This window comes from Terriglobus roseus DSM 18391, from assembly GCF_000265425.1.
Lineage (GTDB): Bacteria > Acidobacteriota > Terriglobia > Terriglobales > Acidobacteriaceae > Terriglobus > Terriglobus roseus.
Window position 1 is genome coordinate 344,855 of the sequence record NC_018014.1, and the last position, 115,343, is coordinate 460,197.

Annotated in this window: 94 protein-coding genes and 1 pseudogene (2 of these 95 running past the window's edge); 36 read left to right on the top strand and 59 right to left on the bottom strand. The window is 61.5% G+C overall.

What is annotated here, in order from left to right; translation table 11 throughout:
- The 7 genes from TERRO_RS01455 to rpsD form a co-directional block, all read right to left on the bottom strand.
- Positions 1-832, bottom strand: partial view of a hypothetical protein gene (locus tag TERRO_RS01455; protein ID WP_014784215.1) — the 5' portion only. 158 nt of this gene lie to the left of the window's left edge; 832 of the gene's 990 nt are visible here — the first part of the coding sequence; it begins with the start codon at positions 830-832; its stop codon lies off the left edge, out of view.
- A 64-nt stretch (positions 833-896) separates the two neighbouring features.
- The gene (locus tag TERRO_RS01460; RefSeq protein WP_014784216.1) at positions 897-1,490 is read right to left on the bottom strand and encodes an LbetaH domain-containing protein; all 594 of its coding nucleotides are present in this window, start codon (positions 1,488-1,490) and stop codon (positions 897-899) included.
- A gap of 112 nt (positions 1,491-1,602) precedes the next feature.
- Positions 1,603-3,090, bottom strand: a complete 1,488-nt coding sequence (locus TERRO_RS01465; RefSeq protein WP_014784217.1) for a M20/M25/M40 family metallo-hydrolase — start codon at positions 3,088-3,090, stop codon at positions 1,603-1,605.
- Between the two features lie 89 nt (positions 3,091-3,179).
- On the bottom strand, positions 3,180-4,193 hold the full coding sequence (locus tag TERRO_RS01470; RefSeq protein ID WP_014784218.1) for a vWA domain-containing protein: 1,014 nt from the start codon (positions 4,191-4,193) through the stop codon (positions 3,180-3,182).
- Positions 4,194-4,274: 81 nt separating this feature from the next.
- Positions 4,275-4,439 (bottom strand): hypothetical protein, encoded by a 165-nt coding sequence (locus TERRO_RS23000; RefSeq protein WP_014784219.1) that lies wholly within the window; start codon positions 4,437-4,439, stop codon positions 4,275-4,277.
- Positions 4,440-4,709: 270 nt separating this feature from the next.
- Positions 4,710-4,925 (bottom strand): hypothetical protein, encoded by a 216-nt coding sequence (locus tag TERRO_RS01475; protein WP_014784220.1) that lies wholly within the window; start codon positions 4,923-4,925, stop codon positions 4,710-4,712.
- A gap of 439 nt (positions 4,926-5,364) precedes the next feature.
- A complete protein-coding gene (gene rpsD, locus TERRO_RS01480) occupies positions 5,365-5,988 on the bottom strand; it encodes a 30S ribosomal protein S4 (RefSeq protein ID WP_014784221.1) in 624 nt (207 codons plus the stop codon).
- Positions 5,989-6,320: 332 nt separating this feature from the next.
- On the opposite strand from rpsD, the gene TERRO_RS01485 reads away from it, so the two are divergent.
- The 4 genes from TERRO_RS01485 to TERRO_RS01500 all read left to right on the top strand — a co-directional run bounded on the left by TERRO_RS01485 (position 6,321) and on the right by TERRO_RS01500 (position 11,694).
- The gene (locus tag TERRO_RS01485) at positions 6,321-8,198 is read left to right on the top strand and encodes a M2 family metallopeptidase (RefSeq protein ID WP_041592842.1); all 1,878 of its coding nucleotides are present in this window, start codon (positions 6,321-6,323) and stop codon (positions 8,196-8,198) included.
- A gap of 222 nt (positions 8,199-8,420) precedes the next feature.
- Positions 8,421-9,344 (top strand): ROK family protein, encoded by a 924-nt coding sequence (locus TERRO_RS01490; RefSeq protein ID WP_014784223.1) that lies wholly within the window; start codon positions 8,421-8,423, stop codon positions 9,342-9,344.
- 203 nt (positions 9,345-9,547) lie between these two features.
- Positions 9,548-10,207, top strand: a complete 660-nt coding sequence (locus tag TERRO_RS01495; protein WP_014784224.1) for an OmpH/Skp family outer membrane protein — start codon at positions 9,548-9,550, stop codon at positions 10,205-10,207.
- Positions 10,208-10,560: 353 nt separating this feature from the next.
- Entirely contained in the window at positions 10,561-11,694 is a 1,134-nt protein-coding gene (locus TERRO_RS01500; protein ID WP_052313248.1) for a serine hydrolase domain-containing protein, read from the top strand.
- A 55-nt stretch (positions 11,695-11,749) separates the two neighbouring features.
- Here TERRO_RS01500 and TERRO_RS01505 read toward each other — a convergent pair whose 3' ends face one another.
- Positions 11,750-14,263: a glycogen/starch/alpha-glucan phosphorylase gene (locus tag TERRO_RS01505; protein WP_014784226.1), complete on the bottom strand. Its 2,514-nt coding sequence runs from the start codon at positions 14,261-14,263 to the stop codon at positions 11,750-11,752.
- A gap of 113 nt (positions 14,264-14,376) precedes the next feature.
- On the opposite strand from TERRO_RS01505, the gene TERRO_RS01510 reads away from it, so the two are divergent.
- Positions 14,377-14,952, top strand: a complete 576-nt coding sequence (locus TERRO_RS01510; protein ID WP_014784227.1) for a thiamine phosphate synthase — start codon at positions 14,377-14,379, stop codon at positions 14,950-14,952.
- A 3-nt stretch (positions 14,953-14,955) separates the two neighbouring features.
- Here TERRO_RS01510 and mutM read toward each other — a convergent pair whose 3' ends face one another.
- Positions 14,956-15,771 carry a bifunctional DNA-formamidopyrimidine glycosylase/DNA-(apurinic or apyrimidinic site) lyase gene (mutM, locus tag TERRO_RS01515; protein WP_014784228.1) on the bottom strand — a complete coding sequence of 272 codons (816 nt, stop codon included), beginning with the start codon at positions 15,769-15,771 and terminating at the stop codon, positions 14,956-14,958.
- Between the two features lie 81 nt (positions 15,772-15,852).
- Between mutM and efp the strand changes: the two genes are divergently transcribed.
- The gene (gene efp / locus TERRO_RS01520) at positions 15,853-16,428 is read left to right on the top strand and encodes an elongation factor P (RefSeq protein WP_014784229.1); all 576 of its coding nucleotides are present in this window, start codon (positions 15,853-15,855) and stop codon (positions 16,426-16,428) included.
- 72 nt (positions 16,429-16,500) lie between these two features.
- Here efp and TERRO_RS01525 read toward each other — a convergent pair whose 3' ends face one another.
- On the bottom strand, positions 16,501-17,655 hold the full coding sequence (locus tag TERRO_RS01525) for a hypothetical protein (protein ID WP_014784230.1): 1,155 nt from the start codon (positions 17,653-17,655) through the stop codon (positions 16,501-16,503).
- 355 nt (positions 17,656-18,010) lie between these two features.
- Between TERRO_RS01525 and TERRO_RS01530 the strand changes: the two genes are divergently transcribed.
- The 3 genes from TERRO_RS01530 (at position 18,011) to TERRO_RS01540 (ending at position 20,354) form a co-directional block, all read left to right on the top strand.
- On the top strand, positions 18,011-19,333 hold the full coding sequence (locus tag TERRO_RS01530) for an adenylosuccinate synthase (protein ID WP_014784231.1): 1,323 nt from the start codon (positions 18,011-18,013) through the stop codon (positions 19,331-19,333).
- Positions 19,330-19,617, top strand: coding sequence for a putative quinol monooxygenase (locus tag TERRO_RS01535; protein WP_014784232.1), 288 nt, complete (start codon positions 19,330-19,332; stop codon positions 19,615-19,617). The genes TERRO_RS01530 and TERRO_RS01535 overlap by 4 nt, the downstream gene beginning before the upstream one ends.
- A 167-nt stretch (positions 19,618-19,784) precedes the next feature.
- Positions 19,785-20,354 (top strand): nuclear transport factor 2 family protein, encoded by a 570-nt coding sequence (locus TERRO_RS01540; protein ID WP_014784233.1) that lies wholly within the window; start codon positions 19,785-19,787, stop codon positions 20,352-20,354.
- A gap of 82 nt (positions 20,355-20,436) precedes the next feature.
- Here the strand turns inward: TERRO_RS01540 and TERRO_RS01545 are convergent, their stop codons facing one another.
- Together TERRO_RS01545 and TERRO_RS01550 are read right to left on the bottom strand one after the other, a co-directional pair.
- The gene (locus TERRO_RS01545; RefSeq protein WP_014784234.1) at positions 20,437-20,685 is read right to left on the bottom strand and encodes a hypothetical protein; all 249 of its coding nucleotides are present in this window, start codon (positions 20,683-20,685) and stop codon (positions 20,437-20,439) included.
- A 190-nt stretch (positions 20,686-20,875) separates the two neighbouring features.
- Positions 20,876-21,448: an HIT family protein gene (locus TERRO_RS01550; protein ID WP_014784235.1), complete on the bottom strand. Its 573-nt coding sequence runs from the start codon at positions 21,446-21,448 to the stop codon at positions 20,876-20,878.
- A 121-nt stretch (positions 21,449-21,569) separates the two neighbouring features.
- On the opposite strand from TERRO_RS01550, the gene TERRO_RS01555 reads away from it, so the two are divergent.
- The gene (locus tag TERRO_RS01555) at positions 21,570-21,770 is read left to right on the top strand and encodes a hypothetical protein (protein ID WP_014784236.1); all 201 of its coding nucleotides are present in this window, start codon (positions 21,570-21,572) and stop codon (positions 21,768-21,770) included.
- A 16-nt stretch (positions 21,771-21,786) separates the two neighbouring features.
- Here TERRO_RS01555 and TERRO_RS23005 read toward each other — a convergent pair whose 3' ends face one another.
- The 4 genes from TERRO_RS23005 to TERRO_RS21715 form a co-directional block, all read right to left on the bottom strand.
- The gene (locus TERRO_RS23005; protein ID WP_157178219.1) at positions 21,787-22,221 is read right to left on the bottom strand and encodes an outer membrane protein; all 435 of its coding nucleotides are present in this window, start codon (positions 22,219-22,221) and stop codon (positions 21,787-21,789) included.
- Positions 22,222-22,614: 393 nt separating this feature from the next.
- Positions 22,615-23,385 (bottom strand): SGNH/GDSL hydrolase family protein, encoded by a 771-nt coding sequence (locus TERRO_RS22565; protein ID WP_014784238.1) that lies wholly within the window; start codon positions 23,383-23,385, stop codon positions 22,615-22,617.
- Between the two features lie 9 nt (positions 23,386-23,394).
- Positions 23,395-24,558: an acyltransferase family protein gene (locus TERRO_RS01570; RefSeq protein WP_014784239.1), complete on the bottom strand. Its 1,164-nt coding sequence runs from the start codon at positions 24,556-24,558 to the stop codon at positions 23,395-23,397.
- 479 nt (positions 24,559-25,037) lie between these two features.
- On the bottom strand, positions 25,038-27,038 hold the full coding sequence (locus tag TERRO_RS21715; RefSeq protein WP_014784240.1) for a M14 family zinc carboxypeptidase: 2,001 nt from the start codon (positions 27,036-27,038) through the stop codon (positions 25,038-25,040).
- A gap of 93 nt (positions 27,039-27,131) precedes the next feature.
- Between TERRO_RS21715 and TERRO_RS01580 the strand changes: the two genes are divergently transcribed.
- The 5 genes from TERRO_RS01580 (at position 27,132) to TERRO_RS01600 (ending at position 35,608) form a co-directional block, all read left to right on the top strand.
- On the top strand, positions 27,132-28,199 hold the full coding sequence (locus TERRO_RS01580) for a c-type cytochrome (RefSeq protein WP_014784241.1): 1,068 nt from the start codon (positions 27,132-27,134) through the stop codon (positions 28,197-28,199).
- Between the two features lie 10 nt (positions 28,200-28,209).
- Positions 28,210-29,907: an acido-empty-quinoprotein group A gene (locus TERRO_RS01585; protein ID WP_014784242.1), complete on the top strand. Its 1,698-nt coding sequence runs from the start codon at positions 28,210-28,212 to the stop codon at positions 29,905-29,907.
- Between the two features lie 112 nt (positions 29,908-30,019).
- Complete coding sequence (locus TERRO_RS01590) at positions 30,020-31,237, top strand: glycerophosphodiester phosphodiesterase family protein (RefSeq protein ID WP_157178220.1); 1,218 nt, start codon at positions 30,020-30,022, stop codon at positions 31,235-31,237.
- Between the two features lie 63 nt (positions 31,238-31,300).
- Entirely contained in the window at positions 31,301-32,206 is a 906-nt protein-coding gene (locus TERRO_RS01595) for a VOC family protein (protein WP_014784244.1), read from the top strand.
- Positions 32,207-32,272: 66 nt separating this feature from the next.
- The gene (locus tag TERRO_RS01600; protein ID WP_014784245.1) at positions 32,273-35,608 is read left to right on the top strand and encodes a TonB-dependent receptor; all 3,336 of its coding nucleotides are present in this window, start codon (positions 32,273-32,275) and stop codon (positions 35,606-35,608) included.
- Between the two features lie 56 nt (positions 35,609-35,664).
- On the opposite strand, the gene TERRO_RS01605 is transcribed toward TERRO_RS01600, so the two are convergent.
- The gene (locus tag TERRO_RS01605) at positions 35,665-38,019 is read right to left on the bottom strand and encodes a GH92 family glycosyl hydrolase (protein WP_081490704.1); all 2,355 of its coding nucleotides are present in this window, start codon (positions 38,017-38,019) and stop codon (positions 35,665-35,667) included.
- Positions 38,020-38,140: 121 nt separating this feature from the next.
- Between TERRO_RS01605 and TERRO_RS01610 the strand changes: the two genes are divergently transcribed.
- Positions 38,141-38,635 carry a hypothetical protein gene (locus tag TERRO_RS01610; protein ID WP_014784247.1) on the top strand — a complete coding sequence of 165 codons (495 nt, stop codon included), beginning with the start codon at positions 38,141-38,143 and terminating at the stop codon, positions 38,633-38,635.
- 70 nt (positions 38,636-38,705) lie between these two features.
- Here the strand turns inward: TERRO_RS01610 and egtD are convergent, their stop codons facing one another.
- Together egtD and egtB are read right to left on the bottom strand one after the other, a co-directional pair.
- The gene (gene egtD / locus TERRO_RS01615) at positions 38,706-39,728 is read right to left on the bottom strand and encodes an L-histidine N(alpha)-methyltransferase (RefSeq protein WP_014784248.1); all 1,023 of its coding nucleotides are present in this window, start codon (positions 39,726-39,728) and stop codon (positions 38,706-38,708) included.
- On the bottom strand, positions 39,725-41,089 hold the full coding sequence (egtB, locus tag TERRO_RS01620; protein ID WP_014784249.1) for an ergothioneine biosynthesis protein EgtB: 1,365 nt from the start codon (positions 41,087-41,089) through the stop codon (positions 39,725-39,727). Before egtB ends, egtD begins: the two co-directional genes overlap by 4 nt.
- Positions 41,090-41,781: 692 nt before the next feature.
- On the opposite strand from egtB, the gene TERRO_RS01625 reads away from it, so the two are divergent.
- The 4 genes from TERRO_RS01625 to TERRO_RS01635 all read left to right on the top strand — a co-directional run bounded on the left by TERRO_RS01625 (position 41,782) and on the right by TERRO_RS01635 (position 44,721).
- Positions 41,782-42,426 (top strand): ComF family protein, encoded by a 645-nt coding sequence (locus tag TERRO_RS01625; protein WP_157178221.1) that lies wholly within the window; start codon positions 41,782-41,784, stop codon positions 42,424-42,426.
- An 82-nt stretch (positions 42,427-42,508) separates the two neighbouring features.
- Positions 42,509-43,126 carry an HNH endonuclease gene (locus tag TERRO_RS01630; RefSeq protein ID WP_014784251.1) on the top strand — a complete coding sequence of 206 codons (618 nt, stop codon included), beginning with the start codon at positions 42,509-42,511 and terminating at the stop codon, positions 43,124-43,126.
- Positions 43,127-43,522: 396 nt separating this feature from the next.
- Positions 43,523-43,678, top strand: a complete 156-nt coding sequence (locus tag TERRO_RS23010) for a hypothetical protein (protein ID WP_014784253.1) — start codon at positions 43,523-43,525, stop codon at positions 43,676-43,678.
- 140 nt (positions 43,679-43,818) lie between these two features.
- Entirely contained in the window at positions 43,819-44,721 is a 903-nt protein-coding gene (locus TERRO_RS01635) for a hypothetical protein (protein ID WP_014784254.1), read from the top strand.
- 193 nt (positions 44,722-44,914) lie between these two features.
- Here the strand turns inward: TERRO_RS01635 and TERRO_RS01640 are convergent, their stop codons facing one another.
- On the bottom strand, positions 44,915-46,804 hold the full coding sequence (locus TERRO_RS01640; protein ID WP_014784256.1) for a 30S ribosomal protein S1: 1,890 nt from the start codon (positions 46,802-46,804) through the stop codon (positions 44,915-44,917).
- 414 nt (positions 46,805-47,218) lie between these two features.
- Entirely contained in the window at positions 47,219-48,523 is a 1,305-nt protein-coding gene (gene purD, locus TERRO_RS01645) for a phosphoribosylamine--glycine ligase (protein WP_014784257.1), read from the bottom strand.
- A gap of 97 nt (positions 48,524-48,620) precedes the next feature.
- On the opposite strand from purD, the gene TERRO_RS01650 reads away from it, so the two are divergent.
- Positions 48,621-49,958, top strand: a complete 1,338-nt coding sequence (locus TERRO_RS01650; protein ID WP_014784258.1) for an Nramp family divalent metal transporter — start codon at positions 48,621-48,623, stop codon at positions 49,956-49,958.
- A gap of 62 nt (positions 49,959-50,020) precedes the next feature.
- The gene (locus TERRO_RS01655) at positions 50,021-51,073 is read left to right on the top strand and encodes an alpha/beta hydrolase (RefSeq protein WP_014784259.1); all 1,053 of its coding nucleotides are present in this window, start codon (positions 50,021-50,023) and stop codon (positions 51,071-51,073) included.
- Positions 51,074-51,150: 77 nt separating this feature from the next.
- Here the strand turns inward: TERRO_RS01655 and TERRO_RS21720 are convergent, their stop codons facing one another.
- The 3 genes from TERRO_RS21720 to TERRO_RS01675 all read right to left on the bottom strand — a co-directional run bounded on the left by TERRO_RS21720 (position 51,151) and on the right by TERRO_RS01675 (position 54,843).
- Complete coding sequence (locus TERRO_RS21720; RefSeq protein WP_169315271.1) at positions 51,151-53,103, bottom strand: YXWGXW repeat-containing protein; 1,953 nt, start codon at positions 53,101-53,103, stop codon at positions 51,151-51,153.
- A 141-nt stretch (positions 53,104-53,244) separates the two neighbouring features.
- The gene (locus TERRO_RS01670) at positions 53,245-53,673 is read right to left on the bottom strand and encodes a TOBE domain-containing protein (RefSeq protein WP_014784261.1); all 429 of its coding nucleotides are present in this window, start codon (positions 53,671-53,673) and stop codon (positions 53,245-53,247) included.
- A gap of 90 nt (positions 53,674-53,763) precedes the next feature.
- On the bottom strand, positions 53,764-54,843 hold the full coding sequence (locus TERRO_RS01675) for an ATP-dependent DNA ligase (RefSeq protein ID WP_014784262.1): 1,080 nt from the start codon (positions 54,841-54,843) through the stop codon (positions 53,764-53,766).
- A gap of 130 nt (positions 54,844-54,973) precedes the next feature.
- Between TERRO_RS01675 and TERRO_RS01680 the strand changes: the two genes are divergently transcribed.
- Positions 54,974-55,795, top strand: a complete 822-nt coding sequence (locus TERRO_RS01680; RefSeq protein ID WP_014784263.1) for an alpha/beta fold hydrolase — start codon at positions 54,974-54,976, stop codon at positions 55,793-55,795.
- 25 nt (positions 55,796-55,820) lie between these two features.
- On the opposite strand, the pseudogene TERRO_RS01685 reads toward TERRO_RS01680, so the two are convergent.
- The 9 genes and pseudogenes from TERRO_RS01685 to rnc form a co-directional block, all read right to left on the bottom strand.
- Positions 55,821-57,410, bottom strand: a pseudogene (locus TERRO_RS01685) (phytoene desaturase family protein); the annotation flags it as partial.
- A 77-nt stretch (positions 57,411-57,487) separates the two neighbouring features.
- Entirely contained in the window at positions 57,488-59,041 is a 1,554-nt protein-coding gene (crtI, locus tag TERRO_RS01690; RefSeq protein WP_014784265.1) for a phytoene desaturase family protein, read from the bottom strand.
- Between the two features lie 214 nt (positions 59,042-59,255).
- The gene (locus tag TERRO_RS01695) at positions 59,256-59,915 is read right to left on the bottom strand and encodes a nucleotidyltransferase family protein (RefSeq protein ID WP_014784266.1); all 660 of its coding nucleotides are present in this window, start codon (positions 59,913-59,915) and stop codon (positions 59,256-59,258) included.
- On the bottom strand, positions 59,912-61,132 hold the full coding sequence (locus tag TERRO_RS01700) for an XdhC family protein (RefSeq protein ID WP_014784267.1): 1,221 nt from the start codon (positions 61,130-61,132) through the stop codon (positions 59,912-59,914). The genes TERRO_RS01695 and TERRO_RS01700 overlap by 4 nt, the downstream gene beginning before the upstream one ends.
- Before the next feature lie 107 nt (positions 61,133-61,239).
- Positions 61,240-62,727, bottom strand: a complete 1,488-nt coding sequence (locus TERRO_RS01705) for a glycoside hydrolase family 125 protein (protein WP_014784268.1) — start codon at positions 62,725-62,727, stop codon at positions 61,240-61,242.
- Positions 62,728-62,784: 57 nt separating this feature from the next.
- The gene (locus TERRO_RS01710) at positions 62,785-64,332 is read right to left on the bottom strand and encodes a hypothetical protein (RefSeq protein WP_014784269.1); all 1,548 of its coding nucleotides are present in this window, start codon (positions 64,330-64,332) and stop codon (positions 62,785-62,787) included.
- Positions 64,333-64,370: 38 nt separating this feature from the next.
- Positions 64,371-64,745 (bottom strand): MFS transporter, encoded by a 375-nt coding sequence (locus tag TERRO_RS01715; RefSeq protein ID WP_014784270.1) that lies wholly within the window; start codon positions 64,743-64,745, stop codon positions 64,371-64,373.
- A gap of 247 nt (positions 64,746-64,992) precedes the next feature.
- The gene (lepB, locus tag TERRO_RS01720; protein WP_014784271.1) at positions 64,993-65,685 is read right to left on the bottom strand and encodes a signal peptidase I; all 693 of its coding nucleotides are present in this window, start codon (positions 65,683-65,685) and stop codon (positions 64,993-64,995) included.
- On the bottom strand, positions 65,682-66,524 hold the full coding sequence (gene rnc / locus TERRO_RS01725) for a ribonuclease III (protein WP_014784272.1): 843 nt from the start codon (positions 66,522-66,524) through the stop codon (positions 65,682-65,684). The genes lepB and rnc overlap by 4 nt, the downstream gene beginning before the upstream one ends.
- A 494-nt stretch (positions 66,525-67,018) precedes the next feature.
- On the opposite strand from rnc, the gene TERRO_RS01730 reads away from it, so the two are divergent.
- On the top strand, positions 67,019-67,960 hold the full coding sequence (locus TERRO_RS01730) for a hypothetical protein (RefSeq protein ID WP_041592395.1): 942 nt from the start codon (positions 67,019-67,021) through the stop codon (positions 67,958-67,960).
- A 222-nt stretch (positions 67,961-68,182) separates the two neighbouring features.
- Here the strand turns inward: TERRO_RS01730 and TERRO_RS01735 are convergent, their stop codons facing one another.
- The gene (locus tag TERRO_RS01735) at positions 68,183-68,461 is read right to left on the bottom strand and encodes a hypothetical protein (RefSeq protein WP_014784274.1); all 279 of its coding nucleotides are present in this window, start codon (positions 68,459-68,461) and stop codon (positions 68,183-68,185) included.
- 59 nt (positions 68,462-68,520) lie between these two features.
- On the opposite strand from TERRO_RS01735, the gene TERRO_RS01740 reads away from it, so the two are divergent.
- Complete coding sequence (locus tag TERRO_RS01740) at positions 68,521-69,360, top strand: LytR/AlgR family response regulator transcription factor (protein WP_014784275.1); 840 nt, start codon at positions 68,521-68,523, stop codon at positions 69,358-69,360.
- Here the strand turns inward: TERRO_RS01740 and moaC are convergent.
- Genes moaC through TERRO_RS01760 form a run of 4 tightly spaced genes read right to left on the bottom strand, consistent with a single transcriptional unit; the run spans position 69,355 to position 71,590 of the window.
- Entirely contained in the window at positions 69,355-69,873 is a 519-nt protein-coding gene (moaC, locus tag TERRO_RS01745; RefSeq protein WP_014784276.1) for a cyclic pyranopterin monophosphate synthase MoaC, read from the bottom strand. The genes TERRO_RS01740 and moaC overlap by 6 nt on opposite strands.
- Complete coding sequence (locus TERRO_RS01750; RefSeq protein ID WP_014784277.1) at positions 69,870-70,088, bottom strand: hypothetical protein; 219 nt, start codon at positions 70,086-70,088, stop codon at positions 69,870-69,872. Before TERRO_RS01750 ends, moaC begins: the two co-directional genes overlap by 4 nt.
- A gap of 25 nt (positions 70,089-70,113) precedes the next feature.
- Complete coding sequence (locus TERRO_RS01755; protein WP_014784278.1) at positions 70,114-70,347, bottom strand: hypothetical protein; 234 nt, start codon at positions 70,345-70,347, stop codon at positions 70,114-70,116.
- A gap of 10 nt (positions 70,348-70,357) precedes the next feature.
- A complete protein-coding gene (locus TERRO_RS01760) occupies positions 70,358-71,590 on the bottom strand; it encodes a molybdopterin molybdotransferase MoeA (RefSeq protein ID WP_014784279.1) in 1,233 nt (410 codons plus the stop codon).
- Between the two features lie 141 nt (positions 71,591-71,731).
- Here TERRO_RS01760 and TERRO_RS23485 point away from each other — a divergent pair, with 141 nt between their 5' ends.
- Both TERRO_RS23485 and TERRO_RS01770 read left to right on the top strand, forming a co-directional pair.
- Positions 71,732-72,322 carry a DUF2059 domain-containing protein gene (locus TERRO_RS23485; protein ID WP_014784280.1) on the top strand — a complete coding sequence of 197 codons (591 nt, stop codon included), beginning with the start codon at positions 71,732-71,734 and terminating at the stop codon, positions 72,320-72,322.
- Positions 72,322-72,858 (top strand): 2'-5' RNA ligase family protein, encoded by a 537-nt coding sequence (locus tag TERRO_RS01770; protein ID WP_014784281.1) that lies wholly within the window; start codon positions 72,322-72,324, stop codon positions 72,856-72,858. Before TERRO_RS23485 ends, TERRO_RS01770 begins: the two co-directional genes overlap by 1 nt.
- Positions 72,859-73,034: 176 nt before the next feature.
- On the opposite strand, the gene hemG is transcribed toward TERRO_RS01770, so the two are convergent.
- The 6 genes from hemG to TERRO_RS01795 form a co-directional block, all read right to left on the bottom strand.
- Positions 73,035-74,429, bottom strand: coding sequence for a protoporphyrinogen oxidase (hemG, locus tag TERRO_RS01775; protein WP_014784282.1), 1,395 nt, complete (start codon positions 74,427-74,429; stop codon positions 73,035-73,037).
- Between the two features lie 3 nt (positions 74,430-74,432).
- On the bottom strand, positions 74,433-75,683 hold the full coding sequence (gene hemH / locus TERRO_RS01780) for a ferrochelatase (RefSeq protein ID WP_014784283.1): 1,251 nt from the start codon (positions 75,681-75,683) through the stop codon (positions 74,433-74,435).
- A complete protein-coding gene (gene hemE, locus TERRO_RS01785; protein WP_041592864.1) occupies positions 75,680-76,750 on the bottom strand; it encodes a uroporphyrinogen decarboxylase in 1,071 nt (356 codons plus the stop codon). Before hemE ends, hemH begins: the two co-directional genes overlap by 4 nt.
- Before the next feature lie 30 nt (positions 76,751-76,780).
- Positions 76,781-77,053, bottom strand: a complete 273-nt coding sequence (locus tag TERRO_RS01790) for an oxidative damage protection protein (protein ID WP_014784285.1) — start codon at positions 77,051-77,053, stop codon at positions 76,781-76,783.
- Between the two features lie 86 nt (positions 77,054-77,139).
- Positions 77,140-77,328 carry a C1orf53 family protein gene (locus TERRO_RS21725; protein WP_014784286.1) on the bottom strand — a complete coding sequence of 63 codons (189 nt, stop codon included), beginning with the start codon at positions 77,326-77,328 and terminating at the stop codon, positions 77,140-77,142.
- 203 nt (positions 77,329-77,531) lie between these two features.
- A complete protein-coding gene (locus tag TERRO_RS01795; protein ID WP_014784287.1) occupies positions 77,532-82,109 on the bottom strand; it encodes a DEAD/DEAH box helicase in 4,578 nt (1,525 codons plus the stop codon).
- A gap of 89 nt (positions 82,110-82,198) precedes the next feature.
- Here TERRO_RS01795 and TERRO_RS01800 point away from each other — a divergent pair, with 89 nt between their 5' ends.
- Entirely contained in the window at positions 82,199-82,792 is a 594-nt protein-coding gene (locus TERRO_RS01800) for a KdsC family phosphatase (RefSeq protein WP_014784288.1), read from the top strand.
- Positions 82,793-82,809: 17 nt separating this feature from the next.
- Here the strand turns inward: TERRO_RS01800 and TERRO_RS01805 are convergent, their stop codons facing one another.
- Both TERRO_RS01805 and TERRO_RS01810 read right to left on the bottom strand, forming a co-directional pair.
- Complete coding sequence (locus tag TERRO_RS01805; protein WP_014784289.1) at positions 82,810-83,913, bottom strand: FUSC family protein; 1,104 nt, start codon at positions 83,911-83,913, stop codon at positions 82,810-82,812.
- 155 nt (positions 83,914-84,068) lie between these two features.
- Positions 84,069-86,819 (bottom strand): TonB-dependent receptor, encoded by a 2,751-nt coding sequence (locus TERRO_RS01810; RefSeq protein ID WP_014784290.1) that lies wholly within the window; start codon positions 86,817-86,819, stop codon positions 84,069-84,071.
- Positions 86,820-87,052: 233 nt separating this feature from the next.
- Between TERRO_RS01810 and TERRO_RS01815 the strand changes: the two genes are divergently transcribed.
- On the top strand, positions 87,053-87,646 hold the full coding sequence (locus tag TERRO_RS01815) for an RNA polymerase sigma factor (RefSeq protein ID WP_014784291.1): 594 nt from the start codon (positions 87,053-87,055) through the stop codon (positions 87,644-87,646).
- On the top strand, positions 87,643-88,485 hold the full coding sequence (locus tag TERRO_RS22915; RefSeq protein ID WP_014784292.1) for an anti-sigma factor: 843 nt from the start codon (positions 87,643-87,645) through the stop codon (positions 88,483-88,485). Before TERRO_RS01815 ends, TERRO_RS22915 begins: the two co-directional genes overlap by 4 nt.
- A gap of 68 nt (positions 88,486-88,553) precedes the next feature.
- Here the strand turns inward: TERRO_RS22915 and TERRO_RS01825 are convergent, their stop codons facing one another.
- From TERRO_RS01825 to TERRO_RS01860, 8 genes are all read right to left on the bottom strand, one after another.
- Entirely contained in the window at positions 88,554-88,892 is a 339-nt protein-coding gene (locus tag TERRO_RS01825) for a c-type cytochrome (RefSeq protein WP_014784293.1), read from the bottom strand.
- Between the two features lie 127 nt (positions 88,893-89,019).
- Entirely contained in the window at positions 89,020-90,093 is a 1,074-nt protein-coding gene (locus tag TERRO_RS01830) for a beta-propeller fold lactonase family protein (protein ID WP_014784294.1), read from the bottom strand.
- Positions 90,094-90,287: 194 nt separating this feature from the next.
- Positions 90,288-92,276 carry an ABC transporter permease/substrate-binding protein gene (locus TERRO_RS01835; RefSeq protein WP_014784295.1) on the bottom strand — a complete coding sequence of 663 codons (1,989 nt, stop codon included), beginning with the start codon at positions 92,274-92,276 and terminating at the stop codon, positions 90,288-90,290.
- Complete coding sequence (locus tag TERRO_RS01840) at positions 92,266-93,225, bottom strand: ABC transporter permease (protein ID WP_014784296.1); 960 nt, start codon at positions 93,223-93,225, stop codon at positions 92,266-92,268. The genes TERRO_RS01835 and TERRO_RS01840 overlap by 11 nt, the downstream gene beginning before the upstream one ends.
- A complete protein-coding gene (locus TERRO_RS01845) occupies positions 93,222-94,778 on the bottom strand; it encodes a sugar ABC transporter ATP-binding protein (RefSeq protein WP_014784297.1) in 1,557 nt (518 codons plus the stop codon). Before TERRO_RS01845 ends, TERRO_RS01840 begins: the two co-directional genes overlap by 4 nt.
- A 33-nt stretch (positions 94,779-94,811) precedes the next feature.
- Complete coding sequence (locus tag TERRO_RS01850) at positions 94,812-96,398, bottom strand: fucose isomerase (RefSeq protein WP_014784298.1); 1,587 nt, start codon at positions 96,396-96,398, stop codon at positions 94,812-94,814.
- Positions 96,395-97,288 carry a dihydrodipicolinate synthase family protein gene (locus TERRO_RS01855; protein WP_014784299.1) on the bottom strand — a complete coding sequence of 298 codons (894 nt, stop codon included), beginning with the start codon at positions 97,286-97,288 and terminating at the stop codon, positions 96,395-96,397. The genes TERRO_RS01850 and TERRO_RS01855 overlap by 4 nt, the downstream gene beginning before the upstream one ends.
- Before the next feature lie 11 nt (positions 97,289-97,299).
- Positions 97,300-98,385 carry a sialidase family protein gene (locus tag TERRO_RS01860; RefSeq protein WP_014784300.1) on the bottom strand — a complete coding sequence of 362 codons (1,086 nt, stop codon included), beginning with the start codon at positions 98,383-98,385 and terminating at the stop codon, positions 97,300-97,302.
- A gap of 84 nt (positions 98,386-98,469) precedes the next feature.
- Between TERRO_RS01860 and TERRO_RS01865 the strand changes: the two genes are divergently transcribed.
- Positions 98,470-99,234, top strand: coding sequence for a GntR family transcriptional regulator (locus tag TERRO_RS01865; protein ID WP_217164429.1), 765 nt, complete (start codon positions 98,470-98,472; stop codon positions 99,232-99,234).
- 7 nt (positions 99,235-99,241) lie between these two features.
- On the opposite strand, the gene TERRO_RS01870 is transcribed toward TERRO_RS01865, so the two are convergent.
- The gene (locus TERRO_RS01870; RefSeq protein WP_014784302.1) at positions 99,242-100,516 is read right to left on the bottom strand and encodes an MFS transporter; all 1,275 of its coding nucleotides are present in this window, start codon (positions 100,514-100,516) and stop codon (positions 99,242-99,244) included.
- A gap of 184 nt (positions 100,517-100,700) precedes the next feature.
- Here TERRO_RS01870 and TERRO_RS01875 point away from each other — a divergent pair, with 184 nt between their 5' ends.
- The 4 genes from TERRO_RS01875 (at position 100,701) to TERRO_RS23015 (ending at position 109,529) form a co-directional block, all read left to right on the top strand.
- On the top strand, positions 100,701-103,391 hold the full coding sequence (locus tag TERRO_RS01875; protein ID WP_014784303.1) for a glycoside hydrolase family 2 TIM barrel-domain containing protein: 2,691 nt from the start codon (positions 100,701-100,703) through the stop codon (positions 103,389-103,391).
- Positions 103,392-103,538: 147 nt separating this feature from the next.
- Positions 103,539-104,717, top strand: coding sequence for a phosphoserine transaminase (locus TERRO_RS01880; protein WP_014784304.1), 1,179 nt, complete (start codon positions 103,539-103,541; stop codon positions 104,715-104,717).
- Between the two features lie 811 nt (positions 104,718-105,528).
- Positions 105,529-108,960: an MBG domain-containing protein gene (locus tag TERRO_RS01885; protein WP_157178222.1), complete on the top strand. Its 3,432-nt coding sequence runs from the start codon at positions 105,529-105,531 to the stop codon at positions 108,958-108,960.
- Between the two features lie 272 nt (positions 108,961-109,232).
- On the top strand, positions 109,233-109,529 hold the full coding sequence (locus TERRO_RS23015; RefSeq protein ID WP_157178223.1) for a hypothetical protein: 297 nt from the start codon (positions 109,233-109,235) through the stop codon (positions 109,527-109,529).
- A 35-nt stretch (positions 109,530-109,564) separates the two neighbouring features.
- Here TERRO_RS23015 and TERRO_RS21735 read toward each other — a convergent pair whose 3' ends face one another.
- From TERRO_RS21735 to TERRO_RS01910, 4 genes are all read right to left on the bottom strand, one after another.
- Positions 109,565-110,791, bottom strand: a complete 1,227-nt coding sequence (locus TERRO_RS21735; RefSeq protein ID WP_014784307.1) for a hypothetical protein — start codon at positions 110,789-110,791, stop codon at positions 109,565-109,567.
- 218 nt (positions 110,792-111,009) lie between these two features.
- Positions 111,010-111,414, bottom strand: coding sequence for a hypothetical protein (locus TERRO_RS23020; RefSeq protein WP_157178224.1), 405 nt, complete (start codon positions 111,412-111,414; stop codon positions 111,010-111,012).
- A 595-nt stretch (positions 111,415-112,009) separates the two neighbouring features.
- Entirely contained in the window at positions 112,010-112,945 is a 936-nt protein-coding gene (locus TERRO_RS01905; protein ID WP_014784309.1) for a hypothetical protein, read from the bottom strand.
- A gap of 11 nt (positions 112,946-112,956) precedes the next feature.
- The gene (locus tag TERRO_RS01910) at positions 112,957-114,066 is read right to left on the bottom strand and encodes an SPFH domain-containing protein (RefSeq protein WP_014784310.1); all 1,110 of its coding nucleotides are present in this window, start codon (positions 114,064-114,066) and stop codon (positions 112,957-112,959) included.
- Between the two features lie 380 nt (positions 114,067-114,446).
- Here TERRO_RS01910 and TERRO_RS01915 point away from each other — a divergent pair, with 380 nt between their 5' ends.
- Positions 114,447-115,343, top strand: the 5' portion of a protein-coding gene (locus TERRO_RS01915; RefSeq protein ID WP_014784311.1) for an MOSC and FAD-binding oxidoreductase domain-containing protein. Its footprint extends 858 nt past the window's final position; 897 of the gene's 1,755 nt are visible here — the first part of the coding sequence; its start codon is at positions 114,447-114,449; the stop codon falls past the right edge of the window.

Sequence of the window (115,343 nt, forward strand, 5' to 3'; positions counted from 1 at the left end):
CCACCGCGCCATTGATCGCAGAATTACCGCCCAGAATCGCCGCCTGCGCGGGTCGCTTCGCCGGGTTCGCCCACGCAATATCCGTCTTCAGCAGCCGGTCGACGCGGGCCGTCCGCTCTGGCGGAAAATCGCTGCGCAGCATCTTGTCGCTCAGCGGCCCCGGCCATTGTGTCGACGAGCTCCACACCGCGCCACTCATCGGCGCTCGCAGCTCGCCCAGGTTCACCACAGGCGGACTCGCCAGATCCACCATCCGCCCGCATCGGTCGCCGCCGCACCCATGTGTACACATCGACTCCGTCAGGAACGACCCATGTTTCCCGCTTGAGATCCACACCCGCGCTCCATGCGTCTCCGCATCCACCGTGCTGGCGCGGGCCAGGTGGCTCGCATCGCAAACGGTATCTTCATGCGCCGCGGCATACCAGTACGCGGCGCGCCAGCTCTTCACCTCGGCCGGCTTTGAGGAGTCCGTCAGACGCAGCAGTGCAGCCACATGCTCCGCATCCAGCGGATGCCCCATGCGTCCACAGTCCCTTCGCCACAAATGGTAGAAGTGCAGTTCGATCACGTCCGGCGAACCATCCGCAACATGCCGCGGCGTCGCCTGCCCGTACAGCGTGCCATCCTCCTGCGCCACGGTCGGCACAGCAATGCCCGGCGTCAGTCTCGCAGGTCGCACCGAACAGTCGTCCGCAGCAATCTGCAGGTGCGGCGCATACTGCTGCAGCAATGCATTCTCCAGCGCATCGGACAGGCCGTCATGATCAGAGTCAGTGCTCTGCGACCTAGCGCTCGCAGCAAACAACAAGAGGAGGACAAGCAGGCGCAAGGGGGGCGCACCTCAGCGGGAAGTCGTTGCTCTTTTCAGATGCGATCTACGGCTTTCGAGGCTTTCAGGCCGTCGTCTTCACGCGCGCCTTCAAAGCCACCGCCGGATTGCCCGCATACACCGTCCACGGCTCCAGCGATCGCGTCGCCACGGACGACAGCCCCAGCACCGCGCCCTCGCCTACCTGAACACCCGGAGCAACCGAGGCCCGTGCACAGATCCAGCAGTACGCGCCAAAGTGCATCTCGTAGGCCAGCAGCGGAAACGCGGCCGAGTTGTAATCGTGCGTGGCCCCGCACAGAAACGCCGCCTGCGACACAATCGCGTGCGAGCCAAAGTGCATCGGTGCCGGGTTATAGATCTCCGCACCGTCGGCCGCCGTCACCTGGTCCGCGCAGACCAGGTTCCACGGCGCCCAGATCTTCGACCCCGGATAGAAGTGGCAGTTCGCTCCCATCGTCGCGCCAAAGCACCGCAGCAGCATCGCGCGCCACGCATGCATCGGCCGCGGAGACAGCCGATACAGCAGCAGCCACACCACGCCCCACGCCAGCCGCATCAGCCGATTCTTCAGGCTGAAGGCAGGGCGAAGATACGGGTCCGCAATGTCGCTCGCATACCCATGATCCGTCGCCACATAGTCCGGCTTGCTTGCCATCTGCGCTTACCCAGCTTCCTTGTCGTTCGGTTCATGGCGCCGTTACAGCCGCAACCGATGGTCGTCCGCAAACGCGAACAGCACCATCGGCATGTGTCTCGCAAGGGAAGCGTTATTCTTCCGCGCGGCTCTTGTGGCCGGTCAGTTTCCCGTCCATATCGGCCAGAATGTAAGCGGTCACGGCCAGCATACTGGTGTTGCGTTTAAAGCTGTCAGGATCCACCTTGTCCAGGGTGTCCGCCTCGGTATGGTGCCAGTCAAAGTAGTGCTCGCCAACCGTGCGGGGTGACAACGCGGGCACACCCTCTGCCGTAATCGGACCAATATCTGATCCGCCACCGCCAGGCGACAGTGTTGCTGCATCGATCGAGCCCAGCAGCGACACAATGTCCAGCATGATCGCCTGCGACTTCTGATCGTCCGCCGACATCGCCGGTGGAGTCGCTGATGGTGCACCGCGACGTCCCCCACCGAAAGCCCCGTAGTTCATACCCAGTGGCTTCTCCGCTCCGCCATCCATCTCGATGGCAGCGACATGGTCGTTCACCTTGTCACCCAGCATCTTGCGATAGGCAATGCCGCCGGAGTCGTTACTCTCTTCGCTCACCCAGAACACAACACGAATGGTGCGCTTCGGCTTCAACCCCAGCTTGTGCAGCAGCGAAACGGCTTCAAACGTCGCCATGATGCCGCCACCATCGTCCTGCGCGCCCTGACCCACATCCCAGCTATCGATGTGGCCGCCCAGCACCACCACTTCGTTCGGCTTCTCGCTGCCGGTGATCTCACCCATCACATTGCCAGACTCCACGTCGGCTTCCTGGTGAGCGTCCATCTGCAGGTGAACGGTAACGGGCTTGCCTTCCTTCACCAAACGCTCCAGCAGCAGCGCATCCTCGACAGAGAGCGCCGCTGCAGGGATCTTCGTGGGCACCGCAGGGTCATAGCGCAACGTACCGGTATGCGGGGTTTGCATGGCCAGGCCAGTGGCTGAACGGACAAGCACCGCAGCCGCACCATGTGCCGCCGCCTTCGATGCAGAGCCGGTCCGATACTGCGACCCAACGCCATAGCCCTTCCATCCAGGGTTGAACAGGGCGATCTTGCCCTTCAGCGCGTCCGGGCCAAGCGCGTCCAGTTCTTTGAAGTCGCTGAAGAAGACGACGGGCGCCGTGATGCCTTCCTTCGGCGTACCCACGCTCATACCCAGGCCCAGCATGTGCAGCGGCTTCTTCACCGGCCCAACGATCTCGGCAGACTCATTGCCGCGGATCCAGTGGGGCACCATCGCCGGCTGCACCTTCACATTCTGCAGACCGGCCTTACGCATCAGCTCTGCGCCCCACGTCACGGCGTCATTCAACCGTGTCGATCCCGTAATGCGGTTGCCAACGTGATCCGTCAGGTACGTCAACGCCTTGTAGCCATCGTCATCGGCCATGCCTGCGGCCAGAATCTTGTCGGCTGTGTCTTTGTACTTCGCTGCCAGCGGGCCGGCAACACCGGGTGTTCCAGGGCGCTGTGCGCCTGCGCCCATCTGGGCGTGGAGCGTGGTGGCTGCAAGCAGTGCAATGCCGGAAAGCGCACGGGTCAATCGCATGGATCTCCTTCGATCGGTACAAAGATGAAACTTCAAACTAAGGCACAACGGGGAGTGTCTTCAGTCTCGCAGCAGCAGGGCGCAGCAGCCTAATGTTTTTCGTCCGGCGCTGCATGCCAGTAAGCCGTGCGTGCCGTGGCCTGCAGATCCGGATGCTGCGGCAGGCTCACCTGCAACGAATGCAGACCCGCAGTCGGGTTCGTCGGTTGAAAGCTCAGGATGTAGCGATTGCTCAGGTCGTTGGCAAACGTCGTTAGCTGCAACTCCAGGTCCTTGCGATTGGTGAACGGCATGTACGTCCCGCCAGACAGCGCCGCCACACCCTCAGCCGCATTCGACTGCATCGCGCTCAACGCCTGCCGCAACGGACGGTCAAGGTTGAAGGTGTGCAGCAGGGGCGGGTGATCCGGTGACATAAACAGCGGCGGATTCTCTGGACTGCTGTGTTTCAGCTCATCTATCAGGTACGCCCTCTGCGCGTTGAAGCTCAGGCTGTAGATCGTGGTGTTCGTCTCGGCCAGTCGCCGCGTCATCTGCCGCAGAGCCTCGTCGCCCGCACGGAAGTGTTCATCGCTCACCAGCAGGATCAGGCGCCGACCGCGAGGATGCTGATCCCCAAACCAGTCCAGCCCATAGTCGATGGCATCCAGAACAGCGGCACCACCATCGCCCGGCTTCGGTTTTTGAAATGCATCGCGCAGATTCGTCGCGTCGTTTGAGAAGGGCCAGCGATCTTCCGGCTTGCTGTCGAACGTGATCAGCGACACGCGATAGCGCACTGAGCCCAGCGCATACTCCAGCAGGCTGCTGATGCCTGCGTAGTTGGCAAACTGCTTCGGTGCAGCACCGCCCGTCTGCAGCAGAACGATCACGGCCAGCGGCTCGCGACTGGCTTCTTCCAGGCGCAGCTTCTGCGGCACACCGTTATCGGTAAGCGTGAAGTCTTCGGCACGCAGCGTAACGTTCAAACCCGCGCTGGAGGTTGTCGTCACCCGCGTCGGCACCAGGACCAGCGTGCTCGTCGTCCGCAGCGTATCGGCCTGCTGCGCTGCGGCAGCAGTGGCCAGCAGCAACAAGACACCTGGCAGCAGCAAGCGTCGCATGCGTTACCGCCACACGGTGCAAACGGAGCGAGTAGACAGAGCCATGGCACCCTCGTGATGAGAATAAAGCGTGCCATCTCTCTATGGGTTGTTCTCGAAGTCCTTTCGCACGTCTTGATTGCGAACGACTGGCAAGGCGGGCTGTAGGCCCGCGACCTCCCAGCCCAGGGCGAAGCCCTGGGTCATCGTCGAGTTCCGGTGGTGCGGGCTGAAGGCGCGCGACAAAGACTGGAACCGCTTCCGCATCTCCCCTCCCGGAAGACACAGCTCTTACGCGCCCGCGAAGATCTCCCCGCCCAAATGCAAAGCTCTGACGCAAACAAGGCCCTATCCACCCGGAAGGGCACAGCTTCAGCTGTGCCGCCAATGCCTCAAATTAAGACCGGGCTTTAGCCCCTGAGGTCAGCTCTCTCGCATTGCCACGAAGAAGCCAGACGAAGAACCAGGAAGCGAAGCGGCTCTGCTTCTCAGCCCCAGAGCCATATCAAAACCATGCCCAAGGCACTCCCATACAGCTCAGTTCGCAAGCCGCGAATGCCCCGGAGTCATCTCCGCGCTCATCGTCAGCCGGTCCGCGGCGTCCTGGCACATGCGGACCATCTCACCGAAGGCCTCCGGCTCAAGCCGTATCGTGATACCGCCCACGGTCAGATGAATCGTCCCGCAGGAACACATGGAAACGCCGCCCAATGTCTTGCGTTCGGCGAGGGAGTACGTGTCGGAAATACACATAAGTGGTTCTCCTGGTCGTGCGTAGATAACGAACTATTGAAAACGAATCGCTCCGCAATGGGTGCGCTTCAACCGTCGAGTGCGGTCGTGAACGAAACAGCATCGCTTTCGGAGGGGAGGTCTTTAGCCTGCCGACTCAGCCAAGAAGGAAGAAGGCTTCAACCCTTGAAGGGCTTTCACGGGTCTCCCCTTACACCTCATTCGATGAAGGGACACGCTTTGCTTTCCTTTGCATGGTCCAACCTGCAAGGCTTCCTTGCGGGCTGAAGGCCCGCGACTTCCTAGCCCAGGGCGAAGCCCTGGGTTGCAGGGACCAGGAAAGCCAGCGGGCTGTAGGCCCACGATAAAAGGCCTATTGCCTCAAGGAATTCGGATCTCCTCGAAAGGGAATCTGCCCCTGCAACCCGGCCCCTCCATGCCGCCCTGAAGATCGCCCTCACTAAACGCCGCGCTGCGAGTAATACTCGGCAACCTGCTTGGCATTCAATTCAAACGGCACATGCATCGACCCGGGCAGTGACAGCAGGCGTCCATGAGTGTTGTTCTCCGGCATGGCGAACTGCAGGTAGCTGGGCAGCGTCAACCGTGGATTCGATCGCGCGGGTTCCGTCATGCTGCCGGCCGCATACTCGGTCAGCTTCACAAAGTCGCCCACACGCAGCACCATGCTCCCGATGTTGACCGCCCGCCCATTCAGCAGCACGTGACCATGCGAGACAAGCTGCCGCGCGGCAGCCATGCTGCGTGCAAAGCCCAGGCGAAAGACGACGTTGTCGAGCCGGCGTTCCAGCAGACTCAGCAACTGCTCAATCCAGTTCGATCCGCCGGAGGCAGCGATCGACTGCCGCACGAACCGGCGCAACTGCTCCTCGCGCAGCCCGTAGTGGAACATCACCTTCTGCTTCTCGCGCAGTTGCAGGGCATACTCGCTCAGCTTGCTGCGGCGGTTCTGGCCATGCTGGCCCGGTGGATAGTTGCGCTTGTCCAGCGCGCCAGGCTTGCCCAGGCCAGGCAACTCCAGGCCAAGTGCGCGCTGAATCTTGAACTTCGTCTTATGGCTCATCGTGGTGCACTCCTTCCGACGGATCGGGTTCAAACCCGCGTCTCACGCGGGTTCTCGGAAAGAGCAACGCCCCTCATCGCTGCTGCTTCTGGAACTAAGACTACTTCGGTCCGATATGTTATGACGCCATGCTTTTCATTGAATGGCGTGGATTCGCACCTGATCGGGCGTCCGTCCCAGTCGAATGGCTGGTCCCACAAAGTAGCGGGTGCCCCATGTCTCGCATTTGAGACATGGGATCGTTGCGCATCGACATTCGGCAGAGCCTTTCCTTCCCCAGTCAGGAGCAAGACATGGCACCCGTGGAGTCGACTCGGAGTTACACTCGCGCCATGCGTTTTTCCTCTCTCGTTCTCGCAGCATCGTTATCCCTCTCCTGCGTCTCGGCCGTTGCCCAGGCCCCAGCCACCGTTGCGGATGCGAAGGCCTTCCTCGACCGCGCCAATGCCTCGCTGCTCAAGGCCGCGGTGGACGGTAGCCACGCCGAGTGGCTGGCGGAGACCTACATCAACGAAGACAGCGAAGCCACCACCGCCCTGCTCAGTGAGCAGTCTTCGAAGTTGACCCTCGACCTGATCGAAGAGAGCCACAAGTTCGACAAGCTCACACTCCCCGCAGACATGCGCCGCCAGATGATGTTGCTGCAGGTGAACGCTCCCGCAGCGCCGCACGATCCAAAGCTGCTGGCAGAGGAGTCGCAACTGGCCGCAGCGCTGACCGGTGAGTACGGCAAAGGCAAGTACTGCGCAACGCCCGACAAGTGCATGAGCATCGATGAGGTCGACACCTTCATGGCTAAGACACGCGACGCCGACGCGCTGACCAAGGTATGGGTGGGCTGGCACAGCGTAGGCGCACCCATGCGGCAGAAGTACGCACGCCTGGCAGAACTGCAGAACATCGGCGCGAAGGAACAGGGCTACAAGGACACCGGCGAGCTATGGCGCGCGGGCTATGACATGAAGCCGGCCGAGTTCTCCGCAGAACTCAACCGCGCATGGACGCAGCTCGAACCGCTCTACCGCGAACTGCACACCTACGTGCGCCATCGCCTCATCGCAAAGTACGGCGCAGCCGCCGACCGTAAGGACGGCCTCATCCCCGCGCAATTACTCGGCAACACATGGGCGCAGGAGTGGGGCAACATCTACGACATCGTCGCGCCCACCGATCCGAAGCTCTCGCAGTTCAAGCCGCTCAATCTGGAAGCAGCACTCAAGCAGCAGATCGCCGCGAAGGATCCGGCAGCCGCAGCATCATTCGTCACCGCGGGCGACCTGACCGACGACAAGGGACACGCAGCGCAGATCGCCGCCGCGAAAGACATGGTGAAATACGGCGAGAGCTTCTTCACCTCGCTCGGCTTTCCTGCACTGCCCAAGACCTTCTGGGAACGCTCGCAGTTCGTGCATCCGCGTGACCGCGATGTGGTCTGCCACGCCAGCGCATGGGACATCGATCAGGTCGACGATCTCCGTGTGAAGATGTGCATCGAGGTCAGCGCCGATTACTTTCAGGTAGTCCATCACGAACTCGGTCACAACTTCTATCAGCGCGCCTACAACCAGCAGCCCATGCTCTTCCGCAGCGGCGCAAACGACGGCTTCCACGAGGCTATCGGCGACGCCGTCGCACTCAGCATCACGCCCGGCTACCTGAAGCAGTTAAAGCTCGCTGACACCGAACCACCCGCCGAGGCAGACATCCCCCTGCAACTGCGCACCGCACTCGACAAGGTAGCCTTCCTGCCCTTCGCCCTCGCTCTGGACACATGGCGCTGGCAGGTCTTCAGCGGCGAGATCAAACCCGCCGACTACAACAAGGCGTGGTGGCAGCTCCGCGCCAAGTACCAGGGCATCGTCCCGCCGGTCGAGCGTTCCGAAGCCGACTTCGATCCCGGCGCCAAGATGCACGTCCCCGCCAACGTCCCCTACGCTCGTTACTTCCTCGCACGCGTCTACCAGTTCCAGTTCTACAAGGCCATGTGCGACGCCAGCGGTTACAAGGGCGCACTCAACCGCTGCAGCTTCTACGGATCGAAGGCCGCCGGCGACAAGTTGAGCGCCATGCTCATGGCCGGCCAGTCACAGCCCTGGCAGCAGACGCTCAAGGGAATGACCGGTACCGACCACCTGGACGCTCAGCCCATGCTCGACTACTTTGCACCGCTCTATAACTGGCTCAAAGTGCAAAATGCAGCGGCGAATTAACGCCTTTGTACAAACTGTCTACTGAATCGTCTCAATAACGCGGTCCCACGCCCTCCAAAGCACACAAAAGGCGTGGGACCGCTTGCACATACGCATCCCGCGGGTTCATAATCCCCGGCACGGCACGTTCCATTGCACCGCCCCAGGCCCACGCCAGCGGGCCCCTGATCGACTTGGACAGAACTTCGCATTTGCAGCCAAAGACAAAGAAAGCAGACCAGCATGACCGAACAGGCACGCACCATCGGACTGACGTTGTCGAAGCGCATCATTGCAGGGCTCGTGGGGCCAGACGGCCTGATCGGCAGCCTGCACTCCTATCCGGAAGACCAGTATTACGAAGACGCCCTCGTTGAAATGCCACGCGAACACCTGATCGCCGCCATGTGCGAGCAGATCGTCGCCGTCGCAAAAGACAACAACGGCGCGGAGTTGAGCGGCATTGGCGTTGCGCTGCCTGGCGTCGTACGCCATGGAGTCGTGGACGATGCACCCAATCTGCCGCAGATGAAGGGCGCGCGAATCGTAGCGGAACTCACCACCATGCTGAAGGAGCAGGGAATCGAAGCGCCGGTCACCGCAGTGAATGACGCCGACGCCGCAGCGGCGGGCCTGGCACAACAGCAGGGCAAGCTCGACAGCATGATCCGCGTCTGGACCATCGGCACCGGCATCGGCTTCGGACGCTATCCCATGGTGGAAGGCGTTGGCGAGGGCGGCCACACCGTGGTGACTCTCGACGATCGCGAGACCTACTGCGGCTGCGGCGGACGCGGCCACATCGAAGGCATCATGGGGCACCGCGCCATGCGCCTGCGCTTTCTCGACATGGAACCGGAGGACGTCTTCGAGGCTGCTGACAAAGGCGACGCGCGCTGCATCGAATTCAAGAAGCTGTGGCACAAGGCCCTGGCCGCCGGCACAGCCAGCTCGATCCACATGTCCGGCGCCGGCAAGTTTTACCTGACGGGCTATAACGTTCGTTTTGTTGAGCTTCCGTTGCTGAATCACTATGTGCAGCAGATGGTCCGCATGAGTCCGCTGCAGGCGTTTTCCATTGAAATCCGTCCGGAGAACCTTGAGATGATGGTCGTAGGAGCTGCCGTCATCGCACGGACAACGGCCGTCTCGCCGACAACGGCCTGACAACACGCGCTGAATTGACGCGAGTCCAGGTTTGACCCGCTCTTTGCAGACCCCTATAATCCGTAGCATTGCCGGGCGTTTCGCCGGCGATGCGCCGTTTCTGGCGCTCGTCCGCACACCGCACAGGAGCAAGGCTAACGGTTGCCACCTACGGTGCCGGGCCATGACGGATCTTCGGGTCCCAAGGAGCAATACCAAATCTCATGAATTACGTCTCCAAGTTCTCGACGCTTGTCGTCGGAATCGCTACTCTTGCGTGCTCCCCCGCCATGTTTGCCCAGGCCGCCGCTCCGCAGCCGGCACCCGCTGCTGTTGCACCGCAGGCCATTCCCGCCAAGATCGCTCTGATCGCTTTCGAGCAGGCTGTCTTCGCAACCAACGAGGGACAGAAAGCTCTTGCTGATGTGGGCAAGAAGTTCGAGCCCCAGAAGAGCAAGATTGCTGCGGAAGAGGCGGAGATCGAAAGCCTGCAGAAGCAGTTGCAGGGCGCGACGACCATCTCGGACGAAGACCGCGCCAGCCGCGTTCGCACCATCGATGCAAAGCAGAAGGCATACCAGCGCGACGGTGAGGATGCTCAGGCTGCCTACCAGAGCGATCTGCAGGAGGCCTACCAGAAGGTCGCGCAGAAGTTCAACGTCGTGATGCAGAAGTACGCGAATGACAACGGCTACACGTTGCTGCTGGACGTTAGCGGTCAGCAGAGCGCTGTTCTCTTTGCTGCTCCCCAGACCGACGTCACCCGCGCTGTGATTGAGGCCTACAACACGCAGTCGGGTGTTGCAGCCCAGCCTGCCGCAGGCCCAGCACCGGCTCGCACCGCACCGCGTCCGGCTACCACTCCCCGGCCCGCTGCGAAGTAAGCCGCACCGTACCAAAGCAGTGTTTTGGAAGGGCAGAACCCAACGGGTTCTGCCCTTTCAGCGTTTGGCGACCTTCAAGCTCTCGCAGAGGTAAAGCACCGCCGCCTGTGGAAATTTCTGTGGATCGCTGTGCCGGTTCGGAACGGACCGCAATGTTACAAGGCACCGGACGCTTGACACTCGTATGAATTTCTCTTCGATCGTGCCTGAAATCAATAGTTTGTAGCGAGCTGCGAGATGAATAGAGCGTGAACGTGCGACTTCGCTATTTTTTTGAGAAATCGATGCTTTCCACAGATCGCCCTTGGCGTTCCTCAGGTCCCATAGCCCATTTAGGTCTTGCGCTCACCCTTGTGTTTGCGCTTACGGCCCACGCAAAGGCATTTCAGAGTCCTGCAGAGGAGGCTGGAAAGAGCGTTGGGCAACGGCTGGCAGATGACCTGACCTGGACGGTCCCGCAGCGTGATCAGCGCTTCGCTCACATGGACAGGGTCTTCCCGGCCCACATTGTCCGGCGCGGCGGTCCTGTGAAACGCCTCAAGCATGGTGCCGGCCTGTCGGGGGTGGACGTTGCGGCATATATGGCGGCAGAGCACCTTGCGGGCGTCCTGGTGCTGCAGCACGGTCGTGTGCGCGCCGAGCGGTATGCGCTGGGGCTGACACCGGGGGGCCACTGGACGAGCTTCTCGATGACCAAGGCCGTTACGGACACGCTGGCCGGCGCCGCACTGCACAACGGAGCGCTACGCTCTCTGGGCGATGACGTGACCGCCTATCTGCCGGAGATGCGCGGCAGTGCGTATGACGGCGTGACGATTCGGCAGTTGATGACGATGACCAGCGGCGTCCGCTGGAATGAGAACTACACGTCAGCCGATGCGGACAATGTCCGGCTCTACACGACCGAAGCTCCGCCCGGAAAGAACAGCACTGTCGAATACATGCGGTCGCTTCCGCGCGAGGTCGCACCCGGCACGCGCTGGCACTACAACACCGGCGAGACCGACCTGCTGGGTGTGTTGCTGCGTCGCGCGACGGGGAAGACGCTGGCCGGACAGCTCTCCGCCGCGGTGTGGCAGCACGCCGGCATGGAACACGATGCAACGTGGATCGCTACTGCTTCCGGTGCCGCCGGTGAGGAGTTCGGTGGCTCTGGGCTGTCAGCCTCGCTGCGCGATTTTGGACGGCTCGGCTTGTGGGTCTTGGACGGCGGCGGTGCCACCGTACCCGCGGGCTGGTTGGCAGAGGCAACGACGGCGCAGGTGAAGGCAGGCGGCGCGGCTTACGGCTATGGCTGGTGGCCGCAACCGGACGGCAGCTTCGCCGCGCTTGGCATCTTCGGTCAGTCGATCCTGATCGACGCGAAGCGAAGGCTTGTCATCGTGACGCTGGGCGACTGGCCGGAGGCCTCTGGGGCTGCGCACTCCGCAGCGCGTGCGGCCTTCTGGGCAAAGGTGAAGGCTGCGATCGACGGAGAACGAAGGTAGCGTCTCGATCCCGACGCATCTCAACTCCCGTGATCGCAGCCCTTCCACGCCGAGCTTAGTTCGTCGGCACCTTCCAGATGTCCTTGCAGTATTCCCGGATGGTGCGGTCGCTTGAGAACTTGCCGGAGCGTGCGGTGTTCAGTAGCGACATACGACCCCAACGCACCGTGTCGCCGTAGGCGCTGCCCGCCTCGGCCTGTGCCGCGGCGTAGGCGTCGAAGTCTGCCATGACAAAGTAACGATCCGTCGTCGTCAGTTCTTTTACCAGCGGCGCGAACAGGTCGCGATCTCCGTTGGAGAAGCGGCCGTCGCGCAAGCCATCGATCACTTCTTTCAGTGCAGGGCTCTTGTCGTAGTAAGTGTTTGGACTGTAGCCGGTCCGCGTCAGGTCGGCGATCTGCGGAGCGGTGAGGCCGAAGAGAAAGAAGTTATCTTCGCCGGCCTCTTCGCGGATCTCGATGTTGGCGCCGTCCAGTGTGCCGATGGCGACTGCGCCATTCATCATGAACTTCATGCAGCCGGTGCCACTGGCTTCCAGGCCCGCCGTGGAGATCTGCTCAGACAAGTCAGCCGCGGGATAGATGCGTTGTCCCACCGATACCGAATAATTCGGCACGAAGATTACCTTCAGCAGGTCGCGTGTCTGCGGATCGTTATTGACCAGGTCGCCGACCGTGCAGATCAACTTGATGATCAGCTTCGCCATCGTGTAACTGGGTGCGGCCTTGCCGCCGAAGAGGAAGGTGCGTGGTGTCAGGTTCTTCGCGGTGCCGTTCTTGATCGCGCAGTAGAGCGACAGAATATGCAGCGCGTTCAGGTGCTGGCGCTTGTACTCATGCAGCCGCTTCACCTGTGCGTCGAACATCGACTCCGGATTGATGTCGATTGACATGGTCCGCTTGATGAACGCACCCAGCCGAGCCTTTGCACCCTCCTGGGTCTTGCGCCAGCGCTGAAGAAATCCGGTGTCCGTTGCGAAATGCTCGAGCGCCGTAAGACCGTACAAATCCTTGTGCCAGCGTGTTCCGATGGTCTCGTCGATCAACGCCGTCAGATCCGGATTGGAGAGCATTAACCAGCGGCGCGGTGTCACTCCATTGGTCTTGTTGCTGAAACGTTCCGGGAAGGCCTCGTAGAAATCCTTCAGTGTGCTTGCTTCCAGCAGGTTCGTGTGCAACTCTGCAACACCGTTGATAGCCTTGCTGCCAACGACAGCGAGCTTCGCCATCTGAACGCTGCGTTCGCCATCTTCGCCGATGATGCTCATGCGGCGCATGCGTGCATCGTCGTTGGGAAACTTCAAGCGCATCGCGTCGAGGAAGTGCTCGTTGATCTCGTCGATGATCTCGAGATGGCGCGGCAGCAGGTTGCCGAACATTTCCAAAGGCCAGCGTTCCAGCGCCTCGGGCAGCAGTGTGTGATTGGTGTAGCCAAAGGTGTTCTGCGTCACACGCCAGGCTTCGTCCCACGGCATGGCGTGCTCATCCATCAACAAACGCATCAGCTCAGCAATGCCGATGGAGGGATGCGTATCGTTCAACTGCACGGTCCACTTCTTATCGAACTCGTTCAGGGGCTTACCGAACGTCAAGTGAAGTTGCACCATGTCCTGCAACGAGCAGGAAGTGAAGAAGTACTGTTGCATCAACCGCAGGCGCTTGCCTTCGATCTTCTCGTCGGGTGGATACAGCACCTTGCTGATGGTCTCGGATTCCATCTTCGCTCGTACCGCCCCGGTATAGTCGCCCGTGTTAAAGGTGGCCAGGTCGAAGCTGTCGATCGCCTCACTCTTCCATAGGCGCAGGCGGTTGACTGTCTTGGTCTGATAGCCGGGGATGGGTGTGTCATAGGGAATGCCCTTCACACACTGGCCGGGGATCCACTTGTGTCGCAGCGCGCCTTTGTCGTCGGTGTAGGTCTCTGTATGACCGAAGAAGCCTACCTGGTACGACATGGATGCTGCGATCTCCCACGGGTTACCGAACTGCAGCCACTTGTCGGACTTCTCTACCTGCCATCCGTCCTGAATCTCCTGGCGGAAGATGCCGAACTCGTACCGCAGGCCGTAACCGACGACGGGTGTGTTGAGTGTGGAGAGCGAGTCAAGAAAGCACGCTGCAAGCCGGCCGAGTCCACCATTGCCCAGGCCTGGTTCCGGCTCCTCACAGGCGATGGTTTTCAGGTCCAGGCCAAGCTCGTTCAGGGCCTCGGTCATCTGCCGAGTCAGGTCGAGATTGAGCAGGTCGTTCTCAAGGTGCGGTCCCAACAGGTACTCGGCGGAGAGATAGCCGACCACACGCACGTCCCGATCGCGATAGGTCTCGATCGTGTCGAGCCAGTTGTCCATGAGGCGATCGCGCACCACGGCGGAGAGCGCGTGGTACTGATCCAGCGTGGTCGAGTACTCAAGCGGCCGACCGACCGTGTGCGTCATGTGGTTGCGGAACGAGATCTCAAGGTCCTTTGCGGAGGTTCCCGAGCGGTTCTCGTTAGGCTGCGTCTCCTGCGCCTGCTGGTTTGGTTCATGTTGCTGAGGCGCGGGCTGCTGCTGTTCCTGCATGGGGCTCATCGGGTCTCCGTGAATGCGTGTCTTCTTTGGGATGCGCGACAGAAGGCTTTGGCTCGCGCTCTTTTCTCCAGCGTGTGCATTGCGCATGCTTTCGCCGGTATCGTGGAAGAACGATGCTGCGTTATGCGATTACAGACCGACAAATGTTTCCCGGAGATGAACAGGCCCGCCGCGAGGCGCTTATCGCGCAGGCCGCGCGCTTATCTCGCGATGGTGTGGAGTACCTGCAACTGCGTGAGAAAGACCTCTCGGAGAGCGAGACCGTTGCGCTGGTGAAGGCGGTTCGCGCTGCTTTGCTTGAGGGCGGCGGCGCCCCGAAGCTGCTGCTGAACGGCACGGCAGCGCTCGCGCAATGGGCCGGTGCCGATGGTGTTCACCTGTCGTCCACAACCTTCTCGCAGAACCTGCAGACGATGCGCGGTCTGATCGTCAGCGCATCCTGCCACACCATCGCAGACGTGCGCCGTGCTGCAGAGTTCGCAGACGTGATCCTGTTTGGTCCGGTCTTTGAGAAGCGCGTCGCAGGCGAGTTGGTCAGCGAAGGTGTTGGGCTTGATCGCCTTCGCGAAGCTTGCGCTGAGGCTGAGGGCTTGCCGGTGTTCGCGCTGGGTGGCGTGGATCACTCGAACGCTCAGGCTTGTGTGGATGCGGGAGCGGCTGGTGTCGCGGGGATTCGGATGTTTGCCTAGCGTTTACTTCTGGCAGGTCTTGCAGAAATGCGTTGATCGTCCACCGAGCACAATGCGCTGTACCGGGGCGGCGCAGTCTTTGCAGGGCTCGCCGGTGCGGCTGTAGACGCGGTGTTCGAGTTGGAAGAAGCCGCGTACGCCGTCGGCGTCTACGTAGTCGCTGACGGACGAACCGCCCAGTTGGATCGCGTGTTTCAGCACCGTCTGTAGTGCCGCGTGCAGCTTTGTGAGTTCGGCGCGGGTCAATCGGCCCGCGTGTCGCTTGGGTCGTATGCCTGCGCGGAAGAGGCTTTCGTCTGCGTAGATGTTGCCGACCCCGTGTAGCAGCGATTGATTCAGCAGGGCCGATTTAATCGGAGTCTTGCGGCCTTTGAAGAGTGCGACGAAGTCGTTGAGTGTGATCGTCAACGGTTCTTTGCCGGGGCCTTCGTATTCGGTGCCTTCGTCAACGATGCCGACGCGGCCAAAGCGGCGTGGATCGACAAAGCGTACGTCGCGGCCGTCGTGCAGATGCAGTGTGACGTGCGTGTGCGGGGGCATGGGGACGTCGCGTTTGCTCACGAGGAGGCGGCCTGTCATGCCCAGGTGCACGGTCATCTGTGCGGCCTTGCGGTCGCGTTGCGAGATGTCCATCACGATGGTCTTGCCGACGCGGCGCACGCGTTCGATGCGCGCTCCGGTGAGCGTCTCTTCTAGGTGCGCAGGCGTGGACTTGAGTGGCTCTTTGTGGGGGCCGATGGTGATTGCGTGGATGCGTGCGCCGCGCACGCGCTCGTGTACGCCATTGGCTACGGTTTCTACTTCAGGGAGTTCCGGCATCGCTAGGATTGGATGCGGCCGGGCGGCGGGCGCTTCCGATATGCTGGTGTGAGGTTTTTACCGCAAAAGGGAGCAGCACCCATGGCCTCACTGATCGACGCGATCGACGTCAAGCGCAAGATGTACTTCGAACTTGAGGGCGTGCCTTATCACTGCCTTGACAAGGAAATCAGCACGCCGACGGCGCGTGGCGGGCAGACGCTGGTTCGTTTGAAGATGCGGAATCTGCTGACGCGCGCGGTGTTCGACAAGACTTTTAAAGCGGACGACAAATTCAAGGAACCAGACCTGGAAGATGTTGAAGCGACATACCTTTACAACGACGCAGATGGCGCTTATTTCCTGGATCAGACCAGTTTTGAGACGCTTCAGTTGAGCAACGAAATGCTCGGCGACGCGCTGGAGTTCCTGCTGGAGGGAACTGCCGTCCAGATCGAGAAGTTCGAGGGCAATCCCATTGGTCTGCAGTTGCCGATGCATGTCGAACTGACGGTCAAGGAGACGGAGCCGGGCTTCAAGGGTGACACCGCGACCGGCACGACGAGCAAGCCGGCGACGATGGAGACGGGACTGGTCATGCGGGTGCCTTCGTTTGTGAAGGAAGGCGACAAGATCAAGATTGCTACCGAGGGTCGCGAGTTCGCCGGACGGATGTAGACTTCGGGCGATATCAGACAAACGACCCCAGCGGCTTGATCCGCTGGGGTCGTTTGTTTTGCTGAGAGGTCGCTAGATGATGTCGTAGTTAGGGCGGAAGTCGTTCTTACCGGGGAATGCCATGCCGATGGAGCGGGCGACGGTTGTGTTGCGGGCCATGCGGACTACGCGGACGCCGAGAGCGAGTGCCTTCGGTGCCTTGCCGCCCACCCACAGGTTGCTGAGCGGCTGCATGACGCCGGCGCGGTCCTTGTGAAAGGCTCGCTCATCCCAGCGCTGCCAGCCGGGCATGAAGTCGCTGTAGTCGGTGACGGCGTCGAGTGTGGAGCGGAGGATGCGAAGCTTCCAGGGCTGCGCGTACTGGGCCATGAAGAGGACGTGGCTGCGGCGTTCTACGCGAATCTCATGCACGAACTCGTGGAAGCTGGTGGCGCTGGTCAGATTGATGTTGGCGTTGGGTTCCATGCCATGGCGGTCGCCGCCGCTGATGAGCAGGTGCCCGGTCTCTCGCGCCATGGCGGTGACTTCGCGGTTTTCGCTGGCGTGGCGCAGACCATTCAGCTCCAGCGCGTGCATGAAGTCGCCGTTGACGGCGAGGAAGCGCCGTACCTCGGCCATGTGGACCTCGCGGCCTACGGAGTAAAGGTCCCAGATGGGGTGATTGAAGACGATCAGCACCTGCTTGAGGGAGTGCAGGTCGCGGAGGATCTTGTAGACGACGGATTCGTCTGGCGAGGCGGTGGCGACAGTGAAGCGCTCCATCCACATGCGGGCGTCGGCTGTGGGCAGGTTGTGGATGCCCAGGTGGAAGCAGGTGCGGCCGAAGGGCGCCGTCCACTCTACGGAGACGGGAATGTTGCGTGCGTGGGGGACGGTGCGCAGCAGCATGGGCGCTTCCATGTTGTCGTGATCGCTGATGGAGACGAGCGGATGCAGGCCGAGGTTGGCGATCTGGGTGAACTCGAGGTCGAAGGCCATCAGTGGCTGCAGGGGCGGTCGCCAGTGGGCGCTGACAAAGTCCAGGGTGAGGGCGTGGTTCTTATGGCATTTGGTCGTGTAGTGGGCGAAGAGCTTCTGCACGAACGGCAGGCCTTGCGACATGTCCTGAATGAAGCTGAGGCTCTCTTCCGACATGCTGGTGTGGCTGTGCAGCGAAACGCCGGTGCGGTAGTCCGCGATGACGCCTTTTTCTTTCCAGATGCATGAGATCTCGGACCGCACTGCCATGCGTTCTGCCCCCTGGCGGAGCGTTCAGATCCGCCTACGGACAGAATGAGCGGATGAAGCGACGGGAACGTTATCGGCGGAAGAATAGAGGCACAAAGGACGGTGCATCTTTCGTGACGGCCGCGTTGCCAGACGATGAACGTAGTTTCCCTATGTTTGCAGGCGGCTGCAACCGGGGTGTTCTGGAACGGTTCTCTTGCGCCATCGCGTCTATGTTCCGGGTAGCCGGTATAAAATTGTTTGGGAAGACGTTCGATCTTCGTTCGCCAACCTGCTTTGCATCCAAGACAATCGCGACTTTGCTTCGCGGCCCGCGCGCCGCGACCCTTGTGCGCCTGCGGAGATTCGGAAGTTTATGACCATGAAGAAAACGGCTGTAGTACTTGGCGCTCAGTGGGGCGATGAGGGTAAGGGCAAGATTGTTGATGTCCTGAGCGAGCGGTACCAGGTAGTGGCTCGCTATGCTGGCGGTCACAATGCTGGCCACACCGTCATCATTGAAGGCAAGAAGTTTGTCCTTCACCTGATCCCGTGCGGCGTTCTGCGTCCGGGTTGCCTCGGCATCATTGGCAACGGTGTTGTGGTGGATCCGGCGGCGCTGCTGACGGAGATCCGCATGCTGAAGGAGCAGGGCCTGCCGGTGGACGGACAGTTGTTCGTATCGAACCGTGCGCAGGTGATCCTGCCGTACCACCGCATGATTGAGCTGGCAGCAGAGAACGCGCCGGGCCGCACGAAGATCGGCACCACCTCGCGTGGCATTGGGCCTGCGTACGAAGACAAGATGCACCGGAACGGTCTGCGCATCGTGGACCTGCTGAACACGCAACTGCTGCGCACGCACATTACGAATGCCTGCAACGAGAAGAACCAGATTGCGCATGCGCTGTTCGGCACGGAGCCGCTGAACCCCGTAAAGATCTACGAGGAGTATGCGCGGTTTGCCGAGCAGATTGCTCCGTACGTCACCGATACCGCGGTGCTGCTGAACAAGGCGATCAAGAACGGCGAGTCGGTGATGTTTGAGGGCGCGCAGGGCGCGCTGCTGGACATCGACCACGGCACGTATCCGTTTGTCACGTCGTCGTCTGCGACGGCGGGTGGAGCGGTGATTGGCACGGGCGTTGGACCGACGACGATTGGCACGGTCATTGGCGTGACGAAGGCCTATGTGACGCGTGTGGGCGAAGGCCCGTTCCCGACGGAAGACTTCACGGCTGCCGGCGACGAGCTGCGTGCGCGTGGGCAGGAGTATGGCGCGACGACGGGTCGTCCCCGCCGCTGCGGCTGGCTGGATCTACCGTTGCTGCGTTACTCGAATATGATCAACGGCACGGAATGGCTGGTGGTGACGAAGCTGGACGTGCTGGATTCACTGGCGGAGATCCCGGTTTGCACGCACTATAAGATCGACGGCGTTGAAACCGATGTGATCCCTGCGGATATCCGTCAGTTCGATCGGATTGAGCCTGTGTACAAGAATCTGCCGGGCTGGCAGACGTCGACGGTGGGCGCGAAGAGCTTTGAAGACCTGCCGGCGAATGCACAGAAGTACCTGAACTTCCTGGAAGCGGAGAGCGGCGCACGCATCGGTATGGTGAGCACCGGTCCGGATCGCAGTGAGACGTTTGCCGTGCCAGACTTTGACATTGCAACGAATGCAGGAGTGAAAGCATGATCTCGTTTACGGTTCGCATGCGGTTTGCAACAGAGGATCGCGCCGAGATTCGGTCGATCCTGCAGAACCTGGGCGCTGCGTCGCGGCAGGAGCCGGGCTGCGGCAACTACGTGGCCCACACGGTCGAGAGCGATCCGGACACGGTCGTGATCTATGAGCAGTACCGCGATGCGGAGGCGCTTGAGGCACACCGCAGTTCACCACACTTTGAACAGTGGGCAACCAACGGGCTGTACCGCAAGATGCGCGAGCGTTCGCTGGAGACGTTGCAGGAGATCGTTTAAAAAGAAAGCCCGCAGGCGAGGCTTTGTGCGCGAAGATGAGGAGACCGGTACTCGCTGAGTTCCGGTCTTCCGTTTTTGCGGAAAGAGCCCTAGAAACGTGATGCTCATCACGGATGATGCAACCGTTTTGACGGAGCATGAATCCTGGGAATAGGATGCCCTACGCGATGGAACTTCGGTTCTCCATCCCGGCACGCATTACCCGCTCCGTAGCGGCGGTGATGCTGTTGTGCCTGCTTGCCGGCACCGTTTTGTCTGCGGATGCTGCCAAGACCGTCAAGCTGAAAAAAGAGAACAAGCGCATGGAGTCTCGCGAGATCGAGGTTCTGGAAGAGTCGTGGCGGCAGGCACTGCTCAAGGGCGATGCGACTCTGCTGGAGAAGATGCTGGGCGATGACTTTCTCGCGATCTCCGCCAACGGAACGTTGAGCGATAAGCAGCAATACTTGAAGCGCCTGGGTTCGCACGCCAACCAGTTTTCACGGATCGACCTGATGGATACGAAGGTTCGCGTCCAGCAGACGTCCGCGGTGGTTACCTCGCAGGCGCGGGTGACGGGACAGTTGGACGGCCGGCCGATCGATGGTGTCTATCGCTATACGAAGGTGTACGGCCGCACGGCGGGTGGACCGTGGCGTGTGCTGAACTTTGAAGCGACGCGTGTGTCCGGTCCGCATATCGATGAGACAGACATGCATCGCGGCATGCCGATCGAGATGAATCCGCACGGACGGTAACGAACCGCGCGCGTGCAGTTGCAGAGACACAAAGGGCCCCGCAGAAGCGGAGCCCTTTTGTACATCCTGAGGGAGGAACTGTTTACGCGACGCGCAGCGTCTGCATGGCAGGTACGGAGTGCACCGGCTTGAGATTGAGTGCAAGGAGACGCCGGTCGAGGGAGCGGGTCATGCCGGTGATGTGTGCATCTTCCGGCTCTGTGGAGGCTACGGCACTGCGGCGTCCATGGATGGAGCCTGCAGTTAATAGGGTTGCCATCTCCGGCTTGCGCGCAGCCATGCCAGAGACGATACCCGCATCGGCGCGCCAGGAACGATGTGTCCCGATCATAGAATTACCCCGATTGTGGTTCGTTGTGGGCCTAGCGGCCCGTTGGTAACTCGAAATCCTGTTACGTAATGGGACGGCATTCCCCATTTGGGAGTTGCCCTGCCATATTCTTCAACGGGGATTGCGTCTACCTGGGAGGTGAATCTGCACAAGTGCTGGTTCTAAGTCACTTACACGACACAACTTCGGATTAGAGAATGGGCTGGTGGAGGCTCTGGCGTAGGCGCGTCCAGGTAGTTTCGAGTGATTCGGGGAGGACGCGTGTCTCGGCTGTGGCGGTCATAAAGTTACTATCCCCGAACCAGCGGGGCAGTACGTGGAGGTGGAGGTGTTCTGCGACGCCGGCGCCGGCTGCTTCGCCCAGATTCATGCCAAGGTTGATGCCGTCGGGACGGTAGACGTCTCGCAGCATGGTTTCCATGCGCTGGGCGAGCGACATCATCTCGGTTGCGGCGTCTGCCGGCAGCCTGGCGAGGGAGTCCAGCCGCTGGTAAGGAACGACCATGATATGACCGGAGGTATAGGGGTAGGCGTTGAGGCAGACGAAGTTGTGCTGTGCCTGGAGCAGGACGCCGCCCGCCTTTTCAGCGGCGGTGGCGGACATGGTGCCGCTGGCAATGCCCCATCGGACCGCGCCGATCAGGTTCAGGAAGACCGAATCGTGATTGTCCGGGAAGGCTTCCAGATCAGACGGGACGCCGGGGCGAGTGGGTTTTGAGCCGGTAATGTAGGAATAACGCCACGGAGTCCAGAGCCTGTCCATGTGTGGAAGTATAGGTCGTCTGGGTGCGGTGTCGCGGACCCGGCTCGACGAGCGTTCCCCATTGGTGGTGTATTCGGACGCAGCTTAGGCGGCATACGATAGGCGAGAGGTTTTCCCGATTTTGGCCATCTTCAAGATCATCACGTTCCTGATCCATGCGATCGTGCAGGCGGTGGCGTCGCTGCTGATGGCGGTGTTCACGCACGTGGTGCCCGCACTGCTGGCGGTGGTGGCACTGCTGGCGTTGACCGTGGCGGTGTGCACGACGTGCGGCATCGGTAGCCTGGCGTTCCTGCGGCGCCGGAAGAAGCAGGGCGAGTAAGCGCCCTACCGAGGCCTTATCGCGGGCCCTCACCCGCGCCGAACCGATAGACCAGACCGAGCGAGATGACCGTGCTGTGAACGACTCCCCCCTTGGGGACCGGTGTGTTCCAACGCTCGACCTGCCCATCCAGCTTGCCGGAGAAGTGTTGCGTGACGTCGTACTCGACGCCAGCGCCACCGGCATAGACGTTGCTGGCAGTCTGGGTGTAGAGCAGGTTCGACACGACGTAGCCGCCCTGCTGATAGTTCATCTGGCCGCGCCCAAAGAGGCCATCCACGTAGGGGCGCAGCCGTCCGTTGCTCGAGGGTTCTCGGGCGATCCGGAGGCCGCCGAGGATGTTCCTCTCCCCGACGATCTTGCCGGAGTATCCGGGATACCTGCCACGGGCTTCGACGCCTACCGTGTACCGGCCTAGGGAATAGACACCCACGTCAAAACCGGCCGTCACAGAAGCGTTCTTGCCCCCTGTCCAGGAAGTCTCCCCATAAGCTTCGAGTCCCGTAAAGACGCCAGACCCCATGACGAAAACTGATGGCGAGATCGTTCGGCTAGCCGTCGCGACGGCTTGGGCGCTGGCATCGGCCGAGGTTGCAAGTCCAAAGAAAACACTTGCGCACAATAAGGGCATGTAGGTGGACTTCACGCCTACATTATCCCTGATGCCAAGCGCCGCTGCACCAAAAGTATGCAAACAACTGCATACTTTTAAGGCGTTCGATCCGACGTGGAGTCCGAAGCCATCTTTTCGTAACACCAAACGGTGATTGACATGGTGAAAATCAGCTCACGGGCGCTTTTCTGATTTCTAAGTGGGCTTCGGCCGGCGGGCGTTGCCACCTGCTTATTTGAGGACGATCTGGGCGAGTGCCTTTTCGATGATTGCGTAGCCGGCAGCGTTGGGGTGTATGCCGTCTACGAAGTACTCAGGGTGCCCCTGGAGCGGCGTGAAGATGTCGATGTACCCATACCCCTGTGCCGCGGCGAGTGCTCGAAGGCTGTCGTTTACGGCGCTGGAAGAGGCGTCCAGGTTCCTGCCAGCGTAGGTTATGGGGCCGAGCGAAATGATGTAGACGTCGATCTTTGCCGCACGCGCCTCCTGAGCCATGGACGCGATGTTGGCCGAGATGGTGCCGGGCGGATCCTTCACCTGCTGGATGACGTCGTTGCTGCCGACCTGGATGATGACGCGGGCGTACCCGTGATTAAGGACGTCGGTGGTGAAGCGCTGTAGCACCTGGCTGCTGGTCTGACCGGCGATGCCTGCGTTGTGCCGGGGGAGCGGCCAGTAATGCATGATGGAGGCGCCAATGAAGACAGAAGTGGCGTTCAGCGCGGGACTCAACGTGGTGGGAGGCTGGACCGGGGGCGCAACCGGGGCTGGCGCAGGTGTTGGTGTTGGGGTCGGCGTGGGGGTTGGGACCGGCGTTGGGGTGGGGACCGGCGCTGGGGTGGGAGTTGGCGTCGGGGCAGGAGTCTGTGTTGTGCCTGCGGGGTTGGGGTCCGCGATCGAGGTAACGACGGTTTGACAGCCCGCGAGTGCCAGCAGGCCCATCGACGTGAGGAGCAGCGGGAGCCTGCGCGCCCAGCGTCGCCCCACCTGAATTTCGAGCATGGCGTCAGGTTACTTGGTAAGAGGCCTTACCTTGAAGCCGAAGATTGGCGCTTTTGATGACGTCGATATTTTGTTGGTGGGGGCTTGGTATTCGCGCGGCTTCAGACCGATCGTCCAGCGCCATGCGTCGAAAGTTGCGATCCAGTTGCCTAAAAGAAGACTGCCGCCGTACGCGAAGACGAAGAGCGCCGCGCGGAGGAGGAACTTCATGGCAAGGCCAGCGTCGTCGACAAAGCCTGGGCGAAGTCCGTGGTCGAGTGCGACGAGCCCGATGCGCAGCATAAAGGTGTGGAGAAGGTAGATGGAGTAAGTCTGTTGGCGCACGTTGACGAAGCTGGGCCAGGATACGGACTTCAACTTGAAGAGTAAGAGCACGACCAGGACGGAAAAGATCTGATTGCTGAGTCGCAGGGTGTTGAGCGGATCGGAAGAGTGTCGCGCGACGAGGATTCGCACTTCCGCGACGGACGCCAGATAGGACAACACTGCGAGAGCGCCGATGGCCACCATTGGTACGCGGTCGATGAAGCGGCTGAGACGTGCGAAGTTACGCGCGGCAAAGCTGCCCAGCCAGAGATAGCTGACGAAGGCAAAGAGAGCCGACGTGTGCTTTGGGGAAAACCATTCCCCGTAGATGTTGGCTACGTACAGGAAATTGACTGCGAAGAGTATCGCTCCGAGCTTCACGCTGTACAAGTAGCGGCGGAAGAGCATCAAGGTGCACATACCAATGGCGAGATTGGGGACGAACCAGAAGGCACTTGAGAATGCGGCCAGATTCAGGTCCGTCTGCAGCATATGTCGCCAGGACGCGGCGGAGGAGGTCGTGATTCGCTGATGCGCGACATCTCCGGCGAGGAGATAGATCAGAAGCAGTCCGAACCAGAATGCCCATGGTGCTAGAAGGATCCGAAGTCTTCGGGATAGGTAGGGCAGTGCGGCGGAAGTTGCCATCCGATCTCCCAGGAGGAATCCCGAGATCAGGAAGAAGCCGATCGTGCCGTACTTCACTAAACAATCTACGGCGTAGGGGATCACGCCCTCCACCGGCTTCGCACCCAGCATTATGTTTGCGTGCAGACTGACCACGCCAAGCATGCTCCAGAAGCGCACAGCGTCGACAAACAGGTACTGCTTGGGCGTGGCTGGCGCGGCGGAGATTGTTTGTGACAACGCAGTGATCCTCAAGTGAATTCTCGAGTCTTAAGGTCTGCTATCTGCGATGGGAGTGTCACTCACACGAAGGACGTAATCTTATGCCGATGTTCCGTTTTGATATCACTTTCCCGAATTGAAACGCGCTGACCGCTTGCGCTTCACTGCGTGGCGTAGTTTGGCGGAGAGGCGTGCTGTTGTTGAGGATGGTGGCGTCTTGTCAGGCCAAGATCGATGGCCTATGTGTAGCTGTGGGGCCGGCTAGGTGATCTTCGAACGCATCAGTCCCGTCGTCAGAAGTCGAGTGAACAATTGATGGCACTTCCAAAGAAGTTCACGTGCCAGTTGGAGTGCGGACGATTGACTATCAAGCCCAGGAGATCCCACGGGATGGAGGTGTCGGATTACCTTCCATGCCCCATTCCCATGGGATTTCTCTGATCTGCTTGTCGCTTTCAAGGCGATTCAATTGGGGCGCTCCGAGCGCTGCGATCTAGCTACCAGGTCTTGGTCCAGACCTCTGCAATGGGGTACTTATTTGCGGCGCTAGGCTGATAGCTGCTTCGGCTGATCCACCAGCGTAGGCGTGCGTCGGCGTCTTCGGCGAAGGTTGAGTCGGACTTTACTTTGTTGTCGAACTCGGCCCATAGTTCTGGGTGGTCGGCTGCCATCCTGGTTGCGATGGGTACGGAGAGGTATTCGCCTGCACCGATGCGGCCGAAGCCTTCGAAGATGGCGTCCATGAAGCCCCAGCGGACGAGGGCGTCGGGCGCGGCGGGGTGCAGCATGGCCATGATGATGCGGGCGCGGGGCTGGTTCATGGGTACGTAGTAGCTGCCGGCGGGCATGTGCATCTTCTCTGTGACGGGCTGAAGTGTGTAGTCGGTGAAGGTGCGGCCTTCAAAGGGTGTTGGCTGTTTCTTAGCGCCGGTGAAGCGCCAGGTGTCGAAGGTCTGGTCGCCCAGATCTTTTGTGGTGCGTTCCATGACGACGCCCTGCAGCGCGAGTTCGTCGGCGATGGACTTCCATGCGAGCGGGATGAGGAAGCCGGTGGGTACGGGTGCGGCTGCCGTGGTTTCGACGCCGTCGTGCATGTTGACGGTAAGGTCGTCTTTCTCTGCGGTGAAGTGCATGACGGGCTTGCCGGTGATGGGGCTGACCTCGCTGACGCGCTTGAGTGAGTGATAGACGATGGGGTGCGATGTGTCTGCGGTTTTGCCGCCGAGGAACATCTGCTGGTCTTTGTGGCCGGCCATGGCTGCGTCGGCTGCGTCGCTGTCGCGGACTGCTTTGCGCAGCGCCTGCGGGGCTTCTGCGACGATGTCGATGGAGTGAACCATGATGTCGTAGTTACTCCACGCACGTGTCTTTGCGGTCTTCAACGAGTGTGTTTCGACCAGCAGGCATGGGCGGTTTCGTGCGCCGGACCAGTAATGGCTGTAACGCGGGGAGAAGACCTCGACGTTGAAGTCACGTAGGCCGTTGGTGCTGGCGCGAGAGGAGCGTGCGGCGCGATTGGCTGCGTCGCCACCGCCGGCTGCAGGTGGTGCGATGGTTCCGCGTGCTGCCGTGGCGTTTGCCATGCCGGCACCACCGGTGCCCGGGAAGTCGCCGCGCAGACCACCGTAGGGAGAGACGAGATGGCCATCGGCTTCCATGCGCTTGTTCAGCTCCGGCACGAAGCGGTTGTTCACCCATGCGCGGCTGCCGGGCCCGATGTCCTCGTGTTGCGTCATGTCCCAGGTGACGTCGTACTGGTAGTCCGCGCCGTCGGTGACGTGGTTGTCGAACATGAAGTCGGGGAGCCAATCGTTGTAGAGCTTCAGGAAGGCGCGCATCTCGGGTGCGTCGGCTTTGAGGTAGTCACGGTTCAGGTTGAGCTGCTGTTCCTGAGGACGCGTGCCGGTGATGTCTGGCCCTTGCTGTTGTGGGCGATTGAAGGGGCTGCGGTCTTCGTGTCCGTCGATCTCAAAGAGCGGGATGATGACGAAGATGGCCTTGTCGAGCCATGCGGTCTGATGCGGGTGGTTCGTTACGGCCATGTCGCGGATGAGCATCAGCGCGGTGTCTTTGCCTTCGATCTCGCCGGAGTGGATGCCGCTCTGGATGAGAACGACAGCTTTATCCGTCTTGTGCGCGGCTTCCGGTGTGAAGGCCTTGTCTTTGCTAACGATGATGGCGGTCATCGGGCGTCCTTCGGGCGTGGTGCCGAAGGTGACGACCTTGATGTATTTCGAACGCTTCTCATACAGGCGGGCGAGGTCGATGACCTCCTGATAGCGAGCAGTCTTCTCCCACTGTGACTTCTCGCCAGTGGTCAGCAGGTCAGCGGCGACACCGGCAGAACTATCTGCGAGCGATCTTGCGACCTTTCCGGCGGGTGGTTCGTACATGCTGTGTGGGCGCAGCGGCTCAATCTGCGCGTTTGCGCCGACGGCTGAAAGATAGAGTGCGAGGCCTGCGAAAGCGAGAGCGGGAGCGGCGAAACGTCGTGCCATGCCGAGAAACTCCTAAGTATTGCCGGGTTATCAATAATTTCGTGGGACCTGGCTACGTCCCTTTTCTGCTGTAGGAAGAAGGTGCTACAAACAATGCGCACAGAAAACGCTTCCCTGAAGGTTGGCTCCATGAAGAGTTCCTCGAACGTCCTTCGCCGAGGCGCATTGCCCGGCGTGGCTGCTGCAGTTGCTGTTGTGTTCGCAGCATACGCGATCCCCGGCGCCATGAAGGTATCGGCTCAGCAGGATCCTGCGGCAGCGCGGCAGCGGCGCGGTGCTCCGGCTGCGGGCGGATCACAAAATGCGACCGGTGGAGCAGCGGTTGGCCCGGGCGAGGGAGCGCAGGCGGTTGCGGCTGATCCTGAACATGGACAGGCTCCAGCAGGGCCTGCGGCTCGCGGTGGCCTGGTGGCTTATCCCGATCGTCCGAAGGCACCGGCAGCGGTAATTGAGCGCGGCAAGGCGACGTACAGCGTCAACTGCGCGTTCTGCCATGGATCGGATGCGGGTGGTGGATCGGTGGGACCGAACCTGCTGCGCAGCGAAGTGGTGCTGCAGGACAAGAACGGCGAGTTGATCATGCCGATTGTGCATGGCGCGCGCGTTGAAAAAGGCATGCCGAAGATCGACATCAATGACGGCCAGGTAAGTGACATCGCCGCGTGGCTGCATAGCCTGAAGGTCAGCAGCCGTTCGTTAGTGGCAGAGAAGATCAACATCGTGGTGGGTAACTCGAACGAGGGCAAGGCGGCGTTTGATCGTACGTGCGGCTCGTGCCATTCGGTGACGGGTGATCTCAAAGGATTTGCGGCGAAGTACACGGACCCGCGCGCGATGCAGCAGGCGTGGATCATGCCAGGTGGCGCGGGTGGGCGTGGCTTTGGTCCCGCCAGCGGACCTGCAGTCACGCTGAATGTTCCGCCTGTGACGGCGACAGTTACGCAGGCGAATGGTCAGAAGGTGACCGGCAAGCTGGATGCTATCGACGAATTCTATGTTGCTGTAACTACGGACGGTGGCGACACGCATCGGTGGACGCGTAACAACGGCCTACCGAAGGTCGAGATCCACGATCCGCTGGCTGCGCACCGTGAGTTGCTGCGCAAGTACAACGACAAGGATATTCACGACATTACGGCGTACCTGGTTTCGCTGAAATAAGAGGATGACGATGCGTACAGCAGTAAAGCTTGGAGTTGCATGGGCACTGGCCGCGGGCCTGATGGCCCTTCCGCCGGCCGCACGAGCACAGTCGCTGGATCCTGCGGACATTCTTCATCCGAAGGCGGATAGCTGGCCGACGTATTCCGGTGATTACAGCAGCGACCGGTATAGCAAGTTGACCGACATCAACACGACCAACGTCAAGGGAATGTCACTGGCGTGGGCGCAGAGGCTGACTGGTGGCTCGGGTGCGCCGGCTGGTGGCGGCGGCTTTGGACCACCACCACCTTCCGTGAAGACGACAGTGGGCGGCGTGGGCACAATTGAAGCGCCGATGGGCCAGATCAAGGGCACCATGATCATGGTGGATGGCGTGATGTATGTCACCACTCCCGATAATGTCTGGGCGCTGGATGCTCGGGACGGGCACGAGTTATGGCACTACCTGTGGAAGACGCGCGGCGGCACGCACATTGGCAACCGCGGCGTGGGCATGTGGAAGGACCGCATCTTTTTCGAGACGCCGGATGATTTCTTAGTCGCGGTGGAAGCGAAGACCGGTAAGGAGATCTGGCACAAAGAGATTGCGAGCTTCGATCTGCAGTACTTCTCGACCGTTGCGCCGATTGTGATCGGCAACCATGTGATTGTGGGTACGGGTGACGATCTGGATGAGCCGGGTCTTCTCCAGTCGTTCGATCCTATGACGGGCGAGCTGCAGTGGAAGTACTATCCTGTGCCGATGAAGGAAGGCGATCCGGGATTGGATACGTGGAAGAACCTGGATGCAGCGTCGCATGGCGGCGGCAATATCTGGGTGCCGGGTGCGTATGACCCGGAGACACACCTGTATATCTTCGGCACGGGAAATCCGACGGCGGCTTATACGTCCATGAACCGGGGGCCTGGCGCGAATCTGTATACGTGCTCGCTGGTTGCGCTGGATGTTGAGACCGGCAAGATGAAGTGGTACTACCAAACCTCGCCGCACGACACGCACGACTTTGATTCCGCGCAGACGCCTACGCTGGTGGATGGCACGTGGAACGGCAAGCCACGCAAGCTGGTACTTACGGCTGCGCGTAATGGTTACTTCTTTGTGATCGATCGGCTGACCGGTGAGCACTTACTGACGAGCAAGCTGGTGGATTCGCCGAATTGGGCGGAGGAGAAGCTGGACAAGGATGGTCATCCGGTTCGCGTTCCTGCGAAGGACTACGATCTGGGCGGAGCGTTGGTGTCGCCTGCAAATGGTGGCATTGTGAACTGGCCGCCGCCCGCTTACAGTCCGCAGACTGGACTGTTCTATGCGCATGCGCAGGAGAGCTATGCCATGTACTATCTGTCGACCACGGACCCTCGTGGCGCGATGGGCCTAGGCGGTAAGGATGAGCTGAGTGTGGGATCGCTGGGCAGCTATCTGGTTGCGATGGATTACCACACGGGCAAGCCGGCGTGGAAGATTCGGTATCCAGGCGTGACGGGCGGTGGCGGCATGAATGGACTGCTGACGACGGCGGGTCATTTGCTGTTTGCGAATGATGCGCGTGGGAACCTGATTGCGCATGACGCTGCGACGGGTAAGGCACTTTGGCATGCACACATCAATCCGACGAATGCTCCGGAGAGCTACATGCTGGACGGTCAGCAGTATGTCGTGGTGGGTGCGGGCGACACGATGTATGCCTTCACGCTGCAGAAGTAGTTACGCGTTAAGTCAGTGGGCCGGGCGAGCGATCGTCCGGCCCTTCGTCTTTCATGACTGCCGCTTCAACAGATTCACCACCTCGCAACAAAGGGAAGGCATGCTGGTTGGTATGAACGCACGAATCGCTCTTTCTGCTGCCGGCGTTGCCGCAGCGCTGCTGCTTTCCGCACCACTCAAGGGCCAGGCTGGCGCATCTACACCCAGTGTGACGACTACAGTGGATACGCCGAACCCGTGGATGCAGCTGATGACGAAGGCGGCTGCGCATGCGAAGGATCATGGTGCGGCAACGCCGCTGTTGAGTCCCGTGGATCGCAGCGTTGTGCGCATGAAGAACACGGCTGCCGATGCGCCGCTGGTGCCGGTAGCGGAGTTGCAGGCCAAGGGAATTCGCGTGGTGCCGTGGACGACGAATGATCCGGAGGCAATGCGCGCGGTTATTCGGACGGGCGTGGATGGGCTGATCAGCGATCGGCCGGATCTGCTGCAGAAGGTGCTGGCCGACGAGCGTGCGGCGCGGCCCGATGATGCGAAGTTGAAGACGTTCGTCGTCAGTGCGCACCGAGGTGGACGCGGTCTGCGGCCCGAGAATACACTGCCGTCGTTTGAGAGCGGCCTGGATCAACTGGCGACCGAACTGGAGACGGATACGGGCGTTTCAACGGATCATGTTTCAGTAATCTGGCACGATCAGTTCTTCAATCCGCAGGCGTGCCGCAAGGCCGATGGTAGCGAGTACACGATGGCGAATCGTGTGTACCTTCGTGATCTTTCGTCGAAGGATGCGCAGAAGATGTTTGTCTGCGACAAGGTGCACTTTGGTGCGGACCAGAAGAATGATGCTGCGCTTTCGCCGGTGACGGTGGCATTTTCTGCGAAGGAGGGCCGGCCGAATATCTACTCGCCGACTTATGTCGCGGAGCTGTTCCGATTTGTGCGCTTCTATGTGGAGTATTACTCAGTAGGCCCGGGCAAGGGAACGCCGCAGGCCGAGGAACGTGCTGCCAATGCGCGCACGGTGCGCTTCAACATCGAGACAAAGGTTTTGCCGGATCGCCTGCCGCAGGCTGTTGCGGGTGCGCAGGATCCAAACGTGCCGGCGGAGCTTTATAAGAACCAGACGTTGCCGCCACAGGCGTTTGTCGACGCGCTGACCGGTGTCATCCTGAAGGAACATATGGAAGGCCGCGCTGCGATTCAGAGCTTCGACTTTCGCACGCTGCAACTGATCGAGGAGCAGCATCCGAAGATACAGACGTTCTATCTGACGGATAACTCCAAGTTACTGTCGAGCGACTTTGTGCCCGCGACATTGCGCTTGCCCTAGGTGCAGGACGACGTGCGTTTTGCTTTGACGGTCAAGCGGTCGCACGGCTAGAGTGTTGGGGCCATGCGAACAGGTCCGAAGTATCTTCTGAAACTCTTTCTACTGTGTGCTTCTGCGCTGCCGATGGTGGCGCAGGAGACTCGGCCTGCCATTACTGGTGTGGCGTTTGCACGTTTCTATGCCGCTGATGCTGCGGCGTCGCAGCACTTCTATGGGGATCTGCTGGGTTTGAATCGACTCAGTTCCGGGAAGGACTCGATCTATCCCGTGAATGATCTGCAGTGGATTGAGGTCGCGCCTCTGCCGGATGCGGCGATGAAGTCGCGCATGGAGGCGGTGGGCTTTACGACGCGCAGTGCCGCCGGGCTGGAGCGTTATCTGAAGGCCAAGGGCGTTGCGATTGAGAAGCCGTTGCATGGGGGTATGTTTGCCGTGCGCGATCCGGAGGGGAACCTGGTCTGGTTTGTGCAGACGAGTGCGAAGAAGATGGTTGCGCACATGAAGCCGTCGCCTCGGGCGGTATCGCAGCGGCTGATTCATGTCGGGTACGTGGTGAGGGATGAGGCGAAGGAGAACACCTTCTACCAAGACATCCTGGGGTTTCGGCCATACTGGCATGGTGGCCGCAACAATGCGCGTAGCTGGGTAAGTCAGCAGGTTCCGGATGGTACGGACTGGATCGAATTCATGCTGAACATACCGGCGGATGCTTCGTTGAAGTCGGTTGGCGTGAACGATCATGTTGCTCTCGGCACCGCTGACATGGCGCAGGTAGAAGCGGCGATGAAGGCTAATGGCTGTGCTGGGGCCGAGTGCGGCAAGTCGCAGTTTGGGGCGGACGGCAAGGTGCAGATGAATCTGTACGACCCGGACCTTAGTCGCGTGGAGATGATGGAGTTTACTCCGCGTGGGACTACTTGCTGCTCGCCGATTCTTGGAAAGCCACCTACGGCGATTGAAGAGCGATAAGCGGAGTAACAGCCCTTTCATCGTATTGTTGCGGGCTGTTTATGGCGGTCGCTTAGGTTTGGCTTCATGCGAACCAAAGGTCTTACATCCATCTTCCTGGCGGCAGTGTGCCTGAGTGCACCGCTGGCCCTTACGGCGCAGTACGAGAACGGCAGCGTCGTGGGTACCGCGCGGGACAGCAGTGGCGCCGCCATTGCAGATGCAACGGTCACGGTCACCAATCGGGCTACAGGCGTGGCGAGCACGCGACAGAGCGACGACCAGGGCAACTTTGAAGTGCCGGCGTTGCGTGTGGGGCAGTACGACGTCAAGGTTGAGAAGCAGGGTTTTGCGCCTGCGACGGCGACGAACATCACCGTACTGGTTGCGGGTCGGCAGCGCGTAGACATGACGCTGTCGGTGGGTTCTGAGAACACGACGGTCGAAGTCAGCGATATGGCCCTGGGTGTGGAGACGGATACGAGCCAGCGTGGCGAGACCGTGACGCAGCACCAGACGGTAAGCCTGCCGCTGGTTAGCCGTAACTTCAGCGACCTGGTTGGCCTGGCTCCGGGTGTGCGTGCGACGGCGAATGGTGTGCAGACCACCAGCAACACCGGCCTGGTCCGCGAGGGTTCGTTCAATGTGAACGGCCAGCGGTCGATGTTTAATAACTATCTGCTGGACGGCATGGATAACAATGCCTATGGCGAGAGTAACCAGGGTTTCAGCAACGAGATCATTCCGACGATCCCTGACTCGGTCGCAGCCTTCCAGGTTGTTACGAACAATCCCAGTGCAGAGTATGGTCGCGGCGCAGGTGCCACGATCAACGTGGCTTCGGCGCAGGGTACGAATACGTTCCATGGCCGTGTGTATGAGTTCATTCGTAACACCAATCTGAATGCGATCGGCTTCTTCAACCCTCCGGGTGGCAAGAAGCCGCAGTTCAATCGCAACCAATTTGGTGGCAATGTTGGCGGACGCATTGTGCGCGATCATGCCTTCTTCTTCCTGGACTATGAGGGGCTTCGCCAGGTGCGTAAGCAGGTTACGAGCGCCACGCTGCCCACGCCGAACCAGCTTGCGGGGCGCTTCTCCAAGACCGTGTATGACCCCTATACCGGAACGGCTTATGCGGCGGGCACGTCGATCTTTGCATCGCCGAATGTGTCGCCTATTGCGCGGCAGATTGCGGGATTCATCACGCAGCTTGGACCCGGGACGGCTGCTGCTTCGAACTTCACGACACTGCAGCGCTCCACGAATAAAGGCGACAAGGGCGATCTGAGGCTGGATTGGACGTTTAATCCTCGTAACTCCATGTTTGTGCGCGCGTCCCAGTTGAAGACCAACGCGATCGACTACCCGATCTTTGGTCTCCCGCTGGATGGCGCTTCCAATGGTTATCAACGCATTCTGGATCAGCAGCTTGCTGTTGGGTATACGCGCGTGATCGGTGCGAACCAGTTGCTGGATGTGCGTGTCGGCATCTCGAAGACAAAGGCTGGTAAGTTCTCCACTTCGATCGGTACGAATCCTGGCTTTACCTTTGCGGGACTGCCGACGGATCCGGCCGTTGCCGGCGGTATCCCTGGTATCGGCATCACGGGCTTCAGTTCGCTTGGGCGGCAGACGACCAATCCGCAGTTCCAGAACCCGGCGATCTTCAATCCGAAGGTGAACTACTCGCTGATTCGCGGCAAGCACTCACTGAAGTTCGGCTATGAATTCCAGAAGGTCTGGATGGATGTGCAGGACACGAACCCGCTCTATGGTGGTTACACCTTTGGCGGCGGCTTCTCGCGCCAGTATGTTGGCGGCAAGACGACGGAGACGGCGACCAGCGATAACTATGTCGCCGACTTCCTCTTTGGATCGTCGAGCATCTACTCGCTCTCAAGTTACTTTGTTGCAAAGCTGCGGACCGTTGCCAACTTTGGTTATGTGCAGGATGACTGGAAGGTGACGCCACAACTGACGGTGAACGTCGGTCTGCGTTACGAGTATGTTTCGCCTTACAGCGACGAAAAGAACCGCCTGACGAACTTTGATCCGACGTCTCCGGGTGCTACGACCGGCTCGATCAGTTCCTTTGTCCCGGCTGGTGACGGTAACAAGTACGGCTTCAGCCCGGACAAGAATAACTTTGGACCGCGGGTTGGCTTTGCTTACTCGCCGGATGGTAAGACCAGCGTTCGTGGTGCCTTCGGCATCAGCTTTGCACACTATGATCGTGCGGGCAGCGGCAACGTTCTTGCGATCAACCCTCCGAATGCGCTGTTCACCAATGCTTCGCAGGTGGCACCGCAGGCCGGTGGCAGTGCGGCCAGCTATGTGAAGTTTGACGCGGGCTTCCCATCCAACACGTTGACCTTCAACCCCGTTACGGCGAACCCGAGCTACATCGACGGCAAGCGTTATCGCGACAGCTATGTCGAGAGCTATTACCTAAGTGTGCAGCGCCAGCTGGCGAAGAACACCCTGCTGGATATCGCTTACGTTGGCAACCACGGCGTAAAGCTGCTGCAGCTTGCGAACTTCAACCAGAAGGATCCGAGCAACAACTTCGCTCGTCCGTTGCCGGCGTTCGGCGATATCACGTATCCGATCCGTGAGGCTTACTCGCACTACGATTCGCTGCAGGTGAAGTATGAGCAGCAGATGGTGGCCGGGCTGACGCTGTTGAACAGCTTTACATACGGCCATGCGCTGGACAATGCGGGCGCGTCGCTTGAGAGCGCGACGCCTGCACCGCAGGATATCCGCAACCTGCGCGGCGACTACGGCAACAGCGATTACAACCAGCCGCTCTACAACACGACGAGCCTGGTGTATGACCTGCCCTTTGGCCGCGGCAAGCGCTTCCTGAACACGGGCGGGATAGTGAATGCGGTACTGGGTCAGTGGCAGGTGTCGGCGATCAACTCGGCAGCGAGCGGCTTCCAGTTCAACATCACGGATACACCGGTGGCTGCGATCCAGGTTACGGCGAGCAGTGTGCCGAGCTATCGCGGCGGCAATATCTATCGCCCCAACCGTGTCGGCACCAACCCGCTGTACACCATGGACAAGAAGCGCTCGACGGGAACCGCTCTGCAGTACCTGAATGTGGGAGCTTACACGCCGACCAGCGGATCGCCGCTCTCGATCTCCACGACGAATCCGTTCGGCAGCCTGGCACGCAATGCAGGCCGCAGCCCCGCGATCAACTACCTAAACATGGCGTTCAACAAGCGCTTCAACACACCGATCGAACGCTTGAACATGGAGTTCCGCGGTGAGCTTTACAACATCCTGAACCACACCAACTTCTCAACAGCAGGTGGCGTGGCCGGCAGCGGCACGACAGTGACGGGTGGCACGATCACGTCGACGCTGGATCCGCGTATTGTGCAGTTTGGTCTGAAGCTGATTTTCTAACTGCAGTTATGTAGTCAATTAAGAGGGGCGCGGCGATGATTGCCGCGCCCCTCTTTTTAGTTCGCTTTGCTCATGGAATAAGGAGGCCGTTGCGGATGCAGGGACCAGGTTGCCTGATCTTTCGAACTCATCACGAAGCGGAGCTCGCCGCCTCGCATCAACTCTTCGTGCGTGATGAAGGTACGGTCGAGCGGTTTGCCATCCAGCGTGACGGACTGCACGAAGGCGTTCGTGTCACTGAGTTTGTCGGCGACGATCGTGAGCACTTTCCCGTTGGGTAAGTGCAGGACGGAACGATCGACGAAGGGGCGACCGAGCACGTATTCGTTCGATCCCGGTGCGACCGGATAGAAGCCGAGCGAGGTGAAGACGAACCATGCAGACATCTGTCCCAGGTCGTCGTTGCCGACGAGGCCGTCCGTCGTGGGTTTGTATTGCGTATCGACGATCTGCTTAAGGCGCGCCTGTGTGCGCCATGGTTCTGCGGCGTACATGTAAAGGTAGGGCAGGTGGTGGCTGGGCTCGTTACCGTGAATGTATTGGCCGATCATGCCTGAGATGTCTTCCACGTCGGCATACTTTGCAGGATCGACTTTCTGATCGAACATGTCATCGAGCTTTGCGACTAACTTCGTGGGACCGCCGAGCACGTTGATGAGCCCCTGCTCGTCCTGCGGCTGATACCAGGAGTATTGCCAGGCATTGCCCTCGGTGAAGCCACTGTTTGCGCCCGCCCTGGTTGGGTCGAAGGGCTTGCGGTACTCGCCGTTTGCCAAACGCGGTTCGACGAAGCCGTCGGCGGTGTTGAAGTTATTCCGCCAGTAAGCGGCGCGTTTGTTGAAGGTGGAGGCGATTTCGTTGCGATGCATCGCGCCTGCGGTGCGTGCGATGGTCCAGTCGTCGAAGGCATATTCGACTGTCTTCGATGCGGCCTCACCGTCGTTGTCGACGGGGACGTAGCCGAGCTTCATGTAACTGCCCAGGTTGCCGTATGGCGCGTAGTTTGCACTTGCCACCATGGCGTTGAGCGCGGCCTTCTCATCGAAACCCTTGATGCCCTTGAGGTAGGCGTCGGCGATGATGGGCACTGCGTGATAGCCGATCATGCACCATGTTTCGATGCCCTGGAATTGCCACACGGGCAGGATGCCGAAGGGGCTCTGCTGCTGCGATGCGATGAGCGAGTTTACGAGGTCGCTGGTGCGCGCTTCTGGTTGCAGCAGCGTCATGAGCGGCTGCTCGGCTCGGTAGGTATCCCATAGCGAGAGGCTGCTGACATAGTGGAAGCCGTTTGCCTTGTGGACCTGATTGTCCGGGCCGCGATAGCTGCCATCGACATCCATGCTGAGCGATGGGGCGAGCAGGGAGTGATACATGGCGGTGTAGAGACTCTTGCGCATGGGCTCTGGCGCGGTGATGTCCGCAGCGCTAAGGGCTTTCTCCCACTCTGCGACGGCGGCAGTGTGGGTAGATTCGAAGTCGAAGGCGGGTACCTCTGCGTCCATGTTGGCGATGGCGCTGTCTTCGCTGACCGAGGAGAGAGCGACCTTCACGAGTAGAGGGGCGCGTGAGGATGCGAAGTCGAAGACGCCGATGAGTCCGCGGCCTTCGATGCTCTGAGTATCCTGCGGTGTGTTGCCGGGTGTCTTGAAGCCTTTGTACTCCACCGGTGTGGATTCGTGGTCGTAGAGTTCATGCGAAGACATTGGCTTGGAGAAGCGGATAGCAAAGTATTCCTGCCGCCCTGGCGCCCATCCACGTGTCTCTCGCATGCCGGTAACGGTGCCGTCGGTACGAACGCGAACGCGCGACCAGAGGACTTTGCCGGTGTAGTTATAGATCGACGAACGTAAGTCGAGTAAGACGTGTTGCGACTTACCAGCCGGGTAAGTGTAGCGATGGACACCGACGCGTGCGGTTGCTGTAAGTTCCGCACGGATGCCGTAGTCCTCGAGTGTGACGGCGTAGTAGCCGGGTGAGGCTTTTTCAGTGTCGTGTGAGAACTTCGAGCGATAGCCGGAGTTGGGTACGTCGATCTCGCCTGGTTCGAGACGCACATCGCCGCTGATGGGCTGCAGCAGGACGTCGCCAAGATCGCTGTGCCCCGCGCCGGAGAAGTGTGTGTGCGAGAAGCCGAGGATGGTCGTGTCCTCATAGCGGTAACCCGCTGCCCACTTATAGCTTTGTTTGAAGGGCCGGATCTGTGTGTCGGGCGATAACTGCACCATACCGAAAGGTACTGTCGCGCCTGGAAAAGTATGTCCCTCGGGGCCTGTCCCGATGAATGGATCGACTGCGGCGACGGGGGATTGAGCGACTGCAACCTGTGCGATGGGTGCTGCAGATAGGGCGCAAGCCGCCAGAACGAAACGACATAGCCATACACGACGAGAGGAGATCGGGATGTTCATCGCCTTCAGGGTAACGCTGCGTTTCGGATACGTCATCCTGCGTGTTTGCTACTTATGACGAAACTCCGTGTTTAAGCAGTCATAGTGGATGCGTTGGCATCACACACGAGGGAGAAGACACATGCACACAGGAAAGACACTGCACCGTTTCGCATCCTTCACGCTGGCCGCCTCCATGCTGGGTTCTGTGGCTGTTGCTCAGCCGGGACGTGACCGTGACCGCGACGGCATCCCGAATCGCTACGATTCCCAGCCCAATCGGCCCAACGGACGCGGTGACCGCGACCGCGATGGTATTCCGAACCGGGTTGACCGAAATCCGAACCGCCCGAACTGGAACTTCGACCAGAACAACCGCGGCCAGTTCGCGCAGCACTATCGCACAGACGCCATGCGCTGGCGCAACAACAGCCGCCGCCCCAACTTCACGCCGGGATACGTGATTCCTCGGAACTATGCGATCCGGACGGTGCCGCGTGCGTATTGGAACGGCATGGCCGCACCGCCACCGGGCTACCAGTATGGCTACTATGGCGGTTACGTAGTGGCTTATAACCCGACGACGCGCATCATTGCCGACGTGCTGGATATCGTCTCCGGCATCTCAAACCGGTAGTCAACTGCACTTCCAAAAAGGGCCGCCGGTTATCCGGCGGCCCTTTCTGTTTGTCGACTCCGAGTGGAAGTTAGGCAGCCGATGCGACGGTCACTGCGAACAACTGATCTTCGTCGGTCCACTGATGCGCGGCCTGGAAGCCGGACTGTGTGAATAGGTTGCGGATGGCATCCTTCGTGAACTTGTAACTGTTCTCGGTGTGGATGGTTTCGCCCGCGTCGAACTGGAACGATGTGCGGAGCGCGCCGACACGTACCGTCTGCTCCTTCGTGCTTTGCAGATGCATTTCCATGCGTGACTGCTCGGCGTTCCAGATGGCCTGGTGAGTGAAGGATGCCAGGTCAAAGTTGGCACGGAGATCGCGGTTGATGCGCCGCAGTACGTTGAGGTTGAAGGCTGCGGTGACGCCGTCGTGGTCGTTGTAGGCGGAGATGAGTGTGGCTGCATCCTTCACAAGGTCAGTGCCCAGTAGAAGGGTGTCGCCGGGCCGCATCTGCGCGCGCAGATTCTGCAGGATGGCGACGGCCTCGTGCGGTGCGAAGTTGCCGATGCTGCTGCCGATATAGAGCGCCAGTGTTGGGCCGTCGTGGGGCGGGATGCTGAGTTCGTCGGTGACGTAGTTGGCTACCTGCGGCTGCACGACGACTCCCGTCAGAGCGCGCGCGATGGAGGCGCATGCGTCTTCCATCGCGGTCTCGGAGACGTCGATGGGCAGGTACTCTGTCTCGTCCTGCAGGCGGACTGCTGCGGCGAGCAAGATGCCGGTTTTTGTCGCGGATCCTGCGCCTAGTTCGAGCAGTCGCAGCCTGCCTTTGCCGGTACCGCCGGCTGTGGCGTAGGCGTCGATGGCCGCGGCGATGATGCCGTCGGCATAGCCGGTGAAGATGGCGCGCTCGGTGCGGGTCAGGTAGTACTCGGGCAGGTGGGTGATGCGCTCGAAGAGGCGCGATCCCTGCGCGTCATAGAAGAGCCAGGCGGGCAGCCATTTGGGCGTGGCGGACAGACCCTCCTGCACGGGCTGTGCGACGGCTTCGTTGACGGGGGATGCAAGGGAGGCTTCTGTGATTTCAGAGGTTGCGATAGATGTGCTCACTGGTCCGATCCGTTCAATGCTGTGGCTTGGTCTGCGAAGGTGCGGGCCAGCCGGATGCCGGAGATCTGCCAGCGCGTAGCCGGAGAGAAGAAGTTTCGATAGGCCGCGCGGATGTGGCTGGCGGGCGTGAGTGCGGAGCCGCCGCGAAGGATGATCTGGCTGCTCATGAATTTGCCGTTGTACTCGCCGAGTGCGCCGGGCAGGGGGGCGTAGCCGGGATAGCCGGTGTACGCGGAGGAGGTCCATTCCCAGCAGCCGCCCAGCATCTGGGTCAGATCGCGTGAGGTGGATGCGGTGGGATGCAGCGCATCGTCTTCGAGGAGGATGCCGTTGTCCGTGGGCGAGGAGGCTGCGGCGTACTCCCACTCGGCTTCCGTGGGCAGGCGGCAGCCGCGCCAGCGTGCGAAGGCGTCGGCTTCAAAGAGGCTTACGTGGCAGACGGGCGTGTGCAGCATGTCACTCAAGGGGCGCCATCCGCCCAGGGTGAAGATGCGCCAGCCACTTGCTTCAGCAGGCGAGCGCTGCCAGTAGAGCGGTGCGTCCCAGCGTTCCGATTCGACGGTGTCCCAGCCCTCGCTGAGCCACAACTCAGCGCGCTGGTAGCCGTTGTCGTTCATGAAGTCGAGGTACTCGGCGCAGGTGACGGTGCGGTTTTCGAGCGCGTAGGGCTGCAGGTAGACGGTGTGCCGGGGCGTCTCGTTGTCGAAGGAAAAGTCGAGCGGGTCGGCTGCGTCGAGAGGATAGCCGATCTGCTGCAGTCCGCCTTCGAACTCGACCCACTGTGCGGGCTGGGGAAGGCGTGTGGGCAGGGAAGCATTCTCGCGATAGACGGGGTGCAGCGGGTTCGTGAAGAACGCGTGCTTGATGTCGGTCAGCAGCAGTTCGAGGTGCTGCTGCTCATGCTGGATGCCGAGCACGATGCGGCGCAGGGCGTCTTCGGGAACGTCCTGGCCCTGCAGCAACTGGTCGACGTGATGGTCGACATGCGCGCGGAAGGCGAGGATCTGGTCCAGCGACGGGCGGGAGAAAGAGGCACGCAGCTTCTTCTCCGGGATCTCGTTCCCGAGGGACTTGTAGTAGCTGTTGAAGAGCCAGTGGAAGTCTGGATGGAAGGGGCGGTAGCCGGGCAGGAAGGGGGTCAGGACGAAGGTTTCGAAGAACCAGCTGGTATGGGCCTGGTGCCACTTGGTGGGACTGGCCTCGGCGCAGGATTGGACCATCTGGTCTTCTGCGGAGAGGGGCGCACAACAGTGCGAGGTTGCGGCGCGGGCTGCTCGATAACGGACAAGCAGCGCGCTCGCCAGAGAATTGGCGCTGCCGGCGGCGGGACTTACGGCGGGGCTGAGGGCCATGGTTGCCATGCTGGAGCCTTTCACGCGCTGGGCCCCTGCATGTGCCGGGGCGAATGAGTTTTGGTTTTGCCGTTTGCGGCACGCAGGGCCATTGGATGCGCTCCGGGGCTGAATTGGACCGCCTGGCCTTGCTGCTAATCGCCGGGAGGATGAGAGTGCCCGGCGGGACACGTCTGCTGCCGTGAGAAAAAGCATACGGCGAGAACCGGGCGTCGTCACTCGGAAACGGTGCCGCACTTCCATGGGAGCAAAAGCGAACCTGCGGCGATTCTTTGAATGGAGCTTTCGCCGTCGCACGCGGACGCATATACTGCGGGCAATCCATCTTTTTCCGTGGCGCGTGGCGCAGGTTGGCCGCACTGCCGAAAATGCGGAGATGGAGCCGAGTGAGGTGCGTCTTCCCTACGGCGAGTTGGGCGGTTGCCGAATCCGGCGCGGTCGCGGCAGGACAGAGACCCTCCTGCGTCCCGGATTTGCGTCATTCACTCTTTTCGACTTTTCAGGGATTCGCAAACGGTCTTACGGCGCTTCTGGCTCCGGGGAGCTGCCGCCTGTGTCACACCACTTTGCTGCGGGCCGTGGATATTCCGGTTTGCGATCGCTGCACGGATTTGTTTTGTGCCAACCCTCTTCAGAACGCCTGCAAACTTTGTTGTGAACCGTTCGGGTTTGAGTCTGCGTTGGCGGCGGACCTGTCGCGGATGCCTGCTGAACTTTGCGGCGCTTGCAGGACGAAGCCGCCGAACTTTGAACGAGCTGTGGCGTTTGGGCTGTATGACGATCTGCGGCCGGCCATCCACCTGATGAAGTTTGAGGGAGTTCCTTCGCTGGCTCGGCCTTTGGGGCGGCTGCTGGCGGATGCGGTACTGACGCTGCGCGGCGAAGCGCCGGACGCGATGACGGTGATTCCGGTACCGCTGTTTCGCGGGAAGCGCAGCTACAACCAGAGTGCGCTGCTGGCCGAGAGCGCCTTGAAGCGCGTACGTGCGGAGGCTCCGGCGTGGCGGTTGCGGCTTGTGCAGAGGGTCCTGGTTCGTGCACGCAAGACGGATAGCCAATTCCTGCTTTCGCCCACGCAGCGTCGCGAGAATGTTCGTGGTGCCTTTGCGGTGCGTGGTGATGTCATCGGGCAGAACATTCTGCTGGTCGACGACGTCTACACCACAGGAGCGACCGTTGCGGAGTGTACGCGCGTGCTTCTGAAGGCAGGTGCACAGAGTGTTCGCGTGGCCACGCTGGCCCGGGCCGGCCGCGACATCGCGGTTCGTTGGCAACCGCCCCGGGAGGTTGCAGCGCGTGCCGACCCCGCACAGACGCAGCAACTTTATATCGAGCTGCGCAGTTAGTCGCTTCGATGAAGTCCCGCGACACCGAAACAGCAAGGCCGAACAGAACGAGATCGAAACACCCCGTCAGGAGCCGTGATCGATGCATTCCGCCAAAGCTCGCAAACAGAAGTCCCTCGTGAAATGCCACGCGCAGACGCCGCCCAGTGAAGATCACCGGCCCAGGCGCGGGGCTACACCGCTGCAGACGCCGGTGCTGGTCCTGAACGCGTCGTATGAACCAATCAATATCTGCGGTGCTCGGCGTGCGCTGGTGCTGGTGCTCAAGGGCGTTGCACGTACCGAGGAAGAGCATGGCAACACTCTGCACGCGGCGCGTGTGCGGATGCCGATGCCGTCGGTGATTCGACTGCTGGAGTATCGACGGATCCCGCACCAGACGCGTGCCCTGTCGCGTAAGAACATCCTTTTGCGGGATCGCAACACGTGCCAATACTGCGGCTGCATCCTGACCACGGGCGACCTGACGCTGGACCACGTGCTGCCACGGTCACGCGGGGGCCTATCCACATGGGAGAATCTGGTGGCATGCTGCCACGACTGCAATCGCAGGAAGGGCAATCAACTGTTGCATGAGTTGCAGGACATGCGACTGGCGCGCGAGCCGCGGCCTTTCTCGTTGCACACATCGCGGCACATCATGCGGATGCTGGGATCGGGGGATGCCACCTGGCGAAAGTATCTGTACTTTGAAGCCTAAGTGCCTAATAGAAGGTAATCCATATGGACTCGGCCCTCGTAGTTATGAGAGAGGGGCGAGATGGGCTGTCTGGAAAGAGAACAATCCCACATTTTCCGCATTGACGACCGCTATGTGGTCGATAAGATGGACAGCGCCTCCCAAATCGTGGTGATGATGTGTGGAATCGCCCAGCCGCATCCCTGGTTCGTTGGAGCGAGCGGTTATTTCCCGAGAAATCGGAGTGTTAGGCCTCTCGCACCCCTGTTCTGCACAGCGTCCCGATGACTTCAGTAATCGTCCCTGTTGTACGGGTTTGTATACCCTTTTGTGTTGTAGACCCAACTCCGAAAAGCACTTAGTGTAAGTCCTGCCTGGCACATTCCAGCGCTAAGTTTCCCGGAGGAATCTCTTACTATGAAGAAGCTCGTAATTACTTCTGTTGCCCTTTTCGCGCTGGTTGGTTCCATTACCGCACAGGCCCAGGTGCGCAAGCCCAAGCCGCAGGGCGGCAACGCTCCTGTACCGGTTTGCCCCGCCAACGATCCGAACGGCTGCGGTATCTATCAGTAAGATTCTGTAACTCACCCAAGTGTGGGTTTCCGACCTCAAGTGCAGAGAGGGCCGTGCTCCGAGAGGAGACGGCCCTTTTTGGTTGATTGCCGGATGCTACGTGCTTGAGTATCCTCCGTTCAGGAGAGTTCGCCCGGCTAGTGTCAACCTTTCACTTCATACTGAGCCTCAGCTGGCTGGAGATCGCGCTGGGACTGGTCGTGCTGACGCTCCTAATCCGGGAGAAGGCTGTCAGCACGTTCTGGCCGGTCCTCGTCCTTTCCCTTTGGCAAATCCCTCCTACGTTCACTCTTTTTCTTCTGCAGCGCTACCGCTATTTCACTGCACAGCATGCCTATGCCATCTACTACTTCTTGTACTGGATCCTGTTTGCGCTCGAAGCCGCGGCCGCAATTGCTTTGACGTACACCATCCTGCATAACGCCATGCGGCCCTTGAAGGGCTTGCAAAGCCTGGGACGTGTCGTCTATCTCTGGGCGGCGGCCATTTCCGTTGTGATTGCCCTGCAGGGTGGGTTCCAGCCAAACAAAGACGTCTACAAACTCGTTCAGTTTCTTGTTCTTCAGCTGCAGAGGGCGAGTGGCATCATCACGGTAAGTCTCGTGTTGTTTGTCGGCGTCGCGATCCGGCCGATGGGACTGTCCCTTCGTAGCCGCATCTTTGGCACAGGGATAGGCCTGTTTGTGCTTTCGCTGATCAATACCCTGCAATCGAACTACTTCATGGAGCAGAAGACGCTGTATGGTAGGTACGGCGTAATTCACACTGTGACCAACTGTGTGGTGGAGCTGATCTGGATCTACTACTTCGCCGTCCCTGAGCCGCAACGTAAGTTCATCCTGCTGCCGACCACGTCGCCCTTCCACCGTTGGAACCAGATCTCTGAGCTGCTGGGTCAGGATCCTGGCTATGTTGCGATCGGCGGCATCCCGCCTGAGGCGTTTGCTGCGGCCGAGATTGAGGTCTTCCATCGCGCGTCTGCCAAGATGAATGCGCTGGGCGAAGCGAACGAGCCGCCAAAGCCGGAGCGGCTGGAGAAGTAGCGCCGCCTTTCTTGGTGGGCTTGGGACGGCAATGTAGCGCTGCTTCCGTTGTGCTTTTGTGCACAGACCCATGTCTTAAAATTGAGTCGCAGGTCACCCGTGCCGCCGACACGGAGATGCGCACCCAGCATTCCGAGACGCAGAAAGGGCCACCCATTGCGGGTGGCCCTTTCGGTTTGCTGCGGTGCGAGAGTTACTCGCGTTCGCTGCGCTTCCAGTTCAGCAGGTCGCCCAGCGTGGTGCTGGAGGACGAGCTCGAGGAGGAGGACTGGTTGGAAGGCGTCTTGTAGCTTTCCACCTCTTCACGGCTGGCTTCTTCACCAACACCGCGGAGGCTGAGACCGACCTTCTTCTCTTCGGGGCTCATCTTCACGATCTTGAACTCGTGCTCAGAACCCACTTCCAGTGCAGCCTGCTTGCCGGTCTGATCCACAGCCTCAGAGACGTGGCAGAGACCTTCAACACCCTCAGCAATTTCGACGAAGGCGCCGAACTGCGCGGTGCGCAGAACCTTACCCTTGACGACGTCGCCCACACGGTGCTGCGCGAAGAAGGTATCCCAGACATCGGGCTCCAGCTGCTTGACGCCAAGCGACAGGCGACGATTCTCCGGCTCAACGCCGAGGACGACAGCCTTGACCTTCTCGCCCTTCTTCAGGACCTCCGAAGGATGCTTGATGCGCTTGGTCCAGCTCAGGTTCGAGACGTGGACGAGTCCGTCGATGCCGTCTTCAATCTCGATGAATGCACCGAAGTCGGTCAGGTTGCGGACGCGGCCTTCGACCGTTGCGCCGATGGGGTACTTGTTCTCGAGCTGCTCCCACGGATTGTCCTGCAGCTGCTTCATGCCAAGCGAGATGCGGCGATCGTTCGGGTTGACTGCGAGGATGATGGTGTCGACCTCGTCGCCGGGCTTGACCATCTTCGACGGGTGCTTCATCCGCTTGGACCAGGTCATCTCCGAGACGTGAACCAGGCCTTCGATGCCCTGTTCCAGCTCGACGAATGCGCCGTAGTCGGTGACGGAGAGAACGCGGCCCTTGACCTGCGCACCGATGGGGTAGCGCTCGATCGCGTCCAGCCACGGATCAGGCGTCAACTGCTTGAATCCGAGCGAGACGCGGTGCTTATCCTTGTCGAACTTCAGAACCTTGACTTGGATCTCATCGCCAACCTGCACGAGATCGCGCGGGTGGGTCAGACGGCCCCAGCTCATGTCGGTGATGTGCAGCAGGCCGTCCAGGCCGCCGAGCTCAACGAATGCGCCGTAGTCGGTCAGGTTCTTGACGACGCCGGTCAGGACAGCGCCCTCTTCCAGGGTCTCAAGGGTTACGGACTTGCGTGCGTTCTGCTCTTCCTCAAGGATTTCCTTGCGGGAGATGACGACGTTGCCGCGCTTCTTGTTCAGCTTGATGACGCGAACGTCGAGCTGGGTGCCCAGGTACGTGTCCAGGTTGCGGACGGGACGGATCTCGACCTGCGAGCCGGGGAGGAATGCCTTGACGCCGATATCGACGGTCAGGCCGCCCTTAACGCGCGACAGAACGGTGCCGGTGACGGGCGTCTTGTCTGCGGCAGCCTTCTCGAGCTGGTCCCACAGGCGATGACGCTGCGCCTTTTCGTACGAAACCAGGTAGCCGCCTTCGTGATCCTCACGCTCGACAACCACTTCCACGGCATCGCCCACGGCGAGCTTCGGCTCACCCGTGTGATCGAGGACCTGTTCCTTCGGGATCAGACCTTCGCTCTTCAGACCGATGTCGACCACCACGTACTTGTCGGTGATCTTCACGACGGTACCGGTGATGACCTTGTCCTCTTCCATCGCGGCAGAGGCAGCAGCCTTGTCTTCAGCCTGTTCGCGATCGAAGTTCTCGAGCGCTGCGGCAAAGTCGGCGGCATCGTAGTCGATGTCATCGGGGCCATCGGCTGCGGCGGAAAGGGTCTCGGGCGCGGGCGTGACGAGATGGTTGGCGCCCACAACGGGGTTAGCCACCACATCGGTCACAGGGCCGTTGGCCTCGTGGAGGGTGTTGGCCTCTTCGAGGCGATCAGGGTTGGTGGTGGAGGTTTCGGTCGGCATGGTTTCCAGTTCGGTGCTCAGGGATGTGCTCTCAGTTAGCGGGATTTAGCGATGTCTTGGGTCGCTAGCATTTTGTGCATGGGACCCGGGGTTGGCGGGCCTTAGCTTTTGACGCCTTGACGTTCCCAGGGGATTCAGAAGGCCCACTTCCGGCGACGCAACGGTTTCGACGTGAAGACGTGCGGCTTGGGCAGCCACAGACGAAACACAGATGCGAAATGTCAGGAGTAGCCCGCGCAATCTCAAAGGCGCCAGAGCTCTTCTAAAGTATAGGACTGCAAATGGGTAAGGTCAACGAAGGCTGCGGAAGGGCTTTACGCGCCATCTGCTGCCAAGGCGCTTCGCGTGATCATGCGAATCACCAGGCAGAGCAAGGCCCGGGCCGCTGGTAATCGGCGCGCTCCGGGTTCTCTCCTAACTGTTGTTCCGTTCGCAATCCAACGCTCGCCAGCCGATGTCGCGCCGGTATTGCATGCCCTGGAAGCTGATGGCGGCGAGCGCGTCGTAGGCTTTGCCCGCGGCGCGACGCAGGTTTTCAGCCTGTGCCGTGATGCCCAGCACGCGGCCGCCGGCCGTGACGGTCTCGCCTGCTTCATCGGTAGCTGTGCCGGAGTGAAAGATCTCGACACCGGCAGAAGTGTTGTCATCCAGTCCGTGGATCACGACACCCTTCTGTGCGCTGGCGGGGTATCCGGCGCTTGCGAGGATGACGCACATGCTGGCGCCGGGCTTCATCTTTACCGAGATTTCATCGGCGGTGCCGTCGATCGAGGCGTTGACCAGGTCCAGCAGGTCCGTCTCCATGCGCAGGAGGATCGCCTGCGTCTCTGGATCGCCCCAGCGCGTGTTGAACTCCAGCACCTTTGGCGCGAAGCCTCCGATGAAGCTTTCGCCGGTGAGGCCTGCCGCGGGCGTCATCATGATGCCGCAGAAGAGGATGCCCTTGAAGGGGATGCCTTCAGCGCGCATGCCGTCGACGGTGGGCTGGGCGACGTGCTTCAACAGCCACGCGCGGAGGTCGTCGGGCAGCAGGGCATCGGTGGAATAGGCCCCCATGCCGCCGGTGTTGGGACCGGTGTCGCCCTCGCCGATGCGTTTGTGATCCTGCGCGGCGGCGATGGCGACGGCGTGCGTGCCGTCGCACAGGGCGAAGAAGGAGAGCTCGTCGCCCTCGAGAAACTCTTCAATGACGACCGAACCGTTCATCGGCAGCAAATCGAGGACGGCGGCCGCAGCTTCAGCATGGTCGCCCGCGATGACGACGCCCTTGCCCGCGGCGAGGCCGTCGGCCTTGACGACGATGGGTACGGAAAACTGCTGCAGGGCGTCATGCGCTTCGTCCAGCGTGTGCACGGTGCGGTAGCGCGCCGTGGGGATGTTGTGGCGCTGCAGAAAGTCCTTGGTGAAGGCCTTGCTGCTCTCGAGCTGCGCGGCGGCCTGTGTCGGGCCGAAGGTGCGGATGCCGCGCTCCTGGAGTGCGTCGACGATGCCGGCGGCCAGCGGCACTTCCGGGCCGACGACGACGAGCCGTGGCTGCGTCTGTTCGACGACGCGCAGCATGTCGGCCACATCGTCCTGCAGGACGGGAATACAGGTCGCAATGGCGGCAATGCCTGCATTGCCCGGCGCGCAAACGACGTCCGTTACGCGTGCCGACTGCCGCAGAGCCCAGCACAATGCGTGCTCACGCCCGCCGCCACCAATTACCAGAACCTTCAATGCATCCCTCCAACACACGTGCAGCGCAAGGTACCTACCGCAGTTCGTGCCTGTCTCCGGTTATATCGCAGACTGCGACTGCACTATACTGATTTAGGTGAGCCTAAAAGTCGACAACGCGGTTGCAGAGACCAAGCCACGCATCACATTGCGCGAGCTTTCCGCGTACTTTGGACCGGCGTTTGTCGCCTCCGTTGCGTACATCGATCCGGGTAACTTCGCCAGCAATATTGTGGGCGGCGCGCGGTACGGCTACACGTTGCTATGGGTGTTGCTGTGGTCGAACGTAATGGCCATGCTGGTGCAATACCTGTCGGCAAAGCTGGGGATTGCGACGGGGCGCACGCTGCCGCAGTCGTGCCGCGAACACTTCTCGCGCCCCATGGTGTGGCTGCTGTGGGTGGGGGCTGAGGTCAGTGCTATCGCGACCGACCTGGCAGAGTTTTTGGGGGCGGCGCTTGGCTTCTACCTGCTGGTGGGACCGTACTTCCTGGCGCATGGGATGAACCGAACGTCCGTGATGCTGCTGGCTGCGCTTGCCACCACGGTCTTTGTGTTCCTGCTGCTTGCCTTGAATCAGAGCGGCTTCCGTCACTTTGAAGGCATCATCATTGCGCTGGTCAGTGCCATCGGCTTCTGCTACGCCATTGAGATCTTCCTTGTGCATCCTGACTGGACGCGTGCCGCGCACGGCGTGCTGGTGCCGCACCTGAATCACGAGACGCTGTACATTGCAGTAGCCATGCTGGGTGCGACGGTGATGCCGCATGTCATCTATCTGCACTCATCACTGATGCAGCCGCGCATGACCAGCTTCATCGAACGCGGCGTCAGCAGCAACCTTGCGAAGGCGGAAGCGTCCTCGCAGTTGCGCAACTTCCGGCATCGCTATCTGAAGTTTGAGCTGATCGACATCATCGTTGCCATGAACGGTGCGTGGCTCATCAACAGCGCCATGCTGATCATGGCTGCGGCCGCGCTTGCTGGCGTGCCAGAGGCTACGATCAGCAAGCTGGAAGGTGCGCACGAGACGCTGGGCCCTCTGCTGGGATCGCTTGCTCAGGTGGCGTTTGCTGTCGCACTGCTGTGCAGCGGCCTGTCGTCCTCGACGATTGGTGTGCTGGCTGGTCAGGTGGTCATCGAAGGCTTCCTGGAAGTGAAGTTCCCGATCTATCTGCGCCGACTGATCACCGTGATCCCTGCGATCATCGTCATCGCGATGGGGCTGGATGAGTTAAAAGTGTTGCTGCTGTCGCAGGCGGTGCTGTCGTTCGGTATCCCGTTTGCGCTGGTACCGCTGCTGATCCTTACGGGGCGCAAGAGTGTCATGCGGGAGTTCCGCAACAACCGGTTCACGGCGTCGGCAGGATGGGTTGTGGCTTCGCTCATCATTGGGCTGAACTGTGTTTTGCTGTGGCAGATGTTTGGTGGCTGAGAAGATCTCTGCAACGCCACCGCTCATGCAGTAGAGTTCTCCTGCCACCCTAGGAGACCTTCGTGACGCGCCCTTACAGTCTTGTCCTGCTTGCAGCTTTGTCGACCCTGGCCGCTCAAGCGCAGCAGTCGTTACCCGCTACGTCCATCACCACGAATCATGCGGTCACGGAAGCTGACGGTACCGTGCGCATGCAGCGTGTGATGCCGCTGCCGCACACCATCAGCCCGGAGGCGCAGGCATGGCTTAGCCGTCCGGCCGGCGATGCGAATGTGCCGCAGACGCTGGCGGAGCGGCGCGCGCAGTTGGACACGTCTCAGGCGAAGCATCGGGATGAGTTGTTGAAGATGTTTCCCGCGACCATCACGGACAAGGCCGTCGCAGGTGTGCCCGTGCGGGATGTGATGCCCATGAAGATGCTGCATACCGACCGTGTGCTGATCTGCCTGCACGGCGGCGGCTTCAATGCGGATTCCGGGTCGTACTCTGAGGCCATTCCCGTTGCCGGGCTGACTGGCACGCGCGTAGTTAGCGTTCTCTATCGCATGGCACCGGAGCATCCGTTTCCTGCAGCCGTCGATGATGCGGTGGCGGTCTATCGTGAGTTGTTGAAGACCTACAAGCCTGCCCGCATTGGGATCTTCGGCAGCTCTGCGGGCGCGGGCCTGACACTGGAGACGGCTGTCAAGCTGAAGCAGTTGAAGCTGCCGATGCCGGCTGCGATTGGACCCTTCTCAACCCAGGCCGGTATGGATGAGGGCGGCGACACACGCTCGCTCTACAACACGGACGGCCTGCGCGGATATGTGCCGGTCGCAGGCGGCACCATCAACAATGAGTATGTCGGTTCGACGAACCACAAGGACCCGGTGCTGTCGCCCATTTATGCAGACCTGCACGGCATGCCTCCGGCGCTCTTTATCTCGAGCGAGCGTGACCTGCTGTTGAGCAGTACGAGCAATATGCATCGCGCGTTTCTGCAGGCCGGCGTTGATGCGCAGTTGATTGTCTTCGAGGCTTTGCCGCATGTCTTCTGGAACAACAACACACTGCCGGAGACGCGGGAGGCGTGGGGTTACATGGCCAGCTTTTTCAGCACGCAGCTCGGGAAATAACAACGCAACGTATATCAGCAGAATGACAAAGCCCCACGCAGTTCGCGTGGGGCTTTGTCATTTGAATTGTTGCTCGTTTAGTGACGATCACCGTGCGGTCCTTCCCCGTGGGGTGAGGGACCTTGTCGCGGAGCCTCCATACGCGGTGCCGCCCCAGCGGGACGGGCCTGCATCTGCTGCTGACGCTGCTGCTGCTCCTGGACACGCTGCTGCTGCTGTTGGACACGCTGCTGCTGCTGTTGCTGCATCTGCTGCACGCGTTGTTGTTGCTGCGCCTGCTGCTGTTGCATCTGCTGGGTGCGCTGCTGCTGTTGTGCCTGCACCTGCTGTTGGCGCTGCTGGTTTACCTGCTGTTCGCGTTGCTGGTTCATCTGCTGGCGCTGTTGATTCGCCTGCTGCTGGCGCTGGACGTTGGCCTGTTGCTGCCTCTGTTGTTCCTGCTGCTGGCGCTGGACGTTGGCCTGTTGCTCGCGCTGCTGATTCATCTGCTGCTGTTGTTGCTGACGCTGTTGGTTGAACTGCTGCGTTTGCTGCTGGCGTTGTTGCTGTTGCACGTTTGCCTGCTGACGCTGTTGTTCCAACTGCTGCCGTTGCTGATCGACCTGTTGGCGCTGCTGCAGATTCTGCTGCAGTTGCTGCATGTTCTGACCGCGCTGCTGCAGGTTCTGATTTCGCTGCTGCTCCATCTGCTGGCGCTGCTGCAGGCCCTGCACGTTTGCCTGCTGTTGCTGCATGCGCTGCTGTTGTTCGAACTGCTGGCGCTGCTGCGCGTTGGCCTGCTGCTGCTGGATGTTCTGGCCGTGCTGCTGCAGGTTCTGGTTGCGCTGCTGCTCCATCATGTTGCGCTGCTGCATCTGCTGCACGTTCGCTTGCTGCTGTTGCATGCGCTGCTGCTGCTCAAACTGCTGGCGCTGCTGCGGCGATGCGTTGGCGGGCATCTGCATGTTCGGCATGCCCTGCCGGCCAAAGTTGCCGAAGTTTGCCGGCATCGTGCGCGAAGGAGCCGCAATGTTGCGATCGGCCTGCAGGGGACGAGCCGCAAAGAGCGTTGCGGGGCGACCGTTGTTGGCTGCGAAGAACTGCTGACGATTGGCTTCAGCCGCGCGACGATTTTGCAACTGCGCCTGCATTGGAGGTACGCGCTGTTCCCGCAGTGCCGCAAACTCCTGCGGAACGGGCCGGCGATTCAGGCCTCCCGGACCGTAGTACGACACGCGCGTGTTGTTGATGTACTCGCGGTTCGTCACGCTAATGTTGCGGTTGTAGACGTAGTTGTTCACGCGTCGTGGATCGACGCGGTTGACCTCGCGGTTATAGAAGAAATGGTCGCCATTCCAATAGCCGCCCTGGTAGCCGAGACCGATGTAACCAAAGCCGTAGTTGATGCCGCCGTAGTAGCCCACGTGGCGTCCCCAATAGCCGTGATGGAAGCGGTACCGATTACCCACCTGTCCCCACCAGCCCGGCGTCCACAGGGCACCCTGATAAGGAGCTGAGACCCACGTGCCGGGCACGTAGTAGTAACCGGTGTTGGCATAGTCCCAGTAGCCGGGGGTCCACAGATAGTCAGGTCCGGGTGCTTCAGGCTGCTCATAGTCAGCCGGCAGCGGTGGTGGCGGCTGCGTCGCGCCTTCGCCGGGGTCGAGCAGTTGTGCGTACTGGTCGTACTCGTTCGCATCACTCTGCGGATCGCCGGCGTAGTAGTCCTGCTGGTCGCCGGTGTAAGCCTGGTCATACCCCTGCTGGCCCTGGTATGCCGGCGGCTGCGTGTTGTACTGGTAGGCCTCGTTCTGACCGCGTGCACGCGCGACGGGCGCGGCAGTCTGCGGTGCATAGTTCGTTGCCGAGCTCTGTGGCATCTGCGCATAGCTCACGCCGGCTACCTGCGTGCCGATCATGTTGGCTGCGGCAGGATCGTTGGCGGCTGCGTTGCCGTCCACAATGGGTGCGGGCTGGCCGATCTGGTTGTTCTTGCATCCCGTCAGCGCCATGCCAAGGCTGGAGACCAGTAGCGCGGATGTCCGAAACATTGAGTTCTTCATACGTACCTCAGGGAGGGTCAGATGCCTTACGGCCACCTGCCGTTCACTCCCGCTTCCGTCTTTACAAACACCGATGACCGCAAAGGTTGCGGTGCGTTTGTCAGGAGTGATGGATGTCTTAAGGTTGCGCTAAGACTCGTCAATTCGCTCGATCATCACGTCGGTTGACTTCACCAGCGCGGCGGCAGTATCGCCTTTCTTCAGTTGCAGATCGCGCGCTGCATCGGCGGTGATGATGCTGGTGATCTGCGCATCGCCGACGGCAAGAACAACCTGTGCCAGCAGACCTTCGATTCGAACACTAACTACCTTGCCCACAAGTTGATTGCGTCCGCTGACACGGCGGAAGCGTTCACGCGATTCAGTTGCGGGCTTCTTTGCATCCTGCTTCAGCAGCGGCTTCAACGTACTCTGCGCAATGCGATGATGACCGCCCGGCGTTGCGGTGGTCGCGAGCTTTCCGTTCAGAATCCATTGCTTGATCGTCGGGTAACTGATGCCCAGCATGCGTGCCGCTTCGCGCGGCGTCAGAAGCGGTGTGGTGGCCGAGGTAGACATGGCGTTATTGTGCGCGTGCGGATAGGCAAGAGGGAAGCGCGCAGTTCTGCGGCTCGCAAGAACGAGTTCAACCTGCGCTACTGAGGAGCGTCAGCGACCTGCTGGGAAGATCATCTTCAACTCTTGCGGTGAAACTACTTCAAGCTGCGCATACGTGCACTGCGCGACAGGCTTGTCGGGCCGCCAGCGGCGGAAGTGAGCCAAGTGCCGGAAGCGATCGCCCTGCATGTGTTCGTACGCGACTTCCACAACGAGCTCAATGCGCAGCAGCTGCCAGCTCAGGTCTTTGCCATTGCTCCAACGTGACTGCCCGCCCGGCATGCGTCCGCTGGCCTGCGCGGCTTCGTCAGCCCAGTTCGCCCACGGATGATTCGTCACGGCGTCTTCGCGATAGGGCGCGAGAAACTCGACAAGCTCCTTGCGCTTGGCCGCAGTGAAGCTCGAACAAACACCCACGTGCTGCAATGCACCGGCATCGTTGTAGAGCCCGAGCAGCAACGATCCAACGGCTGTGCCCTCGCCGTCCTTGTGCCAGCGAAATCCGGCGACCACGCAGTCGCAATCGCGCTCATGCTTCACCTTCAACATGGTGCGTTTGTCCGGCGTGTACGGCCCTTCCAGTGGCTTTGCCATGACGCCATCCAGCCCCGCGCCTTCAAAGCGCGTGAACCAATCCTGCGCAACCGTCTGATCTTGCGTCGCCGGTGTGATGTGCAGCGGCGTATCGGCATTTGCGAGGACGCGTTCCAGCTCCGCCCGCCGTTCGTGAAAGGGAGCATCGCGAAGGTCGCGATCATCGACGTGCAACAGATCGAAGAAGACAACCGATGCCGGCATCTGCGCAGCCAGAGTCTTCACGCGAGAAGCTGCAGGGTGGATGCGCAACGAAAGTGCGTCAAAGTCCAGGCCGCCCGCACGCTGAATCACAATCTCGCCGTCCAGAACGCACTGCTGTGGCAACTGTTGCAGCAGCGGCTCGCGCAGTTCGGGGAAGTAGCGGTCCAGTGGCTTGCCATCGCGGCTCTGGATGAGTAACTCATCGCCACTACGAAAGATCACGGCGCGAAAGCCGTCCCACTTCGGTTCAAAACTCCATCCGCCTGCGCTTGGAATCGCATCCACACGCTTCGCGAGCATGGGCAGAATTGGTGATGGCAGCGGGAGGCTCATAGCGGTTTGGATGCAGGTCGGACTCGCCGGGGACGGCCGGGTGATACGCAGTTTTTCACCAAGCGATGGTGGACAGACGGCATGGGCGATGCGATCTTCAGAATTCAACACACTTCAAAGGAGCATGTAGATGCCGACGATCAAAGTCAAAGATGGCGCAGAGATCTTTTATAAGGATTGGGGAACCGGCACGCCGGTTGTCTTCTCGCACGGTTGGCCGCTGAACGCCGACGCATGGGACCCGCAGATGATGTTCCTGGGCGCGCATGGCTATCGCGTCATCGCGCATGATCGCCGCGGCCATGGCCGCAGCACGCAGACCTGGGACGGCAACGAGATGGACACGTATGCGGACGATCTTGCTGCGCTCTTCGAAGCTCTTGATCTGAAGGACGCCATCATGATCGGCCACTCCACCGGCGGTGGCGAGGTGGCGCACTATCTCGGTCGTCACGGCTCATCACGCGTGCAGAAGGCGATCCTGATCGGCGCGGTGCCACCCATCATGCTGAAGAGCGACAAGAATCCCGGCGGCCTACCGATTGAGGTCTTCGACGGCATTCGCGCAAACACGCTGGGCGATCGCTCGCAGTTCTTCAAGGATCTCGCGATGCCGTTCTACGGCTACAACCGTGACGGCGCGAAGAAGAGCCAGGGAGTGCTTGACAACTTCTGGTACCAGGGGATGCAGGGCGGCATCAAGGGCTTGTATGACTGCATCAAGGCGTTCAGTGAGACGGACTTTACCGACGACCTGAAGAGCCTGAAGATTCCTGTCCTCTTCCTGCATGGCGACGACGATCAGATTGTGCCGATCGATGACGCGGCGAAGATCGGACACACCCTGGTGCCCGGTTCTACGCTGAAGATCATGCCGGGACAGCCGCATGGCATGTGCACTGTGGATGCCGACGCAATCAACGCAGAGATCCTGAAGTTTATTCAGGGGTAAGTCAAGCGGAGGTAGAGACGCCAGCTTAGAAGCTGACCGTCTCTGCCTCCGCCATTTCAATCGACTTACGATCCGCAGCGGTGAAGCGATCCGCGTTGTCACCCTGCTGGTAGCGGCGGTCGAGCGCGTCTGCCGCGATCCATCCGCTCATCATCACCATGGGCATGCCGGGGCCGGGATGTGCTGCGCCGCCGGCTAGGAACAATCCCTCGACCCCGCGCACAACGTTCGACGGCTTGAACGCGCCATTCATGCGGCCGTGCGAGCTGAGGCCGTAGATCGCGCCGTCCAGCACGCGGTAGCGGTCGTGGATGTCCTGCGGGGTCAGCGCGCGTTCGAAGACGATACGCTCTTCAATGTCGGGCATGCCGCCGGTGCGCTTCAGCTTGTCCAGAATCACCTGGCGATAGCCCGGGAACATCTCGCGCCAGTCATGGTTGGGACGCAGGTAGGGCGTGTGCACCAGGACGTACAGCGCATCGCCACCCGGCGGCGCAGTCTCCGGCTCTGTGCGCGAAGTCGATGCGAGGTAGCACGTGGGATCCGGCGCCGGCATGCCCATGTTGTAAATGGCGTTGAACTCTTCATGCGGATCGCGCGAGAAGACGAAGTCATGGTGCGCAAGGTGGTCGTAACGCTTGTTCAGGCCCAGGTAGAGCACGACGCCGCTGCACGCGGCCTCCCAGTTCTTGCGGCGATCGAAGGATGCGGCAACGTCTGTACCCTTCAGCAGTTCGCGATGCGTGCGCACGGCGTCTTCGTTCGATACGACCGCGTCGAAGGTGTAGGTCTCGCCCGTGGTCAGGGTGATGCCGGCCACCTGTTGCGACTCGCGCCCATGCTTCAGTTCGATCTTCGCGACGTCGGCGTTCACGTGGTACTTGACGCCCATCTCCTTGCCCAGCTTGACCAGCGCCTCCGGGACAGCGCGCGTGCCGCCCATGGGATACCAGATGCCCTCATCGGTCTGCATGTGGCCGATGGCGCACAGGATCGCGGGGGATGCATCCGGCGACGAGCCCACGTACTGCACAAAGTGGTCGAGCATCTGGGCTGTATTGTCGTCGCTGATGTACTCGCGGATGACACCACTGACCGTCTTGCCCATGCGCATCTTCATCACGTCTTTCAGGACGTTGACGTCGAAGGCTCCGCGCCAGTCCAGCGTGTCCAGCATGGAACCGACCGGTTTCCAGAAGAAGAACTTGTCGCTGATGGTGTGCAGGTCTTCGCTGACCTTGAGGAACTCGCCGTACTTGTCGCCCAGGCCAGTCTGCTTTTGGTTCAGCGAGCGAATCATCTCCGGCGTGGAGTCTTTCAGGTCGATGACGGTGCCGTCTTCAAAGAAGCAGCGCCACGACGGATCGAGCCGCACCATGTTCAGATAGTCTTCCAGCTTGCGACCGGCCTCGGCAAAGATCTTGCGCAGTACGCTGGGCTGGATGAGGATGGTCGGCCCCATGTCGAAGCGGAATCCTTCTTCCTGTAACTGTGCGGCCTTGCCGCCCAGCCATGGGTTCTTCTCAAAGACCTCAACGGTATAGCCACGTCCGGCGAGTGTTGCTGCTGCGGCAAGGCCTGCCAGGCCGGAACCAATAACTGCTACGCGCATTGCTGTAACTCCCGGGGCTCAGGGCCCTCTATCTCATGTGAGGCTCGTCAGAGGCGTAAGTGGCCCCCGGGCTCCGTCTGTTACTGAACAGCCAGATCGCGGTCCTGAAGCTGCGACTGATCGAAGGCGGAGCGGTCGAAGTTCCACTCATGCTTCAGTCCCATATCGTCCAGCATCAATTGCGCTGAGATCCTCGCGGACTCAAAGATCACCGGCAGACCCGATCCAGGATGCGTTCCGCCGCCCGCCAGGTAGAGACCTTCGGTCTCTTCAAAGCGGTTGTGCGGACGCAGGTGCAGCATCTGTTTCAGGCTGTGCGCCATGCTGAAGGTGCTGCCACGATGCAGGGCAAACTCGGCTGCCCAGTTGGCTGGTGTCAGGATGCGTTCCGTGCGAATGCGATCGCGCACGTCTCCCATGCCGATACTGCCCATCTGGTCCAGCACGCGTTCGCGGAAGGGCGCGGCTTCGCGTGCCCAGTCGACGCCTTTGCAGCCATGTGTGACGGGAGCCAGAACGTAGAGCGAGCTCATGCCCTTCGGCGCAAGTGTGTCATCGCTGACACTGGCGTTCTGCACGTAGATCGATGGATCGGTCGAAAGGCGGTGACCCTTCTCAATGTCGTGCAGGTTGCCGCGATAGTCCTTTGACAGGTAGATCGTATGGTGCGAGACATCGTCGTAACGCCCCTCGATGCCCATGTACAGCATGAACGTCGAGCAGGAGAAGTCCTTCTTGTCGATGGTATCGTCCGACCAGCGCGACCGAAGATGCTGCGGGATCAGGTTGCGCGCGGCCTCGGCGAACTCGGCATTCATCACCACGGCATCGGCCTTCAGTTCACGCTTTGCCGTCTTCACGCCGGTGGCCTTGCGACCGGTGAATTCAATGCCTTCCACGGCTTCATCGCACAGGATCTTAACGCCCATCTCTTCGCAGATACGAGCCATGGCGCGCGTGATGGCTCCGCAGCCGCCGATGGGATGGAAGACGCCGTACTCGTACTCAAGGAACGACAAGATGGAGAAGAGGCCGGGACAGCGGAAGGGGGACATGCCCAGGTACTTGGACTGGAAGGAGAAGCCCAGGCGGATGCGCTCGTCGCTGAAGTACTGCTTCAGTTCGTCATCAAGCGAACGCCACGGAGCCAGGATCGGCAGCAGCTTCAGCATGCCCGGCTTTAGTAGGTCGCTCCAGCCTTCGAAGGGTGATTCCAGAAAGGGCAGGAACTTCTGCAGCTTGTCGCGGTTATCGCGCATAAAGCGTTCCAGGTTGTTCGCGTCTGCTGGGCATAGCTGGGCCACCGCGGCCTTCATGCGGTCGTGGTCGCCCGTCGCCAGCAGCTCGCCGCCCTGTCCAAAGACCAGGCGGTACTGCGGATCCAGGCGGACCATGGGCACTTCGTTCTCCAGGGAGTAACCAGCTGCAGCGAAGATCTCGCTCAGGACCCGCGGGTACAAGAAAAAGGTTGGACCGTAATCGAAGTGAAAGCCGTCCTGCTCAAACGTGCTGGTCCGGCCACCTACGTGGTCGCGCTTCTCAACAATCGTGACGTCAACGCCCGACGACGCCAGCAACATGGCAGAGGCCAGTCCGCCCGGCCCTGCACCCACAATGACTACACGCTTATCCAACGCGCTCCCTCAAGACAACAACGTCGATGACTCACAATACGCTCAGCAGAGATTGCTTAGCCGCGGAGATCAAATTGATGTCCTATGTGAGATTCGCACCTCAGCCATTCGGTGTCCTCCTCACGCAATACTTTTTGATCAGACTCGATTACATGGGAATGGGAAGCAGGCTTCGTTGGTCAGGCGCAAGCTCGGAGGGAGCTGGGATGGGGGATCAGGCTAGGTCTTCGGCCGGGGATCGCTTCGTGTCTTCAATGCTGCCAATCTGAACTCGGCTATGTGCGCTATCGTGCTCCATGGCACGCAGACGGTGGAGGTCTTCCGGCGTATCCACATCGAATTCGCCACCGGGCAGCGGCACCGTGAATACGGCGTCGTCCTGCAACAGGTCGCGTGCGCCCGTGTCGCCGGTCAGATCCTGAAGTGCATGGAAGGCGAAATCCGGGAAGAGCGCCGGGATCCCGCGCCTCCCTGAGTAATAGGAAGCCACCACATGCTCGCGGTGCGAGCCCTCCATCAGCCGCATCAGGTGTTCCGGCGTAACCGTTACCTGGTCGCAGGTCAACACCAGCAGGTCATCCGCGCCGACACGCTCGGCCGCCGCAGCACCCAGTGCAAGGGACGATGCCATACCGCGCTTCCATCCCTTGTTGATCAGAATGCGTGTGCCACTGTCCGAGGTCGTCAGTGCGTCCAGGATGCGCTCGTGTTCTGCCCCAAGCACTACAAAGATGGGCGAAGCGCCCGCCTGCTGCGCGATGCGGATGGCTCGGTCAATCAGTCGTTCGCCGTGGAACTCCACCAGTTGTTTGGGCTGGCCCAGCCGTGAGGACGCGCCGGCCGCGAGCACCAGAGCCGCTACTTTGCGGCTCACTGGGTCACCGTAGTGCGGTCGATTGTCGGCGGTGCCGGAGCTGCAGGTTCCGGGTAGATGTTGTTCTCCGTATAGATGGCACAATTCTCAGCTGCGGGCCGTGTGGGACCATCCGCCAACAGTTGTTCAAACTCTTCCAGGGTCATACGTCGTGGCACCACTGCATCGCGAGCGGCTGCCCGCAGGCCACCGGAAATGTGAGAGAGCGCGTGCTGCAGCTGCGCGACGATCGCCAGTGCTACCGCCTCCGGTCCATCACCGCCCAGTTCCAGGCCTATGGGGGCGTGCGTACGTTCCACGGCCAGCGATAGCGGTAGCTGGGCCATCTCTGCCGCCTCAGATAACAGGACCGCGGACCGATGCCGTGCGCCCAGCACACCCAGGTACCGGGGTCGCAGCGGCAGAAGCTCCGCCAGCAGGCGCCGATCCTGTTCGTAGGAGTGCGTCATCAACACCACGGCATCATTCTCGCGCACCGGCAGTGACGCTGCATTGGCGGCCGCGATGACCTGTTCTGCAGAGGGAAAGCGCGATGCTGCTGCGCGGTCTGCCCGGCTGTCCACCACGGCGACAGCCCAACCCATCGCCTGTGCCAGTTGTGCCAGCGGCCGTGCATCTTCGCCCGCTCCAAAGATCACCAGGCGCTGCGCGGGGTCAATCCGCTCCGAGAACATCCGGCCGTCCATGCTGCCGTGCTGCGCTCGCAAAGCGATCTTACGAAAGTCCACAATGTCTTCTGTCGCGATTGAATCGCTCGCGAAGAGCACGTCACCGTGCGCGTCCATCACAAAGCGTTCCAGCGGCTGGCCGTCCCGTGGGAGCAACGTGGCGATGGTGCGATGCTCGCCTTGTAACGTGGCGTGCAGGGCATCGATCAGCGCCGTTGCTTCCGGGGACCCGGCGGGTTCTGCCAGCAGGTCCACCTCGCCGCCGCAGCCCAGGCCGTAGGGGATCTCTGCAGTGTCATCGAAGGCCGTGCTGAAGTGCTCCACGCGCGCGCCATCGCGAATAAACCAGGCAGCACGGCGCAGCAACTCCGCCTCCAGGCAACCACCGCTGAGTGTGCCGGCGGCCCGACCGTCAGGTAGCGCCAGCAGACGCGCACCAGCGCGCCGGTACGACGATCCGCGCACAGATACGAGGCTGAACAGCACGCCGCTGCCCTCGCCCGCATCCCGGCAAAGTTTCACGACGTCACGGCGCTCTTTCAGGCTCATAGTGCGAGTTTAGATGCCGGATGACGGCAGAGGAACTCGCGGAGGTCCGTAGACGGGGAATCCGGGTGTCGGATCGTGTTGGCGCTCCGATACCCGGTCGGTGCTGCTTAGAGCGTTTCCCGCAGGATGGCCGGCCGCTCGCGATGGACCTTCAGCACCAGCTCGCCGAAGAGCGTATTCGCCCATGCGAACCAGGGCCGTGTGAACTTCGAGGGATCGTCCTTGTGGAAAGCTTCGTGCATGAAGTGCGTGCCTGCTGTGGAATCGCGCAAGGTGCGCAGGCAGGTGCGGATCTCCGCGTCGTTCGTGCTGGTGAGCGCACGCATGGTGATGCTCATGGGCCAGATGAAGTCCAGCCCCACGTGCGGTCCACCGATGCCCTCTGCCGCCTTGCCCTTGAAGAAGTAGGGGTTCTCGTCGCTCAAGGCGAAGGCGCGTGTGCGAGCGTAGAGTGCGTCATCCGGCTGGCCGGCGCTGTTGCGGCCGGTCGCACCCAGATAAGCGATCGAGAGTAAGCCGGGTGCATTCGCGTCATCCATCAGGTTGACGTTGCCGAAGCCGTCGATCTCGTACGCCCAAATCTCACCCATGCGCGGGTGTGTGACGCGGCCGTGATGCGTTGTTGCGACAAGGACTTCTTCGGCAAGCGCGCTGGCATCGGCGGCCAGAGTTGTGTTGTGCAGTGCGGTCGCCAGCTCGGAGAGCATGCGCAGAGCGACGACTGCGAAGAGGTTTGCAGGGACGAAGAGTGGATAGGTGCACGAGTCGTCCGAGGGACGGAAGATGGAGTGCAGCATGCCGTTGGGCCGCGTCGGCGCGCCGTAGCCGTCCAGGATGACGGAGTCGGTGGGGCTCTGCGCTGCACGCTGAAAGTGGTACGGTCCGCGGCCGTTTTGCCGTTGTTGTTCGCGGAAGGTCTTCACGATAAGCGTTGCGGCTGCGACCCACTCGCTGTCGAAGGGCTTGGTGTCGCCGGTTGCCTTCCAGTAGCCATGCGCTAAACGGATTGGGTAACAAAGCGAATCAATCTCCCACTTGCGTTCGCCCACGCCGGGCTTGTGATCGGTGGCATCCTTCACCGCCCACTCCAGCGGTGAATCCGTGGGCTTGCGGCGGAAGGCATTGGCGTACGGGTCGAGCAGGATGCACTGCGCGTGCCGATGGATCAGGCCAGCAATGACGCGGGCCAACGCTGGATCCTGCTTCGCGAAAGGCAGGTAGGGCTGCATCTGCGCTGAGGAGTCGCGGAGCCATAGCGCGTCGATGTCGCCGGTGATGACGAAGGTGTCCAGCTTGCCGCCGCTATCGCTGTGGAAGACGGTGGTGTCGAGCGTGTTGGGGAGGCAGTTCCCAAAGATGGTGCGCAGTTCGGTGTCGGCGATGTCGCGGCTGACGGCCTTGATGGCGTCTTCTACGGCTGCGGAGCGGAAGAGTCGTTCGGCCGGCGCGGGGCGTGTGGTGAGGTCGCGCTTGGTGTATTGGCCCAGCATTGGCGCGGGTAACAGCGTCTGCGCGACCTGAGCGGCGCCCAGCATGGCGGCGGACTTCAGAAGCTTGCGGCGGTTCAGAGAGCTCGATTCGACGGGGACATTCACGCAAGCATTCGAACAGATTTGCTTGTCCGTTGTCTTGCGGTGCGTGTGAACGCGGGGTTAGTTCAGGACGATCAGCGTGCCCATATGCGGTGGCAGAGTGAAGGTCTGGCCGGTGGTGGAGCGCCTGCTGCTGGTCTCGCGGACGACGGTATTTACGTGCGCTTCGGGTGCATCCAGTGCCGTTCCTGACACAATTTGAATCGTCTCAAACAACGGAGCCGTAATCGTGATCGGTTCGGTTGCTTCCTTGTTCAGGATGGCGACGATCGTCTTGCCATCTGTCCGCTTTGCAGCATAGGCGACGACGTTTCTGGCCCCCGGGTCGAACTCGACCGGCTGCATCGTCGCACCGGCGAAGGCGGCGGCAAACTTCATGCCGTAGCCGACCGGCTCCATGACGTATTTGCTGTTCAGTTTGCCGTCGACGCCCGCGCCGGCGAGTGTGCCTTCGTTGGCGATGGGGGTGTAGAAGGGTTTGGGGTGCGGGGCGGTGGGGTCTTTCATGAGTGCTTCGCCATGGAAGACGCCGCCGACGGAGACGGCCTGGGCGTGGCCCGATCCGCCGTGCAGGTTCACGCCGCAGTAGCCGTCGCTCATCAACTGGAAGAGGTAGTCCGCGCCCCACAGGGCGGAGGCAAGGACGTCGCTCACGCCGCTCTTGCCGCCGCGATAGACGGTGTTGCCCTCGGTCATGCGATAGGTGATTGCCGGGCCCATCTTTGCTGCAGCAGCCTTCGTAATTGCCGCGTGCTCGGCGACCTTGGGGTCGATCTTGAGCAGGTTGGCGATGTTGGCTTCGGGGTTTGAGGGCGGTCCGCTCCAATAGTAGTGGTGGGACAGGGTGATGACGTTGGGCTTGTCCTCAACGGCGGCCCAGCGGTCGGCGATCTTCGGCAGCCAGGTCACGTCGCCTGCGACATCGGGGATGCCGAACTTTGCGGCGGGCAGCGCCTTCTGCACGGCGCGGGCGATGGTCAGCCACTCGGCCAGATAGGTGTCGACGTTCCATGTCTCGGGATCGCGCAGGTGGCCCTTGAAGAGGTCGACCTCATTGCCGACCTGGAAGTACTGGAGGCGCGGTCCCAGTTTGTTGAAGACGTAGGTCGCCTCGGCGATGTCGGTCTCGGGTGTGCCGTAGCCGAGGTTGAGGCCGTAGATGCAGGTCCAGCCGGTGGCTTTCAAGAAGCCGTCCAGGTTGTCGATGGCTTTGGGCGTGATGGTGAAGACGGTAGCGGCGGTTGGTTCGCCGGTGGCCTTCCAGGGGGAATCGACTCGTTTGGGTGCGGGTGTTTCAGGGGTGGGCTGCCACCATCCGAACTCGCTGGTGTTGCCGCCCAGCCGCAGCACGCCGCGCGGGCTCATGTTACGGAACTGCTGCACGAGACCGATGTTCTCCGGCGCGAAGAAGGTGGGGTCTTCGAGCTGCATATTTTCGTAGGAGAGGCCGATGAAGTCGACCGGAACCTTTGGGCCTGTGCCCGTGCCAATTTTGAGTGTGACGGGCTTCGGAGCGTCCTGCGCTCGCAGGATGGAGGGCATCGCGAGGGCGGCAGCGGCGAGGGTGGAGGTCTCAAGAAAGCGGCGGCGCGAGGGTCGGAGGCTCATCGAGAAAAACGATAGCACCGCGCAGACGGCTCGTCAGTTTAGCGGGTAACGACTGCCGGGCGGCGCGAACGGCCGATGAGGTATGCCGCGGGAGCGAGCGCGAGCAGGGCGACCATCTGTGCGTAGTGATGCTGGCCGGGTGTGTGCGTCTCGGCGAAGAGAGCTGCCAAGGCGATGAAGCCGGCTGCACCTTCTGCGGATCCGCGCGGAGTCTCTGGTGCGAGCACTGCGGCGAGGAAGCCACCGATGAGGCCGAAGATGATGGCGACGACGGCGGTCAGCGCAATGAAGCCCATCGGCGCGCCATCCCATGGCGTGTCGTGGTGCGTGATCTTGAAGAACCACGCAAGGTAGAGCGCGAGTGCAACGAAGGCGCCAAAGAGCGCGGCGAGGGTGGCGCGGAAGAGGCGCATGATGTGCTCTTAGATTACCGGAGCGGCGGCGGTGATGCACTGCGGGTGGTGGGAATTAACGAGGCGGGTATGCGGGTGCCCCATTCATGACGGCTTTCTCGTCATGAGTGGGTTCGCAGGATGTCGGCGGATCGCGCTTCGCGCGATATCCCACTCATGCGCAAGAGCGCGCATGAATGGGGCACCCGGCCTTGTTCTCGCACCCGACCTTGTTTTTCCGGCATTGCTTTCGCACCCGGCCTTATGGCTACCGGATGATGAGGCCGAGGCGGTCCCAGCGGATGCGTCCGCGGGGTGAGTTGGGTGTTCGGTCGGTGCTGAGGTAGACGAGGAGTGGTTCGCCGACGATGTTTTCGTGGGGGACGAAGCCCCAGAAGCGGCTGTCCTGGCTGTTGTTGCGGTTGTCGCCCATGGCGAAGTAGCGGTTGTCTGGGATGGGCAGGTCTGCGCCGCGGATGCGGTGGCGGAGTTCGATCCACCAGGTGGCTTCGGCTGCGGGGTCGGCTCGCTGCAGGTTGGGGAATTCGTCGCGGTAGGCGGAGCGTTCGGCGGGCGAGTAGGCCGCGAAGGGTTCCGCAACGGGCTTGCCGTTGAGGACGACGGCACCGCCGCGCAGGTGGATGCGGTCGGTGGGGGTGGCGATGACGCGTTTGACCAGGAGTTCGGCCGGGTCGATGGGGTAGTGGAAGACGATGATGTCGTCGCGTCGCGGGTCGCGGTAGGGCAGGAGCCAGCGCCAGTGGCCGGGCTGGGCGAAGACCTGCTTGTTGACCAGGACGAAGTCGCCGACGAGCATGGTCGGCTCCATGGAACTGGTGGGGATCTGCGAGGGTTGGACGAGGAAGGTGATGATGAAGAGCGAGACGACCGTGAGCCGCGCGAGCGATGCCGCGACCTGGCCCATGGCTTCTGCAAACGCGTTGCCCAGCCGGGCCATCATCCCTGCGCGCCTGTGAGCGGCTCCGAGCCCGCTTTCGCCACAGCCTCGCTGTCTACCGGTGAGAGGATGTCGTACGCGACGCGGGCTGCCGCCTGCTGTGCGGACTTCTTGCTGGTGCCTTCGCCGTCTGCGAGGACGCGGTCGCCGAGCAGAACTTCTACGCGGAAGCGCTTGTTGTGGTCGTTGCCGATCTCTTCGACGGTGCGGTAGAGGGGTTGGCCTTCGGCGCGCGCCTGCAGGAGTTCCTGCAGCGCGGATTTCCAGTCGCCGACGATGCCGCCGAAGCGTGCGCCCTGCTGAGCGGCGGACTTTAGTTCGGCGAGGCGTGGCTGGAAGATTTCGCGTTCGACGAAGGATCGTGCGGCCTTGAGGCCTGCGCCACCGTTGCCGCCGGGTGTGGCTGCGTTCGCATCGAGGTAGATTGCGGCGACGAGTGCTTCGACGGTGTCGGCCAGCAGTGCGGATTTGGTACGGCCGCCGCTGGCGTCTTCGCCTTTGCCCAGTTGCAGATCGCGGCCGATAGCGAGACGGACGCCGACCTCGCCCATGCCTTTGCCACTGACGAGCATGGCGCGCATGCGGGTGAGGTCGCCTTCGCGACGCTCGGGGAAGTGGCGGACGAGGAGTTCGGTGACGAGGAGGCCGACGACGGCGTCGCCGAGGAATTCGAGCTGTTCGTTGTCTTCGCCGGTGCCGTTGGTGCGGCCGTCGCCCGCTTCGAAGGCGAGGGAGCTGTGGGTGAGCGCCAGTTGCAGCAGGGCTGGGTCGCGGAAGCGATAGCGCAGGCGCACTTCGAGCGCGTCGTCCGCGGTAGCCGTTTTGGTGGGGCGCTTTGCCATCGTCCCCCATGGTACGGGTTTGGGGTTAAGTGGCTCAATGGATGTCCTGGGTAGACCGCTAGCCCGGGCCTAAAGGCCCTGTCACGGAGCGAGGCGTGTCAGCGGGCTGAAGCCCGCTGCTTTCTCCGGGTCGCGCTTTGCGCGATTGCCCGCTGTTCCCTCCCGTTCGCGCTTTGCGCGATAACCCGCTGTTCCCTCCGGTTCGCGCTCTGCGCGATTACTCGCTCACGCGCAAGAGCGCGCATCAGTTGGGGCGCACCTGTTCGTGGGGGGGCAGGCTTGAGGTTCGCGCTTTGCGCGATGGAGCGGCTTTGCCGCTGAACCCACCCTTTGCTTCGCAAAGAATGGGGCACCCGATTTCGTTGGGCACCCGCTTCTTTGCCCCGGGGTGGTTCGGTCTTTCCTTCGCGTTACCATGGAGTGTCACGAAATTTCAGATTTGGCGCGGCCCTTTGGGTCTGCGTACGGAAATCGCTAGAGGGTTCGAAGCAGGCATGGCAATCGCATTGGATACGAAGTTGTCGCAGGGTGTGCAGAAGGCTGCGCAGGAGGCCGGTCTGGCCGTTGTTGATGGTGTCGTCAGCTCGGGTTTTAACGGCGCGCCGACAGAGAAGTACACGCTGGCCCTGGCGTCCGCACCGCACAAGACGTTTCAGTTTGAGCTGGGCACCGGCTTCGATCTGGGAAACCCTGTGTACAGCACGCCCGTGCATGAGTTCCTGCTGGAAGTAGCGCAGCGCCTGCGCAATCCGCGGCCGGATGTGTACGTCACGCTGGGCGGCCTGCCGATGAGCATGAGTGGCTGGCAGTGGCCGTTCCACCTGTCGACGAGCGGTGCGGACACGTACATTGTGCACGGCGACACCAAGCTGGAAGACGGCAAGACGCCGGCGGATCAGCAGTTGAAGGCGAAGGTTTCAGCCAGCATGACGGTGACGTTTGCCGAGGTGGTGCCGGCGCCCGAGCAGCCCTTTGCGGAGAGCTTTATCTACAACGCTGTGCGCAAGATCCTGGACCAGGGCCAGATCGAACTGACGAAGAGCGGCAATCGTCAGCCGGTGCCGGTGACGACGCGTTACTACTCGGCCAAGCAGGGCCGCTTTATCTTCAACGACACGGATGAGCAGCAGCGTGCGGACTTCCTGGCAGCGAAGGTGTACTGGGCCAGCGGCGTGCTGGGTGGCGGCGAGCCGGTGTGGATTGCGGATCCTCGCGATGCGCAGTACCTGAACACGACGGTCGCTTCGCTGAAGAAGACGGCAGAGGCGCTGGCGGGCGAGGGCATTCTGAAGCTGGATCCGAAGTTTGAGTTTGCGGCGAGCACGGAGCCGCTGATGAGCCACCACTCCGAATATGAGGAGCGCATGGCGGAGGCGCTGGCGTTCACGCGTCCTACCTTCAATGAAGAGATGCGCGGCGGCCACACGAATATGTAGTGGCAAGGGCGCGGCTTTGGCTGTGCCATCGGTAAGCAAGTAAGAAGCGGCTTTAGCTGCTGAGGCGAAATCCCTCAGTGGCTAAAGCCGTTCTTGTTTTGAGCTGTGATGGCAGGGCTGAAGCCCTGCCCCTCCGAAAGCAAATGATTGCTGCTTTAAGCTCGTCCTCCAAGCGCTCATTCCTCTTGGCTCTGAGTGCCTAGTGCTTAATTCTCCGTTTGTTCAACCGATTCGTCGTGCGTCGCTAGCCACTCTGTCGTCACCATTTGCTTCGTCTTCCTTTGGTTCGGCCTGTTTCACTTCCATGACATGCGCGATCTCAGGACGAGCAAAGGTCTGCAGGGAGTGGAGTGCATTGCCGAGATCGCGCGTTGTGGGATAGAAGCCGGGATCGAGTTGTTTGCGTCTGCGCTCGCGATGTCGTCTGCGCAGCAGGACAAAGAATCCACCGAAGACCACGCCGATGAAAAGGCCAAGACATGAGAGGGCGGCGGCGATCATGCAGCAAGCATATCGCTCGACACCTTCGCGCCGGTTGTCGCGCGCCTATACTTTTCTCGATGGGTTTAACGGCGGTGATTGTCGATGATGAGGTGCTGGCGCGGCGTGAGCTTCGTTACCTGCTGGAGCGGGTGAGCGAGGTGGAGGTTGTCGCGGAGGCTTCCAATGGCATCGAGGCGGTGGAGACGGTTCGGTCGCACGCTCCGGATGTCGTCTTTATGGATGTGCAGATGCCCGGGCTGGACGGCTTTGCGGTGCTGAAGCGGCTGATGGAAGACAAGGAATTTGTCATGCCGGAGGTGATCTTTGCCACGGCCTATGACCAGTACGCGGTGCGTGCGTTTGAAGTGAATGCGATCGACTATCTGCTGAAGCCGTTTGAAGAGAAGCGCGTAGCGCTGGCGGTGGAGAAGGCGAAGATGCGTCGGGCTGCTGCGTCTTCGTCGCAGGCCGAGACGGCGATTGAGACGGTTCCGCAGGCGAGTGCGGAGGAGCGGCTGGAGTCGTTGTTGAAGCTGCTGGAGACGCAGGCTACGGCTGCCGCGACGCAGGCCAGGCCGCGGTCGGGCAAGGTGGTGGTGCGGTCCTCGCAGCGACTGTTGCTGGTGGATCAGCGCGAGATCTGCTTTGCGTCGATCGAAGAGGGCGCCATCTCCGTCGTGACACCGACGCTGGAGGGCATGAGCAACGTCCGCACGCTGGAAGAGCTGACGGACCAGTTGGATCCGGAGACGTTCTGGCGCGCGCATCGCAGCTTTGTGGTGAACATCCAGCACATCCGCGAGGTGGTGCCGTGGTTCAAGTCGAGCTATCTGCTGCGGATGGATGATCGCAAGGCTACGGAGATTCCCGTGGCGCGGGCGCAGATCAAGCGGCTGCGGGAGTTGTTCAATCTATAGTTTGTCGGCGCTGCGCAGGTAGTCGCCGCTCTTGCCGCCCTTTTTACTGAGCAGAACGATTTCGCGGATGCGGATGCCTTTGTCGAGCGCCTTGGTCATGTCGTAGACGGTGAGTGCGGCGACGGCTGCGGCGGTCATGGCTTCCATCTCGACGCCGGTACCTGCGACGGTTGCGGCGGTGGCGCGGATGCGGACTCCGCCACCGGTCTTGAGCAGGTCCGACGGGTAGACCACGGTCGCTTCCACGTCGATGAATGAGAGCGGCAGCGGATGGCACATGGGGATGAGGTCCGCGGTCTTCTTCGCGGCGGTGATGCCTGCGAAGCGGGCGACTTCAAGCGGATTGCCCTTGGGGTTCTGGGGCAGTGCGGCGAGGACGTCGGCGTTGAGTTCGACGAAGGCTTCGGCGACGGCTTCGCGGCGTGTTGGCTTTTTGTCGCTGACGTCGACCATGTGGGCCTCGCCGGCGTCGTTGAAGTGCGAGAGCTTGCCGCTGGTTGCTTTGGTACTCACAGGTCTTCTCCACGGTGCAGCAGCAGGCCCGCGCCGAGCAGGCATGCGGAGACGATGAACATGGTCTGGACGAAGCTGCGGCTCCAGACGATGTTGTGCCCGGCGTTGCGGGCGATGAAGACGCTGAGCAGCAGCAGTGCGGGGGCGAGGACCGCCAGCGCGATCATGGCTTTTGCGATGGTGCCTCGCACCGTGTGTTGGCGTTCCGTGCTCATGGTTTCAGCGTACCGCAGTGCGGCGTCAGGGATGCTGCTCGCCGCGGAGGAGGACGCCCGCGATGAGGATGGCGGCGTCCAGTACCAGCCAGAGCGTGACGGTGTGGGTGTTGTAGTGGACCCAGAGGAAGTGCTTTGTGACCACGATGGCGAGCCCGCACAGCACCGGCAGAACGATGGCGGCGACGATGAGCATGGCGCCGGCACGCTCGCCGGCGGTGAGTTCTGGCTGCTCCGGTCTGGTGTGATCGGGCCTCATGCGGACGAGCTTACCGCGAACGCAGCAGGACCGTCACGATGTCGTTTGGCTGCAGGTTCGTGGCGTCGGGCGGGACTACCAGGTAGCAGTTGGCGCGGGCGTTTGCGTTGAGGTCGCCGGAGCCCTGCCAGCCTGTAGGCTGGACGGTTGCGCCGGTGAGCGACGAGTCGATGCGGGCGGGCAGGAAGCGGGTCAGGCAGGGCTTCACTTTCACGTCTACGGTCAGCGTGGCTTGCGCGAAGCTGGGCTTTGCGGCGGCTTCGCCGGCGAGTGCGCGGAGCATGGGCATGGCGAAGAGCAGCGCCGTGACCTGCGTGGAGACGGGGTTGCCGGGCAGGCCGAAGATCCACTGGTCAGGGTGTTCCGGCGTGGCGGGGATGCGGCCGAAGACGGCGGGTTTGCCGGGCTGCATGGCGACGCCGGTGAAGAAGAACTCGGCGCCGAGCGAGAGGAGGACGTCCTCTACGAAGTCGTACTTGCCGGCGGAGACGCCTCCGGAGAGGACGAGCATGGCTGCGTCGCGCGCGCCGGTGATGGCGGCGTGGAGTGACTCGCGGGTGTCGGCGGCGGGGGGCAGGACGCGGGCGGTGCCGCCGTGTTCCTGCACCAGCGCGGCGAGCGCGTGGGAGTTGGAGTTGCGGATCTGCATGGCGTCGGGCGTTTCGTCGAGCGCGACGAGTTCGTCGCCGGTGGCGAGGACGGCCACGAGTGGTTGCGCGAAGACGGTGACCTGTGCTGCGCCGACGGAGGCTGCGAGTGCGATCTCTGCGGCGCCGATGGAGACGCCGGGCTGGAGGAGGACGTCGCCGGAGCGGGCCTCGGCGGCGCGTGGGACGATGTTTTCTCCTGCGCGGAGGGTGCGGCCTGGCTGGAGGGTGAGGGTTGTTCCTTCGGTGGTGACGTGCTCGACCATCACAACGGCGTCGGCGCCCTGGGGGACGGGCGCGCCGGTCATGATTTCGAGGGCCTGGCCCGGTTGCAGCGGTGGGCCGGTCCACTGCTCGCCTGCGCGGATGGCGCCGATCAACTGCATGGTGGCGGTGGCGTCGGCGGCTTGCATGGCGAAGCCGTCGCGGGTGGAACGGGGGAAGGGGGGCTGGTCACGGTCGGCGGTGATGCTGTGCGCCAGGACGCGTCCGCGGGCTGCGCCCAGGGAGATGCGCTCCGTTGCGGAGTTTGGGGGCAGGGCGGACATTTTGGAAGCGACGAGCTCTAACGCGTCAGAACAGGACAACAATGCCATGCCCCTGAGGGTACATCGGCCTGAGGCGCGTATCCTGTCTGGAGGGGATGAGAGCCAATCGGTACGGTGCTCCGTCCAACGCCTAGCAGCACCCACGCGCGATGTTCTGCGCCAGCCCCGCAACAACATTGGAGATCGACCATGCGTTCCATGCACACCCTCGCCGTTGCTCTTTGCCTGGCCGCTGCGCCTTTTGCGCACGCCGATGATGCCAGCCACCGCGCCAAGGCGGAGCAGATGCTGCAACTGACCCACACCGACAGCATGATGAAGGAACAGCTTTCGAACCTGCAGGAGCGTATCAACGGCATGGCGAAGCAGCAGTCCGGCCAGGGCACGCTGTCGCCCGCGCAGACGACGCTGACCACCAACTACCTGAAGCAGGTGCAGGACCTGACCAACGATGAAGTGGGTTGGGAGAAGCTGCGCCCGGCCGTGGTGCAGAGCTATGCAGATACCTTCACCGACGCTGACCTGGACGGCATCATTGCGTTCTACAAGACGCCCGCCGGCAATGCGCTGCTGACCAAGAGCCCCGATATTGCCAACAAGACGATGGTGACGGTTCAGGGCAAGATCAAGGAACTGCAGCCGAAGCTGGGCGCGATGACCGAGGAATATGCGAAGCAGATGCAGGCCGCAGCGCCCGCACCGGCAGCTGCTCCGGCAACCGCAGCACCGAAGCCCACCACCCCGGCTGCGAAGCCAGCTGCACCCGCATCCAAGAAGTAATGAGCTGTGTTCTAACGCTGGCGCTCGACGACGAAGCACAACACCGCTTCGAGTCGTTGCGCCAGCGGCACTTCCCGCCCGCCCGCAACCGCATTCCCGCACATCTGACGCTCTTCCATACGCTGCCGGAGACAGACGAGACAGTCGCTCGTCTTGTGGAGATCAGCGCGTCGCAGCACGTGTTTTCTTTGGAGATGAAGGCGCCGCAGTTGATTGGCCGTGGCGTCGCGTTCTTCTTTGTATCGGCACCTGCGATGGCGCTGCATCGCCGCGTGTCGGCTGCGTTTGCGGAGCATCTGAGTGCGCAGGATCGGCAGGGGTTTCGGCCGCATGTGGTGGTGCAGAACAAGGTGACCGGGGAGGTCGCGAAGGCTACGCTGGCGTTGCTGCTGGCTGAGTTTGCGCCGTTTCCGGTGAGTGCGGTTGGGTTGGATCTCTGGCGGTATCTCGACGGCCCGTGGGAGCACATGCAACGGTTTAGCTTCTTCAGCGAGGGTGCTGAGCGGAGCAAAGTTTTCGGAGGGGCAGGGCTTTAGCCCTGCCATTCTTAGTCGAATGATGCAGGGGCTTCCGCCCCTGAGGGATCCGCCTCAGCGGCTAAAGCCGGGTCTCTTTTTCACAGTTATGACATGGCTGAAGCCATGTCCCTCCGAAAGCAAAAGCATTGCGTGCGAGTGACATTGCTCCTGTTGAGTGCGAACGGCATTGCTTCTTAGGCGACAAGCGATCGAGCTGCGGCGCGGCCGTCCCGGACCAGGTCTGGCAGTCCAACGCCTTGGTAGCCGTTGCCGAGCAGGTGCAGGGCGCCGATGGCGTCAATGCGCTGTTGGAGCTGCGTCATGCGTTCGCCGTGGCCTACTTCGTATTGCGGCAGGGCATCGGGCCAGCGGCGCACGATGGTTACGGCGGCAGCGGGCAGCGGGCCGAGAACCTTTTCCAGCTCCTGCTTTGCGAATGCGGCGATCTCTTCATCGCTGCGAGGGATGAGTGCGTCTGCGCGTTCGCCGCCGAAGTAGGCGCGAATCGACTTGCCGCCCTGCGGTGCGCGTCCGTCGAACTTCTGATCGGCGAAGGTGCCTGCGAGCAGCTGGCAGTCCTCGCCTTCGGGTGAGAGGAAGCCGAAGCCTGCGGGTAGTTGGGGTGCTGCTTCGGGTGTGTAACCGAAGCCGGCGATGACCGCTGAGCTGGACGGGATCTTCAGCAGTGATGCAGCCTCTGCATCGATGGGTACGACGAGGGCGGCGGCCACACGGACCGGCGCGGCGAGCATGACGTGATCGAATGCTGTCTCGTTGCCAAGGTTGTCGCGCAAGGTCCATCCACCCGGGGTACGTTGCATCGAGACGATGCTTCGCTCCAGCAAGATTGCTTCGGGAGAGATGGCTGCGACCATGCGATCGATCAGCGTTGCCGTGCCTGTGCGCAGCGAGGTGAAGACGGTTGCAGCGCGCCTGTCGCCACGCTGTGCTGCGCGAGCCTGTAGTGCTAACGTCAGCGATCCATGTTCGCGTTCCATGGAGACGAACGGCGCCATGACCGAGCGCACGCTGAGGCGTTCGACGTCTCCGCCGAAGACGCCACCGAGAAGAGGAGCGCCGACGACACGCAAGACCTCATCGCCGAAGTGACGCTTTACGAAATCTGCAACGGATTCGTCGTGGTCGGGTGCGGATGCTTTGAGCTCTTCCGCGCGGCCGGGCTCGGCGGCATAGGCCTCCCGTGCGGAGGCGCTGAAGAGCGGCGAGTGCATGACGGCTTCGACGCGTTCCGGGACCATCATGCGCATGCCGTCGGGCATGGCGAGGAGTTCGCCGTCGCGCAGCACCCACGTGACGCGTGTCTCGTCGTTGGAGGGGATGATCTCATCGGCCAGGCCGAGTTCTTCCGCCAGCTCACGCGCCCAGGGCTTGTCCGTTACCCAGCCGTCGGGACCGCACTCGATGACGAAGCCGTCCTGGCGGTGTGTTTCCACGATGCCGCCAAGACGGTTCGACTGTTCGAAGAGAGTGAACGCGAGATCTGCACCAGACTCGCGAAGGCGCTGCAACTGGTAGGCAGTGGCCAGTCCTGCAATGCCTCCACCGATGATGGCAACGGAGCGAGCCACTGCTTAGGCGCTCACAGGTTGTGTTTCTTCGAGGGGAGCGAGCGTGAGCAATACCTCTGCGGGCGTCTGTGGCTGCTGTGCGGGATGCGTGGGCAGGCTGCGCACACCGCGACGCGACAGGTCAGCCAGTGCGGCGATCAGCGTGGGCGAATCGTTCAGGCTGTCTGCGCGCGAGACGGTGATGCCGCCGATTTCCGCAGCGAGCTTCTGGAAGTCGATGTCGATGTCGTAGAGGATTTCGACGTGATCGCAGAGGAAGCCGACCGGCTGCAGCACGGCGCGTGTGTAGCCTTCCTGCTTCAGCGCGGCGAGCAGGTCAGGCACGCCCGGTCCAATCCATGGACCACCGCTGAGACCCTGGCTCTGGAAGCAGAAGAACCAGTTGCTCTCGTCGAGGATATCGCTCAGCTCTTCCGCGATATGCTTTGCCGTGGCCTTGCACTCGATGGCGTAGGTGTCGGCATCGGTGGTCAGCATCATGCCGTGGTGCTCGCTTGGCTTTGCCTGGATGGTGCGGCAGGGAACCGAGTGCGCGGTGAAGAGTACGGCAGTCTTTTCGCCAGTTGCGAGAGCGGTTTCGTAGGCCTTGCGCATCTTCTCCGCAAAGGCGCGTACGAGGAGCGTGTGCTCGCTCCAGCCGGCGACAAAGTCGATCTCGAAGGCACCGGCGGCTGCCGTTTCCAACGCGCGGCGATAGAGACCGACGCTGGTGCGCGAGTTCTGCGGTGCAAGGCAGATGGCGCGGATCTTCTTTACGCCTGCGTTCTTCATCTGCTCGACGGTGTCGGCGATGAAAGGCTTCCAGTTGCGCATGCCGACGTAGACCGGCGTGCCGATGCGCTGCTGCAGTAGCTTGCCCTGCAGCAGTGTCCAGCGCGTCAGGTGCGGGCCTTCCGGTGTGGGCTCTTCGCGCAGACCGATCTCTGCGTAGCGCTCCTGCAGCTCATGCACGACGTGCGGCGGTACACCGCGGCCGCCGGTGACGAGCTTGAGGTATTCGTCCATCTCACCAAGTACGTCGGGCGTGCCGTGCGCGAGCAGCAGGATGGCATCGAAGTGTTCGGGCTCCGGCCGCTTTACGTCGGGTGCAGCCATCGCCGCGGCGATCTGGTCGGCGTTGCTGATCTCGTACTGCGCGAGGATGCGGCCTTCCTTGCTGGCCGAAGCATCGCTCCTGGTTGCTGCGAGCTGATCGTCGAGCTTCAGCTTTTCCGCAGCGAGGCCGATCAGAAAGTAAGGAAGGTCTTTGATCATCGCGCGCTTAACTCCTTGACCCACTTCGACACGTTGATGACGGCGTCGACGGGTGTACCGGGAACGATGCCGTGTCCCAGGTTGAAGATGTGTCCATTGCGATTGCCTGCGGCCGTCAATACCTGCTGCACACGCTGCTTCAGCAGATCTTCTGGCGCGAAGAGCGCAATGGGATCGAGATTGCCCTGGACGGCGACGCCTTCGCCCGCGAGACGCCAGCCTTCTTCGAGCGGTACGCGCCAGTCGAGGCCGAGCACGTCTGCGCCGGTTTCGCGCATGGTGCTGAGCAGCGATGCGGTGTCGACGCCAAAGTAGATGACGGGGACGCCGAGTGCCTTGACGCGCTGCACAAGCTCGGTGGTGAAGGGCAGAACGAAGTCGCGATAGTCCTGGACGGAGAGTGCGCCGGCCCAGCTATCAAAGATCTGGATGACGTCTGCGCCCGCCTGTACCTGCTGCGCAGCGTAGGCGGCGAGCACGGTGTTTAGCTTGTCCATCAGCATGGACCACGCGGTGCGGTCGCTGTACATCAGCTTCTTCATTTCCACGTAGTTGCGAGAGGATCCGCCTTCGATCATGTAGCTGGCGAGCGTGAAGGGTGCGCCGATGAAGCCGATGATGCCGAGACGATCGCCGTCCGGGCGTGCGGGTGCGAAGTGCTTTGCGACCTGCTCGATGGCGCGTGCGACGTAGTTGAGTTCGTCTGCGCGGTCGGTGCGGAGCGCTTCGACCTGCTCGCGTGTGCGGATGGGTTGATGCACCACGGGGCCTTCGCCGTTGACGAACTCGAAGTCGAGTCCCATGGGCGTGAAGGGCAGCAGCAGATCGGCGAAGATGATGGCCGCGTCCACGTCGAGGCGCTCGGCCGCGGTGATGGTCACCTCAGCGGCGACGTCGGGCGTGCGGCAGATCTCAAGCAGCGAATGGTTGCGTCGAACGGCCATGTACTCCGGCATGTAACGGCCTGCCTGGCGCAGGAACCACACGGGAGTGCGGTCGACCGGCTGACAGAGGCAGGCGCGCACAAAGCGGCTGTCAGACAGGCCGTCCGCGCGTTGTTTTGACATTTTGATCACTGTGGAAGCGTCGCTCATCGGTTACGCCGTCGGAGCGACGAACTCCTTGGGCAGCTCGCCGCCGGAACCGTAGAAGAAGTCATTCATCTGCTCGACGAGGAACTCCTGCGCCTGGGGTGTCCAGGGCTGCAGACGGTATTCGTTCAGCAGCATCTTCTGGCGCTCAATCCACTCGCCCCATGCCTTCTTACTGACGGTGTTGTAGATCTTGTTGCCGAAATCGGAGTCGAAGGGCGGCTCATCGAGCCCTTCCAATTCAGCCTTGTACTTCGAACAGAAAACCATGTGTGCCATGTCGATCCGTGCTCCTAAACCACCTTTGATTGTACCGGTGCGCGATTCGCGGAGTGATGCGGGATCAACATCGGCTGGGCGATCTGTTAGCTGCCGTGCGTTCCGTTGCGCTCGCCCTTGCCGGGAACGACCTCGCCGTTCTCGTCGTAGGGGCAGTGGCGGCAGCCGTTGCCACAGCAGGTGCCGCGTTTGCGCAGGTAGCTGGCGGTGAAGACGAGGAAGGGGCCGTCGTAGTACGTGTCTTCGTCGGGCAGCACTGGTTGAGGATCAGTCATTTCCGTCTCTATAAGAAGCGCGCTTCACCACCGTGGGTGCCCCATTCTTACGCGGTTTTATCGTGAAAGGGTGGAGTATCACGCGAAGCGTGACCCGCAGATTTGATCTGGGCAGGAGCGTCGCGCTTCGCGCGATATCCCACTCATGCGCAAGAACGCGCATGAATGGGGCAGCCATTTCGTGGGGCACCAGGCACGGTGAATCACGCGAAGAGGCCACCTTGTGGGGCTTCGAGGACGATCATCGGCTTCTCGGTGCGTGGCGCTGTGTTGCGGCGGATGCCCTGGGGCGTTGCGATGGCGTCGAGTGGCTCGCCTGCCGCGTCGCAGGGGACGCCTCCGCGCAGATGGACTTTCTTACCTGCGACGGCGTTGGTGCGCTCGCCGGGGACGACGACACCGATGAGATTGATGGGGTCGCTGGCGGCGAGGGTGACGACGTCGTCATGCTTCAGATCGCGTGTGGCGCGCATGCTCTCAACGGCTTCGGGCAGGGCGAACTGTTCGCCGTTGAAGCCCTGGACGAAGCGGCCTCCGCGGATCTCTCCGCGTGCTTCCAGGCGGCGCAGCATGCGGACGAGGTCGCGCCACTTGGGTACGTTGGCCTCGCGTTGCAGAAGGTCACGGAAGACGACGCCGTAGCGTGCCAGCAGCATGCGTGCGGCGGCTGCGAGCGAGGTCTCCTGCTCGCGGGCTCGTTCGGGCGCGGAGAGTTCGCGGTGTTCTTCTTCGGTGAAGAGCGACCAGCGGCCGGCGGTGCTGCGTGTGCCACGGCGCGCACCGTTGACGACGGGTTCGGCGGCCAGCGGCTTGCGCTTGGGGTCCATCATGATGCGGAGTTGGTCGAAGCCGTCGGCAGAGGCGATGCCGGCGGTAGCGAGCTCCCAGAGGGCTGTCTGCGTCTGCTGCTTGCTGAGCACGCACATGCGCTGCAGGTCGCTGGCGAAGCAGGCGCCGCGTTCGCGCAGCGTGTTGCGGATGCAGAGGGCTTCGGGTGAGAGCGCCTGCTGGAGTTTGTCTTCCTCGATGCATTTGGCGGCGAGCGCTGCGGGCAGCCAGTCGGCGCTTTCGCGCAGGAAGAAGGTGATGGGCGCCATGTTGGTGGGGATGACGCGGCGCGGTGCGGCACCGTCGCCAGCGGCCCATGCGGGGTGCGGCGAGATGCGGCCCCAGCCGACGGCGCCGCTGAGGCAGAGCTGGTCGAGCCACTTGCCGTCGTAGTCCTTTACGCGCTGCGGCAGCAGGTTGCGCTCCCACTCGACGGCGGGCGCTTCGAAGCCTTCGAGTTGGAGGAGTGCTTCGAGTACGCCCTCTTCGCCGGCGAGCTGCGTCTGCGGTGCGAGATGCTGCCAGCGTACGAGCCAACGCATGAAGACGGCGGGGGTGACGGCTTCGATCTGTTTGCGCAGTGCGCCGAGTGTGAGACGGTGAATGCGCTGGAGGATGCGGCGCTCGCACCACTCGACGTCCTTGTCGTCCTCGGCTGCGGCGGGTGCTTCGAAGATGCCGCGGAGCGCGAGGCCCTGCATCTCCATGGCGACGAGCTGTTGCACGAGGGCTCGTGGCTGGAGGGCGAGGAGCGCGGCAATGCTGCGGGCGGTGGTTGGGCCGAGGATCTGGAGGATGCCCTGGGTCAGGAGGCGGAGGGCTTCTTCGGTGGTGGTTGGTTCGGTGGTGGCGTTCTCCTGGCTCTCTTGCGTTTGCTTTGCTTCACTCGGGACGACGGCGTTTGTGGTGATTGCTTGCAGTGCCTGCGCGTGCTCGAGGCGTTCGGTTGCGACCCAGCAGTCTGCTTCGCCAAAGCGGAGGATCTGTGCGCGGCCGCGTGCCTGCAGGCGTTCGAAGAAGAGCGGCCAGTGGCGGCTTGCCTGTGCTCGGTGGACTTGAACTTCTTCGTCGCTGCACGCGGCGAGTTCGGATGGCTGTTCGCGGAAGAGCGCTACGGGTAGGGCGATGGTGCTGAAGAGGAGGTCGTGCAGCTCGTGTTCGTCGCGGAGGTCGGGCCAGATCTCGCAGCGGGTCTGGCGGATGGCTGCGGGGTCGAGTCGGCCTGCTTCGCCGAGGACGGAGTCGGGGATGGTGCCTCGCAGGGAGACAGCGCGGGCGCGGCGTTCGCCCAGGTCGGCTTCGTCGAGGAAGGCGTTCTGGTTGGCGTTGAGTAACTCGTGCGAGAAGAGGGATGGGACGGGCGTGTCGACGGCGATGCACTCGATACGGCCCTCGTGCATGTCGCGCAGAAGCTGCTGGAGGCCTTCGAGGTCCATCGCCTCCTGCAGCACGTCCTGCATGACCTCACGGACGAGCGGGTGATCGGGGATCTGGATGTCGCCGACGATGGTTTCGAAGCATGCTGCGGCCTGCGGGAATACGGAGGCGAGCAAGTCTTCGCCGCGTGTGCGCTGGATCTGCGGCGGTACTTTCTTGCCCTTGCTGAAGCGCAGCAGTTGCAGCGAGCGGTTGGCGGCCCAGCGCCAGCGTGTCTTGAAGATGGGCGAGGCGAGTGAGGCCTGTTCGAGCAGTTCCTTCGCGGTGTGTTCTGTGAGGAAGTGGAAGACGTCTGCGAGTGGGAAGCTGTGCTGTTCTGCCAGGCAGATGTTGATGCCGTTGTCGGTCGCGGCGGCCTGCAGCTCATAGTTGAAGCCGCGGCAAAAGCGCTTGCGCAGCGCGAGGCCCCAGGCCTTGTTGATGCGGCCGCCGAAGGGTGCGTGCAGGATGAGCTGCATGCCGCCGCCTTCGTCGAAGAAGCGCTCGGCGACGATGGTGGTCTTGGTGGGCACGCAGCCCAAAACGGCGCGGCCGCTGACGATGTATTGCACCAGTTGCATCGCGGCGCTTTCGCACACGGCGCATTCTTCCATCAGCCATGCGACGGCGTCTGCGACGACGGGATCTTCGGGGATGACGCGTTCGTGGTGCACGCCCTGTGTGCGGTCGCTGATGGCCTTGCGGAGGTCACCGACGAAGTCGCTGAGGACGTCGGTGCGCTGCGGTGCTTCACCATCCCAGAAGGGGACGGAGGGCGGCGCGCCGTGTGCGTCTTCGACGAGGACGCGGCCTTCTTTTTCTACGGTGAGGATGCGCCAGCTTGAGTTGCCGAGCTGGATGACATCGCCCGGTCCGCTGTCGACGGCGAAGTGTTCGCCGAGTGTGGCGATGGTGTGGCCTTCGGGCATCAGGACGACGGAGAACATGGCGGTGTCGGGGATGGCGCCGCCATTGCCGATGGCCGTCATGCGTGCGCCACGACGCGGATGCAGCACGCCGGCGACACCGTCGCGCAGAAGGTAGGCACCGTAGCGTCCGCGCGAGTTTTCGATACCGGTGTGCAGCAGCGTGACGATCTCGTCGAACTCGGTGCGTGAGAGGTCGCGGTATGGGTACGCACGGGTGACCAAGGCGAAGAGTGTGTCTTCTTCCCACGGCTCGGCGCCGCACATGGCGACCATCTGTTGCATCAGCACATCGCGCGGCTGCGGTGGGATCTCGAGCTTGTCGAGCGAGCCCGAGCGCATGGCGCGGACGAGTGCTGCCTGCTCTAACAGGTCGTCGCGCGTGGAGGCGAAGAAGCGGCCCTTGGGGATGGCTCCGCGCCAGTGACCGGCGCGGCCCACGCGTTGCATGGCGACTGCGACGGCGCGTGTGCTGTTGAGTTGAATGACGAGGTCGACCGCGCCGATGTCGATGCCGAGTTCAAGCGATGCGGTGGCGACGAGACACTGGATTTCACCGGCCTTTAGTCGCTGCTCGGCGTCGAGGCGCAGTGCGCGTGAGAGTGAGCCGTGATGCGCGGCGACGTTCTCTTCACCCAGTCGCTCGCCCAACGCGCAGCAGAGGCGTTCGACCATGCTGCGTGTGTTGACGAAGACGAGTGTGGAGCGGTGTTCGCGGGCGAGTTCGGCCATGCGGTCGACGATCTCGATCCACATCTTGCTGTCGCGGACGCTGCCGAGTTCGGTGGCGGGGATTTCGATGGCAAGGTCGAGGACGCGGCGTTGGCCGACCTGGATGATGGTGGCGCGTTTGCGCCCGGGAGCGATGCCGGTCAGGAAGTCTGCCACCAGTTCGATCGGATTCTGTGTTGCGGAGAGGCCGATGCGTTGTGGCGCTTTGGACATGCCCATCAGCATGGCGCCGGGTGTCAGGTGGTTTTCGCCGGTGACGAGTGCGTCGAGGCGTTCGAGTGTCAGGGCGAGGTGTGCGCCGCGCTTGTCGTCGGCCATGGCGTGGATCTCGTCGACGATGACGGTGTGCACGCAGCGGAGGTTTTCGCGTGCCTTCGCGCTGGTCAGCAGCAGGTAGAGCGACTCCGGGGTGGTGACCAGGATGTGGGGCGGATGCTTGAGCATGGCCACGCGCTCTTTCGGCAGTGTGTCGCCGGTGCGGACGCCGGTGCGAATGCCGGGGCACATGAAGCCGGCTTCCATCGCCAGTTGCAGGATCTCGCGGAGTGGCTCTTCCAGGTTCTTCTGTACGTCGTTGCTGAGTGCCTTCAGCGGCGAGACGTAGACGATCTGGGTGTACGGCGACAGCGTGCCGTTCATGGCCTCGGTGACCAGGCGATTGATGGCGACGAGGAATGCTGTGAGGGTCTTGCCGCTGCCGGTTGGAGCGGAGATGAGCGTGGGTTCGCCCCGCAGGATGGCGGGCCAGCCTTCGATCTGCGGCTCAGTCGGTGTGCCGAATTTGCCCACGAACCAGCGCTGCACCACGGGGTGGGCCCACGCCAGTGCGGTTGGAACATCCAGCACTTCCGTGGCGATCGGCAGGGGAGCGGCGGCCATGCCGAGATTCTATCGCCTTCGTAGTTTGTTCGCTCCTGTGCCTCGTTTCTGGTGCAAGTGGCCGAGGGCCGTTCTGCGATGATGGAGACATGGAACTGACCCTGCAGGAACGCGCCGCAAAGATCAAAGTAGTCGTTTTCGATGTGGATGGTGTGCTGACCGACGGCATGCTGTACTTCATCCCCACGGGCAAAAAAGAGGACGGTTCCGTTGCGGCCGTTGAGGTCAAAGGCTTTTCCGCGCATGATGGCCTGGGCATGGGCATCGGTCGCATCGCGGGGCTGCGCTTCGGCATCATCACCAAGCGTTCGAGCGACACAGTTGCCGTCCGCATGCGCGACTTGAAGGTGGAGTTTATCCACCAGGGATCGCAGCAGAAGATGGAGGCGATCCGCTCCATCATGGCGGAGGCGGATGTTGCTCTGGACGAGATCTGCTATGTCGGCGATGACATCATCGACCTGCCGCCCATGCGTGCTGTCGGCCTTGCCGTTGCGACGTGGAATGCGCGTGAGCAGGTGAAGGCCGCGTCGCATTATGTGACGCCGAGTGCGGGCGGACATGGCGCCGGTCGCGACACGATCGACCTGATCCTGGATGCGAAGGGTGTCCTGCTGGAGTCGATGGAAGAGTATCTGCGGCAGGCTGGTACGGCGGGCGATATCGGCCACGGCGTTCAGTAGCAGTGTTGCCACCCGTTTTAGAGGCGTTCTTCGAGTGAGTGCAGCGTCGGTGGCGTGATGTGTAGCGCCTTGCGGCCGAGTACGAAGGCTGCGTGGATGCCGAGTGCGATGGCGGTGCCGGCGAGTGTTGCCAGGACACGGTGCAACAACACCTCATTCGGTGGCTGGTGCGCGACGGCGAGCACAAAGCAGATATAGCCGGTGAGCGCCAGGGCGAACGCGCCGTAGTTTACGTTGGCGAGCAGGTATGCGACGTACTGGAAGAGGAGCACCAGCAGGGCGAGCCACATGCCCTGCGGTCTCGCCTCGACGACGATGAGTGTGCAGAGTGCCGCGCCCAGCAGCGTTCCGGCGGCGCGCAAGAGGCCGCGCACGGCGGTCTGCGTGAACTCTGGCTTGGGGATCAGCAGTGCTGTCATGCCGATCCAGTAGGCGCTGGTCCACGTCTGTACGCGATAGATAGCCACTGAGACTGCGGCTGTTACCGCCATGCGCAGTGCGAACTGGAAGGCGCCGTTGTGCGGCTTCAGTTGCTCCAGCAGAAACGCTCGCTGGAAGTGTGTTGGATCGAAGTCGGGTTTGGAGAACTGGGTCTGTGCTGCCGGCAGAACGTGCCGTATGCCGCGCAGGATGGCGTACTGCAGCATGGCTCCCGCAAAGACGCCGGCACAGCGCAGCAGTGCGGAGTAGACCAGGTCATGCGTAGTGCCGGGGGAGCTGGGCGCAGCCGACGAGATGACCAGGAAGATGCAGCACTGCTGACCGACCCACGCCGTGGCGGTGCTGATGGTGTTTGCCAGCGCGTAGAGCATGGCCCAAACGACGGCCGTAACAATCAGCGCGACCGTACTGTCGCGGCACAGAGCGCCGACCAGCGCCGAGATGGCGATGCCAACCGATGCGGCCAGCATTGCTCCCGAGCGATGGAAGAGCGGCTGCTGGTAGGACCCGAAGCCGACACACTGCGCACCGCCGACCATCAGGGCAGCGGTGCCGGGGTAGCCGAAGTGCAGGCCGATGATGAGCGGCAGGGCGATGCCGGGCAGGCAAAGGAGCCCGTGCAACGGCTCGGACTTCGACCAGTCAAAGGCTACGAGTTGGGATCGAAATCTTGCCGCCACAGGTTTCTATGATGCGGGTTTTTGGGGTGGCTTGTCGCGGGGCCTCCGCTGTGTCTGCTCTCCCGAGACTGAGCACGCGCAGAAAATCTGCAGGACATGAGAAAGCCCGCATCACTCTGCGTGATGCGGGCTTCGTTTTCGCGCGGGAGTCGGACTTACCGTGATCCGAAGCTGACCTTCATACCGCCGAAGACGGTGATGGGTGCGCCGGGGGACAGGTAGGTGGTGTTGCGCAGCGGGTAGTCTCCGCTGGCATACGCCGTGAAGGGACGCGCGGTGAAGTTGCCGTTGTTGTCGTAGGGTGTCGTGGCGAGCTGGCCGGTGGTGTAGTACTGCCGGTTGAGCAGGTTGTTGATCTCGGCGAAGAGTTCGAAGTGCGGATTGAACTTGTAGCGTGAACCGAGGTTGACGACGCCGTAGCCCGGCGACTTGCCGCTGCCCAGGTAGTACTGGCCGTCCGGCTGGTGCAGGTTGTTGTCGTTTCCCTTTACGAAGGAGCTGCCGATGGCGTTGAAGTCGGCGCTGATGCCGAGCTTTCGTAGCGGGTGATAGTCCACGTAGACCTTCAGCATGTGCTGCGGAACCTGCGGGATCTTGTTGCCGGGCTGGATGGTGATGGTGCCGCCCTCGGCGACGCCCTTTTCACCCGCGAGCGCAATGCTGTTGGTGCTGTTGCTGTTGGCCTCGACGACCTGCGTGCTCTGGTAGGTCGCTTCCAGAAAGGTGTAGGCGACGCCCGCGTCCACGTTACGCAGGTGCGCCGCGGTGGAGGCTTCTACGCCCTGGCGGCGTGTTTTGCCGAAGTTCTGGAAGTAGCCGAAGCCCGTGACCTGCGATGCGACGAAGAGCAGATCGTCGTTGTTCACGGTGTGGAAGTAGCCGGCGGAGTAGCGGTAGCGCCCGTTCGGATTGCCGCGGAAGCCGAACTCATAGGTGCGGCTGACCACCTGTTTCAGTGGCGGATCGCTGACCATTGCGTTGGGCAGCGAGCAGGGGAAGTCCGGGTCGGCGCAGCCAAGCTCCGTGGAGGTTGGCGCGCGGCTGGATTCCCCGTAGTCGAAGTACGCGTGCAGCAGTGAGCCTGGCTTGTAGACGAAGCCGGCCGTGGGGTTGAAGCGGTGATAGATGTTCACGCCCGTCAGCGAACCGTGCGATGCGGAGGGCGGCAGGCGGTCGGTGTTGTTGATGTTGGTGTGGTTGTAGCGGCCGCCTGCGTTGAAGACCCATTTGCCCAGGCTGAGAGTGTCAGTGACGTAGATGCTGGGTGTGTTGGTGACTCCGTGCAGGTTCACGCGGCTGTCGATCGGTCGGCCGCCGTCGCCGATCTCGCTACCGTCGGAGAAGGCTGGAACGCGGGTGATGGTGATGCCGTCGGTGTTCAGGTAGCCCCACTGCGAGGTCTGGATGAAGGTAAGGCCACCGCGGTCCAGGCCGGCGCCAACGCTCAGCTTATTGCGTGTGGTGTTCCAGGAGAGCGCACCGCTGAAACCGTAGGCGTGCTGACGATTGACACTGTCCGTCATAACACCGGTGCACTTCTCAGCCGGTTCATCCCCTGACAGTGCCTGTGCGATGCAGCGCAGGTACGGATAGGGGGTGTTGGCCGGCGTGATGGCGGTGGTTGGGAAGGGGATGCCGCCGCGGGTGAGTGCGGTCCGGTCACCGGCGCTGAGGGTGTAGAGCGACTGGTCGAAGCTGTCGTTGTTGATGTCGCCGTTGCTGGTATTGGTGCGGGTGTAGCGCAGGTAGGCGTTGATGTTCAGGCTCAGGTTATGGGTGAGGCCCTGCGTCGCATTCAGCGTCAGGAAGGGCTGGTGCTGGTAGGTCGCGTCGGGGATGGAGTAGACGCTGTTGTATCCGTGATTGAGGCCGACGGTGCGGGCGATGGCGCGGAAGTCCTGCGTGCCGTTGCCGACGAGGTTGTTGATGGCGTAGCCGCCGGAGAGGGACAGCACCGTCTCGCCGTGCGCGTAGCCAAGTTTGGCGAAGGACTGCTTGACGCTTGAGGGCGACTGCGCGCGCCAGCCGTCTTCATGAAAGAGCGTGCCTGCCGCGAACCAGTTCCATCCGGCGTTGTTGCTGCCGCCGTACTGCGCATCGACGGCGCGACGGCCGAAGCTGCCGCCATAGCCGCTGATGGAGAAGCCACTGTTGCTGATGCCGTCCTTGGTCTGCACGGCGATGGCGCCGCCGAGTGTGTTGAGGCCGTAGACGGGGTTCGATCCGGGGATGAGTTCGGTGCTGGCGATGGCGACCTTCGGGATCAGGTCCCACTGCACCACGTCGCCGAAGGGCTGGTTCTGGCGGACGCCGTCCATGTACACCGACAGCCCGGCGGGTGCGCCGACGAGCGGTGATGCCGTGTAGCCGCGATAGTTCACATCCGGCTGGAAGGGATTGTTCTGGTTCTCGTTCACGTAGACGCCGTTCAGCCGGCGCTTGAGCGTGTCCGTCAGGTCGATGGCGTTGGTGTCTTCCAGCGTCTGCGAGGTGACGGTCTGCACGGGCAGCGGCACGTCGCTGAGTGGCACGTCGAGCGATCCGATGGGTGTCGATGCGATGACGTCCACGGAGGTGTTGGTGCTGCCCAGGGTGAGGACAACATTGCGCTGCACCGGCTCGGACGAGCGCAGGTCGAAGTGCAGTGTCTGCGCGGCGAAGCCGTTGTTGGAGAGCACCAGCGTGTAGCGGCCGTAGGCGAGGTCCGAGAGCGTCAATGAGCCGTCGCTTTCGGTTGTGACGCGGCGGCTGGCGCCTGCTCCGTAGAGGGTGCCGTGCGATGGCAGGGCGCGGCCTGCGGGGTCTTTCACCTGCAGGCGGATGCTGCCGGTGGGCGTCTGCGCGAGGGCGGGTGCAGCCACGGAAAGCAGAAGAGGAAGAAGTGCGGTGCGACGATCGAGCGGCATGCTGCGTAGTCCTTCAAAACAACCGAATGCTGCGGCCGGGCACGGGGCCCGGCGAAGAGAGAAGCTCCGCCAAACGAACTACGCCGACGGAGGAAGCGAGTGGATTCACTGCCATATTCCGTGGTGTACCGATCTGTTCAGGGTTTCTTGCAGGAAAGTTTTGCAAGCGAACTGTTGCCGCATGCGATGACATGCGTTGCGTGGGTACGCCATAATGCTGCCTAACCGCCCAGATGCCAGGCCTCACCAATCCGATCCGTCTCTTCCGCACCGCCGCGCAGCATTCCGTCGCGGGTGCAACGGCACATGCCGACCAGGAGACCGCGGCGCTGCAGGCGGAGGTGCTCGCGCTCTTCGACGATCTGCGTGATCGGTTGCTGCGCTACAGCCTGTCGTTCGGCATCGCCCGTCATGACGCGGAAGATGTTCTGCAGGAGTGCTTTCTGGCGCTCTTTCGGCATCTGCAGGCGGGCCGTTCGCGGGAGAACCTGCCGGGATGGGCCTTTCGCACGACGCATAATCTTTCGCTCAAGCGCCGAGCCTCACTCCACGCGGAGTACCGCACCGCCGTGCCGGAAGAGACGGCCGAGATGCAGGTGTGCGACGTCGGCCCCGGTCCGGAAGAGCATCTGCTGTTCAGCGAGCGGCAGAGCCGCCTGCGCGCCGTCGTCCGCGCCCTACCGGAGAACGACCAGATGTGCCTGCGCCTGCGCGCGGAGGGTATGCGGTATCGCGAGATTGCCAGCACGCTCGGCATCTCGCTGGGATCGGTCGCGGCGTCACTGGCGCGGTCGTTTGAGCGGCTGCAAAGGACGGATGCGCGATGAAGATCTTCGGCCGGGGCCGTCACCTTCGGAATGAGGATTTGCTGCTGCTGCAGGAGCATGAGCTGTCGCCGTTGCAGACCATGCGATTCGCCGCACACCTGTATGGCTGCAAAGTCTGTCAGGCTCGGCGTGCTGCTCTGCTGGCAGTGTCGGAAGATCTTGAGTTTTTACATGAGGCAAAGCCGCAGGCGACCTTGGACGACCAGAGCCGCCGGCATCTGCAGTCACGTCTGGCAGAGGCTGCGGCGGCCGGAGAGAAGTCATCCTGGCGCCACTCGCTGCGGCAACCCCGAATGCTGGCGCGGCTGGCTTCTGTGGCTGCGTTGCTGTCGCTCTCCATCGCGTGGCAACAGGCCTACCGGCCTTTTCAGGACCGCATGGGCCCCTACGAAGAGACCGGTCCCAAGCCTGACCGTGCGTTGACGCCTGGCGCCGTCCGTCCCGCGGACCTATCGGAACTTTGCCTGCTGCCCGACAACGATCTTGATCCAACCGTGCCGGACGACAAGGTGCGTGCTGTCTTTCAGGCCTATGGGATGAATGAGCATGCGGCGCGGGCCTATCAGGTGGATTACCTGATCAACCCGCAGCTTGGCGGCGATGATGACATCGAGAACCTGTGGCCGGAGCCGTATCACTCCACGGTGTGGAATGCGACGGCGAAGGACGCTCTGGAGACGCGGCTGCACAGCATGGTCTGCGGCGGTCAGTTGGATCTGGCAGCGGCGCAGCATGACATTGCGACGGACTGGATCGCGGCCTACAAGAAGTACTTTCATGCCGAGCGGCCAGTGAAGACGGTGGCCTCGGCCGACGGTTTCACTGGGTTCAGTCGCTAGGAAGTGTCTCTGGAGAAACGTAAGGGCACGGCCTAAGCCGTGCCCTTGTGATCGTCAGGGGATTGCGACTACAGCGTCTTCAGATACTCGACCAGTTCCGTGATCTCGGCCGGCTTCAGCTGATCCTTGAAGGGCGGCATGGGGACCTTGCCGTTCATGATGCGGTCGGTCACGGTCTCGTCGGTCACCTTGGTGGTTCCGTCCGCCATGACGCCGCGGGTGTACAGGCCCTTCAGTCCGGGACCGATCTTCTTATCCGTGGTGTCGGCGCTGTGACAGATGGCGCATTTGGAGTCGAAGGTGGTCTTGCCGTGGGTGGCGCCTTCGCTCATCTGCGCGCCCGCGCTCAGGAATGACAGGCCGAGAACGGCTGCGGTGGTAAACAGAGCCTTGCTGCTGTTGCGCATGCTATGGGTCCTTTTGGCCCCGGCATTGGCCGGCGGCAGAGATGTGTCACAACGATAGACGAAAGATAGGATGCAAAGGCCGCGCGCGCATTTGGTTGGGACGAGCGCGGCTTTCACAGGAGCAAAATTAAGGCAGAACCACCAGGCCCCAGGGACTGCCGCCCGACGGCGCCTTTGCGGTCACGGTCATGGTTGCGAGATCGACCGCGCTAACGTCGTTCGAGGGGCCGTTGGCGGTATAGAGCGTCTTGCCATCCGGCGACAGCGCGATGCCCCAGGGCCGCTTGCCCACGGCGACATCGCCCACGGGAGTCTGTGTCTTGGTGTCGATGACGACCACCTTTCCGCCGCGGCCGGTGCTGGTGTACAGCTTGGTCGCGTCCGGGGACATCAGCACGAACATTGGCTTTACCTCGCCCGGCTTGCCCAGTTCGATCGTCTTGGTGATCTTCTTCCTGGCGACGTCGACGACGGTCACGGTGCCATCGTTCTCAGCGTTGATGTAGGCGGTCTTGCTGTCGGGCGTGAAGGCTACGTTGCGCGGGCGGTGGCCGACCGGGAAAGTGGCCGTGATCTTGCCGCTCTTGGGATCCAGCACGGAGATGTTGCCGCCTGCCTCGGACGTGACGTAGACAAAGCTGCCGTCGGGCGAGGTCTTCACACCCTCAGGCTGCGCGCCCATCTTCTGCGTGGCGTCGATCTTGCCGCTCTCAATGTCGATGATGGAGACGGCGCCCTCATCCTCGTTCGAGACGTAGAGCTTCTTGCCATCCTTGCTCAGGTCAAAGTTTTCCGGATCGCTGCCGCCCGGGATGGTGCGGACCAGCTTGTTCTGCGCGACATCGAAGACGCCGATGCCGTCCTTGGAGTGGTCGCTGGGCGGCAGCGTGCTCTCATCCACGCCGGGGCCGCCGATGGGCGTACCGCTGAGCGCGATGTAGAGCGTCTTGCCGTCGGGGCTGGGGTGGATGCCGCGCGGACGGGTGCCGATCTTGAGCTGCTCCAACTGCTTCATCGTGGTCGCGTCAATCACGGTCAGTTCGCCGGAGACCTCGTTCGTCACATAGATGCGCGGCCCCTTGGCCGTCTCCATTGTGGGGCCGGCGGGCGCGGCGGGCGCTTCAGCCTTGGGTGCGGACTTGCATCCGGTGAGGGCGACGAGCAGGCTTGCCGAAAGTACCAGGTGACGCGTGTTCCGCATGATCCGTCCTTGTTGAAGCTGTGTGCGCTGATGCGCGTATGCCCGTATTCCGCGGGCGCCGGATATGTTCAACGTTTCTGTCGTGCCATTTGCGCACATCGACTGAAGCCGTCTGGTCCACCACTACAACGCCGCGATTATAGAAGCCCGCTTCTACGCTTGGCGACCGAAGCTGCTGGTTGCGAACGCGACTGCTAGAACTGCAACTGGTCCACGTTGCTCTTGTCGATCTTCAATGGAACGCCCAGCACGATCTCGCTGCCACGCACCTGCAGGTCACCCAGGCGTCCCACATGGACTGTCCTGGCGCCCGGTGCGATCTTGCCCTGCGCCTTCAGCACGCCGGAGTAAACCGTCAGATAACCAAGGTCGCGTGTGTTCCAGAGGAAGATGGTCTGGACCGATCCCGCATGAATGTATGCGCGACAGATGGATGGCAACGAGAGCCCGATGACATCGACATTCGCACGACCGGACTGGGTAACCGCCTCCGCAGCACCTGGCACCGCAGGTGCGGAGATTGCGATGATCATCTTCACCTGCGGATACGCCTTCAGGATGGTCTGCGTCGCGTTGAAGGCTTTGTCGCGGTCGTCATCGCTGGGCTGGATGGTCGCGAGTGTCAGGTTCGGATGCGCTGCCGCGATGCGTGCCTTGATGTTGCGAATCCAGTCGTTCTGATTCTCCGCGCTCAACGCGCCGGTCACGATGGCGTACTGTCCGCCCTCCGGCATCAACCGCGCAGCTTCATCGGCGAGTGACGTACCGATGCCCTCTGGCGTGGCCTGGTTCAGGAAGTAATCGCGCGCGTCCGTCTGCGCATCGGCGTCCCATGTCAGCACCGGAATGCTGTGCGCGCGCGCCTTGCGCAGCACCGTGCTAATGCTGCCCTTGTTCTCGACGGCGACCACGATGGCATCGACCTCGCGCGTGATCCAGTTCTCCACCAGTTCATTCTGCTGCGATGCGTCGAGGCTTGTGGGACCATCCCAGATCAGGTTGATGTGCAGCTCCTTCGCTGCCTCCTCCGCACCCGCGCGCGCACTGATGAAGTACGGATCGCCCTTGGCCTTTGGCATCACCGCGATGGTGAGTTGGTTGCCGTTTGCTGTGTTGCCGTGACGCGCATGCAGTGCAACGAAGATGCCTGCAGCAATCGCGACGATGGCTCCGATTGCGATGAGTGGTTTGCGTCTTGTGACAGCCGTCTCGTCGAGCGGCTGCTTGCCCGCGCGCGCACGCAGTCTGTCCGCGGAGACGATCAGCAGCAGCAACAGGCCTGTCAGCACGCCGTAGAGCTCCGACGGCAATGCCATCAGGTGCATGCCGTTCTGCAGCACCGACAGGAAAAAGAGCCCAAGCATCGAGCCGAAGATGCTTCCACGCCCGCCGAAGACGGACGTTCCGCCGAGTACCACTGCGGCGATCGCCTGTAGTTCATAGCCGGTGCCGAGGTCACTCTTCGCCAGACCGAGATGCGCAACATAGATGATCGCGGCAAGCGATGCGACCAGCCCAGAGAGGACGTAGATCAGCGCCAGCCGCTGCCGCACGGGCAGGCCTGCATAGCGCGCGCCCTCTGCATTGAAGCCGATGGCATAGAGGGACCGCCCGACCACCGAGCGATGCAGGAGCACGCCATATGCGGCGACGACGAGAAGAAAGATCGGCAGCTGAACCGGTACCACTCGCCAGAAGTAACCCTGGCCGAAGTGGAGAAAGCCGGCAGGATAGCCGGTGAAGCTGACCGCGCCATGCGTAATGCCTTCGGCGATGCCTCGATAGAGTGAGAACGTGCCCAGCGTCACGATGAGCGCTGGCAGCCGCAAACCCGCGATCAGCGTGGCATTCAGCGCACCCGCAGCCACGCCCAGCAGCAGCGAGAGCAACACCGCGACGAGGATGGGCAGATGCATCGTCTGTGTCATCACGCCGAAGAGGACGGCGGTGAGGCCGATGGTGGATCCAACCGAGAGATCGATGCCGCCTGTGATGAGGATGGGCGTGAGCGCAACGGCCAGCAGGCCCAGCTCCACCGAGAAGCGCAGCACCTCGAAGAAGTTGCCCCATGAGGCGAAGCTCGGCGCGGCCGATGCGAAGAAGGCCACCTCAACGATGAGCGCAATCAGCAGCGCCCACTCACCCACGGAGAGCATTGGCTTGCGTTGTGCGTTATGCGGCAACAGTGGCCTCCACCGCGGTACTGCGCCTGCGGTATGCACTCAACGCATTCGCACTGACGGCCAGCAAAATGATCGCGCCCTGCAATGCTTTTTCCCAGTAAGCACTGACGCCCAGGAAGGTAAGTGCAGGACCAATAGTGCCAAGCAGGATGACGCCGAGCACCGTGCCGGTGATGGTGGCTGCTCCACCCGTAATCGCTGCGCCGCCAACTGCTACGGCTGCGATGACCTTCATCTCAAGGCCAAGGCCGCTGTTGCTTGGCACCTGGTTGAAGCGCACGGCGTTCAACGTTGCAGCCAGCCCTGTCAGTGCGCCGGTCAGCGTGAAGACTGCGAAGACGACCAGCCGCGTGTTGATACCAAGCTGTGTCGCCGCTGCTTCATTCGAGCCCGTCGCAAAGACCGCGCGGCCTGCACGCAGATGTTGCAGACCCCATGCGAAGGCCAGCGTCAGCAATACCGTAAGCAGCAACACCACCAGCGTGTAGGCACGTTGTCCGATGCCGAAACGCAGGAAGCTTGCGGGCAGGTCGCCCACCCACGCGCCCTGCGTTCCCCAGCGCAGACCATCGCGCAGAGCGACCATGGTCGCCAGTGTGACGACGATCGATGGAATCTTCAGATAGGCCGTCAATGCGCCGTTCAATGCGCCGCACGCTGCGCCCACGGCAATCGCAATCAGCAGGAACGCCAGGGATGGCGCACCGGCCCGCGCCGTGAGGCCTGCCACAATGCTGCACAACGCAAAGATCGATCCGACGGAGATATCGATCTGCGCCGTGACGATGATCGCCGTCATACCCAGAGCCATCAGCATCACCGGCATATTCGCCAGGAACAGGTCTGCGATGTTATCCGCGGTGAAGAAGCCGTGTGTCGTCGTGGCCAGCAGCAAAAGCAGCAGGATATTGGTGATGCCAATCGCGATCTCGCGTGTGTACTGCTTCATGCAGCCGTCTCCACCGTATGCCCGAAGGCCATGGCCATGATCCGCTCCTGCGTCGCCTGCTCGCGTGCAACAAAACCAACGATGGTGCCTGCATGAAAGACCGCTATGCGATCGCTCATGCCCATGACTTCCGGTAACTCGGATGAGATCAGAATGACGGCCATGCCTTGTTCTGCAAGTCCCATGATCAGTTCGTGGATTTCCGACTTGGAACCCACATCGACGCCCTGCGTCGGCTCATCGAGAATCATGATCTTTGGGTGGATCGCAAGCCATCGTGCCAGCGCCACCTTCTGTTGGTTGCCGCCGCTCAGCGTGCCTGCGGGTGCATGGATGTTAGGTGCCTTGATTCGAAGGCTATCGCGATAGCCGGTTGCAAGTGCATCCTCTTTGTTGCCATCGATCAGCCCGTGCCGCGAGACGTCGCGCAGGTCGGCCATCGAGATGTTCTGCGCGATAGGCATGTCCAGCACCACACCATGCTGGCGACGATCTTCCGGCAGATAGGCTATGCCTGCAGCGATCGCGTCACTCGGGTCGTTAATCCGCGTCGCGGTGCCATAGACATGGATGTCTGTAGACGAAGGCGTCAGGCCGAAGAGTGCTCGCGCAAGTTCCGTGCGGCCCGACCCGACGAGGCCGGCAAAGCCAAGGATCTCGCCGCTGCGCACGCTGAAGGAGATGTCGTGTAGACCTGTAGAGGGAAGGGATAACCCGCGCACTTCGAGCGCAACATCGCCAAGCGGGACATTGCGCTTTGGATAGACGGACGCAACCTCACGGCCCACCATCAACTGAATCAGTTCAGCCTTGTTCACGTCGCATGCGTCGCACACCGCGATGGTTTCGCCGTCACGCAATACGGTGATGCGGTCGGCGATGGAGAGAATCTCTTCCAGCCGGTGCGAGATGTAGACCATGGCGACACCGGTCGCACGCAGCTTACGGATCAGCGCGAATAAGTTGTCCGCCTCGCGATCGCTCAGCAGCGCCGTTGGTTCATCCATCAGCAGGATTTTCGCGTCCGCGCCGATGGCCTTTGCGATTTCGACGATCTGCTGCTCAGCCATGCTCAGCGTGCGAGCAGGCCGCGACGGATCGATATCCGCGCCCATCGATGCGAGCAGTTCCTTCGCACGTGCGTGGCGCGCCTTCCAGTTCACCGTCCAGCCGCCGCGGCCCTGCTCCAGCGCCAGCGCGATATTCTCTGCAACCGATAAGTCCGGAAAGATCGACGGCTGCTGATAGATGGCGGCGATGCCGAGCTCGCGCGAGCGGTTGGGATCGTTGTCCTTGATGCGCTCGCCGAAGATATGCAGATCGCCGTGGTCTGCCGCGATGGCGCCGGTGATGATCCTGGTCAGCGTCGACTTGCCTGCGCCGTTTTCGCCGATCAGCGCATGCACCTCGCCACGCCGAAGATTCAGCGAAGCGGACCGCAGCGCGCGCACGCCCGCATACGACTTCGTCAGCGCAGACGCGCGCAGTACTTCAACGTGTTCGGGGTGCTTAAGTTCAGAACTCATACGGAGGCCGGAAACCTGTGCAGCCATCCTAGTGGCTGGTTTCCTTTCCGTCGAGATGGCCTAAACAGTCACACCACAAAGATTGACGCGGATGCCCAGCGCGGCACACATCGCAGCCTTCACCTGAAGGGCGTGCATCGCTTCGTCGCGGCTGCCCGCATAAGCAATGCTGACATGGTTTGCGCGATGCCGTGCCATGAAGGCATCGCGTCCCACGCCCTCCGTTACCACGCTGACCATGGGCCACTGTTTTGTTACTTCACTCCATCGCGCTTCGGTCTCATCCGCGGGCAGTGTCACCACCTTCGCCAGGCCCATGTCGATGTGCATCGTGCCTGCCTCAACGAAGACGCGGCTCCACACAATGTCCCCCGGACGGCCGATGCCCTTCAGCGTGCCGCCGCCAAGCGGGAAGTACATCGGCGGCTGTCGATCGCTCTCAGAGCCTGCATAACCACCGACGAAGTGGCTCGCGGGCGCTGCGCCGCTGATCTGCCACAGCCATACAAAGTCGTCGCCGAAATCTTTGCCCCACCGAACGTCATGCAGCGTCGTCGATGGATCGAGACCCAGCGCCTTCCACACGCGATTGGTCACAACGCCATCCACGCCAGCGCACTCATCCACTTCGTTGAAGTGCGGGAGCGCATCGCTTGCGAAGAGCTCACGACCGTCTTCAGCAAGCACGGGCGGACGATCCGGATTGTTCAGCAGACCCTCGACCAGGTCGGAGGCAGGCGCGAGATCTTTCAATCCCTGTTGGTACTGGATGCCAATGCTGTCGCAGCCAAACTCATCCGCGATGCGGACGGCGGCGACATACATGCGGCACTGCGACAGAATCTGCGCGTCGGTCAGTTCCGTGGCTTCGTCGGTGCCGGTATTGAACTTCAATCCCTTGGCGTCGAGCCATGTGCGCACGGCCTGCGCGTCCGCATCGCGGACGGTGCGCATGCGTGCAAAGAGCGCAGACTGGCTCAGCCGTTCCTTGAAGAACCCCGAACGATTCAGCGGCTCGTCATCGATGATGGCGTTGTACATGCCCATGCAGCCTTCATCGAAGACGCCGAGGATGATCTTGCGTGCCAGCAGATCTGAGGCGAGCTGGCCGCCCAGATTCTTCGCGTCTGCTGAAAGCGCTGATAGTTCCAGCGCGTTCACATGCGACAGGTCGTGCACGAGGGTGCCGGTCTGCAGCCACTCCCGCAAACCATGCAGGGCGAAGTCGTCGGTAAAGCTTTCGCTCCATAGTGTGGAGAAGGCAACACCGGCCTTCACCAGCGATCCATTCAAGTTCAGCAGGCCCACCAGGCCAGGCCACTGGCCTGACCAGTTCGCAACCGTCAGGATGGGGCCGCGATGCGATCGCATGCCCGGCAATACATGATGCGTGTACTGCCACGCGGCCGTTGCAAAGACCAGCGGAGCATCCGGCGGAATCGTCGCGAAGACATCCATGCCCATGCGCTGGCTGCTGATGAAGCCGTGTCCAAGCTTTGCGTCGACAGGAAATGCGCGGACGAGCTCATGTCCCTCGTCGGCAAACGCCTTCGTCAGTGCGGCCTCAAGCTGCGCCTGCGCGGGCCAGCAGACTTCGTTTGCACTCTGGCGAAGATCGCCGCTGGTTACGAGATAGACCTTGCTCATGCCGCACCTGCCTCGGTTGCCTTGTTCATCCAGTCCACGAACCACCCGCGCAGTTGCGCGGCCTCTTCAGCGCGTTCGGTCGAGAGTGGGAAAGGATAACTCTCGCGCGCGAAGCCGCGTACGGCACTCGTCACTTTCAGACCCCACGGTGTGGGCAGCGTGCCCAGGTGCTCGATAAAGTCATCCAGCAAATCCTTGTAGCGAGAGAAGTCATCGCCGTTGCCGCCGGTTGCGTACAGCGACGTCATCAACTCCGGCAGCGTACACGCAACGCCGGAGACTACGCCATCGCAAAGTCCCTGCTCCATGGCGTCGCACAGGGCACTGTCGTTGCCGATGATGCGCGCCGCGTCAACCTTCGCGTCCGTCATGGCGCGCACAATGTCCAGCGAGCCACTGCTGTCCTTTACGCCGACGATATTGCTGTAAGCGCCCAGCAGGGACAAGACCGTCTCCGGGGTGAGTCCACTGGTGAACTGCGGCAGGTTGTAGAGCAGCACGGGGAGCGAAAGCTCACGCGCGACAGCGATGGTGAAGGCACGCAGGTCATCCTGCCGATACGGAAAGAACGACGGCATCGGCAGCAGGACGGCGTCCGCACCGGCATCCGCTGCGGCATGCCCTCGGGCCACGGCACCGGGCACATCGCACGCACCAATGCCGCACAGGATCTGCGCGTTCGGTGCGGTATCGCGCGCTGCCTTCACAAGCTGTGCAAGTTCTTCCACCCGGCTGACGGTGAATTCACCCGTAGCTCCGTTGACGGCGTAGCCGGCCAGCTTGTCTGCGGCGGGCGCAGCAAGTTGCGCGCGAAAGGAGGTTAAATCAAGCTCGCCGCAGGTGCTTCGGGGCGTAAGGAGAGCGGCATATACGCCGGAAAAGCGAATCATGGGGAGTTCCTCTAGCGGGGAATGGATGCGAGCGGGAAGCTTGCGTATCGAATCGTCTTGCGCTGCCACGTGTAGGTCATGTGCAGGTTTCCGTCGGTGCCCTGAATCAGCGCGGGATAGGAGAACTCGCCGGGGTTCTCGTTTTCCACGATGGCAAAGTTGGTGAAGTGCTCGCCGTCTTTGCTCACGGCCAGGTTCAGTGGCGTGCGGCCCGTCGGCGTGTCGTTGTAGAGCAGGACGAATCGGCGATCCTTCAACCGCACAATGTCGATACCGGAGTTGGGGTTGGGCACATTCAGCTTGCGGGCATCGCTCCATGTCTTGCCACCATCGGTGGAGTCCGCAACGCAGATCTTGTTGATCTGGATCGACGATCGCATGTACAGGCGCAGATGCATGCCGGGCTTGCCGTCATTCATGGGGATAACCGTCGGCTGAATCAGGCCGATGGCCTTGTCCGGATCCAGTGCGGACGCTGGCGCATGTAGGAGCTCCGGAAGGGTGATGGGGCCGGTGCGTGTCCAGGTCATGCCGTTGTCGGTGCTGCGTTCCACCCATACGGACCACGAGTGATAGCTCTCTACCGAACTGCCGCTGACGATGGTGCCATCCGGCGCCACGTAAGGCTTCGCACGGATCGGTCCGTAGACGCCCGCGGGCAGATGCTCTACCTGCGACCATGTCTTGCCGTCGTCATCGCTGTAGCGCCGCGCGGCAGTCCACTCGGCCGGGTGGGGACCGTACTTGAAGTAGAGCCACAGACGACCGGTCTTCGCGTGGAAGAGCACAGGATTCCATGTGGGCGTGCCGGGTTCGCGGGCCATCTCGATCGGCGCAGACCATGCACCGTCCACAGACCGGCGCGACATCCAGATGGCCACATCCGGCGCGCCTTCCTTGGTTCCGCCGAACCATGCGGAGAGGAACTCGCCCTTGCCAACTTCCACAATGGTCGATGCATGCGCTGAAGGAAAGGGGGCGTTCTGGTAGATGAACTGCTTCACCGGTTCCACCGCCTGCGCGCGGCAGAGTACGGCCGCAGGAAGCGTAAGAGAAAGCAGTATGGCGGTGCTGCGGAGTGCGAGCGAGAGTCTCATCGAGGTCGAGACTAGCAAAGGTGTGTAGCGTATGTCGACATACAGCGGGCAATAAATTTCACGTGGCTGGATTAGACTTTTCCCATGCCGCGCCGCTCCAGCACACACCATCCCGGCCCAAGCCAATCCGTGCGGATGAAGGCCTACCAGCTCATCCAGCAGAAGATCACCTCCGGGGATCTGCCCGCAGGTTCGCTGCTCTCAGAACTGGCGCTTTCCAAGGAGCTTGGCAGCAGCCGAACACCCATCCGCGAGGCTGCTGGGCAGCTTCTTGCAGAAGGTCTGTTGGAGTTGAGCCCAGGCGGCGGCCTGATCGTCACGCAGCTCTCGCGGCAGAGCATTACGGAGCTTTACGAACTCCGCGAGGCGCTTGAAGTCTTCGCCGTGGGCCGCGCCGCGCGCGAGGGAGTACGTCCTGCCGACAGGCAGCGGCTGGAAAGTCTGCTGGACGAGACGCAGACGCTACTGAAAGAGATGAAGGCGAGCGGAAAGCCGGAGCTGAACGCCGAGCAGATGAAGCGCTTTACCATCGCCGACCTTGGCTTCCACGCGATGCTCATCCGCCTGGCTTCGAACGCGCGCATCCTGAAGGTTGTGAATGACACGCGGCTGATGATCCGCATCTTCGCCATCCAGCGCAGGGGCCATCGTCGCGATGAGCTGGAGCGCATCCATAAGCATCACCGCGCTATCCTGCAGGCCGTGTTGAAGGGCGCTGAGGAAGAGGCGAAGCATCTACTCGCCGAGCACATCCAGGCCAGCGCTCGCGAGCGTCTGGATGACTTCGATCAGTGGGAGCGCGAGACGCATCTCGCCGCGCTGAACACGGCAACGCACTTCGGCATGTAACGGTCCGCTACGCTGCGAGTTTCGGCGCCGATCGACGCAGGTTGCGCACCAGCACCAGCAGAACGACACCCAGCCCCAGGTAGATGGCAGAGGTCGCACTGAGGCATACGCTCATGCCAAAACGCCCAGCTGCGGCCGCAATCAGGATGGGCGCGAAACCACCACCAAGCCATCCCAGCGAGTTCATCGTGCCGGCCGCGACGCCGCGGCGCTCGACGGGTATGACGTCGTAGAGCGACGCCCAGATGTTTGCGTCGTACATGCCCTTGAAGAAGCCGAAGCCGATCATGCCAACGATCAGGCCCGCCATCGACAACGACCAGCCCGTCAGGAAGATGAAGGGCACACCCATTAGTAATCCGAAGGCCTGGATCATCTGGCGTCCGCCAACGCGCCGCACTGCAAATTTATCGGCCAGCACGCCACCCAGCAGTACGCCCGTGACCGAAGCCATCTGCAGATAGGCGGTACTGCTGAAGCCTGCGCGTGCCAGGCTCAGATGGAACTTTGTGAACAAGTAAGTGGGCAGCCACGTGAGGAAGACCACCGCCACAAAGTTTGCACCAATGAAGACACCGATGAGCGTAACGACGCGGCCCGACCGCAGCGTATCGCGTACGCCGTGCAGAAAGTTTTGATCCGTCGTGGTCTCCGTAGCTAGTGCGCGTGCAGGAGGTCTGCGTAACAACAGGAACAGTACAAGTCCAAGCAGCACACCGGCCACGCCGAAGACGACGAACGAGCTGCGCCAGCCATGGCTTTGCGCAATTGTGGCTGACAGCGCACCACCGCCAATCGTGCCCGCATACACACTGGACTGGTGCAGCGCCATAGCGCGCGAACGCGTCGCAGCCGAGTGATACAGGCCGATGAGCGCCATCGCAGCAGGGAAGTAGAAGGCCTCACCCAGACCACCCAGTGTGCGAAAGAAGACCATCATGCCAAAGTCATGACTGATCGCTGTCCCTGCCGTAACGGCTGACCAGAAGATCAGAGCGCCCAGGATCACGGTGCGCGGCGAGACACGATCCGACAGCCATCCCGCGACCGGACCGGCGACCGCGTACATCCACATGAAGGACGACGCGATGATGCCAAGCTGCAGATCACTCAACGAGAGATCACTGCGCAGCAACGGAAAGATCGATGAGATCGCCTGCCGGTCCGCGTAGTTACAGAAGCACACGCACCACAGCATCGCGATCAGCCACCAGCGATAGCTGCTGCTTCGTGCGTCTTCCACGATGGGTGTGTCGAGGGCAGTTGCGGGTGCTGCGGGCAAACAGGCTTCTCCGAGGGGGTTGGATCCATGGCGGTTCGCCACGGTATGTCGACAATAGTATGCAATGCCGAGAAGTATGTCCCGCGAAGTCGCTAACTTCGCTGCGTGACAAGAGAACACCGGCTCTCTACAATCCTCCGCAGCTTCCACACCACCTAACCACGTAGGCCTGAAGGGTTTGCCCATGACGCGCCGTACACATCTGTTGTTGCTCTGCCTTTCGACCCTCCTCAGCGCAAATCAGACGATGACCGCGCAGACGGCCAGGGCGCCACGCACCGCGGCCAGCCCGCGCGTTGAGATGTCTCTTCGTGATGGTTGGCACTTCAAGCTCGGCAACGGCAAGGCATCCGAGCTTGCGACGGAACCCGATTCAACTTGGGCCACGGTCAGTGTGCCGCACACCTGGAACCGCGTCGGCTACTACAAGGACAATCCCTCGTCGCACATCAACACCGCGACGAACGTTGTTACGACGCAGGGTGTCGGCTGGTACAAGCTCGTCTTCACACCACCCGCAGCGATGGCAGGCAAGCAGAGCTTTCTGCAGTTTGACGCGGCCAGCCGCATCGCGACCGTGTGGTTGAACGGAACGCAGCTGGGCACGCATCGCGGCAGCTTCTCGCGCTTCCGTCTGGACAGCACGGCGGCGCTCAAGCCCGGACAGCCGAATACATTGACCGTTGCCGTCGACAACTCCAAACCCGCGCCAGGAAGTTCCACGGCAGATGTCCTGCCGCTTACGGGAGACTTCTTCGTCTACGGCGGTCTGTATCGCCCGGTAACGCTCGTCGCGACCGGCAAGGTGCATCTCGACCTGATGGACTACGGCTCCACCGGCGTCTATGCGAAGACCACGAACATCTCGCCGTCTGAAGCGCAGGTGCAGGTTCGCACACGCGTACGCAACGACAGTGGGCAGAGCAGCAACCTCGTCATCCGCACACGGCTCATGGACGCGCAGGGCAAGATCGCCGGGCAGCAAAAGCAGTCTGTCACGGTCGGTGCGTCGAGCGCCATGGATAGCACGGCGAACGTTTCGGTCCCGCGTCCGCATCTCTGGCAGGGTGTCAGCGATCCTTACCTCTACCGGCTCGTCGTTGAGGTTCTCGATGAGCATGCCAAACAGCTCGATAGCCAGTCACTGCCATTCGGTATCCGGCAGGTTCGGTTCGACGCCAATCTTGGACTGTTCCTGAATGGCAAGCATGTCGCGGTGCATGGTGTGGGCTATCACCAGGATCGTGAAGGTAAGGGCTGGGCGTCGGAAGCTGCGGACGTTGCTGCCGATGAAGCGACCATGCGCGAGATGGGCGTCACCGGCATCCGCCTGACGCACTATCAGCATGGTCAACCGATTCACGACCTCGCAGATCGCGACGGCCTGGTCGTATGGGATGAGATGCCGCTGGTGAGTCAGTGGACCATGGGCGAGAATCTGCAGCCGACGGACGCTCTGCGTGAGAACGCCCGGCAGCAGTTGCGCGAACTGATCGCGCAGGACTTCAACCATCCCTCCGTCGTCACGTGGTCCATTGCCAATGAGGTGGACTTCGGAAGATCCATACCCGGCTTCGTCGGAAGTGCGAAGGCGGGCACGCCCGATCCGGTGCCGCTGCTCCGAGAGTTGAATCAGCTGGCTCACGAACTGGACCCCAGCAGACCAACCACACTGGCCACCTGCTGCGAGGCAAGAGACTACGGGCCCAACGCCGCGATTCCCATCACCGGTGCTGTGACCGACCTGTCCGGCGCCAACCGCTACTACGGCTGGTACTACGACAAGCCCGCAGACCTTGACGCCCATCTCGACACCCTGCATCGCACTCGCCCGGAACAGCCGATGGCAGTGACAGAGTACGGCGCAGGCGGCGCTATCTCGCTGCATTCGGACAATGCGCTGGGTGGTCCCGAATCACGCAACCGCCCGCAGGCGGAGGAGTATGAGTCCTACATCCACGAACAGAACTGGTCGGTGCTGCGCAGCAAGCCATATCTGTGGGGCACGTTTCTCTGGAACTCATTCGACTTCGGCAGCACCACGCGCAGCGAGGGCAACGCCCAGGACATCAACACCAAGGGCATCGTCACCTTTGACCACAAGTATCGGAAAGATCCGTACTTCTTCTACAAGGCAAACTGGGCGACGACACCAACGGTGCACATCAACTCCAGCGCGTACACCGAGCGCGCCTACCGCGTGGCCGACGTTCGCGTCTACAGCAACGCTCCTAAGACGTCGCTGACCCTGAATGGCAAGCTGATCGGTGTCGTCGAGAACTGCCCTGACCGTATTTGCGTCTGGAAGGGTGTCACACTCAGCCCCGGTGCCAACACGGTGGTTGCAAAGGGCGATTTCGCCACCGGCCCCGTCGCAGACACAGCCCGTTGGCATCTCTCCGATGCCGCATCGACGGACACCAACATTGACTGCGGCGCGCTGGTCGCGGGCGCAGGGGACGGAAAGATCTTCGGATCCGATGCGTTCTTCGAGGGTGGAACGGCACAGGTCATCGCAGGTCCTGCAGAACGCGGTCGGGCACCGGTGCCACCCGCGATCAAGGGCACCAGCACGCTGGACCTGGCGGCGACCTATCGCGCCGGAACGTTCAGCTACCGCGTACCCGTCGCGGACGGTGGGCATCGCGTCACGCTGACGTTCGTTGAGCCGTCACTCGCTGCCGGCAAGCGCGTATTCAGCGTCCTCGCGAACGGACAAAAAGTCGTCGCCAATCTCGACGTAGCGGCAGCCTCAGGCGGCACGCTGACCGCATTTCAGCGGAGCTTCAACGTGTACGTCACCAGCGGCACCCTCACGCTCGACTTCAAACCGACCCAGGGCGAGGCGATTGTCTCTGCCATCGAGGTCCACTAGCGTCTGCTGAAAGATTCCCGGCACGCCGGACGGTCGCAGCGAACTTTGGCCCCATCGCGTCCGAAGGTGTCCCCACCCGGGGTGCCTCCGGGCGCGTTCGCGTCTATCCTAGAAGGGTTACGAGACCACGATCAGATTTGGGGATGAATGCAATTGAAAGAGCAAGCTACTCGACCTGCAAGCCTACCGACCAACCCACATTTTTCGTCAGGCCCCTGCGCGAAACGACCCGGCTGGTCGCTGGCTGCTCTGGGTGACGCCCTGGTAGGGCGTTCGCATCGCTCCAAGCCCGGCAAGGCCAAGCTGCAGGAGGTCATCGAACTCTCGCGTGAAGTGCTGGGCATTCCATCCGACTACCGCATCGGCATCGTTCCCGGTTCGGATACCGGCGCGATTGAGATGGCTCTGTGGTCCATGCTCGGCGCGCGCGGTGTCGACGTGCTGGCATGGGAGAGCTTCGGTAAGGAATGGGTCACGGACATCACGAAGCAGCTCAAGCTGCCCGATGTGAACGTCTACGAAGCCGCCTACGGCGACCTGCCTAATCTTGCGCAGGTGGATTGGACCCGCGACGTTGTCTTCACCTGGAACGGCACCACTTCGGGCGTCCGCATCCCGAACGGCGACTGGATTCCTGAGACGCGCGAAGGCCTAAGCTTCTGCGACGCGACCTCGGCCGTCTTCGCGATGGACGTTCCCTGGAAGCTGCTCGATGTCACCACCTGGTCCTGGCAGAAGGTGCTTGGAGGTGAAGGCGCGCATGGCATGATCGTCCTCAGCCCGCGTGCGGTCGAACGCCTGACCTCGTACAAGGCTCCGCGCCCGCTGCCCAAGATCTTCCGCCTCGCCAAGGGAACGGAGCTGATCGAAGGTATCTTCAGCGGCGAGACGATCAACACGCCCTCGATGCTCGCCGTAGAGGACGCGCTCGACGGTCTGCGCTGGGCAAAGTCAATTGGTGGCCTCAGCCAGCTCATCGCACGGTCGCAGGCAAACCTGAAGGCCATCTCGGACTGGCAGCAGACCAGCTCCTGGGCAGCCTTCCTGGCAAAGGATCCAGCAACCCGGTCCTCAACCTCGATCTGCCTCGCAATCAAGGACGCTGACTTCCTTGGCTGGGACGACAAGAAGCAGACGGCGTTTCTCAAGTCCCTGATCGGCCTGGTCGAGAAGGAAGGCGCAGGATTCGACATCGCCTCCTATCGTGATGCTCCTACCGGCCTGCGCATCTGGGGCGGCGCCACCGTTGAGACAAGCGATATCGTCTGCCTGCTCGGCTGGCTCGATTACGCCTTTGCTACGACGAAGAGCAGCCTGGTCGGCTAGTCGCTACCCGAACCGCCGCATCACCGGTCCTGAAAGTCGAGAGCATGCAGCTCGACTTTCAGGATTTCACTTTTGAGGTGGGCACAGACGCAACGGCAAATGCTCCCAAAGGGAGTGAGGTCGAGCTTGAGTTTTTAAGGGATGTTTGGTGGACCTGACCGGGATCGAACCAGTGACCCATTTCGGCCTATCGGCCCAAGTGTCTTTCGAAGCTGCCACTTTCGCATTATTGCGCAGCCGCTCCACAAAGGGCATGATCACCAAGATCACATAGAGATCTATCTCGGCATGGAGCTTGTGGTTACACCTTTAGAGCAGATTCGCCCACTCTCGTAATCACGTTCAACGAGCTTTCCTCACAGCCTCCGACCAATTCAATACGGTCTGAGTACCGTTCGTGTATTCGCGTCGCCGTCATCGACAGTCCGTAGCCGCGATCCTGTCATCACCGCCTGAAGCTATTCGAAATAAAGAAAGCGCGGGTTTATGGGATCGTAATCACACTCTCGTCACGATAAGTCACCCTCAGTCCGGCAAGATCTTCTCCTTATCCCCCAAAGGTTTACTAATGGCTGCCCTGTCTTTCTTGCTTCATGCCCTGAAGCGGCACGCGGTGACGCGTTTTGCTCTGTCTGCAGTTCTTTCTCTGACAGTCCTTCCAAGTGGCACACCTGCACGCGCCCAGGGCCTGCCCGTTGTTGTGCCTGGCACGCTAGCGCAGGCCAGTACATCTTCCGGGGCATGCTTCACCTTGCACCAATGCGGCGATGGGGGGCCACTGTCTGCGGCATCTTTTGTGCAGCCGGATGATATGGCGTTCGATCGCAGTGGCAACCTTTTCATCGTTGACGCCTCGGACGTCCGTGTACGCAAGATCACAAAGGGTGCCGGGCCCCTCCGGGATGGCATCGTCACGCCGTTTGTGGGACAGTCGCGCACCAAGTGTCCTAGCCCAACCGCACCTTGCGGAGACGGTGGCCTGGTGTCGGATCCATCCGTGCTTCTCAATGGCCCCCGCAGCATCGCCTTCAACGCGGCGGGAGACCTGTTTATCGCGGATTTCAATGACAACCGGGTTCGCCGCGTCGATCATGCAACCAGCATCATCACCACTTATGCCGGCAACGGCACCACTGGCTTTTTCAATCCCGTCAGCATTGAAGGCCTTTCTGCAACGCAGGTCGGCATCCAGCCCAAAGAGGTCGCCCTGGCCCCGGACGGCACCCTTTATATTGCCAATGGCGTATCGGACGGCCCGATTCTCGCGGTCGACCCGACCACTGGACGTATCCGAACCTATGCAGGCTCCGCGAGCGGTTGCACCGGCTGTGACAATGTACCGGCAATACAAGCGAACATCGGCTGGCCTTCCGGCATGTCAGTCGATGCGAACGGCGATTTGTATTTCGTTGATATTTCCAACCATGTCGTGCGCAAAGTTACCAAGAGCACCGGGCTCATCACCACCATCGCGGGCGCCGGCAGCAACTTTCCCTACAACACGGTCCAGTTAGCGAAAGATACGGAGTTCATCAGCCCGGAGGATCTTCTCATCCTGCCGTCTGGCGACCTGCTGGTCGACGACAGCGGCGTAGGCGCAGGGCAGATCTTCCGCATCGAAATGAGCACGGGCCGTCTTTACCCCATCGCGGGCTGCTCCGGCTTGGTCAACACCTGCGACCCGACCTCCACGGTTGCGACGCGTGGGCGCATCGATACCCGTCGTATGGCGATCGACGCGCAGGGCAACATCTTCTACACATCTCAGGCCGTGGAAAAGCCCATCTACGAGGTGGAGAACACACCCGCGACCATTCGCTTTGCTGATACCGCCCTGAATGTTCGCAGTAGCGACAGTCCGGAGACTGTCTATCTCATGAATTTCGGTGCGGGTGCGCTGCCCCTGGCTGCCGGTACGCCGGGCGTGCCTTCCACGTATACCCCGCTGCTCACTACGACCACCCCGGGCGCGAGCAATAGCTTCACACTCGACGCCGGGGGCACCGCTGCTGACACCGTTACAGCGGCGTGCCCGGCGGCTGTGGCCTCGCCCTCCGCCATCCCGTCCGGAACCACCTGCCGCTTCAACGTAGTTTTTCAGTCAACGGCAACTGGCTCCATCACCGGTCAACTGAGCATCGCCTATGACGGCTCCAATCCCGCCGGCTCGCAGCAGATCGTTCCACTAAACGGCCGAACGACGGCCGCCACCGCTACGACGAACGCCACAGTGGCGGCAAAGACCATAACCTACAGCGCCGCCTCTGTCACCCTTAGTGCTTCGCTCACATATTCCGAGACCATCGCACCGTCCGGCGCGGTGACGTTCCAAGTAAGTAGCGGAGCCGCGGTGACGGCCACCTGCACCGGTGCAGCGTCGCCTCTTACCTGCACCGCCAGCTACGCAACCTCGACGCTGGTGGCCGGGTCCTATCCCATCGCCTTCCACGTCGCCGCTGACGGCACTTATGCAGCAACGGATGCGACTGCGACGTTGACTGTCGACAAGACTACCGCCACCGTCACCCTCGGTTCACTGACCGCCACCTACGACGGCAACCCCCACGCGGCCACGGTTGTGACCTCACCAGCCGGCCTTGTAGTTAGCGTCAGCTACGACGGTGCTCCGACTCCACCTTCGGCGGCGGGTAGTTACTCAGTCTCGGCGTTGGTGACCGACCCCAACTACACCGGATCCGCGACCGGGTCGCTGGTCATCAGCGCGCAGACCGCGTCCAGCATCACGTTCAACGTTCCACCGCACACCTTCGGCGACGCCGACTTTAACGTCAGTGCAGCCTCGAACTCGCCTGGCACCTTCACCTATCAACTCATCAGCGGTCCGGCAACAATCAGTGGCACGACCGTGCACCTCACCGGCGCGGGCAACGTGACCTTACGGGCTTCGCAGGCGGCTTCCGGCAGCTACTCTGCCACCACAAAGACGGCCACGACGACTGTCGCCAGGGCTACGCCCATCATCCGGTGGCCTGCGCCGGCAGCCGTTGCGTACGCAACGCCCCTCGGTGCCGCGCAATTGAACGCGACCGCTACGGGTATCGGTGGCGCGGCACTGCCAGGCAGCTTCACGTACACCCCACCCGCGGGCAGCGTTGCCGTCGAGGTACCCGTGCAGACGCTGCATGTAGTCTTTACGCCTTCGGATACGGGAAACTACAACATAGCTGCAGCTTCTGTCTCGCTGCCCATTTCGTCTGCCGTCCTGGTCGTGACGGCGAACGCAGCCACGCGCCTTTACGGCACAGCGAACCCTGCACTTACTGGAACTATCACGGGCCAGCAAAACGGCGATACATTCACTGAGACCTTCAGTACAAACGCAACGACGACTAGCAACGCAGGCACCTACGCCATCGTGCCCGCAGCTGCGGGGCCAAATCTCGGTCTCTACACCCAGCAGATCCGCGGCGCGGCCCTCACCATCACGCGTGCTCCTGTCCGCATCACTGCCGTTTCCTCGGTTGTTTCTCCCGCGGCAGGGCAGAGCTTTACTCTGACCGTCACCGTGCTCTCTACGACGACCGGCATACCGACGGGGACGGTGCAGTTCCTAGACAACGGCAACCCCATCGGTACCGCCACACTCAGCGGAACGCAGGCCATAGTAACGAGCAGCGTTACCAGTGCAGGCCCCCACGTGATCTCGTTGGCCTACAGTGGCGATGTCAATTTCCTGCCGCTTACGAACACTGATAAGACTTTCACCGGCGGATCGCAGGATTTCGCCCTGACCCTGCTCTCCGCTCCGACATCAAGTTTCCACGTGGGTGAGAGCGGATCCTATCAACTCCGCATCGCTCCCCTTACAGGCCAGAGCTTGGCAGCCGATGTGAATCTTAGCTACTCCGCAGATCTGCCGTCGTACGCAGTTGGTCAGTTCTCGGCCGTGAAGGTGAATGCCGGGTCTGGGGCCACTGACATCACTTTTAGTCTTGTCACCACGAAGCGTGCCCTGCGAGAGGATCTCACTCGCAGGGCCGCTGAGATCGCCGTCGCTCTGTCAATTCCACTCGTTCTCTTTCGCCGCTGCAGGGCACTTCGCGGAGCCTCACTAGTCGCCATGATGGTGGCGCTCCTCTTCCTATCCGCTACCTTGAGCGGCTGTTCCACACGGTATTCCTATATCGGGAGCACGGTACCCATCGTCATCAAGGCGCAAAGCAACGACGGCATCGTGCATACCCTAACCATCGAGGCAAAGGTCTTGCAGACCGGTCAATGAACGTAAGATCGCCACCTACGCGAGATCTTGCCGAGTAAGAGAACGATCAATTCGACTGGCAGAGTAGTCGACACGCATCCTCCATCCCTGGATGAATTGATCGCGTGGGCTAAGGGCAAGACGGTGCTGAACCTGGATATCAAGGATGCTCCTGCGCCATTGAGGCTGGATGCAGTCCGCCATCAGGATGCGTTCCGCACGGTACTTTTCACGGTGCATTCCGCGGAGGAGGCGAGGTTCTTCTACGAGGCAGACCATCGCAGCCTCCTGGCGTGCGTCCTCTTCAACCTCGACCAGATGAAGAGTTACGAGGCGGCGGCAGGAATCCCTGGCAGAACATTGCAATCGCTTATGTTGGATCGAAGGGCGTCCCGGAGAATAAGCCGCTGTACGACACGCTGCACGGGCGGGGCGTGAAGGTGATGGTGGCTACAGCTCCAACATACGACAAATTGCCCATGATGAAGCAGCGAGCCGCAGCCTACCGCAAAGTGATCGAGGACGGTGCCGATATCGTGGAATCAGACCGCCCGATCGAAGTTGCTGACGCACTGAAAGTAGGCAACTAACCAGCTAAACAATCGCCGATACTCGCGAGCCCACCTTACTTGTCGTTTATGTAAGGAGTATCTCCAAGAAAGACCATTTCGGGATCCAAGAGCGCAGGATCGTGGTGTGAAGCATAGGCGAAGAACCGTCGTTCCGATCGCCCGCCCGGATAGCGCAGTTCGATGGTGTGGTGATGCAAACGATAACTGCCAACGCCGGACTGCTTTTTGGAGCCTCCCGCAATGGCTACTCCGCTTGTATTACCGCTGCCGATGATCCCGACATCCTGTCCGCTGTTGAACCGGCCGTCTGCGGCAAAGCTCATCTTGCTTGAGACAAGTATGCCGACATCGCCTCCCACGGCGCTATTGCCGCCACCCGAGACGCTTTTGTAACTCTTGTGGAGGGGACCACCCTGTTCGGCAGCAAAAGCACGAAAGAGATTGCCATCCTGCAGCTTGTAATCGTGCGGCCTGCCCCGGTTGTCACTCAAGAGGTAGGTACCGCCGTTTGCCTTCCACGTTCCCCAGTGGACAGGTCGAAGCTGACGTTCCTGCGGTAGGTCCAGATCCTCTAGGGCGGTGTCATAGGCCTCGAAGTAAGTGCCATCGCGGAACAGCACGAGCGGCTCATACTGGACGATCATCATGCCGCCGTAACCACCTCCATAGGAGGTGCGGAAGAGCACTTCGCTGACCCTCTCCCAGTTTTCCGGGTGCGCGGGCGGCTGATCTGCACTGACCGGCTTCGGCGGCGCATTCGTAGGAGACCTTGTGCTCGATGTCGTCGAACGCGCGGACGTGTCGGTTTCGCGGTGAGGTGATGCTGGGCTGGGCGTAGCCCCTCCATTAAGTTTTGCGTATTCACGAGCGGAGGACTGCAGCTCTGTGGAACAGCGTTGTAGTGCGCCCGTCAAGGAGAACATGGCCTTCAGGCCGGCCTGCGCGCGTACATGGCAAACTGCGCTTGTCGCGGCGGTGGTCACAAACGCGTGCAGGAAGCCTGCATCGTTAGTGAACTGGACGCTCCACGCAGCGACGGTAGTGGCCGCACCGTGCTTGATCTGCGGCTGGGATCCCGGCTTGATCGGCCCCAGAGCTTCCGACCATCGCTGCACCTGCGCTTGCACCCGGGCAAGTGGCTCGACTCCACTTGCACCTTCTTCCTCCATGCGCACCGTAAGAGTGGCGGACAGGCCGGTAAGCTCCCGGCCTGGCACCTGCGAGAGAAGGCTGAGGGAGGGTGTGAAGAGGAAGAGTATTGTGGATAGCCGAACAGCCATTGAAGCGTTCCTTATCAACCTTGTGAACACGAGCAAAGCCTCACATACTTTTCCCGCCAATGCATGGCGCTACAGCGTCAGATCCATTCTGCCCCAAGTACCAGCTAAGGCTTAGCGCATTGCCTGTCTTTGCTCTGCTTAACCCAAGCGGCTGGGCTCACTCAAGGAATGTCGAGAAGAATTTTCTTGGGCTCAGCGTGTGCAGCGAGTGACTCCGTTTACAAGGTAGCTTCACTGACCGGCAATGCGGTGAGTTCCGCGCGCACACCGGGTGACCCGTACGTATAGACCGTAAGCGACACGTTGCGCGATTCGCCCGCTTTCATCCTGGGTAGATCGCTATGCTCAAACCCGGTTATCAGACCATTCGCGTCGCGCAGAATTGCATACAGGGACACGGCCGCCGCAGCCTTTCCCGTGTTTTGCACCGAGCCTGACACACGCGTCTGGCTAGAGCCTTCCTTGGGTAGTCCTGGTTGCACGGTGGTCACGAATTGCGCGTGCCTGGAATCGCCAAGCTTGTACGATTTTGTGGGTTTCCACTGTAGCCGCGCCTCATCAAAGGCCGCTGCCGCGCCGTCATCATAGTGAAAGAAGAAGGGAACGCCGATGCCTGGAACCAAGTCCGCATAGCTCCTCGTGGCACGTCCAACCTCGCGACCCTTCCGCATCAGCACCAGCGTAACGTCTGGCGTGATCGCTACCATGTCAGGGCTGTCGTTGCGTACTTCTCCCAGGTAAACGCTGCCTCCTCCCTCGTCCCTCAAGTGCCTCGGGGCATGCGTTGTCACCAGCAGCCGAGTCTCGAACTGAGGCAACTCTGCGGTTCCGTTGGGAGTGTCCAACACGTCTTGTGCTTCGAAGTGCACACCAGCCGGTATGATTCGAATCGCAGGATTGTCCACGCGAATAATGCGGGTCCCCGGAACTGTTGTCGCCGCACTATTCTCATTGATTATGGGCGCGGGTGCCGAAGGGCCGGCATGCTTCGTGGAGGACAAGAACAAGCCCACCCACACGAGAGCCGCGAGGATCACGGGAATCGCGGCGTACCTGAGAATCTGCTTCCGCCGATTTGCTACGGTAGCTCTCGGTTCGGGCTGCGTGGCTCCGCATTGCGGGCAGACCTGGGTTCCCGGACCATTCCACTCCAAGCTGGCGCCGCAGTACGAGCATGTGACTTGGCCCATCATCGTCTTGTCCTTCGCGATTCGTGCATCAACGGGTGCGGTCGGTGAAGTGTGCGTTCATCAGATATTCGTAAGTCGGTACCGGCAAGTCCTTGCCATCTAAGCTGGCGTTCAGGGACAGCAGCGCCTTTTCGCCGGGACGAATGTCTGAGAAGTATCCACTCGCAGTGCCAGCCACCTGCTTGTTGCCGTCGTAGAGCATCAGTTGAACCTGTCCTGTTACGGGGCGGTTGAAGGTGTTTTGTACGACCCCAATCAGGCGATATTCTGCTGTTCCTTGCTGATGAACAAATTGCGCTTGCGAGAGCACCACGTTCGCAATTTCGTCTGTGCTCTTATCGATCTCTGTAGGCGGCTCCACCTCATAGCGATCGTGGGGCTCCGAAGAGATGACGCGGAACTTGACCGCGGTGTACTCGCCCGGCTGCAGGGTCTGTATGTCAGAGTCAAAGATTGCAGTATCTCCCTTCAAGCCCTTCCGGTACGTCGTCAGACCGTAGCGCGGCACCTCAATGGTAAAGCCGCTGTGGTTGTACACCAGGCCGGTGTAAGTTCCCTCCCAGCTCGATCCCTGCTTCCATTGCAGTGGGGATAGCACCACCTGTGAAAGCGGCACGACGCTGTCATGGCCAGTCGGCACTGAACTGTGTCGCCGCGAGCGCGACGGTAGCACAATCAGGAACACTGAAAAGAAGAGAAGTGCCCCCACCGTCAGGGCTATCGTGCGCACCTGCGACAGCCGAGTCGGCCCAAGCGGATTGGCGGCCGTTGAAGGTGAACCGTGCAACGCATTGCGTAGCAACGTCTCCACGCGGTCCGCATCGTCATCGCTGATGACCGTAATGGCGCCGCAGTGAGTGCAGCGGTATTCCTTCCGGTCAAGCCGCTCCATGCTCGCACTGCCACACTGACGGCAGCTCACGGTCAGATCATTGAGCCCGGTTTTTACACTAGCCTTCGACATGGTGTCCTGCGTTACGGAAGAGGTGGTGGTTCCTTCGAAAACAAGGCCTGCAACTGTGATTGGGTTTCGGCTGCCGCCCACTTCGCCATCCCGGGCTTCCACACCGGCGAGCTGCCGTTAAGAGTGCCATTCACAATGTGCGCGCGCAGTTGGTCGAGCGAGAATGGACCGGCGGCTTTACCGTCAATCGCCACATGATAGCTAACGAAGGCCGCTTCGCCAGGGACCGGTGGGGGCTCTGTACTGCCGGCTGCCTTAGCAAAGGACGTGTTCATTACCTGGCCGATCTGCTGTGCAGCGGCCAGTCCCACGCCAATCTGCATGCTCTGTGCTCCCACACCGCCCCCATCACCGCTGCCTAAGTTCGTCAGGGATTTTGCCGTTTGGAATTGCGTAAAGCGGGCGATGTCCACGTTCTGCAAGCGGCTGTATTCGAATAGTTCGTCGCGCAGCTTCGGGGGCAGCGAGATACTCTCGATCTGAAACTGCGTCGCCTCGAGGCCAAGCGGCTGCAGCACCGTATTGATCCCCTGCAACACCGACGCATTCAGCACTCCAAGGTTCGTTGCCAAGTCCTCAATCGTTGGGTGTGACTGTGCCAGTAACTCTGTGAAGCGCGCCACGATGATGCCGCGGATATAGTCCAGCAGGATCCGGCCTGTAAGTAAGCCGACCGTCCCAACAAGCTGCCGGAAGAAAACAACCGGATCAGCAATGCGATACGCCGCCTGACCAAAGGCTCGCAACTCCACCAAGCCGTACCCTTCCACCTGCAGGGTAATGGGTTGCTGTGTACCCCACTGCTGATTCAGCAGTGGCTTGGTATTGAAGAAGTACACTTCCGCCTTGAAAGGGCTGTTGAAGCCGTACTTCCATCCCCGCAGTGTTGACAGCACAGGCAGGTTACGCGTCTCTAATTGGTACGTACCCGGCGTGAAGGTGTCCGCCAACTTGCCCTCGTTCACAAAGATGGCCCCTTGGCCTTCCCGCACAACAAGCTGCGCGCCGTATTTCACCTCGTTCTGATAGCGCGCAAACCGCACCACAAGGTCTTCAGCCGTTCCCTCTGGCGACTCGACTATGTCCACGAGTTCGCCGGTCAGCTTGTCCCACAGTGACATAGAGATCGCTCCTTAAGTATCCCCACAAAGATGCTTCCGCCATCAATCACAGTTGTTCGCCGTGCGAAGAGACGCAGATCAACCTTTCTGCGCAGCTCTTAGCCTACGAATCTTCAACAAGAACGAAGTGAAGGCTGGCAAGATGGCTCCTCACCGCATCGGACCTCGCCGGTGGTCCCACCATGAGGATCCTCCTGTGGTCGCCGACGTCCTTGGACATTCGACATCACGACGCCCTGGCATCATGAAGCTCAGCCTACCGCCGGGTTCTCCTTACCAATCATGGTTTTCTGTTACCCCGTGCCATCCGAATGGCTCATAGAAAACCATGACGGCAGCGACGGACGGCAGCGCGTACTCTTTCCAGAAGGTGGATGCGCATGGGCACACTGGTCTCAATCAACGTTGGTCCTCCACGGGATATCGAGTGGCAGGGCCGGATGGTCCATACGGCCGTCTGGAAGCGGCCGGTTGAAGGCCGGGTGATGGCGCGTCACCTGAATATTGATGGAGATGGCCAGGGCGATCTCGCAGGCCACGGCGGTGAGCATCGCGCGGTGATGGTCTACCAGATCGCGTCGTACCACTACTGGGAGCAGCTCCTCGGGGTGAGCTCGCTCGAGATGGGAGCCTTTGGGGAGAACTTGACGGTCGATGGACTTGCCGATGATCAAGTCTGTATCGGGGATCGCTACCGTATCGGTACAGCCGTGTTTGAGGTGACACAGCCGCGAGTTACTTGCTACCGAGTGGGTTTGCGGATGAACAATCCGCAGATGCCAGCGTTGTTGGTCTCCCATCGACGGCCTGGGTTCTATTGCCGTGTCATCACGGAAGGCGAGATCGTGGCAGGGGACGACATCGTGAAGGTGGCGAGCGGGCCACAGACCGTCACTGTGGCAGAGATCGATGCACTGCTTTACCTGCCTGGACATCCTCGGGACAGGCTGCAGAATGCACTGGGAGTTCCGGCTCTCAGCGCTGGTTGGAGAAGCTCACTGGAGGCGCTATTGGCGACGGAGGAGTCGACCGGCAACGCTGGATTGGCACCCTCGTCTGCACCCCCGCCACCGTGGACAGGTTTCCGTTCCTTTCGCGTCGCGGCAGTGCAACAGGAGAGCAACGCTGTTCGTTCGTTCGTCCTCGAAGCAGAGGACAAGACAACCTTGCCGCACCCGCTCGCTGGTCAGTACCTGGCCCTAAGGCTTGCGATCGACGGCGCTCAAGGCACTGTGGTCCGAAGCTACTCCCTCTCCGGTGCGCCGGATGCCGGGATC

Bases quoted from the DNA above. Each gene is read 5' to 3' on its own strand.
- TERRO_RS01860 (WP_014784300.1), bottom strand. From the start codon at position 98,385: ATGAGACTCTCGCTCGCACTCCGCAGCACCGCCATACTGCTTTCTCTT.
- efp (WP_014784229.1), top strand. From the start codon at position 15,853: ATGGCCTCACTGATCGACGCGATCGACGTCAAGCGCAAGATGTACTTC.
- TERRO_RS01790 (WP_014784285.1), bottom strand. From the start codon at position 77,053: ATGGCACACATGGTTTTCTGTTCGAAGTACAAGGCTGAATTGGAAGGG.
- TERRO_RS01485 (WP_041592842.1), top strand. From the start codon at position 6,321: ATGCGTTTTTCCTCTCTCGTTCTCGCAGCATCGTTATCCCTCTCCTGC.
- TERRO_RS01875 (WP_014784303.1), top strand. From the start codon at position 100,701: ATGACGCGCCGTACACATCTGTTGTTGCTCTGCCTTTCGACCCTCCTC.
- TERRO_RS01470 (WP_014784218.1), bottom strand. From the start codon at position 4,193: ATGCGACGCTTGCTGCTGCCAGGTGTCTTGTTGCTGCTGGCCACTGCT.
- TERRO_RS01845 (WP_014784297.1), bottom strand. From the start codon at position 94,778: ATGGCTGCACAGGTTTCCGGCCTCCGTATGAGTTCTGAACTTAAGCAC.
- rnc (WP_014784272.1), bottom strand. From the start codon at position 66,524: ATGGCAAAGCGCCCCACCAAAACGGCTACCGCGGACGACGCGCTCGAA.
- TERRO_RS01595 (WP_014784244.1), top strand. From the start codon at position 31,301: ATGCGAACAGGTCCGAAGTATCTTCTGAAACTCTTTCTACTGTGTGCT.
- TERRO_RS01830 (WP_014784294.1), bottom strand. From the start codon at position 90,093: ATGCGGAACACGCGTCACCTGGTACTTTCGGCAAGCCTGCTCGTCGCC.
- egtB (WP_014784249.1), bottom strand. From the start codon at position 41,089: ATGGCAACCATGGCCCTCAGCCCCGCCGTAAGTCCCGCCGCCGGCAGC.
- TERRO_RS01680 (WP_014784263.1), top strand. From the start codon at position 54,974: ATGCCGACGATCAAAGTCAAAGATGGCGCAGAGATCTTTTATAAGGAT.
- TERRO_RS01815 (WP_014784291.1), top strand. From the start codon at position 87,053: ATGCCAGGCCTCACCAATCCGATCCGTCTCTTCCGCACCGCCGCGCAG.
- TERRO_RS01475 (WP_014784220.1), bottom strand. From the start codon at position 4,925: ATGTGTATTTCCGACACGTACTCCCTCGCCGAACGCAAGACATTGGGC.
- TERRO_RS01460 (WP_014784216.1), bottom strand. From the start codon at position 1,490: ATGGCAAGCAAGCCGGACTATGTGGCGACGGATCATGGGTATGCGAGC.
- TERRO_RS21725 (WP_014784286.1), bottom strand. From the start codon at position 77,328: ATGACTGATCCTCAACCAGTGCTGCCCGACGAAGACACGTACTACGAC.
- TERRO_RS01490 (WP_014784223.1), top strand. From the start codon at position 8,421: ATGACCGAACAGGCACGCACCATCGGACTGACGTTGTCGAAGCGCATC.
- TERRO_RS01735 (WP_014784274.1), bottom strand. From the start codon at position 68,461: ATGATCGCCGCCGCCCTCTCATGTCTTGGCCTTTTCATCGGCGTGGTC.
- lepB (WP_014784271.1), bottom strand. From the start codon at position 65,685: ATGATGGCCCGGCTGGGCAACGCGTTTGCAGAAGCCATGGGCCAGGTC.
- TERRO_RS22915 (WP_014784292.1), top strand. From the start codon at position 87,643: ATGAAGATCTTCGGCCGGGGCCGTCACCTTCGGAATGAGGATTTGCTG.
- TERRO_RS01800 (WP_014784288.1), top strand. From the start codon at position 82,199: ATGGAACTGACCCTGCAGGAACGCGCCGCAAAGATCAAAGTAGTCGTT.
- TERRO_RS01850 (WP_014784298.1), bottom strand. From the start codon at position 96,398: ATGAGCAAGGTCTATCTCGTAACCAGCGGCGATCTTCGCCAGAGTGCA.
- TERRO_RS01675 (WP_014784262.1), bottom strand. From the start codon at position 54,843: ATGAGCCTCCCGCTGCCATCACCAATTCTGCCCATGCTCGCGAAGCGT.
- TERRO_RS23485 (WP_014784280.1), top strand. From the start codon at position 71,732: ATGCGTTCCATGCACACCCTCGCCGTTGCTCTTTGCCTGGCCGCTGCG.
- TERRO_RS01670 (WP_014784261.1), bottom strand. From the start codon at position 53,673: ATGTCTACCTCGGCCACCACACCGCTTCTGACGCCGCGCGAAGCGGCA.
- TERRO_RS01700 (WP_014784267.1), bottom strand. From the start codon at position 61,132: ATGAGCCTGAAAGAGCGCCGTGACGTCGTGAAACTTTGCCGGGATGCG.
- TERRO_RS01535 (WP_014784232.1), top strand. From the start codon at position 19,330: ATGATCTCGTTTACGGTTCGCATGCGGTTTGCAACAGAGGATCGCGCC.
- TERRO_RS22565 (WP_014784238.1), bottom strand. From the start codon at position 23,385: ATGCTCGAAATTCAGGTGGGGCGACGCTGGGCGCGCAGGCTCCCGCTG.
- TERRO_RS01630 (WP_014784251.1), top strand. From the start codon at position 42,509: ATGCATTCCGCCAAAGCTCGCAAACAGAAGTCCCTCGTGAAATGCCAC.
- TERRO_RS01550 (WP_014784235.1), bottom strand. From the start codon at position 21,448: ATGGACAGGCTCTGGACTCCGTGGCGTTATTCCTACATTACCGGCTCA.
- TERRO_RS01510 (WP_014784227.1), top strand. From the start codon at position 14,377: ATGCTGCGTTATGCGATTACAGACCGACAAATGTTTCCCGGAGATGAA.
- TERRO_RS01760 (WP_014784279.1), bottom strand. From the start codon at position 71,590: ATGGCATTGTTGTCCTGTTCTGACGCGTTAGAGCTCGTCGCTTCCAAA.
- TERRO_RS01600 (WP_014784245.1), top strand. From the start codon at position 32,273: ATGCGAACCAAAGGTCTTACATCCATCTTCCTGGCGGCAGTGTGCCTG.
- mutM (WP_014784228.1), bottom strand. From the start codon at position 15,771: ATGCCGGAACTCCCTGAAGTAGAAACCGTAGCCAATGGCGTACACGAG.
- TERRO_RS23010 (WP_014784253.1), top strand. From the start codon at position 43,523: ATGAAGAAGCTCGTAATTACTTCTGTTGCCCTTTTCGCGCTGGTTGGT.
- TERRO_RS23000 (WP_014784219.1), bottom strand. From the start codon at position 4,439: ATGCGGAAGCGGTTCCAGTCTTTGTCGCGCGCCTTCAGCCCGCACCAC.
- TERRO_RS21715 (WP_014784240.1), bottom strand. From the start codon at position 27,038: ATGGCACGACGTTTCGCCGCTCCCGCTCTCGCTTTCGCAGGCCTCGCA.
- TERRO_RS01880 (WP_014784304.1), top strand. From the start codon at position 103,539: ATGCAATTGAAAGAGCAAGCTACTCGACCTGCAAGCCTACCGACCAAC.
- TERRO_RS01825 (WP_014784293.1), bottom strand. From the start codon at position 88,892: ATGCGCAACAGCAGCAAGGCTCTGTTTACCACCGCAGCCGTTCTCGGC.
- TERRO_RS01855 (WP_014784299.1), bottom strand. From the start codon at position 97,288: ATGATTCGCTTTTCCGGCGTATATGCCGCTCTCCTTACGCCCCGAAGC.
- TERRO_RS01755 (WP_014784278.1), bottom strand. From the start codon at position 70,347: ATGAGGCCCGATCACACCAGACCGGAGCAGCCAGAACTCACCGCCGGC.
- TERRO_RS01865 (WP_217164429.1), top strand. From the start codon at position 98,470: ATGCCGCGCCGCTCCAGCACACACCATCCCGGCCCAAGCCAATCCGTG.
- TERRO_RS01750 (WP_014784277.1), bottom strand. From the start codon at position 70,088: ATGAGCACGGAACGCCAACACACGGTGCGAGGCACCATCGCAAAAGCC.
- TERRO_RS01590 (WP_157178220.1), top strand. From the start codon at position 30,020: ATGAACGCACGAATCGCTCTTTCTGCTGCCGGCGTTGCCGCAGCGCTG.
- TERRO_RS01580 (WP_014784241.1), top strand. From the start codon at position 27,132: ATGCGCACAGAAAACGCTTCCCTGAAGGTTGGCTCCATGAAGAGTTCC.
- TERRO_RS01545 (WP_014784234.1), bottom strand. From the start codon at position 20,685: ATGATCGGGACACATCGTTCCTGGCGCGCCGATGCGGGTATCGTCTCT.
- TERRO_RS01525 (WP_014784230.1), bottom strand. From the start codon at position 17,655: ATGGCAGTGCGGTCCGAGATCTCATGCATCTGGAAAGAAAAAGGCGTC.
- rpsD (WP_014784221.1), bottom strand. From the start codon at position 5,988: ATGAGCCATAAGACGAAGTTCAAGATTCAGCGCGCACTTGGCCTGGAG.
- TERRO_RS21720 (WP_169315271.1), bottom strand. From the start codon at position 53,103: ATGTTTCGGACATCCGCGCTACTGGTCTCCAGCCTTGGCATGGCGCTG.
- TERRO_RS01605 (WP_081490704.1), bottom strand. From the start codon at position 38,019: ATGAACATCCCGATCTCCTCTCGTCGTGTATGGCTATGTCGTTTCGTT.
- TERRO_RS01770 (WP_014784281.1), top strand. From the start codon at position 72,322: ATGAGCTGTGTTCTAACGCTGGCGCTCGACGACGAAGCACAACACCGC.
- TERRO_RS01495 (WP_014784224.1), top strand. From the start codon at position 9,548: ATGAATTACGTCTCCAAGTTCTCGACGCTTGTCGTCGGAATCGCTACT.
- TERRO_RS01795 (WP_014784287.1), bottom strand. From the start codon at position 82,109: ATGGCCGCCGCTCCCCTGCCGATCGCCACGGAAGTGCTGGATGTTCCA.
- TERRO_RS01740 (WP_014784275.1), top strand. From the start codon at position 68,521: ATGGGTTTAACGGCGGTGATTGTCGATGATGAGGTGCTGGCGCGGCGT.
- TERRO_RS21735 (WP_014784307.1), bottom strand. From the start codon at position 110,791: ATGGCTGTTCGGCTATCCACAATACTCTTCCTCTTCACACCCTCCCTC.
- hemE (WP_041592864.1), bottom strand. From the start codon at position 76,750: ATGTCAAAACAACGCGCGGACGGCCTGTCTGACAGCCGCTTTGTGCGC.
- TERRO_RS01710 (WP_014784269.1), bottom strand. From the start codon at position 64,332: ATGAGCCTCCGACCCTCGCGCCGCCGCTTTCTTGAGACCTCCACCCTC.
- TERRO_RS01715 (WP_014784270.1), bottom strand. From the start codon at position 64,745: ATGCGCCTCTTCCGCGCCACCCTCGCCGCGCTCTTTGGCGCCTTCGTT.
- TERRO_RS01585 (WP_014784242.1), top strand. From the start codon at position 28,210: ATGCGTACAGCAGTAAAGCTTGGAGTTGCATGGGCACTGGCCGCGGGC.
- hemH (WP_014784283.1), bottom strand. From the start codon at position 75,683: ATGATCAAAGACCTTCCTTACTTTCTGATCGGCCTCGCTGCGGAAAAG.
- TERRO_RS01540 (WP_014784233.1), top strand. From the start codon at position 19,785: ATGGAACTTCGGTTCTCCATCCCGGCACGCATTACCCGCTCCGTAGCG.
- TERRO_RS01840 (WP_014784296.1), bottom strand. From the start codon at position 93,225: ATGAAGCAGTACACACGCGAGATCGCGATTGGCATCACCAATATCCTG.
- TERRO_RS01530 (WP_014784231.1), top strand. From the start codon at position 18,011: ATGACCATGAAGAAAACGGCTGTAGTACTTGGCGCTCAGTGGGGCGAT.
- TERRO_RS01465 (WP_014784217.1), bottom strand. From the start codon at position 3,090: ATGCGATTGACCCGTGCGCTTTCCGGCATTGCACTGCTTGCAGCCACC.
- TERRO_RS01905 (WP_014784309.1), bottom strand. From the start codon at position 112,945: ATGTCGAAGGCTAGTGTAAAAACCGGGCTCAATGATCTGACCGTGAGC.
- TERRO_RS01810 (WP_014784290.1), bottom strand. From the start codon at position 86,819: ATGCCGCTCGATCGTCGCACCGCACTTCTTCCTCTTCTGCTTTCCGTG.
- TERRO_RS01885 (WP_157178222.1), top strand. From the start codon at position 105,529: ATGGCGTTCGATCGCAGTGGCAACCTTTTCATCGTTGACGCCTCGGAC.
- TERRO_RS01910 (WP_014784310.1), bottom strand. From the start codon at position 114,066: ATGTCACTGTGGGACAAGCTGACCGGCGAACTCGTGGACATAGTCGAG.
- TERRO_RS01640 (WP_014784256.1), bottom strand. From the start codon at position 46,804: ATGCCGACCGAAACCTCCACCACCAACCCTGATCGCCTCGAAGAGGCC.
- TERRO_RS01610 (WP_014784247.1), top strand. From the start codon at position 38,141: ATGCACACAGGAAAGACACTGCACCGTTTCGCATCCTTCACGCTGGCC.
- TERRO_RS01505 (WP_014784226.1), bottom strand. From the start codon at position 14,263: ATGAGCCCCATGCAGGAACAGCAGCAGCCCGCGCCTCAGCAACATGAA.
- TERRO_RS01625 (WP_157178221.1), top strand. From the start codon at position 41,782: ATGCCTGCTGAACTTTGCGGCGCTTGCAGGACGAAGCCGCCGAACTTT.
- TERRO_RS01730 (WP_041592395.1), top strand. From the start codon at position 67,019: ATGGCAATCGCATTGGATACGAAGTTGTCGCAGGGTGTGCAGAAGGCT.